The 114,235-nt window shown below is 51.3% G+C and carries 134 protein-coding genes, 3 pseudogenes and 1 other annotated feature; of the genes and pseudogenes, 114 read left to right on the top strand and 23 right to left on the bottom strand.

All coding sequences use genetic code 11. The features are described from left to right. The first annotated feature begins 18 nt into the window (after positions 1-18). From mcsA to salA, 67 genes are all read left to right on the top strand, one after another. On the top strand, positions 19-537 hold the full coding sequence (gene mcsA, locus J3482_RS07190) for a protein-arginine kinase activator protein McsA (RefSeq protein ID WP_146823940.1): 519 nt from the start codon (positions 19-21) through the stop codon (positions 535-537). Between the two features lie 12 nt (positions 538-549). Beyond that, positions 550-1,629, top strand: coding sequence for a protein-arginine kinase McsB (gene mcsB / locus J3482_RS07185; protein ID WP_146823941.1), 1,080 nt, complete (start codon positions 550-552; stop codon positions 1,627-1,629). Next, positions 1,629-4,061 carry an ATP-dependent Clp protease ATP-binding subunit gene (locus J3482_RS07180; RefSeq protein WP_021296587.1) on the top strand — a complete coding sequence of 811 codons (2,433 nt, stop codon included), beginning with the start codon at positions 1,629-1,631 and terminating at the stop codon, positions 4,059-4,061. Before mcsB ends, J3482_RS07180 begins: the two co-directional genes overlap by 1 nt. Positions 4,062-4,200: 139 nt before the next feature. Further along, complete coding sequence (gene radA, locus J3482_RS07175; RefSeq protein ID WP_146823942.1) at positions 4,201-5,550, top strand: DNA repair protein RadA; 1,350 nt, start codon at positions 4,201-4,203, stop codon at positions 5,548-5,550. A 46-nt stretch (positions 5,551-5,596) separates the two neighbouring features. Continuing rightward, entirely contained in the window at positions 5,597-6,658 is a 1,062-nt protein-coding gene (gene disA, locus J3482_RS07170) for a DNA integrity scanning diadenylate cyclase DisA (protein ID WP_438938563.1), read from the top strand. 38 nt (positions 6,659-6,696) lie between these two features. Then, positions 6,697-7,455: a CDP-diacylglycerol--serine O-phosphatidyltransferase gene (pssA, locus tag J3482_RS07165; protein WP_146823944.1), complete on the top strand. Its 759-nt coding sequence runs from the start codon at positions 6,697-6,699 to the stop codon at positions 7,453-7,455. Between the two features lie 220 nt (positions 7,456-7,675). Continuing rightward, complete coding sequence (locus J3482_RS07160) at positions 7,676-8,776, top strand: PIN/TRAM domain-containing protein (protein WP_021296591.1); 1,101 nt, start codon at positions 7,676-7,678, stop codon at positions 8,774-8,776. A 108-nt stretch (positions 8,777-8,884) separates the two neighbouring features. After that, a complete protein-coding gene (locus J3482_RS07155; protein ID WP_146823945.1) occupies positions 8,885-9,598 on the top strand; it encodes an IspD/TarI family cytidylyltransferase in 714 nt (237 codons plus the stop codon). Then, positions 9,595-10,089, top strand: coding sequence for a 2-C-methyl-D-erythritol 2,4-cyclodiphosphate synthase (gene ispF / locus J3482_RS07150; protein ID WP_206922222.1), 495 nt, complete (start codon positions 9,595-9,597; stop codon positions 10,087-10,089). Before J3482_RS07155 ends, ispF begins: the two co-directional genes overlap by 4 nt. After that, positions 10,086-11,537 carry a glutamate--tRNA ligase gene (gene gltX / locus J3482_RS07145; RefSeq protein ID WP_146823947.1) on the top strand — a complete coding sequence of 484 codons (1,452 nt, stop codon included), beginning with the start codon at positions 10,086-10,088 and terminating at the stop codon, positions 11,535-11,537. The genes ispF and gltX overlap by 4 nt, the downstream gene beginning before the upstream one ends. 339 nt (positions 11,538-11,876) lie before the next feature. Then, the gene (gene cysS, locus J3482_RS07140) at positions 11,877-13,301 is read left to right on the top strand and encodes a cysteine--tRNA ligase (RefSeq protein WP_146823948.1); all 1,425 of its coding nucleotides are present in this window, start codon (positions 11,877-11,879) and stop codon (positions 13,299-13,301) included. After that, positions 13,298-13,708, top strand: coding sequence for a Mini-ribonuclease 3 (locus tag J3482_RS07135; RefSeq protein ID WP_146823949.1), 411 nt, complete (start codon positions 13,298-13,300; stop codon positions 13,706-13,708). The genes cysS and J3482_RS07135 overlap by 4 nt, the downstream gene beginning before the upstream one ends. Further along, entirely contained in the window at positions 13,705-14,706 is a 1,002-nt protein-coding gene (rlmB, locus tag J3482_RS07130) for a 23S rRNA (guanosine(2251)-2'-O)-methyltransferase RlmB (RefSeq protein ID WP_236017974.1), read from the top strand. Before J3482_RS07135 ends, rlmB begins: the two co-directional genes overlap by 4 nt. Further along, the gene (locus J3482_RS07125) at positions 14,681-15,223 is read left to right on the top strand and encodes an NYN domain-containing protein (protein ID WP_206915922.1); all 543 of its coding nucleotides are present in this window, start codon (positions 14,681-14,683) and stop codon (positions 15,221-15,223) included. Before rlmB ends, J3482_RS07125 begins: the two co-directional genes overlap by 26 nt. Before the next feature lie 83 nt (positions 15,224-15,306). Next, a complete protein-coding gene (sigH, locus tag J3482_RS07120) occupies positions 15,307-15,963 on the top strand; it encodes an RNA polymerase sporulation sigma factor SigH (protein ID WP_021296599.1) in 657 nt (218 codons plus the stop codon). Positions 15,964-16,113: 150 nt separating this feature from the next. Continuing rightward, positions 16,114-16,263, top strand: a complete 150-nt coding sequence (gene rpmG / locus J3482_RS07115; protein ID WP_146823951.1) for a 50S ribosomal protein L33 — start codon at positions 16,114-16,116, stop codon at positions 16,261-16,263. 31 nt (positions 16,264-16,294) lie between these two features. Beyond that, on the top strand, positions 16,295-16,525 hold the full coding sequence (gene secE, locus J3482_RS07110) for a preprotein translocase subunit SecE (protein WP_021296601.1): 231 nt from the start codon (positions 16,295-16,297) through the stop codon (positions 16,523-16,525). 42 nt (positions 16,526-16,567) lie between these two features. Further along, positions 16,568-17,113, top strand: coding sequence for a transcription termination/antitermination protein NusG (nusG, locus tag J3482_RS07105; protein ID WP_146823987.1), 546 nt, complete (start codon positions 16,568-16,570; stop codon positions 17,111-17,113). 151 nt (positions 17,114-17,264) lie between these two features. Continuing rightward, complete coding sequence (rplK, locus tag J3482_RS07100; RefSeq protein WP_146823952.1) at positions 17,265-17,693, top strand: 50S ribosomal protein L11; 429 nt, start codon at positions 17,265-17,267, stop codon at positions 17,691-17,693. 55 nt (positions 17,694-17,748) lie between these two features. Continuing rightward, positions 17,749-18,453 (top strand): 50S ribosomal protein L1, encoded by a 705-nt coding sequence (rplA, locus tag J3482_RS07095; RefSeq protein WP_146823953.1) that lies wholly within the window; start codon positions 17,749-17,751, stop codon positions 18,451-18,453. A 30-nt stretch (positions 18,454-18,483) separates the two neighbouring features. Next, positions 18,484-18,653: a sequence feature (ribosomal protein L10 leader region), on the top strand. Then, positions 18,646-19,188 carry a 50S ribosomal protein L10 gene (rplJ, locus tag J3482_RS07090; protein WP_206915921.1) on the top strand — a complete coding sequence of 181 codons (543 nt, stop codon included), beginning with the start codon at positions 18,646-18,648 and terminating at the stop codon, positions 19,186-19,188. Its footprint overlaps the feature before it by 8 nt. 51 nt (positions 19,189-19,239) lie before the next feature. Next, positions 19,240-19,608, top strand: coding sequence for a 50S ribosomal protein L7/L12 (rplL, locus tag J3482_RS07085; RefSeq protein WP_146823955.1), 369 nt, complete (start codon positions 19,240-19,242; stop codon positions 19,606-19,608). Between the two features lie 75 nt (positions 19,609-19,683). Next, positions 19,684-20,310, top strand: coding sequence for a class I SAM-dependent methyltransferase (locus J3482_RS07080; RefSeq protein ID WP_328702197.1), 627 nt, complete (start codon positions 19,684-19,686; stop codon positions 20,308-20,310). 248 nt (positions 20,311-20,558) lie between these two features. Then, positions 20,559-24,077 (top strand): DNA-directed RNA polymerase subunit beta, encoded by a 3,519-nt coding sequence (gene rpoB, locus J3482_RS07075; RefSeq protein ID WP_438938562.1) that lies wholly within the window; start codon positions 20,559-20,561, stop codon positions 24,075-24,077. 36 nt (positions 24,078-24,113) lie between these two features. Beyond that, positions 24,114-27,761 carry a DNA-directed RNA polymerase subunit beta' gene (gene rpoC / locus J3482_RS07070; RefSeq protein WP_146823957.1) on the top strand — a complete coding sequence of 1,216 codons (3,648 nt, stop codon included), beginning with the start codon at positions 24,114-24,116 and terminating at the stop codon, positions 27,759-27,761. Positions 27,762-27,879: 118 nt separating this feature from the next. Further along, a complete protein-coding gene (locus J3482_RS07065; protein WP_021296610.1) occupies positions 27,880-28,137 on the top strand; it encodes a ribosomal L7Ae/L30e/S12e/Gadd45 family protein in 258 nt (85 codons plus the stop codon). A gap of 124 nt (positions 28,138-28,261) precedes the next feature. Then, positions 28,262-28,678: a 30S ribosomal protein S12 gene (gene rpsL, locus J3482_RS07060; RefSeq protein WP_021296611.1), complete on the top strand. Its 417-nt coding sequence runs from the start codon at positions 28,262-28,264 to the stop codon at positions 28,676-28,678. A gap of 50 nt (positions 28,679-28,728) precedes the next feature. After that, positions 28,729-29,199 (top strand): 30S ribosomal protein S7, encoded by a 471-nt coding sequence (gene rpsG / locus J3482_RS07055; RefSeq protein ID WP_021296612.1) that lies wholly within the window; start codon positions 28,729-28,731, stop codon positions 29,197-29,199. A 32-nt stretch (positions 29,200-29,231) separates the two neighbouring features. Next, positions 29,232-31,307 carry an elongation factor G gene (gene fusA, locus J3482_RS07050; RefSeq protein WP_146823958.1) on the top strand — a complete coding sequence of 692 codons (2,076 nt, stop codon included), beginning with the start codon at positions 29,232-29,234 and terminating at the stop codon, positions 31,305-31,307. 13 nt (positions 31,308-31,320) lie between these two features. Further along, on the top strand, positions 31,321-32,508 hold the full coding sequence (gene tuf / locus J3482_RS07045; protein WP_021296614.1) for an elongation factor Tu: 1,188 nt from the start codon (positions 31,321-31,323) through the stop codon (positions 32,506-32,508). A gap of 230 nt (positions 32,509-32,738) precedes the next feature. Then, on the top strand, positions 32,739-33,047 hold the full coding sequence (gene rpsJ, locus J3482_RS07040; RefSeq protein WP_021296615.1) for a 30S ribosomal protein S10: 309 nt from the start codon (positions 32,739-32,741) through the stop codon (positions 33,045-33,047). A 56-nt stretch (positions 33,048-33,103) separates the two neighbouring features. Then, complete coding sequence (gene rplC / locus J3482_RS07035) at positions 33,104-33,733, top strand: 50S ribosomal protein L3 (protein WP_021296616.1); 630 nt, start codon at positions 33,104-33,106, stop codon at positions 33,731-33,733. Positions 33,734-33,758: 25 nt separating this feature from the next. Continuing rightward, a complete protein-coding gene (gene rplD, locus J3482_RS07030; RefSeq protein ID WP_146823959.1) occupies positions 33,759-34,379 on the top strand; it encodes a 50S ribosomal protein L4 in 621 nt (206 codons plus the stop codon). Beyond that, positions 34,379-34,666 (top strand): 50S ribosomal protein L23, encoded by a 288-nt coding sequence (gene rplW, locus J3482_RS07025; protein WP_206922221.1) that lies wholly within the window; start codon positions 34,379-34,381, stop codon positions 34,664-34,666. The genes rplD and rplW overlap by 1 nt, the downstream gene beginning before the upstream one ends. 41 nt (positions 34,667-34,707) lie before the next feature. Continuing rightward, positions 34,708-35,538 (top strand): 50S ribosomal protein L2, encoded by an 831-nt coding sequence (rplB, locus tag J3482_RS07020; RefSeq protein WP_021296619.1) that lies wholly within the window; start codon positions 34,708-34,710, stop codon positions 35,536-35,538. A 36-nt stretch (positions 35,539-35,574) separates the two neighbouring features. Further along, the gene (gene rpsS / locus J3482_RS07015) at positions 35,575-35,856 is read left to right on the top strand and encodes a 30S ribosomal protein S19 (protein ID WP_021296620.1); all 282 of its coding nucleotides are present in this window, start codon (positions 35,575-35,577) and stop codon (positions 35,854-35,856) included. 32 nt (positions 35,857-35,888) lie between these two features. Continuing rightward, the gene (gene rplV / locus J3482_RS07010; RefSeq protein WP_021296621.1) at positions 35,889-36,239 is read left to right on the top strand and encodes a 50S ribosomal protein L22; all 351 of its coding nucleotides are present in this window, start codon (positions 35,889-35,891) and stop codon (positions 36,237-36,239) included. 6 nt (positions 36,240-36,245) lie between these two features. Beyond that, positions 36,246-36,929, top strand: a complete 684-nt coding sequence (gene rpsC, locus J3482_RS07005) for a 30S ribosomal protein S3 (RefSeq protein ID WP_146823961.1) — start codon at positions 36,246-36,248, stop codon at positions 36,927-36,929. A 3-nt stretch (positions 36,930-36,932) separates the two neighbouring features. After that, positions 36,933-37,370: a 50S ribosomal protein L16 gene (gene rplP / locus J3482_RS07000; protein WP_021296623.1), complete on the top strand. Its 438-nt coding sequence runs from the start codon at positions 36,933-36,935 to the stop codon at positions 37,368-37,370. Continuing rightward, a complete protein-coding gene (rpmC, locus tag J3482_RS06995) occupies positions 37,357-37,554 on the top strand; it encodes a 50S ribosomal protein L29 (RefSeq protein ID WP_021296624.1) in 198 nt (65 codons plus the stop codon). The genes rplP and rpmC overlap by 14 nt, the downstream gene beginning before the upstream one ends. Before the next feature lie 33 nt (positions 37,555-37,587). Beyond that, positions 37,588-37,851 carry a 30S ribosomal protein S17 gene (gene rpsQ / locus J3482_RS06990; RefSeq protein WP_040441301.1) on the top strand — a complete coding sequence of 88 codons (264 nt, stop codon included), beginning with the start codon at positions 37,588-37,590 and terminating at the stop codon, positions 37,849-37,851. Between the two features lie 29 nt (positions 37,852-37,880). Then, complete coding sequence (gene rplN, locus J3482_RS06985) at positions 37,881-38,249, top strand: 50S ribosomal protein L14 (RefSeq protein WP_021296626.1); 369 nt, start codon at positions 37,881-37,883, stop codon at positions 38,247-38,249. A gap of 46 nt (positions 38,250-38,295) precedes the next feature. After that, complete coding sequence (gene rplX / locus J3482_RS06980; RefSeq protein WP_081654096.1) at positions 38,296-38,607, top strand: 50S ribosomal protein L24; 312 nt, start codon at positions 38,296-38,298, stop codon at positions 38,605-38,607. A gap of 27 nt (positions 38,608-38,634) precedes the next feature. Beyond that, a complete protein-coding gene (gene rplE / locus J3482_RS06975; RefSeq protein ID WP_146823962.1) occupies positions 38,635-39,177 on the top strand; it encodes a 50S ribosomal protein L5 in 543 nt (180 codons plus the stop codon). Positions 39,178-39,203: 26 nt separating this feature from the next. Beyond that, the gene (locus tag J3482_RS06970) at positions 39,204-39,389 is read left to right on the top strand and encodes a type Z 30S ribosomal protein S14 (protein ID WP_021296629.1); all 186 of its coding nucleotides are present in this window, start codon (positions 39,204-39,206) and stop codon (positions 39,387-39,389) included. A 27-nt stretch (positions 39,390-39,416) separates the two neighbouring features. After that, positions 39,417-39,815 carry a 30S ribosomal protein S8 gene (gene rpsH / locus J3482_RS06965; RefSeq protein WP_021296630.1) on the top strand — a complete coding sequence of 133 codons (399 nt, stop codon included), beginning with the start codon at positions 39,417-39,419 and terminating at the stop codon, positions 39,813-39,815. 24 nt (positions 39,816-39,839) lie between these two features. Then, positions 39,840-40,379, top strand: a complete 540-nt coding sequence (gene rplF / locus J3482_RS06960) for a 50S ribosomal protein L6 (RefSeq protein WP_146823963.1) — start codon at positions 39,840-39,842, stop codon at positions 40,377-40,379. A gap of 30 nt (positions 40,380-40,409) precedes the next feature. Continuing rightward, positions 40,410-40,769, top strand: coding sequence for a 50S ribosomal protein L18 (rplR, locus tag J3482_RS06955; RefSeq protein ID WP_146823964.1), 360 nt, complete (start codon positions 40,410-40,412; stop codon positions 40,767-40,769). Positions 40,770-40,790: 21 nt separating this feature from the next. Beyond that, complete coding sequence (rpsE, locus tag J3482_RS06950; protein WP_146823965.1) at positions 40,791-41,288, top strand: 30S ribosomal protein S5; 498 nt, start codon at positions 40,791-40,793, stop codon at positions 41,286-41,288. A 13-nt stretch (positions 41,289-41,301) separates the two neighbouring features. Continuing rightward, on the top strand, positions 41,302-41,490 hold the full coding sequence (rpmD, locus tag J3482_RS06945; RefSeq protein ID WP_146823966.1) for a 50S ribosomal protein L30: 189 nt from the start codon (positions 41,302-41,304) through the stop codon (positions 41,488-41,490). A gap of 25 nt (positions 41,491-41,515) precedes the next feature. Then, the gene (rplO, locus tag J3482_RS06940) at positions 41,516-41,959 is read left to right on the top strand and encodes a 50S ribosomal protein L15 (RefSeq protein WP_146823967.1); all 444 of its coding nucleotides are present in this window, start codon (positions 41,516-41,518) and stop codon (positions 41,957-41,959) included. A gap of 1 nt (position 41,960) precedes the next feature. After that, a complete protein-coding gene (gene secY / locus J3482_RS06935) occupies positions 41,961-43,253 on the top strand; it encodes a preprotein translocase subunit SecY (RefSeq protein ID WP_146823968.1) in 1,293 nt (430 codons plus the stop codon). Positions 43,254-43,279: 26 nt separating this feature from the next. Further along, complete coding sequence (locus tag J3482_RS06930; protein WP_206922220.1) at positions 43,280-43,930, top strand: adenylate kinase; 651 nt, start codon at positions 43,280-43,282, stop codon at positions 43,928-43,930. 7 nt (positions 43,931-43,937) lie between these two features. Next, positions 43,938-44,267, top strand: a complete 330-nt coding sequence (locus tag J3482_RS06925) for a KOW domain-containing RNA-binding protein (RefSeq protein WP_223204220.1) — start codon at positions 43,938-43,940, stop codon at positions 44,265-44,267. Beyond that, positions 44,260-44,478, top strand: coding sequence for a translation initiation factor IF-1 (infA, locus tag J3482_RS06920; protein WP_021296639.1), 219 nt, complete (start codon positions 44,260-44,262; stop codon positions 44,476-44,478). Before J3482_RS06925 ends, infA begins: the two co-directional genes overlap by 8 nt. A gap of 60 nt (positions 44,479-44,538) precedes the next feature. Continuing rightward, positions 44,539-44,652, top strand: coding sequence for a 50S ribosomal protein L36 (rpmJ, locus tag J3482_RS06915; protein ID WP_021296640.1), 114 nt, complete (start codon positions 44,539-44,541; stop codon positions 44,650-44,652). A 161-nt stretch (positions 44,653-44,813) separates the two neighbouring features. Next, entirely contained in the window at positions 44,814-45,182 is a 369-nt protein-coding gene (gene rpsM, locus J3482_RS06910) for a 30S ribosomal protein S13 (RefSeq protein ID WP_021296641.1), read from the top strand. Between the two features lie 16 nt (positions 45,183-45,198). Beyond that, entirely contained in the window at positions 45,199-45,609 is a 411-nt protein-coding gene (gene rpsK, locus J3482_RS06905) for a 30S ribosomal protein S11 (RefSeq protein ID WP_021296642.1), read from the top strand. Positions 45,610-45,701: 92 nt separating this feature from the next. Beyond that, the gene (gene rpsD, locus J3482_RS06900) at positions 45,702-46,328 is read left to right on the top strand and encodes a 30S ribosomal protein S4 (protein WP_021296643.1); all 627 of its coding nucleotides are present in this window, start codon (positions 45,702-45,704) and stop codon (positions 46,326-46,328) included. A gap of 63 nt (positions 46,329-46,391) precedes the next feature. Next, positions 46,392-47,330 (top strand): DNA-directed RNA polymerase subunit alpha, encoded by a 939-nt coding sequence (locus tag J3482_RS06895; RefSeq protein WP_021296644.1) that lies wholly within the window; start codon positions 46,392-46,394, stop codon positions 47,328-47,330. A 36-nt stretch (positions 47,331-47,366) separates the two neighbouring features. Continuing rightward, on the top strand, positions 47,367-47,738 hold the full coding sequence (rplQ, locus tag J3482_RS06890; RefSeq protein WP_021296645.1) for a 50S ribosomal protein L17: 372 nt from the start codon (positions 47,367-47,369) through the stop codon (positions 47,736-47,738). Continuing rightward, on the top strand, positions 47,735-48,529 hold the full coding sequence (gene truA / locus J3482_RS06885) for a tRNA pseudouridine(38-40) synthase TruA (RefSeq protein ID WP_146823969.1): 795 nt from the start codon (positions 47,735-47,737) through the stop codon (positions 48,527-48,529). The genes rplQ and truA overlap by 4 nt, the downstream gene beginning before the upstream one ends. A 93-nt stretch (positions 48,530-48,622) precedes the next feature. Then, a complete protein-coding gene (gene rplM / locus J3482_RS06880; protein WP_206922219.1) occupies positions 48,623-49,066 on the top strand; it encodes a 50S ribosomal protein L13 in 444 nt (147 codons plus the stop codon). Positions 49,067-49,081: 15 nt separating this feature from the next. Beyond that, positions 49,082-49,474: a 30S ribosomal protein S9 gene (gene rpsI / locus J3482_RS06875; RefSeq protein ID WP_021296648.1), complete on the top strand. Its 393-nt coding sequence runs from the start codon at positions 49,082-49,084 to the stop codon at positions 49,472-49,474. Between the two features lie 141 nt (positions 49,475-49,615). Next, positions 49,616-50,425 carry an N-acetylmuramoyl-L-alanine amidase gene (locus J3482_RS06870; protein WP_223204221.1) on the top strand — a complete coding sequence of 270 codons (810 nt, stop codon included), beginning with the start codon at positions 49,616-49,618 and terminating at the stop codon, positions 50,423-50,425. A 7-nt stretch (positions 50,426-50,432) separates the two neighbouring features. Beyond that, positions 50,433-50,897: a hypothetical protein gene (locus tag J3482_RS06865; RefSeq protein ID WP_146823971.1), complete on the top strand. Its 465-nt coding sequence runs from the start codon at positions 50,433-50,435 to the stop codon at positions 50,895-50,897. Between the two features lie 116 nt (positions 50,898-51,013). Further along, positions 51,014-52,120, top strand: a complete 1,107-nt coding sequence (gene salA, locus J3482_RS06860) for an iron-sulfur carrier protein/transcriptional regulator SalA (RefSeq protein WP_146823972.1) — start codon at positions 51,014-51,016, stop codon at positions 52,118-52,120. A 72-nt stretch (positions 52,121-52,192) separates the two neighbouring features. On the opposite strand, the gene gerD is transcribed toward salA, so the two are convergent. Continuing rightward, entirely contained in the window at positions 52,193-52,849 is a 657-nt protein-coding gene (gerD, locus tag J3482_RS06855; RefSeq protein ID WP_146823973.1) for a spore germination lipoprotein GerD, read from the bottom strand. A gap of 193 nt (positions 52,850-53,042) precedes the next feature. Further along, positions 53,043-53,735 carry a polysaccharide deacetylase family sporulation protein PdaB gene (gene pdaB / locus J3482_RS06850; protein ID WP_438938561.1) on the bottom strand — a complete coding sequence of 231 codons (693 nt, stop codon included), beginning with the start codon at positions 53,733-53,735 and terminating at the stop codon, positions 53,043-53,045. Between the two features lie 123 nt (positions 53,736-53,858). Between pdaB and J3482_RS06845 the strand changes: the two genes are divergently transcribed. From J3482_RS06845 to J3482_RS06795, 11 genes are all read left to right on the top strand, one after another. Beyond that, a complete protein-coding gene (locus J3482_RS06845; protein WP_206922218.1) occupies positions 53,859-54,524 on the top strand; it encodes a stage II sporulation protein M in 666 nt (221 codons plus the stop codon). 12 nt (positions 54,525-54,536) lie between these two features. Next, positions 54,537-55,436, top strand: coding sequence for an arginase (gene rocF, locus J3482_RS06840; protein WP_146823976.1), 900 nt, complete (start codon positions 54,537-54,539; stop codon positions 55,434-55,436). 161 nt (positions 55,437-55,597) lie between these two features. Beyond that, positions 55,598-56,272, top strand: coding sequence for an SGNH/GDSL hydrolase family protein (locus J3482_RS06835; RefSeq protein WP_223204222.1), 675 nt, complete (start codon positions 55,598-55,600; stop codon positions 56,270-56,272). A gap of 85 nt (positions 56,273-56,357) precedes the next feature. Beyond that, positions 56,358-57,176: a diadenylate cyclase CdaA gene (gene cdaA, locus J3482_RS06830; protein WP_146823978.1), complete on the top strand. Its 819-nt coding sequence runs from the start codon at positions 56,358-56,360 to the stop codon at positions 57,174-57,176. Continuing rightward, the gene (locus J3482_RS06825) at positions 57,176-58,393 is read left to right on the top strand and encodes a CdaR family protein (protein WP_146823979.1); all 1,218 of its coding nucleotides are present in this window, start codon (positions 57,176-57,178) and stop codon (positions 58,391-58,393) included. Before cdaA ends, J3482_RS06825 begins: the two co-directional genes overlap by 1 nt. Positions 58,394-58,468: 75 nt before the next feature. Continuing rightward, positions 58,469-59,812, top strand: a complete 1,344-nt coding sequence (gene glmM, locus J3482_RS06820) for a phosphoglucosamine mutase (RefSeq protein WP_146823980.1) — start codon at positions 58,469-58,471, stop codon at positions 59,810-59,812. A 330-nt stretch (positions 59,813-60,142) separates the two neighbouring features. Beyond that, the gene (glmS, locus tag J3482_RS06815) at positions 60,143-61,972 is read left to right on the top strand and encodes a glutamine--fructose-6-phosphate transaminase (isomerizing) (RefSeq protein ID WP_146823981.1); all 1,830 of its coding nucleotides are present in this window, start codon (positions 60,143-60,145) and stop codon (positions 61,970-61,972) included. A 275-nt stretch (positions 61,973-62,247) separates the two neighbouring features. Beyond that, positions 62,248-62,994: a TnsA endonuclease N-terminal domain-containing protein gene (locus tag J3482_RS06810; RefSeq protein ID WP_206922217.1), complete on the top strand. Its 747-nt coding sequence runs from the start codon at positions 62,248-62,250 to the stop codon at positions 62,992-62,994. After that, positions 62,991-65,105 (top strand): TnsB C-terminal domain-containing protein, encoded by a 2,115-nt coding sequence (locus tag J3482_RS06805; RefSeq protein WP_206922216.1) that lies wholly within the window; start codon positions 62,991-62,993, stop codon positions 65,103-65,105. Before J3482_RS06810 ends, J3482_RS06805 begins: the two co-directional genes overlap by 4 nt. Then, a complete protein-coding gene (locus J3482_RS06800) occupies positions 65,102-66,031 on the top strand; it encodes a TniB family NTP-binding protein (protein ID WP_206915837.1) in 930 nt (309 codons plus the stop codon). The genes J3482_RS06805 and J3482_RS06800 overlap by 4 nt, the downstream gene beginning before the upstream one ends. Positions 66,032-66,290: 259 nt before the next feature. Next, positions 66,291-67,154, top strand: coding sequence for a TniB family NTP-binding protein (locus J3482_RS06795; RefSeq protein ID WP_206915835.1), 864 nt, complete (start codon positions 66,291-66,293; stop codon positions 67,152-67,154). A 200-nt stretch (positions 67,155-67,354) separates the two neighbouring features. On the opposite strand, the pseudogene J3482_RS20875 reads toward J3482_RS06795, so the two are convergent. The 4 genes and pseudogenes from J3482_RS20875 to J3482_RS06770 all read right to left on the bottom strand — a co-directional run bounded on the left by J3482_RS20875 (position 67,355) and on the right by J3482_RS06770 (position 71,179). Next, positions 67,355-67,810 (bottom strand): annotated as a pseudogene (locus J3482_RS20875) (DUF4396 domain-containing protein). Positions 67,811-68,195: 385 nt separating this feature from the next. Continuing rightward, on the bottom strand, positions 68,196-68,402 hold the full coding sequence (locus tag J3482_RS06780; protein WP_206915830.1) for a heavy-metal-associated domain-containing protein: 207 nt from the start codon (positions 68,400-68,402) through the stop codon (positions 68,196-68,198). Between the two features lie 64 nt (positions 68,403-68,466). After that, positions 68,467-70,857 carry a heavy metal translocating P-type ATPase gene (locus tag J3482_RS06775; RefSeq protein WP_206915827.1) on the bottom strand — a complete coding sequence of 797 codons (2,391 nt, stop codon included), beginning with the start codon at positions 70,855-70,857 and terminating at the stop codon, positions 68,467-68,469. Positions 70,858-70,882: 25 nt separating this feature from the next. Then, positions 70,883-71,179, bottom strand: a complete 297-nt coding sequence (locus tag J3482_RS06770; protein ID WP_206915826.1) for a metal-sensitive transcriptional regulator — start codon at positions 71,177-71,179, stop codon at positions 70,883-70,885. A gap of 197 nt (positions 71,180-71,376) precedes the next feature. Between J3482_RS06770 and J3482_RS06765 the strand changes: the two genes are divergently transcribed. The 4 genes from J3482_RS06765 to J3482_RS06750 are packed head-to-tail and all read left to right on the top strand — an operon-like array spanning position 71,377 to position 73,921. Beyond that, a complete protein-coding gene (locus J3482_RS06765; RefSeq protein ID WP_206915824.1) occupies positions 71,377-71,907 on the top strand; it encodes a TlpA family protein disulfide reductase in 531 nt (176 codons plus the stop codon). Positions 71,908-71,924: 17 nt separating this feature from the next. Further along, positions 71,925-72,641, top strand: a complete 717-nt coding sequence (locus tag J3482_RS06760) for a cytochrome c biogenesis CcdA family protein (RefSeq protein WP_206915821.1) — start codon at positions 71,925-71,927, stop codon at positions 72,639-72,641. An 18-nt stretch (positions 72,642-72,659) separates the two neighbouring features. Beyond that, on the top strand, positions 72,660-73,205 hold the full coding sequence (locus tag J3482_RS06755) for a TlpA family protein disulfide reductase (RefSeq protein WP_206915819.1): 546 nt from the start codon (positions 72,660-72,662) through the stop codon (positions 73,203-73,205). Beyond that, positions 73,205-73,921: a hypothetical protein gene (locus tag J3482_RS06750; protein WP_206915817.1), complete on the top strand. Its 717-nt coding sequence runs from the start codon at positions 73,205-73,207 to the stop codon at positions 73,919-73,921. Before J3482_RS06755 ends, J3482_RS06750 begins: the two co-directional genes overlap by 1 nt. On the opposite strand, the gene J3482_RS06745 is transcribed toward J3482_RS06750, so the two are convergent. Then, on the bottom strand, positions 73,868-74,278 hold the full coding sequence (locus tag J3482_RS06745; RefSeq protein WP_206915815.1) for a hypothetical protein: 411 nt from the start codon (positions 74,276-74,278) through the stop codon (positions 73,868-73,870). The two genes, J3482_RS06750 and J3482_RS06745, sit on opposite strands and share 54 nt — an antisense overlap. 156 nt (positions 74,279-74,434) lie before the next feature. Between J3482_RS06745 and J3482_RS06740 the strand changes: the two genes are divergently transcribed. From J3482_RS06740 to J3482_RS20865, 6 genes are all read left to right on the top strand, one after another. Beyond that, positions 74,435-75,127 carry a response regulator transcription factor gene (locus J3482_RS06740; RefSeq protein WP_206915813.1) on the top strand — a complete coding sequence of 231 codons (693 nt, stop codon included), beginning with the start codon at positions 74,435-74,437 and terminating at the stop codon, positions 75,125-75,127. Continuing rightward, the gene (locus J3482_RS06735) at positions 75,124-76,197 is read left to right on the top strand and encodes a sensor histidine kinase (RefSeq protein WP_206915812.1); all 1,074 of its coding nucleotides are present in this window, start codon (positions 75,124-75,126) and stop codon (positions 76,195-76,197) included. Before J3482_RS06740 ends, J3482_RS06735 begins: the two co-directional genes overlap by 4 nt. A gap of 86 nt (positions 76,198-76,283) precedes the next feature. Next, positions 76,284-76,469: a hypothetical protein gene (locus tag J3482_RS06730; RefSeq protein WP_206915810.1), complete on the top strand. Its 186-nt coding sequence runs from the start codon at positions 76,284-76,286 to the stop codon at positions 76,467-76,469. After that, positions 76,469-76,996 carry a DUF2269 domain-containing protein gene (locus tag J3482_RS06725; RefSeq protein WP_206915809.1) on the top strand — a complete coding sequence of 176 codons (528 nt, stop codon included), beginning with the start codon at positions 76,469-76,471 and terminating at the stop codon, positions 76,994-76,996. Before J3482_RS06730 ends, J3482_RS06725 begins: the two co-directional genes overlap by 1 nt. 34 nt (positions 76,997-77,030) lie before the next feature. Next, positions 77,031-77,318 (top strand): class I SAM-dependent methyltransferase, encoded by a 288-nt coding sequence (locus J3482_RS20870; RefSeq protein ID WP_236017971.1) that lies wholly within the window; start codon positions 77,031-77,033, stop codon positions 77,316-77,318. A 157-nt stretch (positions 77,319-77,475) separates the two neighbouring features. Continuing rightward, a complete protein-coding gene (locus J3482_RS20865; protein ID WP_236017970.1) occupies positions 77,476-77,613 on the top strand; it encodes a hypothetical protein in 138 nt (45 codons plus the stop codon). Here J3482_RS20865 and J3482_RS21790 read toward each other — a convergent pair. Continuing rightward, a complete protein-coding gene (locus J3482_RS21790; protein ID WP_369123462.1) occupies positions 77,602-77,940 on the bottom strand; it encodes a DUF4362 domain-containing protein in 339 nt (112 codons plus the stop codon). The genes J3482_RS20865 and J3482_RS21790 overlap by 12 nt on opposite strands. A 254-nt stretch (positions 77,941-78,194) precedes the next feature. Next, positions 78,195-79,841, bottom strand: a complete 1,647-nt coding sequence (locus tag J3482_RS06710; protein ID WP_206915807.1) for a multicopper oxidase family protein — start codon at positions 79,839-79,841, stop codon at positions 78,195-78,197. 198 nt (positions 79,842-80,039) lie between these two features. Here J3482_RS06710 and J3482_RS06705 point away from each other — a divergent pair, with 198 nt between their 5' ends. Both J3482_RS06705 and J3482_RS06700 read left to right on the top strand, forming a co-directional pair. Continuing rightward, complete coding sequence (locus J3482_RS06705) at positions 80,040-80,738, top strand: response regulator (protein ID WP_206915806.1); 699 nt, start codon at positions 80,040-80,042, stop codon at positions 80,736-80,738. Next, positions 80,735-81,832 carry a sensor histidine kinase gene (locus tag J3482_RS06700; RefSeq protein ID WP_206915805.1) on the top strand — a complete coding sequence of 366 codons (1,098 nt, stop codon included), beginning with the start codon at positions 80,735-80,737 and terminating at the stop codon, positions 81,830-81,832. Before J3482_RS06705 ends, J3482_RS06700 begins: the two co-directional genes overlap by 4 nt. An 18-nt stretch (positions 81,833-81,850) precedes the next feature. On the opposite strand, the gene J3482_RS06695 is transcribed toward J3482_RS06700, so the two are convergent. From J3482_RS06695 to J3482_RS06685, 3 genes are all read right to left on the bottom strand, one after another. Beyond that, positions 81,851-82,459 (bottom strand): class I SAM-dependent methyltransferase, encoded by a 609-nt coding sequence (locus tag J3482_RS06695; RefSeq protein WP_206915804.1) that lies wholly within the window; start codon positions 82,457-82,459, stop codon positions 81,851-81,853. Between the two features lie 57 nt (positions 82,460-82,516). Next, positions 82,517-82,783 (bottom strand): DUF2933 domain-containing protein, encoded by a 267-nt coding sequence (locus tag J3482_RS06690; protein WP_206915803.1) that lies wholly within the window; start codon positions 82,781-82,783, stop codon positions 82,517-82,519. Positions 82,784-82,963: 180 nt separating this feature from the next. Continuing rightward, the gene (locus J3482_RS06685; RefSeq protein ID WP_206915801.1) at positions 82,964-84,442 is read right to left on the bottom strand and encodes a multicopper oxidase family protein; all 1,479 of its coding nucleotides are present in this window, start codon (positions 84,440-84,442) and stop codon (positions 82,964-82,966) included. 69 nt (positions 84,443-84,511) lie between these two features. On the opposite strand from J3482_RS06685, the gene J3482_RS06680 reads away from it, so the two are divergent. The 8 genes from J3482_RS06680 to J3482_RS06645 all read left to right on the top strand — a co-directional run bounded on the left by J3482_RS06680 (position 84,512) and on the right by J3482_RS06645 (position 89,345). Next, complete coding sequence (locus tag J3482_RS06680) at positions 84,512-84,772, top strand: SHOCT domain-containing protein (RefSeq protein ID WP_328702667.1); 261 nt, start codon at positions 84,512-84,514, stop codon at positions 84,770-84,772. Positions 84,773-85,251: 479 nt separating this feature from the next. Beyond that, positions 85,252-85,575 carry a rhodanese-like domain-containing protein gene (locus J3482_RS06675; RefSeq protein ID WP_236017969.1) on the top strand — a complete coding sequence of 108 codons (324 nt, stop codon included), beginning with the start codon at positions 85,252-85,254 and terminating at the stop codon, positions 85,573-85,575. A 54-nt stretch (positions 85,576-85,629) separates the two neighbouring features. Beyond that, positions 85,630-86,025 carry a DsrE/DsrF/DrsH-like family protein gene (locus tag J3482_RS06670; protein WP_206915798.1) on the top strand — a complete coding sequence of 132 codons (396 nt, stop codon included), beginning with the start codon at positions 85,630-85,632 and terminating at the stop codon, positions 86,023-86,025. A gap of 57 nt (positions 86,026-86,082) precedes the next feature. Then, entirely contained in the window at positions 86,083-86,859 is a 777-nt protein-coding gene (locus tag J3482_RS06665; RefSeq protein WP_206915796.1) for a sulfite exporter TauE/SafE family protein, read from the top strand. 17 nt (positions 86,860-86,876) lie between these two features. Further along, positions 86,877-87,455 (top strand): sulfurtransferase TusA family protein, encoded by a 579-nt coding sequence (locus J3482_RS06660; protein WP_268884392.1) that lies wholly within the window; start codon positions 86,877-86,879, stop codon positions 87,453-87,455. Positions 87,456-87,470: 15 nt separating this feature from the next. Beyond that, positions 87,471-88,598, top strand: coding sequence for an MBL fold metallo-hydrolase (locus J3482_RS06655; RefSeq protein ID WP_206915794.1), 1,128 nt, complete (start codon positions 87,471-87,473; stop codon positions 88,596-88,598). Between the two features lie 18 nt (positions 88,599-88,616). Further along, entirely contained in the window at positions 88,617-88,844 is a 228-nt protein-coding gene (locus tag J3482_RS06650; RefSeq protein ID WP_206915792.1) for a sulfurtransferase TusA family protein, read from the top strand. 120 nt (positions 88,845-88,964) lie between these two features. Then, the gene (locus tag J3482_RS06645; protein WP_206915788.1) at positions 88,965-89,345 is read left to right on the top strand and encodes a rhodanese-like domain-containing protein; all 381 of its coding nucleotides are present in this window, start codon (positions 88,965-88,967) and stop codon (positions 89,343-89,345) included. 228 nt (positions 89,346-89,573) lie between these two features. Here the strand turns inward: J3482_RS06645 and J3482_RS06640 are convergent, their stop codons facing one another. After that, entirely contained in the window at positions 89,574-90,692 is a 1,119-nt protein-coding gene (locus tag J3482_RS06640; protein ID WP_206915786.1) for an RNA-guided endonuclease TnpB family protein, read from the bottom strand. A 138-nt stretch (positions 90,693-90,830) separates the two neighbouring features. Between J3482_RS06640 and J3482_RS06635 the strand changes: the two genes are divergently transcribed. Genes J3482_RS06635 through trxB form a run of 5 tightly spaced genes read left to right on the top strand, consistent with a single transcriptional unit; the run spans position 90,831 to position 93,401 of the window. Continuing rightward, positions 90,831-91,091, top strand: a complete 261-nt coding sequence (locus J3482_RS06635; protein ID WP_206915785.1) for a metal-sensitive transcriptional regulator — start codon at positions 90,831-90,833, stop codon at positions 91,089-91,091. 12 nt (positions 91,092-91,103) lie between these two features. After that, a complete protein-coding gene (gene trxA, locus J3482_RS06630) occupies positions 91,104-91,421 on the top strand; it encodes a thioredoxin (protein ID WP_206915784.1) in 318 nt (105 codons plus the stop codon). Between the two features lie 20 nt (positions 91,422-91,441). Then, positions 91,442-91,828, top strand: coding sequence for a DUF302 domain-containing protein (locus J3482_RS06625; RefSeq protein ID WP_206915783.1), 387 nt, complete (start codon positions 91,442-91,444; stop codon positions 91,826-91,828). A gap of 18 nt (positions 91,829-91,846) precedes the next feature. Then, positions 91,847-92,407: a class I SAM-dependent methyltransferase gene (locus tag J3482_RS06620; protein WP_206915782.1), complete on the top strand. Its 561-nt coding sequence runs from the start codon at positions 91,847-91,849 to the stop codon at positions 92,405-92,407. Positions 92,408-92,441: 34 nt separating this feature from the next. Continuing rightward, on the top strand, positions 92,442-93,401 hold the full coding sequence (trxB, locus tag J3482_RS06615; protein WP_206915781.1) for a thioredoxin-disulfide reductase: 960 nt from the start codon (positions 92,442-92,444) through the stop codon (positions 93,399-93,401). 409 nt (positions 93,402-93,810) lie between these two features. Here trxB and J3482_RS06610 read toward each other — a convergent pair whose 3' ends face one another. The 3 genes from J3482_RS06610 to J3482_RS06600 are packed head-to-tail and all read right to left on the bottom strand — an operon-like array spanning position 93,811 to position 95,778. Continuing rightward, positions 93,811-94,458, bottom strand: coding sequence for a cation diffusion facilitator family transporter (locus J3482_RS06610; protein ID WP_206915780.1), 648 nt, complete (start codon positions 94,456-94,458; stop codon positions 93,811-93,813). Between the two features lie 20 nt (positions 94,459-94,478). Further along, the gene (locus tag J3482_RS06605) at positions 94,479-95,438 is read right to left on the bottom strand and encodes a cation diffusion facilitator family transporter (protein WP_236017968.1); all 960 of its coding nucleotides are present in this window, start codon (positions 95,436-95,438) and stop codon (positions 94,479-94,481) included. Between the two features lie 4 nt (positions 95,439-95,442). Then, complete coding sequence (locus J3482_RS06600; RefSeq protein ID WP_206915778.1) at positions 95,443-95,778, bottom strand: ArsR/SmtB family transcription factor; 336 nt, start codon at positions 95,776-95,778, stop codon at positions 95,443-95,445. A gap of 311 nt (positions 95,779-96,089) precedes the next feature. Here J3482_RS06600 and merA point away from each other — a divergent pair. Together merA and J3482_RS06590 are read left to right on the top strand one after the other, a co-directional pair. Continuing rightward, positions 96,090-97,734, top strand: a pseudogene (gene merA, locus J3482_RS06595) (mercury(II) reductase). Between the two features lie 66 nt (positions 97,735-97,800). Further along, a complete protein-coding gene (locus J3482_RS06590; protein ID WP_206915776.1) occupies positions 97,801-98,550 on the top strand; it encodes an ankyrin repeat domain-containing protein in 750 nt (249 codons plus the stop codon). Here the strand turns inward: J3482_RS06590 and J3482_RS06585 are convergent. The 5 genes from J3482_RS06585 to J3482_RS06565 are packed head-to-tail and all read right to left on the bottom strand — an operon-like array spanning position 98,547 to position 101,144. Next, positions 98,547-98,825, bottom strand: coding sequence for an adhesin (locus J3482_RS06585; protein WP_206915774.1), 279 nt, complete (start codon positions 98,823-98,825; stop codon positions 98,547-98,549). The genes J3482_RS06590 and J3482_RS06585 overlap by 4 nt on opposite strands. A gap of 19 nt (positions 98,826-98,844) precedes the next feature. Beyond that, complete coding sequence (locus tag J3482_RS06580) at positions 98,845-99,318, bottom strand: ArsI/CadI family heavy metal resistance metalloenzyme (RefSeq protein WP_206915772.1); 474 nt, start codon at positions 99,316-99,318, stop codon at positions 98,845-98,847. Further along, positions 99,315-99,743, bottom strand: coding sequence for an arsenate reductase (thioredoxin) (arsC, locus tag J3482_RS06575; RefSeq protein ID WP_206915770.1), 429 nt, complete (start codon positions 99,741-99,743; stop codon positions 99,315-99,317). Before arsC ends, J3482_RS06580 begins: the two co-directional genes overlap by 4 nt. Positions 99,744-99,759: 16 nt before the next feature. Next, a complete protein-coding gene (gene arsB, locus J3482_RS06570; RefSeq protein ID WP_328702191.1) occupies positions 99,760-100,803 on the bottom strand; it encodes an ACR3 family arsenite efflux transporter in 1,044 nt (347 codons plus the stop codon). Positions 100,804-100,811: 8 nt separating this feature from the next. Then, positions 100,812-101,144 (bottom strand): ArsR/SmtB family transcription factor, encoded by a 333-nt coding sequence (locus J3482_RS06565; protein WP_206915768.1) that lies wholly within the window; start codon positions 101,142-101,144, stop codon positions 100,812-100,814. Between the two features lie 132 nt (positions 101,145-101,276). Between J3482_RS06565 and J3482_RS06560 the strand changes: the two genes are divergently transcribed. Continuing rightward, positions 101,277-101,771, top strand: a complete 495-nt coding sequence (locus J3482_RS06560) for an arsinothricin resistance N-acetyltransferase ArsN1 family A (protein WP_206915766.1) — start codon at positions 101,277-101,279, stop codon at positions 101,769-101,771. A gap of 5 nt (positions 101,772-101,776) precedes the next feature. Here J3482_RS06560 and J3482_RS06555 read toward each other — a convergent pair whose 3' ends face one another. Together J3482_RS06555 and J3482_RS06550 are read right to left on the bottom strand one after the other, a co-directional pair. After that, the gene (locus tag J3482_RS06555) at positions 101,777-102,112 is read right to left on the bottom strand and encodes an ArsR/SmtB family transcription factor (protein ID WP_236017976.1); all 336 of its coding nucleotides are present in this window, start codon (positions 102,110-102,112) and stop codon (positions 101,777-101,779) included. A gap of 259 nt (positions 102,113-102,371) precedes the next feature. Next, positions 102,372-103,250, bottom strand: coding sequence for a permease (locus J3482_RS06550; protein WP_206915761.1), 879 nt, complete (start codon positions 103,248-103,250; stop codon positions 102,372-102,374). Between the two features lie 1,055 nt (positions 103,251-104,305). Between J3482_RS06550 and J3482_RS06545 the strand changes: the two genes are divergently transcribed. The 8 genes and pseudogenes from J3482_RS06545 to J3482_RS06515 all read left to right on the top strand — a co-directional run bounded on the left by J3482_RS06545 (position 104,306) and on the right by J3482_RS06515 (position 114,083). Continuing rightward, positions 104,306-104,443 carry a hypothetical protein gene (locus J3482_RS06545; RefSeq protein WP_206915759.1) on the top strand — a complete coding sequence of 46 codons (138 nt, stop codon included), beginning with the start codon at positions 104,306-104,308 and terminating at the stop codon, positions 104,441-104,443. Positions 104,444-104,879: 436 nt separating this feature from the next. Then, positions 104,880-105,905: an AAA family ATPase gene (locus J3482_RS06540; protein WP_206915756.1), complete on the top strand. Its 1,026-nt coding sequence runs from the start codon at positions 104,880-104,882 to the stop codon at positions 105,903-105,905. Continuing rightward, positions 105,902-108,358 carry a S8 family peptidase gene (locus J3482_RS06535; protein WP_206922214.1) on the top strand — a complete coding sequence of 819 codons (2,457 nt, stop codon included), beginning with the start codon at positions 105,902-105,904 and terminating at the stop codon, positions 108,356-108,358. The genes J3482_RS06540 and J3482_RS06535 overlap by 4 nt, the downstream gene beginning before the upstream one ends. Before the next feature lie 104 nt (positions 108,359-108,462). Continuing rightward, a complete protein-coding gene (locus J3482_RS06530; RefSeq protein WP_206915752.1) occupies positions 108,463-110,274 on the top strand; it encodes a TniQ family protein in 1,812 nt (603 codons plus the stop codon). Positions 110,275-110,348: 74 nt separating this feature from the next. Then, a pseudogene (locus tag J3482_RS21785) lies at positions 110,349-110,771 on the top strand (TniQ family protein); the annotation flags it as partial. Positions 110,772-110,969: 198 nt separating this feature from the next. Continuing rightward, on the top strand, positions 110,970-112,409 hold the full coding sequence (locus J3482_RS06525; protein ID WP_236017967.1) for a hypothetical protein: 1,440 nt from the start codon (positions 110,970-110,972) through the stop codon (positions 112,407-112,409). A 143-nt stretch (positions 112,410-112,552) separates the two neighbouring features. Next, positions 112,553-113,659: an AlbA family DNA-binding domain-containing protein gene (locus tag J3482_RS06520; protein ID WP_206922213.1), complete on the top strand. Its 1,107-nt coding sequence runs from the start codon at positions 112,553-112,555 to the stop codon at positions 113,657-113,659. 25 nt (positions 113,660-113,684) lie between these two features. Next, on the top strand, positions 113,685-114,083 hold the full coding sequence (locus tag J3482_RS06515) for an AbiTii domain-containing protein (RefSeq protein ID WP_206922212.1): 399 nt from the start codon (positions 113,685-113,687) through the stop codon (positions 114,081-114,083). The last annotated feature ends 152 nt before the right edge of the window (positions 114,084-114,235 follow it).

Raw genomic sequence — 114,235 nt, 5'->3', positions numbered from 1 at the left:
TGGGAGGTGTCGTGCCGAATGCTTTGTGAACGATGTCACGAGCGGGCTGCGACCGTACATGTGACCAAAATCGTAAATGGGGAAAAGACAGGGTACCACTTATGCGAGCAGTGTGCCAAGGAGCAGGGCGAGATTATGAACCCGTTCATCGCTGGCAATGCGTTTGATTTTAACAAGCTCCTGAGTGGGCTTTTGAATATGGAGTCCTCCCCAGGGTATACGCCGACGCAAGTCAATCAATTGCGTTGTTCGACGTGCGGGATGACATATAATCAATTCACCCAACTTGGGCGCTTTGGCTGCCCTGACTGCTATGACAATTTCGCGAGTCGGTTGGAGCCTTTGTTGCGGCGGATCCAAACAGGAAACAGCCATTCCGGAAAGGTGCCGACGAAGTCTGGAGAGAAGATTCAGCAGCAGCGTCGGCTGGAAGCCCTTCGCCGTGAACTGCAAAAGGCGGTGGCCGAAGAGAATTTTGAGCGGGCCGCAGAGCTCCGGGATGAGATACGGACGCTTGAGCAGAATGCGGGAGAATAGGAGGGAGCACAGATGTCGCTCAGTGATTTTCTGCAGCGGGCAATGAGCAGATGGATGCGCGATGGGGGGCCGGATGACGACATCGTGATTAGCAGCCGGATTCGCGTCGCACGGAACATCCAGGGGTATCCGTTTCCGATTCTGCAGACGGACAGTCATGCGACGGAAGTTATCCAGTTGGTTGAACAGGCGATGAGCACGATGTCTGTCAACCAGCTCGGAAACTACGAAATGGTGCGCTGTCGTGATTTGTCTCCCCTGGATAGACAAGTGCTTGTGGAAAAGCATTTAATCAGTCCCGACTTGGCGCAACAGGATAAACATGGTGCGGTCGTTCTGCGGGATGACGAATTGGTCAGCATTATGGTCAACGAGGAAGACCACATTCGCATTCAATGTATCCTGCCAGGTATGCGCTTGAAGGAGTCCTGGCAATTGGCGACTTCGATTGACGACGCGCTGGAAAGTAAATTGACCTACGCGTTTCATGAGAAGTATGGGTATTTGACAGCTTGTCCGACCAATGTCGGTACAGGCATTCGAGCCTCCGTAATGATGCATCTGCCAGGCTTGGCATTGTCCGGGAGTATTCAGCGTCTCCTGTCGGCCGTGTCGCAGGTCGGGCTTGCGGTACGGGGGATTTATGGAGAGGGATCAGAGTCGTACGGAAATCTATTCCAAGTATCAAACCAAATCACTCTCGGCGAGACTGAAGAAGAAATCATAGACAACCTGCAGAGTGTAGTCGCTCAGTTGATTGGACACGAACGCAACGCGCGCGAACAACTGTTGCAACGCAACCGGGTTCAATTAGAGGATAGAGTCAGTCGGTCGTTTGGGATTCTGGCTTACGCGCGGCGGATGGACTCTCGGGAAACGTTAGAGCGCCTATCCGACGTTCGCCTCGGCATTGACCTTGGCATTATCCAGGGCGTGTCTGCAGGGATATTGAAAGAATTGATGATCTCGACTCAGCCGGCCTTCTTACAGAAGTATTTCAACCGCGAATTGTCTGCTTCTGAGCGGGACATTCGGCGGGCCGCGTTGATTCGCGAGCGACTTCGACAAGATGATACGGAGGTGCATGGTTAATGTACGCACGATTTACGGAACGAGCTCAAAAGGTCCTTGCGCTAGCCCAAGAAGAGGCGACGCGCCTTCACCATCCTGGCGTCGGTACGGAACACATTTTGCTCGGCCTCGTCCGTGAGGGTGAGGGTATTGCGGCACGCGCACTGCAGATGCTTGGCGTCCAAGCGGATAAAGTACAACAAGAAGTGGAGCGCATTATTGGCCAGGGGCAAGGGCAGTCCACCGCGATGACCTATACGCCGCGGGCGAAAAAAGTCATCGAATTGTCCATCGATGAAGCGCGTAAGCTCAACCATACTTATGTGGGCACGGAGCACATCCTGCTCGGCCTCATCCGCGAGGGAGAAGGCGTTGCGGCGCGTGTGCTCGCGAACATGAACGTGAGTTTGAACAAGGCCCGCCAGCAGGTCCTGCAACTGCTTGGCGGCGACGCTGCGGAAATGGTGGGCGATAAGGACAGTGCGGCAGGGACGCCGACGCTGGACGGATTGGCGCGCGATTTGACGCAGATGGCGCGGGATGGCAAGCTCGATCCGGTGATTGGACGTGCGACCGAAATCGAACGGGTGATTCAGGTTCTATCCCGGCGCACAAAGAACAACCCCGTACTCATTGGTGAACCTGGCGTCGGCAAGACGGCGATTGCCGAGGGCTTAGCTCAGCGCATTGTCGCGGGAGACATCCCAGAGACGCTGCGCAGCAAGCGGGTGATGGTGCTCGACATGGGGACGGTCGTCGCTGGGACGAAATACCGCGGCGAGTTTGAGGATAGACTTAAGAAAATCATGGATGAAATTCGTCAGGCAGGGAATATCATCCTGTTTATTGATGAATTGCACACGCTGATTGGAGCAGGCGGCGCAGAAGGTGCGATTGATGCATCCAACATCCTGAAGCCCGCACTTGCGCGCGGGGAACTCCAGTGTATTGGCGCTACGACGCTCGATGAATATCGCAAGCATATTGAAAAGGATGCGGCGCTTGAACGTCGGTTCCAGCCAATCACGGTTGACCAACCCTCTCCGGAAGAGGCCTTGGAGATTCTCAAGGGATTGCGGGATAGGTACGAGGCACACCATCGTGTGAAGATCACGGACGAGGCGCTGGAAGCTGCCGTTCGCCTGTCGGAGCGATATATCTCGGACAGATTTTTGCCAGATAAGGCGATTGACTTGATTGACGAAGCGGGGTCCCGCGTGCGGTTGCGTACGCATACGGCACCGCCGAATCTGAAAGACCTTGAGCAGAAGCTCGAAAAAGTTCGCAGCGAGAAGGATGCGGCGGTCCAGGGACAAGAGTTTGAACTGGCGGCGAACCTTCGCGACCAAGAGCAAAAGATTAAGCAAGAACTCGAACAACTGAAGGAACAGTGGCAGCAGACGCAACAGCATGACGACGTTCGCGTTACAGCAGAGGACATCGCGCATGTCGTGGCTGCCTGGACGGGCGTGCCAGTGAAGCAGCTGGCGCAGGAGGAGTCCGAACGACTGCTCAATATGGAGAATGTCCTGCACAATCGCGTGATTGGCCAGAACGAGGCCGTGGAGGCCGTATCTCGCGCGATTCGACGGGCGCGCGCTGGGCTGAAGGACCCCAAGCGCCCCATTGGGTCTTTTATCTTCCTTGGCCCGACAGGTGTCGGGAAGACAGAATTGGCCCGCGCGTTGGCAGAGTCTATCTTCGGTGACGAGGATGCGATGATTCGCATTGATATGTCCGAGTTCATGGAGCGGCATTCGACGTCGCGGCTCGTCGGTTCTCCTCCGGGATATGTAGGCTACGACGAAGGCGGACAGTTGACGGAAAAGGTGCGTCGGAAGCCTTATTCTGTGGTTCTTTTGGATGAGGTTGAAAAGGCACATCCTGAGGTGTTCAACATCTTACTGCAGGTGCTCGACGATGGGCGATTGACAGATGGCAAAGGGCGTACGGTCGATTTTCGCAACACCGTCATCATCATGACGTCGAACGTCGGCGCGGAGGAGCTGCGCAAGGGCGGTAGTGTCGGATTTAAGCCTGATAACGCAAGCCAATACAACGACATGAAAGAGAAAGTCATGCAAGATTTGAAGCGGACGTTCCGGCCGGAGTTTATCAACCGGATTGACGAAATTATCGTCTTCCACCCGCTCGACGAGGGACAAATTGGCCAAATTGTCGAGCTGATGGTCAAAGATTTACAAAAACGCCTCAGTGAACAAGATATTCAGTTTACGCTGACGGATGAGGCGAAGGCCTTCCTTGCAAAAGAAGGATTCGACCCGCAGTATGGCGCTCGTCCGCTGAAACGCGCAATTCAGCGCCACATTGAGGATAAACTGTCGGAGGCGCTACTTTCTGGTAGTGTGACGCGCGGGGATACCGTGCTGCTTGGGTTGGAAGGCAATGAGCTGAAGGTCGTGCAAAAGGCACAGACTGCGACACAGGCGTGAGTCTGGATCGGTGAAAGTTCTTCTAGGGTTATATTCACCCGCCGCATAATTTGCGGCGGGTTTTTTGCGATTGTTGATAGATGTGTCGACAAGCTGAGGTATCATCAAGAGAGAGTTTGTGAAGAAGGGTGGAGGCTTGTTGGCAAAGACGAAGACCCAATATGTCTGTGGGGCCTGTGGACATGTTGAAATCAAATGGATGGGCCGCTGTCCGGGGTGTGGCGAATGGAATACATTAATCGAGGAGACCGTTGCGCCTGTGCGCACGGGGCCTGTAACGGGCGTTCGCATGCAACCCATGCCAATTGAATCGATTCCACCGCAGACCGAGCAGCGCGTTCGAACCGGATTGGCTGAGTGCGATTTCGTTCTCGGCGGAGGGATTGTGCCGGGGTCGTTAATGCTCATTGGCGGGGATCCTGGAATTGGCAAGTCCACATTGTTGCTGCAACTGTCGCAATCGATTGCGACTCAAAATAAACGGGTATTGTATGTGTCTGGAGAAGAATCGGCCAATCAAATTCGGTTGCGCGCCGAACGACTAGGTACAGTTCATCAAAACCTATATGTATTAGCTGAAACGGATTTGGATTTAGTTGTGGAGTCGGCCTCGGCGTTAAAGCCGGATTTTTTGATTATCGATTCGATTCAAACGGTATTTCGTCCGTCGCTGACGTCTGCTCCTGGAAGTGTCGCACAGGTACGGGAATGTACGGGGGTGCTTTTGCGCCTGGCCAAACAGCAAAATATCGCGACGTTTATCGTCGGGCACGTGACCAAGGATGGCGCGATAGCGGGTCCGCGAATGCTTGAGCACATGGTGGATGCGGTACTATACTTTGAGGGCGAACGTCATCATATGTATAGAGTGTTGCGGGCGGTGAAGAACCGCTTTGGGTCCACCAACGAGCTGGCCGTATTTGAGATGCACGACGACGGACTGCGCGAGGTGTCGAATCCATCGCTACTCTTTTTATCGGAGCGTGACAGAGCGGTCCCTGGGTCCGCCGTGGTCGCCGCTATGGAGGGGAGACGGCCACTGCTATTAGAAGTGCAGGCGCTCGTGGCGCCCACCGGCTTTGGCACACCGCGGAGGATGTCCACGGGGGCAGACCACTCGCGCGTCAGTATGTTGTTGGCGGTGCTCGAACGTCGCCTTGGGCTACAAGTACAGGCTTCGGATGCTTACGTCAACGTCGCGGGCGGCGTACGGGTGGATGAACCTGCCGTAGATCTTGGCATTGCCCTCGCGCTCGTGTCGAGTCACCGCGATAGGCCGCTTGCCGTAGGTGACCTCTATATTGGCGAAGTGGGCTTGACTGGTGAGGTGCGTACGGTGACACGCTTGGCGGAGCGGCTTCGCGAAGCCCATAAACTTGGGTTTACCCGTTGTCTCATACCGGCGGGCCAGTCGCTTTCGGAGACGTTTTCGGGACTTGAAATCGTTCCAATCAAATCGCTGCAGGATGCCATACAACGCGCCTTTTGAGGTTGTCTGGCCACAGGGGTGACAAATATTGAGGGAAGAAGCAAAGATGGACGTGACGGTCAACAAGATATTGCGGATGGTCGCGCCGGGAACCGTGTTGCGTGAGGGCATTGAAAATATTCTGCGTGCCAAGACAGGTGGACTCATCGTCGTCGGCGCTACGGAGAAAGTGCAATCCATCATGGATGGCGGGTTTACGATTCACTGTGAGTTGACGCCTTCTCACTTATATGAATTGGCGAAGATGGATGGGGCTATCATTATTAGTGATGATTTAAAGCGCATCCTCTATGCCAATACCAACCTAAACCCGGATCACACCATTGCGACGTCGGAGACGGGCACGCGTCATCGCACTGCCGAGCGGGTGGCGCGGGAAAGTGGCCAGTTGGTGATTTGTATCTCCCAACGCCGCAATGTCATCACGTTGTATCAAGGGCAGTTTAAGTACGTGTTGCGCGATATCTCGGTAATCTTGACAAAAGCCAATCAGGCGATGCAAACTCTGGAGAAGTACAAAACGGTTCTTGACCAGGAACTGACCGATTTGAGCGCCCTGGAGTTTGAGGAGGCAGTCTCCCTTGACGAGGTCACCACTGTGCTACAGCGTTTCGAGACGGTGTTGCGGATTAAAGCGGAAATTCGTCGATACATTACCGAACTCGGCAGTGAAGGTCGCTTGGTCACCATGCAGCTGGAGGAATTAGTCGCGAACGTCGACGAGCAGGCGTATCTACTGGTCAAAGATTACCTGCACAGTGAAATGGATGCCACACCGCATCATGTGCTGTCGATACTTCACAACATGAGTGCTGACGAGTTGTTGGACGGCACATTGGTCGCCAAAGCGCTTGGCTACCAGCCGAGTGTCAATCTGCTGGAGGAAGTTGTCCCTTCCCGCGGCTACCGGTTGCTGAATCGAATTAGCCGGTTGCCGCAGCCTGTGATTGAAAATCTCGTCGAACATTTTGGAATTCTGACGAATATCCTTGCAGCTAGTGTGGATGACCTCGACGAAGTCGAAGGCGTGGGCACCGTTCGGGCGCGTGTCATTCGCGATGGGCTCAATCGTATCCAAGAACAGGTCCTCATTGATCGTCATTTATAGGCTTTTATGCTTTCTAAGATACTTGGGAGGTCTTGTCATTGTTCATCAAGTCTATCCCCAGCTTGTTGACTCTGGGGAATTTGGTCATTGGCATGGTGGCCATCTTGATGTCGATTCACGGGCACTTTAACGAAGCTGCTCTGTTGGTCGTCATCGGCATGCTGCTGGACGGCCTGGACGGGCGTGTAGCTAGGTTGTTGCACGCAGAGAGCGAATTTGGGAAACAACTGGATTCGCTGTCCGACTTAGTCACCTTTGGCGTGGCGCCAGCGGCTATCATGTATCAGGTCATGTTGTCGCATCTCGGCCTACTTGGCGCTGTACTGGCTATCTGGTTTCCCATCTGTGGGACACTGCGCCTCGCTCGCTTTAATGTCGAAACGAAGTCGTCGTCGTATTTTGTGGGCCTACCCATCACTGCCGCAGGTGGCATTTTGGCGACAATGGCTTTGACCCGACCCGTTCTTCACCCGGCCATTGTCATTTTACCGCTGGGGATGTTCATATTGTCTGTATTGATGGTCAGTCGCGTCCGCTATCCAAACTTTAAGCGCGTCGCATTCCCAAAATCTGCAGTGGTGCTTGTGCCGCTGTTTGTGGTCATCGTCTTTTGCGCGATTAAATTTCATTTCATCCGTGCAAATTGGATTATCTTTGGCGTTCTTGCCATTTACGCGGTGTACGGGATGTTGCGCGGCGTTCGCCGCCACCGTATCCGCCGCGCGCGGGGCGAGTCTTCGAACGATGTAGAGATGGATGGAGAGGTCGAACCTTCGAGTCCATTCCGCGAAATGTGACGGTTCAATTCAAACAACATCCTGACAAAAGTTCATCGGTTTTGTGACGGGCCCGCGACTGGGCCCGCTTTACTTTGACCGAACATGGGCTCTTTGTTACACTACAATCACTACCCCAATATTTAGAAGGGACCACTTGTGGTGCTCAAGGAAAATCGGTTACGCATGATTAAGACAATGGCGCATATGCCCATACTATTGACAGGAGGTGACTGAATTTATGTTAAAAAAGGTTGTTCATCTGTTTTTTGCGGTCATCGGGGTAGTCCTCGGTTATACGTTTGGCCCGGACTTATTCACACGTGTTTTTCATCTCAATTCTAATTTGTTTATCACGCACAAGTGGTTTGGGGCCGCAATTGGTGGTGCGCTGTTCATTTTGGCGACCATCTCCCTCGTGAACTATGTTTCAACGCTTTTGCGCTGGGTGGAAGAGCGGTTGAAGAGTGCCCCCCTAGCGGATATTCTGGGTGGTACCATTGGGATGGTTATCGGGTTGGTCGTGGCCTACCTGTTGTCTCCAGAGGTTCGCTCGATTCCAGTGGTAGGGGTGCCGGTTCAATTCTTTGTCAGCATCTTTTTTGCATATCTCGGTCTGAGGATTGGTTTTACGAAGCGAGAGGAACTGCTGAATTTGTTTGCAGGAAAGATATCGCTGAAGGACCGGGGCGATAAGGAGAAAGATAAAGATAAAAAAGCAGCTTTACGCCCAGGTGAGGCGAAGTTGTTAGATACCTCCGTCATTATCGACGGACGGATTGCAGATCTCGTTGAGACGGGATTTTTGGACGGCGTGCTGATTATCGCTTCGTTTGTCCTCGAGGAACTGCAGCATATCGCGGATTCTTCGGATGTGCTCAAGCGCAACCGCGGACGTCGCGGGCTCGATGTACTGAACCGGATTCAAAAGGAACTGAAGGCGCCAGTTCAAATTGTCGAAATCGACTTTGATGACATTCAAGAAGTGGATTCCAAGTTGGTTCGCCTCGCCAAGCAAATGCATGGCAAAGTCATGACGAATGACTTCAATCTCAATAAAGTGTGCGAACTGCAGGGCGTTCCTGTGTTGAATATCAACGATTTGGCGAATGCGCTGAAACCTGTGGTCTTGCCAGGTGAAGAGTTGCACGTACAAGTCATCAAGGATGGCAAAGAGTATAATCAGGGTGTCGCCTATCTGGATGACGGTACGATGATTGTCATCGAAGGCGGGCGTGAGTATATTGGCGGGATGTTGTCCGTGCTCGTCACAAGTGTGTTGCAGACATCTGCTGGGCGGATGATTTTTGCGAAGCCTAAACTTCTTGAACGCGCTTTGTAATTGCTCGTCCCATGGGGGTACATTTGCATGTCGACAGGACCGGTACATGCCGGTCCTGTTTTGTGAATGTGATGGCCTGTAGGGTGACGGAGAGGACGGGAAGCTACTATGTTGTTTGCCATCGTCGTGGCGGCAGGCCAAGGTCGGCGGATGGGATTTAAAAAGCAGTTCTTGCAGCTCGCTGGGCGGCCGATGTGGGCGAGATCGGTTGAGGCGATGTTGGCCGGTGGCGCCCAACGCGTCGCAGTCGTCGCAAGTGCGGAGGATATACCCCAAATGCGCCGCACATTGGCGGAAGTTGCGTGGAATCAGCGCTGCGCGGTCGTTCAGGGTGGGCCGACCCGGCATGCCTCCGTCGCTGCAGGTATGCGGTATATCTATGACTCTGTGTTAGAAATCGGGTTAGACTTACGAGAGGTCTTGGTCGCAGTGCATGACGCCGCGCGCCCTTTTGTCAGTCGTGACGACGTCATTCGTACATATGATGCGGCGCGCCCTTGTGGTGCGGCCATTCTTGGCAGGAGTTGCAGGGATACAGTCAAGTGGCGTACAGATCAGTATGTTGATCACACGGTTCCTCGCGAGCAATTATTTCTAGCAGAAACACCACAAGTTGTGCGAGGGGATCTCATCTATTCGGCGTATCTCGAAGATTCGTCGGTGGAGTCTCCAACGGACGACAGCGCGTTGCTCGAGTCGCTTGGTTATCGGGTGGCCTGCGTGGAGTCGACGGCGTATAACGGAAAGGTGACGACGCCGGCAGATTTGGATTACGCCGCTTGGCTAGCGAGCAAACTGTGGGGGGAGGAAGGAGATTCATGATGAGAATCGGGAACGGTTTTGATGTGCACGAAATCGTCTCGGGTCGACCACTTGTCTTGGGTGGTGAACGCATTCCTGCGGAGTTCGGATTGTTGGGGCATTCTGATGCGGACGTCGTTTTGCACGCGGTGATGGATGCGATGCTGGGCGCTTTGGCCTTGGGCGACATTGGGCATCACTTTCCGAACACAGACGTCCGTTACAAGGATGCAAACAGTATGGAGTTGTTGCGACACGTCGTCCGCCTCGTGACAGAACAGGGATATCGTCTTTGTAACCTAGATGTGATGGTACTCGCTGAAGCGCCGAAACTGGCACCACACGTCATGCGTATGCGGGAGAATATCGCTGGTGCTTGTGAGTGCGATGTGCAACAAGTGTCTATTAAGGCGACCACGATGGAAACGCTTGGCTTCGTCGGTCGCAAAGAAGGGATTGCGGCGCAGGCTGTGGTTCTGCTCGCACCATTGGAAGGAGTATCGGACAAATGACCGTTCGGGTTCGTTTTGCACCCAGTCCTACTGGGCATTTACATATTGGCAGTGTGCGCACTGCACTTTTTAACTTTTTGTATGCGCGGCATCACGGTGGTGCATTTGTTTTACGCATTGAGGATACGGACACCAACCGAAACATCGAAGGCGCAGAGCTAGCCTTTCTGGATGGATTTCACTGGCTGGGTATTCAGTGGGATGAAGGAATTGACGTCGGTGGTCCGTATGCACCGTATCGTTGTATGGAGCGTCTAGAATTGTATCGTGAGCATGTGCAGAAGCTCCTTGATAATGGACGGGCCTATCCGTGTTTTTGTACGGATGAGGAGTTAGCGGCCCAGCGGGAGGCGGCGGAGCGCGAAGGGCGGGTTCCACAGTATAGCGGCCGCTGTCGTGCGTTGTCCGAAGAAGAACGGCAGGCGAAAATGGACGCAGGTATCCCGTACAGCATTCGCTTTCGCGTGCCGGAGAATCAAGAAATCGTCGTCGACGACTTGATTCGCGGGCAGGTGACGTTTAATAGCAGTGATATTGGGGACTATGTGATTGTGAAGTCGAACGGCATACCGACTTATAATTTCCAGGTCGCCGTGGATGATGCGGCGATGAAAATCACTCATGTCATTCGTGCAGAAGAGCATTTGTCTAATACGCCGCGGCAAATTTTGGTGTTCCAAGCGTTTGGTTATGAGATCCCGACATTTGCCCATTTGCCGATTGTACTAGATCACAACCGCAAAAAATTGAGCAAGCGCGATCCGAGTGTCCTGCCGATTCAAACGTACGAGGAGCTCGGCTATGTGCCACACGCGATTATTAACTTCCTCGCACTGCTCGGGTGGTCGCCAGAGGGTGAACAAGAGTTGTTTGATATCGACGCGCTGTGTTCGCAGTTTGATCTTGGGCGCGTCAGCAAAGCTGGGGCTGTGTTCGACGTAGACAAGCTGAACTGGATGGCCAATCAGTACTTTAAGGCGCTTGCGCCTGCTGAGGCCACAGCGATGGTCAGACGGCAATTAGAGCGCGTGGGGCAGACGTTGCCGGATGGTGTCTCGGGAGATTGGCTGGAACAAGTGGTGTCACTGTATCAAGAACAAATGGTCTGTGCGGCTGATTTCATCGAACTCTCGAAGGGGTTCTTTGACAAGCGTGTTGCGTATGATGAAGAAGCCCTCGAACTGCTAGAGCAGCCGGGAAGCAAAGAAGTTGTCGCTGCGTATTTGGCGCTTGCCAAAGCGGCTGACGAGTGGACCGCAGAGGCGAGCCGCGCGCGCTTTAAGCAGATTCAAAAGGAGCAAGGCGTCAAGGGGCGGGCGTTGTTTATGCCAGTTCGGGCGGCGTTGACAGGCCAGGTTCATGGTCCTGACCTGCAGAAGACGATTGCGCTCCTGCCTCGCTCTTGGGTTCTTGAGAGACTTGCCAGCGCGTTAGAGCGCAGGTCATAATGAAATCAGTCGCCGTGACGGGGGACACCCGTGCGGTTCGATATGTCAACGCGCGGCAGGAGGCCGATGTGCATAGGCTGCAACAGAGAGCACCCACCTGGGCAACCAGGCTGCGAGTGGGTGCGCAGCGTCGCATCGGGGTGCGCTTGCCAAGTGCATCGGAAGGAACGGCCGTGAGGCTCAGTAAAATCCGACGGTGAGCACCGTTATATGCTTCGAGTGGACGTCAGGGTAGTTTGATGTCAACCAGAGTGGAACCGCGGGAACACCGTCTCTGAGTAGAGACGGTGTTTTTTGTCAGTGCTACTTATGACCCGCACTGGGAAGGGATGAGGAAACATGGCAATTGTGTTATATAACAGCATGTCAGGGAAGAAAGAGCAACTTCAGACTATCGAACCGGGCAAGGTTCGTTTCTACGCGTGCGGACCTACAGTCTACAATTTCTTTCACTTAGGTAACGCGCGGATGTTTGTGGCGTTTGACACGATTCGCCGGTATCTGGAGTACCGCGGCTACGAAGTGCGCTATGTACAAAACTTTACGGATGTCGATGACCGCATCATCCAGCGAGCCAATGAGATGGGTATTCCACCGCGAGAATTGGCACAAAACAACATACAGGACTACTTTGATGACGCGCGGGCGCTGTTCATTCGGGATGCATCCGTACATCCGCGAGTGACCGAATGCATTCCGCAAATCATCTCCTATATCGAGGATTTGATTGTGGGGGGCCATGCCTATGAGCGCCATGGCAACGTCTACTTTGACACGTCGTCCTTCCCTGAGTACGGCAAGTTGTCGCACCAGTCGCCGGAGGACATGCGAGCGGGTCACCGCATTGACGTGCAAGAGGAGAAGGATGACCCAACCGACTTTGCGCTGTGGAAGGCTGCGAAACCGGGTGAGGAGTTTTGGGAGAGTCCATGGGGCCCAGGGCGACCGGGTTGGCATATCGAGTGCTCGGTGATGAACGCCTTGTATTTAGGTGAGGAAATTGATATTCACGCGGGTGGCCGCGACCTGATCTTTCCGCATCACGAAAATGAGATTGCGCAAAGTGAAGCCCACTCGGGCCACGTCTTTGCCCATTATTGGCTGCATAACGGAACACTCAATATCAACGGCGAGAAGATGTCCAAGTCGACTGGTAACTTTATCACCGCGCGGGATTTGTTGAATCGCCGGGATCCGCGGACGATTCGTTTCTTCTTGCTGTCGGCTCATTATCGGCATCCTTTGAACTATACGGAGGAGGCTTTAGATCAGGCGGAACAAGGGTTATTGCGAATCGACCGGGCCATTCAGAGCATTGACCATCACTTGGATGCGTTGCAAAGGCTTGATGGGGTGATTGATGTGTCTGGTAAAGATCCTTCGACGGACGTCGCAAGGGACGTGGCGGAGATTCGCGAGGCGTTCATCACGGCGATGGATGACGATTTCAATACCGCCGATGGCATTTCCGCGATTTTTGAAGGGGTTCGACGGATGAACACGCGTTTGGCGCAAGGCAACTTGTTGGTGTCGGATTTGCAGGCCTACCGCACCGTGTTCATCGAGCTGCTGAGCACGCTTGGTATCCCGGAAAGGCAGGGGGTCAGTTTGGAACAGGAAATCGCTGAACTGATTGAGGAGCGAAATGAAGCGAGAGCGCGCCGTGACTTCAACCGTGCGGACGAAATTCGCGATGCGCTGAAGCGCCGCGGCATTATCCTGGAGGATACGCCGCAGGGGACGCGGTGGAGCTTTGAGGTATGAAGCAAGCTTTTACGGTTGCTGAACTATCCCCACTAGGTTTGGCCTTCATTGGCGATGCCATTTGGGAAGTGTATGCGCGACAGCACTGTTTAAACCAGGGCATCCGCAAGCCTCACGAATTGCATAAGCGGTGTACGCGCTACGTGAGCGCCACGGCTCAGGCGAAGGCGCTGGCAGGAATTGCGGGCGACTTGAGCGAAGGCGAGGCTGATGTCGTTCGGCGGGGCCGCAACGCGAAATCGGCACATGCCCGGAAAAACGTCGACGTCATTGTCTATCGCCACAGTACAGGGTTTGAGGCGCTGATTGGCCATCTGCATGGCACCGGTCAACAGGCGCGTTTAGAGGATATTATTCAACGAGCACTCGCCTATTTGGATGAGTTAGCAAAGGAGCCTCATGGATGAACGAGCGACGCAGGTCAGGAAATCGAAACGAAAATAGGCAGATGGGTTTGCGGGCGAACCGCGGTGAAGGTGAACGCCGGGGGAACCGTGCTGATGCGCGCAGGCGGAGCCCGGAAGGGGGAGCAGGTGCACCTCGTCACGCAGACGCCTGGCGCCGTGGAGACGCCTCACGTCCATCCGCTCGCCGCGATGGGGACACGCGGCGGAAACCGCGGTCAGCCGATGCTCGTGATGTATCCTCTGAGGAACCTATCGTGGCAGTGGATGAACAAATTCAGACGCAACTCATCAAAGGGCGGCATCCTGTTGCGACGGCACTCGCCGAGGGGCGTCCGATTAACAAAGTCGTGATTGCTGAGGGCGTCGTGGAAGGCGGCTATGAGCATATTGTCGCGCGTGCCAAGGAACAGGGAATTGTCGTCCAGTTTGTACCCCGGAGTCGGCTTGACGCAATTGCGGGGCAAGCACATCAGGGCGTTATCGCGTATGTCGCACCGTACGAGTATGCCGAGTTGGAGGATATTATCGCGCGCGATACGGGCGCGACCGGACTTGTCGTGGTGTTAGACGGCGTGACGGACCCGCACAACTTGGGCGCCATTATTCGAACGGCGGAAGCGGCTGGTGCCCAAGGTGTGGTCATTGGCAAACATCGCGCCGCACCGCTCACGGAGACGGTCGCCAAGGCGGCTGCGGGGGCGCTTGAGTACTTACCTGTAGCCCGCGTGGCCAATATCGTGCAGGCGTTGGAAAAGCTCAAGGACGCAGGCTATTGGGTGGTTGGAACGACGGTCGACGCTGACCATCGCATGGTTGATGTCGATTATCGCCACAAGACGGTCGTCGTGATTGGGTCCGAGGGTGCCGGGTTACATCGTTTGGTCAGTGACCGCTGCGATTTCCTCGTGAACATTCCTATTCTCGGACGAGTTCAAAGTTTGAACGCGTCGGTCGCGGCGGGGGTCATGCTTTATGAAGTCGTCCGGCAGCGAACGTAAGCGCAAGGGTCAACGCTGCTTGATTGTCGACGGGTATAATGTGGTGGCCCGGAAATCTGGAACCAGTTTGACGAAGATCCCGGATTTGGAGTCAGCCCGCAGAGACTTGGAAGATTTGCTATCACAATACCGGGCGATGTATGACGAAGATGTTATCGTCGTATACGATGCGCATCACCGCCCTGGCCTTGGCGTCTCTGAACGGCGGGCGGGTATTGACATTGTTTTTACGGATGCGGGTGAGACTGCGGACGCCCGCATTGAACGTCTGGTCTACGACATTCGGGATAACTATCGAAATATCACAGTCGCTACGTCGGATGCCGCCGAACAGCAGGTCTCGTTTGGCGGCGGCGCATTGCGCATTTCCGCGGGGGAATTATTGCGCCGACTGGAATCGATGCAACGGTTGGTTCGCCAACAGACAGGGCAAACGCACGACAAGAAAAAGTCCCGTCTCGGCGACAGCATTCGTGACGATATTGCAAAAGCGCTAGAAAAATGGCGGAGGAAGTAATTTTTATCCGAAAACAACGATTGATAATCATAGATTACATAATGTATAATGGCGACAACCATCTGGGCTCGGGGTGATATGGTTTGTCGACACAGCCAACACAGTTGGACGCCGATTATTCGGATTACGAAAATCGAACAGACGAAGAACTTGTCGAGGCGGTGCGCGCCGGGAATACCGATGCACTCGAGTACCTCATACACAAGTATCGAAATTTCGTTCGAGCAAAGGCGAGATCATACTTCTTAATTGGTGCCGACCGAGAGGACATTGTCCAGGAGGGCATGATTGGGCTGTATAAGTCTATTCGTGACTTCCGAGGGGACAAGCTCTCTTCTTTTAAAGCATTTGCCGAGTTGTGTATCACGAGGCAAATTATTACCGCGATTAAAACGGCCACCCGCCAAAAGCACATCCCGTTAAACTCCTATGTCTCGTTGGACAAGCCGATTTACGACGAAGATTCGGATAGGACGCTGCTCGACGTAATTTGCACTGTGCGTGTCTCTGATCCCGAGGAACTGGTTATACATCAGGAAGAATTTGACGATATTGAAGATAAGATGTCGGAATTGCTGAGTGACCTCGAACGAAAGGTGCTCATGTTGTACCTTGATGGCCGGTCTTATCAGGAGATTGCCGTCGATTTGGCGCGACATGTCAAATCGATTGACAATGCGTTGCAACGCGTCAAACGCAAACTAGAGAAATACTTGACGTTCCGCAACGTGATATGCTAATGTAACACAGGTATGTGAGTCCCCGTATGGGGGTTCTTCTGTTTTTGCGTCATGTTTTAGTTTTCTCGTTTGAATAAGCGTCGTTCAGAACATCCTCGCCGTTTAAAGCGGATGATGTTCGGACAACCGCTTGTAGGGGAGGTGCCCTGAGTGCGCGATATCATTACGCTGGCATGCACAGAGTGTAAACAACGGAATTACACCAGCAACAAGAACAAGAAAAATGATCCAGACCGGATCGAACTCAAGAAATATTGCCCGACGTGCAACTCGCATACGACGCACCGTGAAACCCGCTAAGTCGAAGTCAGCATCAAAGGAGTCATCCGGTATGGCAAAGGCAAACGAAAGATTGGTTGAAGCTAAGACACGCCACCGCTCGGGGTTTTTTGCCTTCTTTGCGGAATCGTGGAGGGAACTCCGCCGCGTTCGCTGGCCGAAGCGTCGTGACATTGTGCTCTATACCGCCGCTTCGTTGGTCTTGTGCGTCATTCTCGGATTGTTCGTTTGGGGCTTTGACATTGGTGTGTCTCGGCTGTTGACCTTCATCGGTGTAGTTTAAGGACTGAGCTTTGGAGGTGTCCGGGCGAATTTGCCCCGAGTTATGGAAAACCTCGAAAAACATTGGTATGTCATTCATACGTATTCGGGCTACGAAAACAAGGTTAAGAGCAACTTGGAAAGTCGCGTTCAGTCCATGGGGATGGAAGATCGCATTTTTAATGTGATGGTTCCGACAGAGGATGAACTCGAGCTGAAAAACGGGAAGAAACGCGTGGTACAACGCAAGGTGTTCCCGGGATACGTGCTCGTTGAGATGGTCATGACGGATGACTCTTGGTATGTTGTGCGCAACACGCCGGGGGTGACGGGGTTCGTCGGATCGACAGGGGCTGGTTCGAAACCTGTTCCTCTGCTGCCTCACGAAGTACAGGCCATCCTGAAGTCGATGGATGAGAACGAACCGAAGAGCAACGTCAAGTATGATGTTGGCGAGGTTGTGCGGCTTGTCGAAGGTCCGTTTGCGGATATGGTTGGCACGGTGGAAGAGGTTAACCCGGAACACCAGAAGCTAAAAGTGCTTGTCTCGATGTTTGGCCGTGAGACACCGCTTGAAGTGGAGTACCAACAGGTAGAACGCCTGTCCTAAACTGGCAGTATGTCGAGTGGCAATTTTGCCCTCGCTTCTGTGACTCGCATTGTCGAGTCTGATAAATGCGTGAAGGATTCGTTCTTCATGACGCGTCCCGTGGGAGGGCACATACCCGATTACCACATTATGAGCGAAGGAGGTGGGCGTGTTGCCAAAGAAGATTATCAAGGTTGTGAAGTTGCAAATCGCAGCCGGGAAAGCAACACCTGCGCCGCCGGTAGGTCCTGCGCTGGGTCAAGCGCAGGTTGGTAACATTATGGGGTTCTGTAAAGAGTTCAACGCGCGCACTGCGGATCAGGTAGGTCTTATTATCCCGGTCGTGCTTTACGTTTACGAAGACCGTTCGTACACGTTTGACCTCAAAACTCCGCCGGCTGCTGTTTTGCTCAAGAAGGCTGCAGGCATTGAATCTGGATCCGCTGAGCCGAACCGCAACAAAGTGGCGACGGTAAAACGTGAACAGGTTCGCGAGATTGCCGAACAGAAGATGGCAGACCTGAATGCGGCAAGCGTAGAAGCAGCAATGCGTATGGTCGAAGGGACCGCACGCAGCATGGGAATCCTGATTCAGGACTAATCCCGCGGAGAATCGTGGGAGGTTTACGAACCGCAGACCACATGGAGGTGAAACAATGGCTCGTAACTCTAAGCGCGCTCAAGAAGCTGCAAAGCTGGTTGACCGCGAAAAATTGTATGACGTACAAGAGGCACTCGGTCTCGTGAAACAAGCTGCAAAGGCAAAGTTTGACGAAACGGTCGAGGTTGCTGTTCGTTTGGGTGTTGATCCGAAGAAACAAGATCAACAAGTCCGCGGCGCGGTTGTTTTGCCGCACGGTACAGGTAAAACCTCACGTGTCCTTGTTTTTGCCAAGGGTGACAAGGCGAAGGAAGCACAAGAGGCGGGCGCTGACTACGTGGGCGACGATGATCTTATTCAAAAGATTTCCCAGGGTTGGTTCGACTTTGATGTTGTCGTTGCTACCCCGGATATGATGGGTGCTGTCGGCCGTTTGGGTCGCGTGCTTGGTCCAAAAGGCTTGATGCCAAATCCGAAGACGGGTACCGTCACATTTGACGTGGCTCGCGCGGTGCAGGAAATCAAGGCTGGTAAGATTGAGTACCGCCTCGACAAAGCCGGTATCATTCACTGCCCGATTGGCAAAGTGTCGTTTGAAGTTGACCAGTTGGTTGGCAACTTCCGCACCTTGTTGGACGCCTTGCAAAAGGCGAAGCCGTCTGGCGCGAAGGGTCAATACGTGCGCACTATCACCGTGACTTCGACGATGGGCCCTGGTGTTCGTGTCAACGCACAACGCGTTGCAGTCGCTGCAGAATAAATTCTGCTCTAGCTCGTGTTGGGGTGTTTGTTACAATCGAAAAGCTGACCGTAGACAGTAGGTCCTATATAGGTATATCGCGTTCTGGCGTCTCGTCGAACCGGTTGTCCGATATGGGTTAAAGTGCCTACCGAGGTCGTGTGCATTCTGGGTTCAGTGTGCGTGCGCCTCGTATGTCGAGGCGCTTTTTGTATGTTTGATTTTCGCAAGGAGGTGGATGGATTGGCAGTACGTCCAGAAAAGGAACAACTCGTAAATGAGATTGCAGAGCGCATTGAACGCAGTAAGAGCGTCGTGCTGGCGGACTACCGCGGGCTCAATGTCGCTGAGGACACAGAACTTCGTGCGAAACTTCGTGAGGCAGGCGTCGAGTACCAGGTGTTGAAGAACACAATGACTAGCCGTGCGGCTGCGAAGTTGAACTATGCAGATCTAGATCAGTACCTTGCAGGTCCCACGGCTGTCGCGTTTGGTTACGATGACGCAGTAACGGCTGCGAAGGTGTTGTACGACTTCTCTCGCGAACACAAAGCGCTCGAACTGAAGGGCGGTATCGTCGAGGGTCGTATCGTATCTGCTGAGGAAGTTGCAAGCATCGCGAAGCTACCTTCTCGCGAAGGTTTGTTGTCGATGTTGCTGAGTGTCTTGCAGGCGCCTATGCGCAACTTGGCTTACTCGTTGCAACAGGTTGCTGACCAAAAAGGCGAGGGTGCAGAAGCGCCGGCCGCGGAATAAAACAATTTATTCACCAGAGCGCAGTCTCTGGAATTCAGGGAGGTTATTCGCTTGACGACTCAAGAAATCTTGGATGCCGTTAAAAATATGACGGTGCTCGAACTGAACGATTTGGTTAAGGCGATTGAAGAAGAATTTGGCGTAACGGCTGCTGCTCCTGTAGCAATTGCTGGGGGGGCTGCTGGTGCTGAAGGTGGCGCTGCTGAGCAGACCGAATTCGACGTTATCTTGGCGAATGCGGGTGCTTCGAAGATTGGTGTTATCAAGGTTGTTCGTGAAATCACCGGTCTCGGCCTGAAGGAAGCGAAAGAACTCGTTGACAACGCTCCGAAGCCGATTAAGGAAAAGGTTTCGAAGGAAGATGCTGAAGGCATCAAGGCTAAGCTTGAGGAAGCTGGCGCTTCTGTAGAAATTAAGTAAGCTTTTCAGCCGAGAAGGGTGCTCCGTAGGGGTACCCTTCTTGCGCGTTGTGCGGGTTGAGGTGGAGGGGAAACCGTGTCTGAACACTACTATTCGAGAGAACCGCAGGCGCAGAGTCAGGAGCGTATCATAGCGATTGGTGTGCGCGGCGTAAACATGCACTTGGTCACGGATAACGGCGTGTTTTCGAAAAGTGCGCTGGATGATGCGACTAGGCGTCTTCTCGAACACGTCGACTTGGCTGGTACGTGTCATGCACTTGATCTCGGCGCGGGTTATGGCGTCGTGACGGCGGTACTCGGTACGGTTTATCCGAACACGAGGTGGACGCTCATCGATATCAATGGACGAGCTCTCGACCTCGCGAAGCGGAACACTTCGAGTTTCTCTCATCGCTGTACGTACCTGCACAGTGATGGGATTCCGGCGGATATCGTCTCGAAGTTTGACGACGTCTTGCTGAACCCACCAATTCGCGCTGGTAAACAGGTGGTGTATCGCTTGTTTGCAGACGCGTATCGGGCGCTTGTTCCAGGTGGGCGACTTTGGATTGTCATTCAGAAGAAACACGGTGCCCCCTCCGCGCTCGAAGAGTTGAAGCGGATTTATGACAGCGTGGACGTTGTCTACAAGAAGTCTGGCTATTTCATTTTTCGCGCGGTGAAGGGGTATCGCGCGGACGCGCAATCTCGTGAAGCCTGAAGACGATGAATAGAAGTTGACTCCACAATTTGCTTGTGATATCCTTATCCAATGCAAACTGTGATGATTGGACGGATGCTCACCTCTTTTGAATAAATATGATTGTTTTTGGACATAGGTGAATATTAGTCGACTCTATTTGCTAAATGTGGTTGGATTTGGCCTCATTTTCTTTTTGTCTTTAGAGCCTCCTTGAAATTGCATCGTCCAACAAATCCGCTTGAGGGGTGACGGTTTTGCAAGGACACATGGTCAAGTACGGATGGGCTGAACGCCGCACATTTTCACGCATCCGTGAAGTCCTCGAATTACCCAATCTGATTGAAATCCAGCAAAAATCTTACGAGTGGTTCCTTCGTGAGGGATTGCGGGAAATGTTTGCGGACATTTCGCCAATCCAAGACTTTACCGGGAACTTGGTCCTTGAGTTCATCGACTATAGCCTCGGTGAACCGAAATACGACGTTGAAGAGTCGAAAGAGCGCGATGTGACTTATGCAGCTCCATTGCGTGTCAAGGTTCGGCTGCTGAACAAAGAAACTGGCGAGGTGAAGGAGCAAGAGGTTTTCCTCGGCGACTTCCCGCTGATGACGGATACAGGCACGTTTGTCATCAATGGCGCGGAACGCGTCATCGTCAGTCAGCTAGTGCGTTCGCCTAGTGTCTATTATAGCAGTAAGATTGACAAAAATGGCAAACGTACGTTTGCTGCGACGGTGATTCCGAACCGTGGTGCGTGGTTGGAGTTTGAAACAGACTCGAAGGATGTCGTTTACGTGCGGATTGACCGCACGCGCAAATTGCCAATCACTGTGTTGCTTCGAGCGCTAGGCTTGTCATCGGATGCGGAGATTATTCAACTTCTCGGTGAAGATGATTATCTCCAAAATACGCTGGACAAGGACACGACCGATTCGACCGAGCGTGCACTTGTCGAGATCTATGAGCGGTTGCGTCCGGGTGAGCCGCCGACAGTGGAGAATGCCCGAGCGTTGCTCGCATCGCGTTTCTTTGATCCGAAGCGTTACGACCTCGCGAATGTAGGTCGTTATAAAATCAATAAAAAATTGCACATCAAGAATCGACTGCTGAATCAGCGGCTTGCAGAAACGCTGGTCGATGCGGACACTGGTGAGATTATCGCTGAGGCGGGGACCATCATTGACCGCCGTGTGCTAGACCGCCTGATTCCGCGTCTAGAGGGTAATGTGGGTCGATTTACGATTCGCGCGACGCGTGACCTCTTGGAAGATGAGGTTGTGCCGTTGCAGATGGTGAAGATTTTCAGTCCTTCTGAGGATGGCCGCATCCTGAATGTTATCAGTAACGGCGAAATATCCACGGATATTAAATACATTACGCCGTCTGATATTTTGGCTGCCGTATCGTATTTCTTCAATTTGTTACGTGGTGTCGGCACCACAGACGATATTGACCATTTGGGCAATCGTCGCCTTCGTTCCGTTGGTGAACTGTTGCAGAATCAGTTCCGAATTGGCTTGTCGCGGATGGAACGCGTGGTTCGTGAGCGCATGTCCATTCAGGACGCGAGTGCTATCACGCCGCAGGCGTTGATTAATATCCGTCCTGTGATTGCTGCGATTAAGGAATTCTTTGGGTCTAGTCAGCTGTCGCAATTTATGGACCAGACGAACCCGTTGGCGGAATTGACGCATAAACGCCGTCTGTCGGCGCTTGGCCCTGGTGGTCTGACGCGTGAACGCGCTGGCTTTGAAGTTCGCGACGTGCACTACTCGCACTACGGCCGGATGTGTCCGATTGAAACGCCTGAAGGTCCGAACATCGGTTTGATTAACTCGTTGTCGACGTATGCGCGGATTAACGAGTACGGATTCATTGAAACACCGTATCGTCGGGTGGATCCTGAGACCGGCATTGTGACGGATAAAATTGATTACCTGACCGCCGATGAGGAAGAAAATTACGTCGTCGCGCAGGCAAATGAGCCGCTGACAGAAGACGGCCGATTGGCGTCAGAGGAAATCATTGTCCGCCGTCGTGAGGATGTTATTGCGGTGCCGCGGGATCGGATTGACTATATGGACGTCTCTCCAAAACAGGTCGTGTCTGTCGCGACTGCGTTGATTCCGTTCTTGGAAAACGACGACGCGAACCGCGCGTTGATGGGGGCGAACATGCAGCGTCAAGCTGTACCGTTGCTCGTCACCGATTCGCCGTATGTCGGTACGGGCATTGAACACCAGGCGGCGAAGGATTCCGGCGTCTGTGTGGTGTCTCGCCACAATGGTATCGTCGAACGCGTGACGGCTAAAGAGGTTTGGGTGCGTCAAGAGACCGAAGTGGACGGGCAACTTGTTCGCGGTGACGTTGCGAAGTACCGCCTGACGAAGTTTACGCGCTCGAACCAAAATACGTGTGTGAACCAACGACCGATTGTCCGCGAGGGGCAGCGCGTTAAAGTGGGCGACATTTTGGCGGACGGACCGGCTACGCAGAACGGCGAGTTGGCGCTTGGTCGCAACGTCCTGGTCGCATTTATGACGTGGGAAGGTTACAACTACGAGGACGCGATTCTTCTCTCGGAGAAGATGGTGAAAGAAGACGTGTATACGTCGATTCACATCGAGGAGTACGAACTCGAAGCGCGCGACACGAAGTTGGGTCCTGAAGAAATCACGCGAGATATTCCGAATGTTGGTGAGGACGCGCTCAAGAATCTGGACGAACGCGGCATCATTCGAATTGGCGCCGAAATTCGCACAGGGGACATTCTGGTCGGCAAGGTTACGCCAAAAGGCGTTACTGAACTGACGGCGGAGGAGCGCTTATTGCACGCCATCTTTGGTGAAAAGGCGCGTGAGGTTCGTGATACCTCGCTACGCGTTCCACATGGTGGCGCTGGAATTGTCGTCGACGTGAAGGTCTTCACGCGGGAAAATGGCGACGAATTGCCTGCTGGTGTGAATCAGTTGGTTCGCGTTTACATCGCTCAGAAGCGGAAGATTTCTGAAGGCGACAAGATGGCTGGCCGCCACGGGAACAAGGGTGTCGTGGCCCGTATCTTGCCGGAAGAAGACATGCCATTCTTAGAGGATGGGACACCAGTCCAAATCGTCCTGAACCCATTGGGCGTGCCTTCCCGTATGAACATTGGGCAGGTTTTGGAAACGCACTTGGGAATGGCGGCGAAAGTTCTTGGCGTGAAGATGGCGACGCCTGTCTTTGACGGTGCGCACCCTGAGGACGTCTTTAACACGTTGGCGGAGGCGGGGCTACCTGCAGACGGCAAACAGGTGCTATATGATGGGCGCAGTGGTGAACCGTTCGAGAATCGAGTCACGGTTGGCTATGTCTACATGTTGAAACTGCACCACTTGGTCGATGACAAGATTCACGCTCGGTCGACTGGACCGTACTCCCTGGTTACGCAACAGCCGTTGGGTGGTAAGGCACAGTTTGGTGGCCAGCGTTTTGGTGAGATGGAGGTTTGGGCGCTCGAGGCGTATGGTGCGGCCTATACTCTGCAAGAGATCCTCACCGTCAAATCTGACGATGTGGTGGGCCGTGTCAAGACGTACGAAGCTATCGTCAAGGGCGAAAACGTGCCTGAGCCGGGCGTGCCCGAGTCGTTTAAGGTCCTCATCAAAGAGCTGCAAAGTCTCGGTATGGATGTGAAGATTCTCTCTGGAGACGAGCAAGAGATTGAGATGAAGGAAATCGACGACGAGGACGATGGTTCAGAGAAGCTCAACTTGAATCTCGAATACAACGAAGTCGGCGACTGATAACCCACACCACGCTAGGATTGGAGGGTGCACGATTTGCTAGACGTGAACAATTTCGAGTTCATGAAAATCGGGCTGGCATCACCTGAGAAGATTCGTTCTTGGTCACACGGTGAAGTGAAGAAGCCGGAGACCATCAATTACCGTACCCTGCGGCCTGAAAAAGAAGGGCTGTTTTGCGAGAAAATTTTTGGACCGACCCGCGATTGGGAATGTCATTGCGGGAAGTACAAGCGCATCCGCTATAAAGGCGTTGTGTGTGATCGCTGTGGCGTCGAAGTTACACGCGCAAAGGTTCGCCGCGAACGGATGGGACACATCGAGCTGGCTGCACCGGTTTCGCATATTTGGTACTTCAAGGGGATCCCAAGCCGCATGGGCTTGGTCCTCGATATGTCGCCAAGGGCCCTCGAAGAGGTCATCTACTTTGCTTCGTATGTCGTGACGGACCCGGGGGATACCCCACTGGAAAAGAAACAGTTGCTTAGCGAGAAGGAGTATCGTTCCTATCGCGAGAAGTACGGTTACGCGTTCCAAGCGGGTATGGGTGCAGAGGCTATTCGCACGTTGTTGAACGAGATTGATCTCGACCGCGAGGTCGACTTCCTGCGTGAAGAGCTTCGCTCCGCGCAAGGGCAGCGCCGGAATCGAGCCATTAAACGACTGGAAGTCGTTGAGGCGTTCCGCGCCTCCGGCAACAAGCCGAGTTGGATGATTCTTGAGGCGCTTCCGGTCATTCCGCCTGATTTGCGTCCGATGGTGCAATTGGATGGTGGACGTTTCGCGACATCTGACTTGAACGATTTGTACCGTCGTGTTATCAACCGGAACAATCGTTTGAAGCGATTGTTGGATTTAGGGGCACCGGACATTATTGTTCAGAACGAGAAGCGCATGCTCCAAGAAGCAGTCGATGCGCTGATTGACAATGGCCGCCGCGGCCGCCCGGTTACGGGACCTGGCAACCGTCCGCTCAAGAGCCTGTCGCACATGCTCAAGGGTAAACAAGGCCGATTCCGTCAAAATCTGTTGGGTAAACGCGTGGACTACTCTGGTCGTTCCGTTATCGTCGTCGGCCCGGAACTGCGGATGTATCAGTGCGGACTTCCTAAGGAAATGGCGTTGGAGCTGTTCAAGCCATTTGTTATGAAGGAACTCGTCTCCCGTGGTCTGGCGCACAACATCAAGAGTGCGAAGCGTAAAGTCGAACGCGTGTCGCCCGAAGTGTGGGATGTCGTCGAGGACGTCATCAAGCAGCACCCAGTGTTGCTCAACCGTGCACCGACATTACACCGCCTGGGTATTCAGGCATTCGAGCCGACGTTAGTCGAGGGGCGCGCAATTAAATTGCACCCGCTCGTTTGTACGGCTTACAATGCCGACTTCGATGGCGACCAGATGGCTGTGCACGTTCCATTGTCGGCTGAGGCGCAAGCGGAAGCGCGTTTGTTGATGCTCGCTGCGCACAACATCTTGAACCCGAAGGACGGTAAACCAGTCGTCACGCCGACGCAGGACATGGTTCTCGGACCGTACTATCTCACCATTGAGCGCGAAGGTGCGCCTGGAGAGGGACGCATTTTCTCTTCGATGGCCGAGGTGGAATATGCCCGTTACAATGGGCACGTGTCCTTACAGTCGCGGATTATTGTGCCTGCGAAGGTGCTCGGCAAGACGAGTCTTACAGAGGCGCAGCAGAACGCACTGCTGATCACGACGCCTGGAAAATTGATTTTCAACAGCATTTTTCCGGCTGATTTCCCGTACCTAAATTCTGCATCCAAACAGAATTTGTTGACTGGGGCGCCGGATGAGACGTTTATCTTTGCTAAGGGTGTAAACCCTGCAGAGGCACTGCAGAATCGGCCGATTCCAAAACCGGTGGTTAAAAAGGACCTTGGAAACATTTTGGGTGAGTGTTTCCGCCGTTATGGTACGACGATGACTGCGGAAATTTTGGATAAGATTAAGCGGCTCGGCTTCAACTATTCGACGCGCGCTGGTATTACGATTGCCGTGAGTGACATTGTCGTGCCGGAAGAGAAGCATCGGATTATTGAAGATGCAGAGGCCAAAGAGCACAAGCTGAAGCAACAGTATCGCCGCGGTCTCATCACTGAGGAAGAGCAGTACATCACGTTTAGCCAAATTTGGTCGGAGGCGAAAGAGTCCATCTCGACAACTCTGATGGAGAGCATGGATGAGTTCAACCCGATTTACATGATGGCGACTTCCGGTGCTCGCGGTAGTAACTCGCAGATTACACAGTTGGCGGGGATGCGCGGGTTGATGGCGAATCCGTCGGGTGAAATTATTCAGTTGGCGATTAAGTCGAACTTCCGCGAAGGCCTGTCTGTGTTGGAGTACTTCATCTCGACGCACGGTGCGCGGAAAGGTTTGGCCGATACCGCGCTGCGGACGGCTGACTCGGGTTATCTGACACGTCGCTTGGTCGACGTTGCGCAGGATACCATCGTTCGCGAATTTGACTGTGGTACCGATAAGGGCTTGCGCGTGGCGGAGATCCGCGACGGGCGTGAAGTCATTGAGGAAATTGGCGACCGTCTCGAAGGCCGAGTTGCGTTCCAAGACATTTACCATCCGGAGACGGGTGAGTTGATTGTCGCAAAGAACCAACTGATTGACGAAGAGGCGACCGACAAGATTGTCAAGGCGGGTATTAAAGAAGTTTATATTCGCTCGGTGCTCACCTGCCGTACTCGCCATGGGGTATGTATCCAGTGTTATGGGCGCAACCTCGCAACGGGTAAGATGGTAGAAATTGGCGAGGCGGTCGGTATCATCGCGGCTCAGTCTATCGGTGAACCCGGTACGCAGTTGACCATGCGCACGTTCCACACGGGCGGTGTCGCAGGCGATGACATCACCCAAGGTTTGCCGCGTATTCAAGAGTTGTTTGAGGCGCGGAACCCGAAAGGTCAGGCGGTCATTTCCGAGTTTGAAGGCGTGATTACCGACATTCGGGAAGGCAAGGATAAACGCGAAATCGAACTGCAAGGCGAGAGCGAGACGAAGATCTATCAGATTCCATACGGTTCTCGTATCCGTGTGACTGTCGGTCAAAGCCTGGAAGCGGGCGAAGAGTTGACGGAAGGCTCCGTAGACCCGAAAGAGATGTTGCGCGTCAAGGGTCTGCAGGGCGTTCAAAATTATCTGCTGCGTGAAGTACAGCGGGTATACCGCCTGCAGGGCGTGGACATCAATGACAAGCACGTTGAAGTGATGGTGCGCCAAATGTTGCGCAAGGTTCGGATTCTCGATGCAGGTGACACAGATCTTCTGCCAGGTACGTATGTTGATCTCTTCGACTATGAAGCTGCGAATAAAGTGGCGCTTCTGTCGGGTCGGGAACCGGCCGTGGCGCGCCCGGCTCTGTTGGGTATTACGAAGGCATCGCTGGAGACGGACTCCTTCTTGTCCGCTGCATCCTTCCAAGAGACCACTCGTGTCTTGACAGAAGCGGCTATCAAGGGCAAGGTTGATAGACTGCTGGGTCTCAAGGAGAATGTGATTATTGGTAAGCTCATTCCAGCCGGCACGGGCATGTCTCGTTATCGTCAGATTGGTATGGGCGAGGAACAGGCGGCCGTGGATGAGAGCTCTGCGAATGCGGGGCAGGACGACGTGACGTTGGAGGCTGAGTCTGCACAGACGGTTGAATAAACTACCATGGAATTTGGGCTGTCATCTGCATACTTTGAGTTGACAGCCCAGAAACCTCGGTGATAGAATTCCGTAGTGTGCGTCAGCGCGGTGTTTTCCATTGGGGGAGGCTCGTGCGGTGTCACTAGACGACATACGCCAAGCGAGGAAGAAGACCATAGGCACAAACCAGACGTTGAAGGTCCTCAAACAGTCCGCCGAGCAAATTGTGCGACTGTACGTAGCGCGTGATGCGGAGGCTCGTGTGGTCGACCCGGTTGTTCAATTGGCGGAACGACAACGCGTTCCGATTGAGTGGGTCGATTCGATGCGCACACTCGGCAAAGCGTGTGGCATTGAGGTTGGTGCGGCTACGGCAAGCATCATCTCTGAATGATGCTAGCTTAGTTTGGTATGTTGTCTTTGGGATTTTGTTTGCTCATTGATGAATCACCAGGCTCTGTGGGCTTGGTGGTGACCTGTCGAACAGGTCTGGATTGACGACGAGAGGAGGTGCAGTTATGCCAACGATTAACCAATTAGTTCGCAAGGGTCGCAAGGATGTATTGAAAAAATCTACGGCACCGGCGCTGCAAAAGGGGTACAACAGTCACATCAAATCTTTGACGGATCTGCCGTCCCCACAAAAGCGTGGTGTGTGTACTCGTGTGGGTACCATGACCCCGAAAAAGCCAAACTCGGCTCTTCGGAAATACGCCCGTGTCCGTTTGACGAATACAATCGAAGTGACCGCGTACATTCCTGGAATTGGCCACAACTTGCAAGAGCACTCCGTGGTGCTTGTTCGCGGTGGTCGTGTCAAGGACCTTCCGGGTGTTCGTTATCACATCGTTCGCGGCGCGCTTGATACCGCTGGTGTGAAGGACCGTATGCAAGGTCGTTCCAAGTATGGCGCAAAGCGTCCGAAAGCAAAGTAACCATCTTGTATGGTTGATAATCATATCGCAAATGGGAAGGAGGGTGTTCCGTGCCGCGTAAAGGACCTGTTCCAAAACGTGATGTTCTGCCGGATCCAATCTACGGGAACAAACTTGTCAGCCGTCTGATCAACAAGGTGATGTTGGATGGGAAGAAGGGCGTTTCTCAACGCATTGTTTATGGTGCGTTTGATTTGATTCGCGAGCGCTCTGGCAAGGACCCGATGGAAGTGTTTGAAACAGCTATGCGCAACATTATGCCGGTGTTGGAAGTGAAGGCTCGCCGCGTTGGCGGATCGAACTACCAAGTGCCTGTCGAAGTGCGCAATGACCGCCGGGTGACGTTGGGGCTGCGCTGGTTGGTCAACTATGCTCGTCTTCGTGGTGAGAAGACGATGGAGGAGAAGTTGGCGAACGAGTTGCTCGACGCAGCGAATAACACGGGTGGCGCTGTTCGCAAACGCGAAGATACGCACCGTATGGCTGAGGCAAACAAGGCGTTTGCTCACTACCGCTGGTAGGATGAATTTTTAATCTGGAAGGAGGCGGCGAGATGGCACGCGAATTCCCGCTCGAGCGTACGCGCAACATCGGTATCATTGCTCACATTGATGCCGGTAAGACGACGACCACCGAGCGCATTCTGTTCTACACCGGCCGTGTGCACAAGATTGGGGAAGTCCATGAAGGCGCGGCAACCATGGACTGGATGGTCCAAGAACAGGAGCGTGGTATCACCATCACGTCCGCTGCGACGACTGCCCAGTGGAAAAATCATCGCATCAACATTATCGATACGCCGGGTCACGTCGACTTCACCGTTGAAGTCGAACGTTCCCTGCGCGTGCTCGATGGTGCATGCGCGGTGTTTGATGCTAAGGGTGGCGTAGAGCCGCAATCGGAAACGGTGTGGCGTCAAGCGGACAAGTATCACGTACCTCGCATTGCCTACGTCAACAAGATGGACATCATCGGCGCAGACTTCCTGTCTTGTGTCGAACAGATGAAAACCCGACTTGGTGCAAAGGCCGTTGCGATTCAATTGCCGATTGGTGCCGAAGACGAGTTCCGTGGCATTATCGACTTGGTCGAAATGAAGGCCATCATTTATACGGATGACCTTGGAAGACAGTCTGAGGACACCGAAATTCCGGCTGACATGAGAGAGTTGGCGGAAGCGAAGCGCACGGAATTGATCGAAGCTGTGGCAGAGGTCGACGAAGAGTTGATGATGAAGTATCTGGAGGGTGAAGAAATCACCATTCCGGAAATCAAGGCAGCACTTCGTAAGGGTACGGTCAACGTTCAACTGTTCCCGGTTCTGTGTGGGTCCTCGTACCGCAATAAAGGTGTACAGTTGATGCTCGACGCTGTCGTCGATTATCTTCCGGCACCGACGGACGTGCCGGCCATTAAGGGCGTCACGCCGGAAGGTGAAGAAATTGAACGTCACTCGTCTGACGAGGAGCCGTTCTCTGCTTTGGCCTTCAAAATTATGACGGACCCGTTTGTTGGTAAGTTGGCGTTCTTCCGTGTGTACTCGGGTGTCTTGGAGAGCGGTTCGTACGTGCTCAACTCGACAAAGGGCAAGCGCGAACGCATTGGGCGTATTCTGCAGATGCATGCCAATCACCGCGAGGAGATCTCGCAGGTCTATTCCGGTGACATTGCTGCTGCAGTTGGTCTGAAGGACACGACGACAGGCGACACGCTTTGCGATGAGAAGAGCGTTGTGTTGCTTGAGTCGATGGAGTTCCCAGATCCCGTTATCTCCGTCTCGATTGAACCGAAGACGAAGGCTGACCAGGATAAGATGGGCATCGCCCTTTCGAAGCTGGCGGAAGAGGATCCGACCTTCAAGACCTATACAGACCAGGAGACTGGCCAGACGATTATTCAAGGTATGGGTGAGTTGCACCTTGAGGTCATCGTCGACCGCATGCAACGCGAGTTTAAAGTCGACTGTAACGTAGGTATGCCGCAGGTCGCCTACCGTGAGACGATTACGCAACGCGTTGACCAGGAAGGCAAGTTTGTTCGCCAATCCGGTGGTCGCGGTCAGTATGGTCACGTCAAAGTCATTTTCGAGCCGCTGGAACGCGGACAAGGATTTGTCTTTGAAAACAAGGTTGTCGGTGGTGCGATTCCGAAGGAATACATCCCGGCAGTCGAAGAGGGCATTCACGAGGCAATGCGAAATGGCGTTCTTGCCGGCTATCCATTGGTCGATGTGAAGGCTACTCTGTATGATGGTTCCTATCACGACGTCGACTCGTCAGAAATGGCGTTTAAGATTGCTGGTTCGATGGCACTTAAAGCAGGCGCGCAAAAGGCTTCTCCAGTTCTTTTGGAGCCAGTCATGAAGGTCGAAGTGACCGTTCCTGAGGAGTACATGGGTGACATCCTCGGTGATATCAACTCGCGCCGCGGTCGCGTAGAAGGCATGGATTCACGCAACAACGCAAGTATCGTTCGCGGTTATGTTCCGCTGTCCGAGATGTTTGGTTATACCACATCTCTGCGTTCTCGTACGCAAGGTCGCGGTACATTCGCGATGGAACTCGCAGCGTATGAAGAAGTGCCAAAGAGTGTAGCTGAAGCAATTATTAAGAAGAGCAAAGGCGAATAAGGAGTGAAGTTTTGTGGCAAAGGCAAAATTTGACCGCAGCAAACCGCACGTTAACATCGGTACCATCGGGCACGTCGACCATGGTAAAACCACGTTGACAGCTGCTATCACGAGCGTACAAGCTTCCAAGGGTCGGGCTCAGGCTCAAAAGTACGATGAAATCGACAAGGCGCCTGAAGAACGCGAACGCGGTATTACGATTAACACCGCTCACGTTGAATACGAGACGGAAAAGCGTCACTATGCACACGTGGACTGCCCGGGACACGCCGACTATGTCAAGAACATGATTACGGGTGCAGCGCAAATGGACGGCGGTATTCTCGTCGTATCTGCAGCTGATGGCCCGATGCCACAAACGCGCGAGCACATCCTTCTGTCCCGTCAGGTCGGCGTGCCATACTTGGTTGTCTTCTTGAACAAGTGTGACATGGTTGACGACGAAGAGTTGCTGGAACTCGTCGAAATGGAAGTTCGCGAACTTCTGAACGAGTACGAATTCCCTGGCGACGACATTCCGGTTATCCGTGGTTCCGCGTTGAAGGCGCTCGAGGGTGACCCGGCTTATGTCGCGAAGATTGAAGAGTTGATGGATGCTGTTGACAACTACATCCCAACACCAGAACGCGATACGAGCAAGCCATTCTTGATGCCTGTCGAGGACGTGTTCACGATTACCGGTCGTGGTACGGTTGCTACGGGTCGTGTGGAACGCGGTCAGTTGAAGGTTGGCGACGAAGTTGAAATCGTCGGCTTGCATGAAGAGAGCCGCAAGACGGTTGCAACGGGTATCGAGATGTTCCGTAAGCTTCTCGATTTCGCGGAAGCTGGTGACAACATCGGTGCATTGCTGCGCGGTGTTGAGCGCAAGGACATCGAGCGCGGCCAGGTTGTATGTAAGCCAGGCAGCATCAACCCGCACACGCAGTTCGCTGCAGAGGTTTACGTTTTGACGAAGGAAGAAGGCGGGCGCCACACGCCGTTCTTTAATGGCTACCGCCCACAGTTTTACTTCCGTACGACGGACGTAACTGGTGTGGTTACCTTGCCAGAAGGTACCGAAATGGTAATGCCTGGCGACAACGTCGCTATGACGGTTGAACTCATCGCGCCTATCGCGGTTGAGGAAGGTACTCGTTTCTCCATCCGTGAAGGTGGCCGTACGGTCGGTGCGGGCGTTGTTTCTTCGATTATCAAGTAATTTCGTTTCCATTACCTGATATCAGGAAATCCGAGACGGGCAAACCTGTCTCGGATTTTTTTGCAGCTCTTCTTGTCAAATGGACATTGGTCTAGTATAATACCGCATGTTGGTCTTTTCTTGCGATGAGGCGGAAGGTTGCTTATGTGTCCAGAGCCATATGGGATACCGATGGGGGAATTTCCGCGGAGTATGTCCAACTGAAATGGGCGATAAAGGAGGGAAAACATATGGCTAAGCAAAAGATTCGCATTCGACTTAAGGCGTATGATCATCAAATTCTTGATCAGTCGGCAGAACGTATCGTGGATACGGCGAAACGGTCCGGTGCGAAAGTATCAGGTCCGATTCCGCTTCCGACAGAACGCGAAGTGTTCACCATTCTTCGCGCGCCGCACAAATATAAGGATTCTCGCGAGCAGTTTGAGATGCGTACGCATAAGCGTTTGATTGACATTAACAATCCGACGCCGCAAACGGTCGATTCGCTGATGCGTTTGGACTTGCCGTCGGGTGTTGACATCGAAATTAAGTTATAAGCTCTGGAATGAAACACGTGGTGCCGTTGCACACACGGTCCTAGGGAGGTGCACACATGAAAGGGATTCTCGGTCGTAAACTCGGTATGACTCAGGTCTTCACGGAGGAAGGTCAGGTAGTACCGGTGACTGTGATTGAGGCTGGTCCGTGCGTCGTGCTCCAAAAACGTGAACAAGCGGTTGATGGGTACGAAGCGATTCAGGTTGGTTTCGCGGACCAAAAGGCGAACCGCGCGACAAAGGCGGAAAAAGGTCATGCTGCAAAGGCTGGCACAGCTCCGAAACGGTTTGTGCGCGAATTTCGCGGTGTCGATTTGTCGGCGTATGAAGTGGGTCAGCAGTTGAAAGCGGACGTGTTCGCTGCGGGTGAAGTTGTGGATGTCATTGGTGTGTCGAAGGGCAAGGGTTACGCAGGTCCTATCAAGCGGCATAACCAACACCGCGGCCCAATGGCGCACGGATCGAAATATCACCGTGGGGTTGGCTCGCTCGGCGCGATTGCGCCGAACCGTACGTTCAAAGGCCAAACGATGGCGGGACGTATGGGTGGAGAGCGCGTTACAGTTCAAAATCTCGAGGTTGTTCGCGTGGATGCGGATAAAAACATCTTGCTGATTAAGGGTTCTGTGCCGGGTCCGAAGAACTCGTACGTCACAGTCCGTTCAGCGATTAAAGCTAACGACTAATGTTGTTTGAAAGGAGGCAGAAGTGATGCCGACGGTTGCAGTTTATAACACAGCGGGTGAGCAGGTTTCCGAGATCGAATTGAATGAACGCGTGTTTGGCGCGCCTATCCGCTCTGATTTGATGCACCAGGTCGTGTTGCAATACCTTGCGGCACGTCGTTCGGGTACGCACAAAGTGAAAAATCGTTCTGAGGTTGCTGGTGGTGGACGCAAACCTTGGCGCCAGAAGGGCACGGGTCGTGCTCGTCAAGGTAGCACGCGTTCTCCACAATGGAAGGGCGGTGGTGTTGTCTTTGGACCGACGCCACGTTCCTACGCATTCTCCGTTCCTAAGAAAGTTCGTCGTCTGGCACTGTATAGCGCATTGTCCTCGAAGGTGGCCGAAGGGAAAATCATCGTTCTCGATGGTTTGAACATCGAACAGCCGAAGACGAAGGAAATGGTTGCTGTCCTCGACAAGTTGAACCTGAAAAAGGCCTTGATTGTCGACGGTGAGAAGAAACGTGCTCCGTACCTGTCCACTCGCAATATTGAGGGTGTCAAGTACATGGAGGCGAACGGTATCAATGTTTACGAGCTTCTCCGCTATGAGCATCTTGTGTTGACGAAGGATGCAGTGGCGAAGGTTGAGGAGGTGTTCGCTTAATGGATGCGCGCGACCTCATTAAACGCCCTGTGATTACAGAGCGTTCCAGCGAATTGATGGAAGAGAATAAGTACGTCTTCGAGGTTGACCCTCGTGCCAATAAGGTTGAAATCCGCAAGGCTGTCGAAAAGTTGTTCGACGTCAAAGTGGAACAAGTGCACACGATGAACCAGGTTGGGAAGCAAAAGCGCGTTGGGCGCTATGTCGGACGCACCTCTGACCGGAAAAAAGCAATTGTGAAACTTACTGCGGACTCGAAGCCAATTGATTTCTTCGGCGAAGCGTAAGTGACGCAGAACGGATTTAGTGAACAAGGGAGGTTGTCAGTGTGGCTGTGAAGAAGTATCGCCCGACATCGCCGGGCCGCCGCTTCATGTCTGTCTCGGCGTTTGATGAGATTACGACAGACACGCCTGAAAAGTCCCTGCTTGCGCCGCTGAAGAACCGTGCGGGCCGCAACCACCAGGGTAAAATCACAGTTCGCCACCACGGTGGTGGACACAAGCGTCAATATCGGATTATTGATTTTAAACGCAACAAGGATGGTATCCCGGCTAAGGTCGCGACCATCGAGTATGATCCAAACCGTTCCGCACGTATTGCACTGTTGCACTATGTGGATGGTGAAAAGCGCTACATTTTGGCGCCACACGGTTTGAAAGTCGGCGATGTGCTCTATTCTGGTACAGATGTCGATATTCGCGTAGGTAATGCGTTGCCACTAGCGAATATTCCAGTGGGTTCTGTCGTCCATAACATCGAGTTGAAACCTGGTAAGGGCGGTCAGCTCGCACGTGCAGCAGGGGCTTCGGCACAGTTGATGGCTCGTGAAGGTGTTTATGCGACGCTTCGCCTGTCCTCTGGTGAGGTTCGCCGCGTTCGCGTAGAATGCCGCGCAACCATCGGTCAGGTCGGTAACCTCGACCACGAGAACATCAATATCGGTAAAGCGGGTCGTAGCCGCTGGATGCGTCGTCGCCCGACGGTTCGCGGTTCGGTTATGAACCCGGTTGATCACCCACATGGTGGTGGCGAAGGCCGTGCGCCAATCGGACGCAAGTCGCCGATGTCACCTTGGGGTAAGCCGACCTTGGGTAAGAAGACGCGGAAGAAGAATCACCCAACAGACAAGTATATTGTTCGTCGTCGCACGAAGTAATCGCATAGATACGGTTAGGAAGGGAGGCGCACGACATTGGCTCGTAGCTTAAAGAAGGGTCCGTTTTGTGATGAACACCTGATGAAGAAGGTTGAAGCGCAGAATGCGGCTGGAGAGAAGAAGGTTATTAAAACCTGGTCTCGCCGTTCTACCATCTTCCCGCAGTTTGTCGGGCACACATTCGCAGTGCACGACGGCCGCAAACATGTTCCGGTCTACGTGAGCGAGGACATGGTTGGACACAAGCTCGGAGAATTTGTGCCGACGCGTACGTTTAAGGGTCACGCAGGTGACGAGAAGTCATCTCGTTCCCGCTAATTCGGACTTTAACAGGTAAGGAGGTTTGATGCATGGAAGCCACGCAAACCCGCGCAGTTGCGAAGTACATTCGCATTGCGCCTCGTAAAATGCGCCTTGTGGTCGATCTCATCCGTGGCAAGGACACACGGGAAGCTTTGGCGATTCTGAAGTTTACGCCGCGTGCCGGATCTCCGGTTGTCGAGAAGGTCTTGAAGTCGGCCATCGCGAATGCGGAAAACAACCACAATATGAATGCGGATCGTCTGTACGTGAAGGAGATTTTTGTGGACGAGGGTCCTACCCTGAAGCGGTTCCACCCCCGTGCACAAGGTCGTGCGTTTAGTATTTTCAAACGTACCAGCCACGTCACAGTCGTCGTCGCGGAAAAAAAGGAGGGATAATGCGGAATGGGTCAAAAGGTTAACCCTGTTGGTCTACGAATCGGTATCATTCGCGATTGGGAAGCGAAATGGTTTGCAAATAAAAAGGATTATCAAGACCTTCTGCACGAAGATCTGAAAATCCGCAACTACGTCGCTCGTCGTCTGAAGGACGCCGCTGTGGCATCTGTTGACATCGAACGCGCTGCAAACCGTATTAACGTTACGGTGCACACAGCGAAGCCGGGTATGGTTATCGGGAAGGGCGGTTCGGAAGTCGATGCGCTTCGCAACAGCCTCAACAATTTGACTGGCAAGCGAGTTCACATTTCCATCTCGGAAATTAAAGCCCCGGATCTCTCGGCGAAATTGGTTGGCGAAAATATCGCACAACAGCTGGAACGCCGCGTCTCTTTCCGCCGTGCGCTGAAACAAGCGATTCAACGTTCGATGCGCGCTGGTGCAAAGGGTATTCGCGTACAGGTCTCTGGTCGCTTGGGTGGTGCGGAAATCGCGCGGACCGAAGGTTATTCGGAAGGTACGGTTCCATTGCACACGCTGCGCGCTGATATCGACTACGCACTTTCTGAAGCACACACCACCTATGGTCGTATTGGTGTGAAGGTATGGATTTACCGCGGTGAAGTCCTCCCGCAGCGCACGAAGGCTGCTTCGGAGCAACCGCAGGACGCTGTCGAAGGAGGTAAGTAACCCATGTTGATGCCGAAACGCGTTAAGCACAGAAAAGAGTTCCGCGGACGGATGAAAGGTCAATCCAAAGGCGGCAACGAAATCGCGTTCGGTCAGTACGGTTTGCAAGCGCTGGAACCAGCGTGGATTACCAACCGTCAGATCGAGGCGGCTCGTATCGCAATGACTCGTTATATGCGTCGTGGTGGTAAGGTTTGGATTAAAATCTTCCCGAGCAAGCCAGTCACCCAGAAGCCCGCTGAAACGCGTATGGGTAGTGGTAAAGGTTCGCCGGAGAAGTGGGTCGCAGTCGTTAAGCCTGGCCGGGTGATGTTTGAAATCGCCGGGGTCAGTGAGGAAATCGCTCGTGAGGCAATGCGTTTGGCAGCGAATAAACTGCCGATTAAGACGAAGTTCATTGTTCGCGATGAAGTGGGTGGTGACGCAAATGAAGGCAACTGAACTCCGCGGTTTGAGCAGTGAAGAGTTGGAGAGTCGGATTGACCAGCTGAAGGATGAGTTGTTTAATCTCCGCTTCCAACTCGCGACTGGGCAATTGGAGAATCCAATGCGCATCCGTCAAGTACGGAAAGACATCGCGCGTGCCAAGACCGTCTTGCGTCAGCGCGAACTCGGTATTGTTTGAAGCATTTGATGCACGCAAGAAAGGAGGCCGTTCATCGTGGAACGCAACGAACGTAAGGAACGCATTGGGAAAGTCGTCAGCGATAAGATGAACAAGACTATCGTTGTCGCTGTTGAAGAGAACGTGAAACACCGTTTGTACAGCAAGACGATTCGTCGTACGAAAAAGTTCAAGGCGCATGATGAGAACAATGAAGCCAAGATTGGCGATACCGTGCGCATCATGGAGACCCGCCCGCTGAGCAAAGACAAGCGCTGGCGTTTGGTCGAAATCATCGAGAAGGCAGTTATCATCTGACGATTGCTTAAGCGAAGGGAGGATGCCAAATGATTCAACCACAAACGCGTCTGGTCGTCGCTGACAACTCGGGAGCAAAAGAAATTATGTGTTTCCGTGTGCTTGGCGGATCGAACCGGAAGACGGCGAACATTGGCGACATCATTGTCGCGTCTGTAAAGAGTGCAACACCCGGCGGCGTTGTCAAGAAGGGTGACGTTGTCAAGGCGGTTATCGTTCGCAGCAAGCGTGGCTACCGCCGCAATGACGGTTCACATATTCGGTTTGACGAAAACGCAGCGGTGATTATCCGTGAAGATAAGAGCCCACGTGGTACGCGTATCTTTGGGCCCGTTGCCCGTGAGTTACGCGACCGGGACTTCATGAAGATCATCTCGCTGGCGCCAGAGGTTCTTTAATTTCTATAGCACTGTGCTGATGCGGGAGGTGTCAAGTTTGGCTAAGTTGCGTGTGAAAGCTGGCGATAAAGTCGTCGTCATCGCTGGTAAGGATAAGCAAAAGACGGGACGTATCTTGAAGGTGTTCCCGAGTGAAGGACGCGTCATCGTTGAAGGTGTCAACGTTGTGAAACGGCACACGAAACCGAATGCTGCAAATCCGGATGGCGGTATCGTCGAGAAGGAAGCGCCAATTCACGTTTCGAACGTCGCGATTGCAGATCCGAAGACGGGTGCTCCAACTCGCGTTGGTTTCAAGATTCTCGAAGACGGTAAGAAAGTACGGTATGCCAAAAAGTCTGGCGAAACTTTGGACTGAGTAGCCAGGTGAAGGGAGGTTGCACGATTGGCTCGTTTGTATGATACGTATCGCAGTGATGTGGTGCCGGCACTGATGAATCAATTCGGTTACAAGAATGTGATGCAGGTGCCGAAAGTCGAGAAAGTCGTTATTAACATGGGCCTCGGTGAGGCTACGCAGAACCCGAAAGTGATTGACAGTGCAATTAGCGATTTACAGTTGATTGCCGGTCAAAAGCCGGTCGTCACTCGGGCGAAGAAATCCATCGCTGGGTTTCGTCTGCGCGAGAACATGCCGATTGGTGTGAAAGTGACCCTGCGCGGGGAGCGCATGTATCACTTTTTGGATAAGTTGATGAATGTTGCGTTGCCACGCGTCCGCGATTTCCGTGGTGTGTCTGAGCGCGCATTTGATGGCCGCGGGAACTACACCCTCGGACTTCGTGAGCAATTGATTTTCCCAGAAATCGACTATGACCAGATTGATAAGGTTCGTGGCATGGAAGTCGTTGTCGTTACGACGGCAAAGACGGACGAAGAGGCACGGGCGTTGCTCGCGGAAATGGGCATGCCGTTCCGTCGGTCATAACCCTAATCTGATAGGAGGTAGAAACTGTGGCCAAGAAATCGATGGTCGTGAAGGCACAGCGCCGTCCGAAGTTCAGCACGCGCGCCTATACGCGCTGCCGTGTCTGCGGGCGTCCGCATTCGGTGCTTCGTAAGTTTGGTATTTGCCGCATCTGCTTCCGCGAGCTGGCGTACAAAGGTCAGCTGCCGGGTGTTAAAAAAGCTAGTTGGTAAGTTTATCGGGAAGGAGGGCAATGAATTATGATTATTTCCGATCCGATTGCGGATATGTTGACGCGCATTCGCAACGCAAATCAAGTGCGTCATGAGAAGGTAGAAATTCCGGGATCGAACATCAAGCGTGCCATTGCGGAGATTCTCAAGAATGAGGGTTATGTGCGCGATACGGAGTTCGTTGATGACAATCAACAGGGTGTGATTCGTCTGTTCCTGAAGTACGGAAAAGGTCAGGAACGCGTCATCACCGGTTTGAAGCGTATTAGTAAACCAGGTCTGCGCGTGTACGTCAATCATGACAACATTCCGCGTGTCCTTGGTGGCCTGGGCGTTGCGATTCTTTCGACGTCCAAGGGTATTTTGACAGATCGCGAAGCACGCCAACAAGGTATTGGCGGCGAAGTGCTCTGCTACATCTGGTAAACCCGTAGGATTGGAGGTGTATGTATGTCCCGCACAGGACGTAAACCGATTCCGGTTCCCGCCGGTGTCGAAGTAAAACTGGACGGATCGAACATTCGTGTGAAAGGGCCGAAAGGCGAACTGGCACGCGCGTTGCATCCGGACATGAAGGTTATTGTTGAGGATTCAGAAATCCGCGTGGAGCGTCCAAGCGACGATAAGAAGCACAAGGCGTTGCACGGAACGACTCGCAGCGTTGTCGCGAACATGGTGGAAGGCGTGACCAATGGGTTCACGAAGAGCCTGGATTTGGTCGGCGTCGGTTATCGCGCCGCGAAGTCGGGGGCGAAGGTGACCTTGTCACTGGGCTTCTCGCACCCGGTTGAACTGCCGGTGGTGGATGGCATCGATGTAGAGGTTCCAGCGCAGACGAAACTGGTCGTTCGCGGTATTGATAAAGAGTTGGTCGGTTCTTATGCAGCCAAGGTTCGCGAGCTTCGTCCGCCCGAACCGTATAAGGGCAAGGGGATTCGCTACGAAGGCGAGAACGTGCGCCGCAAGGTTGGTAAGACTGGTAAGAAGTAATCTCACGAGACGTGGAAGGAGTGAACACGCTTGATCACAAAGGCAAATCGCAACGTAGCGCGTAAACGCCGGCATGTACGTGTACGTTCACGTGTATCCGGAACCGCCGTGCGCCCTCGTCTGAATGTGTTTCGCTCAAACAAGCACATCTATGCGCAATTGATTGACGACGTCAGCGGTGTCACGTTGACGAGTGCGTCGACAGCGGAAAAAGGTTTTGAAGGTAACGGTGGCAACGTAGAGGCCGCTCGTAAAATCGGTACAATGGTCGCACAGCGCGCGATTGAAAAGGGATATAAGTCTGTCGTGTTTGACCGCGGCGGTTACTTGTACCATGGTCGTATTCAGGCTTTAGCCGACGCTGCTCGCGAAGCAGGTCTCGAATTCTAATAAAGAGAGGAAGGTGTTCACGTGCGCATTGATCCAAATCAACTCGAATTGTCCGAACGCGTCGTATCTGTCAATCGTGTTGCGAAGGTTGTCAAGGGCGGCCGTCGCTTCTCCTTCTCCGCACTCGTGGTCGTAGGTGACCAAAACGGCTACGTGGGCGCGGGCATGGGGAAAGCTCAGGAAGTTCCGGACGCGATTCGCAAAGCGATTGACGATGCAAAGAAGAATTTGATTCACGTACCCATGAAGAGGACCACGATTCCGCACGAGAGCCTCGGTCGTTTCGGGGCAGGACGGGTGCTTATCAAGCCGGCGCCACAAGGTAGCGGTGTAATCGCTGGTGGCCCGGCACGTGCTGTGCTCGAACTCGCTGGCATCAAGGATATTGTCACCAAGTCCTTGGGTTCTGCGAACCCGATTAACATGGTTCACGCAACCCTCGATGCTCTGGCGCAACTTAAGCGTGCGGATGAGGTTGCTCGTCTGCGCGGTAAGAGCGTCGAAGAAATTTTTGGTTAAGGAGGCCGCCTAGATGGCTAAAAAATTGGCGATCACGCTGAAAAAGAGCCCTGTCGGCCGCCCGGAAAATCAACGAAGGACTGCGGTGGCGCTCGGCTTGACACGATTGCAACAGACGGTTGTTCGCACAGATACACCGGTGATTCGCGGAATGATTAAGCGCATTTCGCATCTCGTTGAAGTTGTAGAACAAGAGGCGTAAGGATTAGAAGAGGAGGTGTCTTAGGATGCAGTTACACGAACTGAAGGCGCATCCGGGCTCCCGCCACTCCAGAAAGCGAGTTGGCCGTGGTTCAAGTTCCGGAATGGGTAAGACGTCCACTCGTGGTCACAAGGGCCAATGGGCTCGCTCTGGCGGCGGGGTACGGATTGGTTTCGAAGGTGGTCAGACGCCGTTGTTCCGCCGTCTGCCGAAGCGCGGCTTCAACAACAAGCGTTTTGCCAAGGTGTACGCGATAGTGAATGTGCAGGACTTGGCGAAATTCCCGGCAGGGACGGTCGTTACGCCAGAATTGTTGTTGGAACAGCGTGTGATTCGCGAGCCTCTCGATGGTGTGAAGGTTCTCGGGACGGGCGATTTACAGGTTCAATTGACGGTCAAGGCACACGCGTTTTCCTCTGCTGCTACGGAAAAAATTCAAGCAGCAGGCGGCACCGTTGAGGTGATTTAACGTGTGGCAGGCCACTTTGAACCTGTGGCGACTGAAACATCTTCGCAATCGGATTTTGTTTACGTTGATGGTGATTGCCGTGTATCGGATTGGCTCGTACATTCCGGTACCCGGCATGAACGTCGGTGCGTTGAACGCCGGGCAGGACACCAACCAGTTGTTCAATCTCTTGAATATGTTCTCTGGGGGTGCGTTCTACCGGTTTTCCATATTTGCGATGAGCGTGACGCCGTATATCACGGCGTCGATTATCGTCCAGCTCTTGCAGTCCGGTGTCGTTCCTCGTTTTGAGGAGTGGCAAAAGGAAGGCGAGTCGGGGCGACAGAGATTAACGCAAATCACGAGATACCTGACGGTGGGCCTTGGGCTGTTGCAAGCCGTCGGATTCACGTTTATGTTTCATCGGAGCGGCTTGTTGTTACCTGGTGCAGATAATTGGTGGTCCTATATCGTCATCGTCTTGGCGTTGACGACAGGTGATACGCTGCTGATGTGGTTTGGTGAGATGATTACGGAGAAGGGTGTCGGGAACGGCATTTCCATTATCATCTTTGTCGGTATTCTGGCCCGCTTTTCGAGCATTGGTCAAGATGTCTATACAAAGTGGTTTATGGGGCAATCCGGTCATCTGTTCTTGAGCATTCTGAAGGTGCTCCTCCTCCTTGCGGGGATTGTTATCATCTTCGTGCTCATTGTCTGCATTCAACAGGCGGAACGAAAAATCCCCATCCAGTATGCGAAGCGCGTCGTTGGCCGCACCGTGTATAGCGGTCAGCAGTCGTATATCCCAATTAAGGTGATTGCGGCTGGTGTGATTCCAGTTATCTTCGCCGTGTCGCTTCTGATTTTGCCATACACGATTGCATCCTACTTTCAAACACATGCGTGGGCAGGAATTATCCTGCGTTACCTGAGCCCGAATACGACCTGGTACATGGTGCTGGAAGTACTGCTCATCATCGCGTTTTCGTTCTTCTATACGCATGTGCAAATCAATCCGCAGCAACTTGCGGAACAATTGCAGAAGCATGCCGGTTTTATCCCAGGTGTGCGTCCCGGATACGATACGGAACTGTACATTGTCAAGGTCATCAACCGCGTCACGACTTTTGGTTCTGTATTCCTGGGACTTATCGCTGTGTTGCCGTACGTCTTGCTGCAGAGTATTGGATTGACCTCGTCGGTCTCGATTACGGGTACGTCGTTCATCATCATCGTCGGTGTAGCCTTGCAGACGATGCAGCAGATGGAAGGTCAACTCCTGCAAAGGCAGTACAAAGGGTTCATTCGATAAGAAGTTTGAATTAAGGGGGATCTCAGGTGCAAGTGATACTCGTTGGCCTTCCCGGTGCAGGGAAGGGCACCCAAGCCGAACGCATTACGGCGTCATTCGGCATCCCGCACATTTCGACCGGAGATATGTTCCGGCGCGCGGTGGCCTCTGGTACGGAACTGGGGAATACGCTGAAGTCTTATCTCGATAGTGGACGGCTTGTGCCGGATGAAATCACGATTGAGGTGGTGCGTAATCGGTTCAAGGAAGAGGATGCACAGCGCGGCTTCTTGTTGGACGGATTCCCGAGGACGTTGCAACAGGCGAATGCACTTGACGTGATGCTAGATGAATTGCAGCGCCCCATTGATGCGGTGTTATATATTCACGTCAATGAGGATGTGCTTTTGTCCCGCCTCACCGGCCGTCGCATCTGCAAAAACTGTGGTGCGACGTATCATACGGTGTTCCAGCCGCCGAAGCAGGAAGGGATTTGTGATCGCTGCGGTGGAGAGCTTTATCAGCGTGCCGACGACACGGTGGAGGCGGTGAAGATACGCCTTGAGCAGTATCAGCACACTGCACCTCTGATTGACTACTACCGGAATCGCGGCTTGTTACATCAAATCGAAGGTGAACAACCTATCGACAAGGTGTTTGAGGACGTGTCGAAGGTGCTACGGGCTATTGAGGGGTGAGCCTGCGTTGACGAATTCTCGTGAGTTGCCTGCCATAGGGTCCATGGTCGAAGTCATTCAGGGCAGAGACGCAGGTCTCGTGGCAGTGGTCGTCGGACATGTGGAAGACAAGTTTCTTCTGATAGCAGATGGGTCCGTGCGTCGGGCAGATAAGCCGAAGAAGAAGAATGTGTCGCATGTTCGCAAGCTCGCGTACGTTGCCGAAGACGTGGCTGAGAAGCTTCGCTTGGATGGGCGCGTGAACAATGCACAGTTGCGATATGCGGTCCGCAAGTTTTTAGAAGAGCGCTTGGTAGCAGTAGAAGAGAGCGCAGAAGGAGGCGCGTTTCGTGGCTAAGGACGATGTGATTGAAGTCGAAGGCAAGGTCATTGAGCCGTTGCCGAATGCAATGTTCCGTGTTGAACTTGAAAATGGACACAAGATTTTGGCGCACGTCTCCGGAAAAATCCGGATGCACTACATCAAAATCTTGCCTGGAGACCGGGTCACGGTGGAACTTTCCCCGTATGATTTAAGTCGTGGAAGGATTACCTACCGTTACAAGTGATAAGAGACTGGTATTCCACTTCAATATGCGGTATGATACCGCAAGTGAGGAGGGTTCTAGATGAAAGTGAGGCCTTCTGTCAAGCCGATTTGCGAGAAGTGCAAAGTGATTCGTCGCAAGGGCAACGTGATGGTCATCTGTGAAAACCCGAAACACAAGCAACGCCAAGGTTGAGTAAAAGAGTTTTCGCATCGCGTTACTACCACGTTCACAGCGCGGCTGATTCCCGAAGGGCGTCGCTCCGGCGCGTGTGTCGCGTTGCGTGATGCCCTTTTACATGGGACTGTGAACGTGTTTCTATAGATTTGATGACATTCTGGAGGTGGACAGACAGCATGGCTCGTATTGCCGGCGTCGACTTGCCACGCGATAAGCGTGTCGAGATCGGCTTGACGTATATCTATGGCATTGGTCGCACGATGTCGAACAAGATTTTGGCTGAGACCGGAATTGACCCTAACCGTCGTGTGAACGAACTGACGGAAGAAGAAGTTGTGCGTCTTCGCGACGAGATCGAGAAGAACCACAAAGTTGAAGGCGACTTGCGTCGTGAAATTGCTATGAACATTAAGCGGCTTACGGAAATCGGTAGCTTCCGTGGCGTTCGCCACCGTCGTGGCTTGCCAGTCCGTGGTCAACGTACGAAGACAAATGCGCGTACGCGCAAAGGTCCTCGTCGTACTGTCGCAGGTAAGAAGAAGTAATTAGGGGGTGTAACGTTTGCCAAAGGTGAAAGCAGGACGTCGTGGGGCGACTGCTCGTCCGCGCCGTCGTGATCGTAAAAACGTCGAAGCAGGTGTGGCACACATCCGTTCCACATTTAACAATACTATCGTAAGTATCACGGACCCGACTGGTGCCGTAATTTCTTGGTCCAGCGCGGGTAACGTTGGGTTTAAAGGTTCCCGTAAGAGCACGCCGTACGCAGCTCAGATGGCTGCGGAGACGGCTGCGCGCACAGCGATGGAGCACGGTATGAAGTCTGTCGAAGTCGCTGTCAAAGGGCCTGGAGCAGGTCGTGAGGCCGCTATTCGCGCGCTTCAAGCGGCTGGTCTCGAAGTGAGTGGGATTCGCGATGTTACGCCAATTCCGCACAACGGTTGCCGCCCGCCGAAACGCCGCCGCGTATAATCGATTTGCGCTAACGAAGTAATTTGAACGAGTTTTACTCGTTTTATGTATGTAACGTGGGTATACAAGAAATTGGAGGTGTCAACACTAGAATGGCAAGATATACAGGGCCAGTGTGCCGTCTATGCCGTCGCGAGGGCATTAAGCTCTATCTGAAGGGCGACCGCTGCTTCAGTGAAAAATGTGCTATCGACAAACGGCCATACGCACCTGGTCAGCATGGACAAGGTCGCAAACGCAATTCGGAGTACGGTCAGCAGCTGCGCGAAAAGCAAAAGGCTCGCCGTTACTACGGAGTTTTGGAAAGTCAGTTTGAACGTTACTATGAGGAAGCTAGTCGCCGTCGTGGTGTTACTGGTGAAAATCTATTGGAATTGCTCGAGAGCCGTCTCGACAACGTCGTCTATCGACTGGGTATGGCTGCATCCCGCAAGGAAGCTCGTCAGTTGGTGCGCCACGGTCACTTCAGCGTGAACGGTCGCCGCGTCGACATTCCGTCCTACCTCGTTCGCGAGGGAGATGTCATTGCAGTTCGTGAGAAGAGCCGTGAGGCAGGTCGCGTCAAGGAACTCATCGAACTGTTGAGCAGCCGCACGATTCCGGCGTGGCTGGAACTGGACGCTGAAAACCTCAGCGGTAAGGTTCTGCGCAAGCCTGCGCGCGAAGAAATCGACACGCCAGTCGAAGAGCAAATGATTATCGAGCACTACTCGCGGTAATCCGGTTGCGGCATAGGCACGGATGGACCGGCAGGTTCCGAGCGTCGACAAGGAGGATTATGAATGATTGAAATAGAGAAGCCGCGGATTGAGATTGTAGAACAGACAGAGAACTACGGCAAGTTCGTCTGTGAACCTCTGGAGCGTGGTTATGGTACGACGTTCGGAAACTCTTTGCGCCGAATTTTGCTGTCTTCTATTCCTGGAGCAGCCGTTCGGTCGATAAAGATTGAGGGCGTACTTCACGAATTCGCCACGATTCCGGGCGTTGTTGAAGATGTCACTGAGGTGATTCTCAATCTCAAACGGCTCTCGCTCAAAATTCACTCCGACGAAGAGAAAGTTCTTATCATCGACGCGGATCATCCGGGAGCAATCACGGCCGCTGACATTCGAGCCGATTCGGATGTAGACATCATGAATCCGGATTTGCACATCGCAACGCTCACGGAAGGCGCGAGGGTTTACATGGAACTTCGCGCGGGCCGTGGCCGCGGTTATGTACCTGCGCATCGGAACAAACCGGAGGAACAGGAAATTGGGTTAATTCCAATCGACTCATTGTACGCGCCTATCTCGCGTGTGAATTTCTCTGTGGAAAACACACGTGTAGGTCAAGTGACGGACTATGACAAACTGACACTCGAAGTTTGGACGGATGGCAGTATCGCTCCGGACGAGGCTGTCAGTGTCGGGGCCAAGATTCTCACGGATCACTTGATGCTCTTCGTAGGACTGACCGATCGCGGTAAAGATACCGATATGATGGTCGAAAAGGAAAGTACGCAGAATGATCGCGTGATGGATATGCCAATTGAGGAACTCGACTTGTCGGTGCGTTCCTACAATTGTCTGAAGCGCGCGGGTATCAATACAGTCGCTGAACTTTGCTCACGCTCTGAAGAGGAAATGATGAAAGTTCGCAATCTGGGACGCAAGTCGCTGGAGGAAGTCGTCGAGAAGCTTGAAGGTCTCGGTTTGGGCCTGCGAGATGACGACTGACGACGGTGGCTGAATCCTGCGAAGGAGGGGAATATCGTGGCTTATCGTAAACTGAACCGTACGTCTTCGAACCGTAAAGCGTTATTCCGTAGTTTGGTTACGGATCTCGTATTGTATGAGCGCATTCAAACGACCGAAGCGAAGGCAAAGGAACTGCGTTCAATTGCTGACAAGATGATTACGTTGGCAAAGCGCGGTGACTTGCACGCACGCCGTCAGGTGGCATCGTACGTCCGTCGTGAGCACCTCGACAACGGTGATGAACAGAACCAGGATGCGATTCAAAAGCTGTTCAGCGTTCTCGCTGATCGCTATAAAGAACGCAATGGCGGTTATACACGCATTGTCAAAATCGGACCTCGTCGTGGTGATGCGGCTCCGATGGTACAGATTGAACTCGTTCAATGAGTACCAAGTCTGTTGAAAGCCGTGGAGGGCGCATTCGCCTTGTCGTCTCGTACGACGGGGCGGACTTCCACGGCTTTGCTCGTCAGAAGGGTCTACGGACTGTACAAGGGGTCTTGGAGGACACGTTGTCCAATTTGCTGGGTACGAGCATTGAGGTTCATGGTTCTGGCCGAACGGACAAGGGTGTTCATGCGCGCGCTCAAGTGGTTCATTTTGATTTGCCGTATGGACCACCGGCGGATAGGATTGTACACGTGTTATCCAGACGCCTTCCAAACGATATTATTCCCATCTCCGCATCTCAGGTCGACTCGACATTTCATGCCCGCTTCTCGGTTGTTCGCAAGACGTATCGGTACCATATTTTTCGAGGGAATCTCCCGGATGTGTTCAAGTACCGGTTTTCTTGGCACGTGCCCGAGGCGCTGGACATTGCGGCAATGCGACGCGCTGCAGCGCACTTGGTAGGCGAGCACGATTTTACGAGTTTCTGTGCGGCTGCTGCCCCTCAAGAGAATAAGGTGCGGATTATCTACCAGCTTTGCATCGAAGCGTCTGGTGAGGACTTGTATCTCTATTGTGCGGGCAGCGGGTTTCTGCAATATATGGTGCGGATTATTACAGGGACGTTGGTAGATGTGGGGTTGGGTTCCATCTCGGCGGAACGGTTGCCGGATATTCTGGCCGCCAGGTCCAGAGAGGCAGCGGGTCGGACAGCCCCTGCGCACGGCTTGTGTCTGTGGAACGTGGAATATCCAATCGTTTACGGTGGTCGAGTACTTGATCTATAAGTGCACATGGATTAAAATTATGCAGGTATATTTGACCCGCTGACTCCCCGTTACTGTCAATGGTCAAATCATCGATTCGGAGGGAACCCTAACATGCGTACGACGTATATGGCTAAGCCAGGCAGCGTTGAACGCAAGTGGTATGTGATTGATGCTGCAGGCTGGCGTGTAGGTCGACTTGCAACTCATATCGCTTCCATCTTGCGTGGTAAACATAAACCAGAGTTCACACCACATGTGGACACCGGAGATTTCGTGATTGTAATTAACGCCGATAAAGTTGAATTTACCGGTAAGAAACTGCACGACAAGAAGTATCGTCGCCACTCTGGATATCCGGGCGGATTGAAAGAGACGACTGCGGCAGAAATGCTGGCAAAGCATCCTGAGCGCGTACTATATTACGCTGTTCGTGGTATGTTGCCGCACAACTCTTTGGGACGTGCGCAACTGAAGAAGTTTAAGGTCTACGCAGGACCTGAGCACCCACATGCAGCACAACAACCTGTGCCGTTTACACCTGGCATTCAGGAATAAGGGAGGGACAGAATCTTGGCTCGTTTACAGTATATGGCCACTGGGCGACGCAAAACGTCTGTCGCCCGTGTACGTTTGGTTCCTGGCGATGGAAACATTCATATCAACAAGCGCACGATGGACGATTACTTCGGTCTTGAGACTCTGAAGTTGATTGTGAAGCAGCCGTTGCTCTTGACGGAGACATTGGGGCAGTATGATGTACACGCCAATGTCTACGGTGGCGGCATGTCAGGTCAAGCAGGTGCAATTCGTCACGGTATTGCCCGCGCATTGCTGAAGGTTGACCCTGAGCTCCGCGGCTCCTTGAAGAAGGCCGGTCTGCTCACGCGCGATGCACGCATGAAGGAACGGAAGAAGTACGGCTTGAAGGCTGCACGTCGTGCACCACAGTTCTCCAAGCGTTAATTTGCGGTGATATAGTTTGGAAGGCAGCGCAGTATTGCGCTGCCTTTTTGCGTGCGTAAAGCGATTGGTGCGCATTGTTCATGATTTTTCACCGACTGCGCACACTGTGATCATTCACTCTCAGCGAAGGAGCGAAAGCGGATGAGGGGTCACAAGTGGCAGTCTGGTTTCGCGGCGTGGATGAGCCTGGCATGCGTAGTGGTCAGTTTGATTGGGTGGGTGAGCCCGCAAACGGCATCTGCCGCATCAGCGACAGGTACGTCGCGTACGAATGAAGAGATAGAGGGTGTTACACCGCTCCGCCCAGGTTTAATCGGTAAGGTGATTGTGGTTGACGCGGGGCATGGTGGAAAAGATTCGGGCGCCAGAGGTGTCGCCGGCGTTCATGAGAAGGAGATTACACTTGCGGTCGCGCATCGATTGACGTGGTACTTGCAAGAAGCGGGTGCGACAGTCGTCACGACGAGAATGACGGATACGGATTTAGCTTCCGATGAAGATGAACGAAATCGACGCCGACATCTCGGCGATTTGCGTGGGCGTTTTGAGGTGACCAAGCGCCAGAAGATTGACGCGTTTGTCTCCATTCACTGTAATGCCGCTCCTTCGCCCGCCTGGCACGGGGCACAGGTTTTGTATTTAAAGGACAATGAACACGCCAAACAGTTGGCGACGGTGATGCAACAGACGTTTCAGGAAACTTTACTTCCCACAAAACGCAGCATTCAGTCGAATCGGACTTTGTATTTATTAAAGCGGATTGACGGTCCAACGGTATTAGCGGAGATTGGGTTTATTACGAATCCAAATGAGGCACACTGGTTGCAGCAGCCCAGCTACCAAGATAAGGTAGCCCTTGCTATGTATATTGCGTTGCGTCGTTATTACGACGGTGGACAGACAACAGGGAGGACTTCGTCGAGTAACGACATCGTGTCTCCTAGGGGATGAGTTCGCGTTGCAACAGCGGAAACGTTGGTGGAATATCGTCTGTGGTGTGGTTCTTGCCTGTGGGCTGGCGACCTTTGGGACCGTGTGGTCCGCTTCTTCTGCAGAAGCGGACAGTCAGCCTGTGGCAATTGGCCATGAAGCGACAGAACTGACACAGTATCTCGTACTTACGGACACGGGTCAGATGTGGTTCGGCAAACCTATTTATCAAGTGGAGAATCGTTCGGGGAGCACGCTTTCGCACGTGGTTCTGAAATCCCTCAGCGGTGAATCACTGCCGGTGCTCGATGTGGGGCAATCGACGCCCCGCGCTTGGCCAACACGATCTTCGCAAATTCGCTCAGCCCCATTTACACTTCAGGCGGGCCAATCCATGTGGTTTGTAGGTCCTAAGAATCCTCCGGTACAGTTTGAATTATTGTGGCTGGCGTCTGGTAAGCATCCGCGCTTTGATATCATCGAGACACGGTAGTTTGTGAGGGCCTTCCACTTCCTTCCCGTATCTTTTGCGTCGTTTGGTTTCCAGTCCTCATTGATGTACACTGGATGACAGCATGAGGGCAACAACTTCGTTTGGAGGCGAACGATGTGGTCACGAAGGAACAAGTATTAGACGTATTGCGGGACGTTGAAGATCCCGAGGTCCATAAAAGCATTGTGGAATTGGACATGGTGAAGAACATCGAGATCGAAGAGGGAAGAGTGAACGTCGAGGTATTATTGACGATTCGCGGATGCCCGTTGCGCACCATTATTGAAAAGGAAGTCGAAGAGCGTATTCTCTCCCTCCCGGGCGTTAAACAAGTCAACGTGCAGATTGGCCATATGACCGATGAGCAACGCGCTGCGTTTACAGCTAAGGTACGCGGTGAGAACACGGGGTCAACTGCAGCACCACAACAACAAGCGGTTCCGGCACTCTTGCGCGGAGACAAACCGGTTCAGTTCCTCGCGATTGCATCTGGAAAAGGCGGCGTTGGGAAGTCGACAGTCACTGCGAATTTGGCCGTCGCATTGGCTCGACAAGGTGTCCGGGTAGCGGTGATTGATGCCGATATCTATGGATTTAGCATTCCTGCCATCTTTGGTGTGCAGGATAAGAAACCAACGGTGATTGATGAACTCATCATGCCGATAGAGGTGGAAGGCGTCAAACTGATTTCCATGCAATTTTTTGTGCCAAAAGACACACCGGTGGTGTGGCGTGGACCAATGCTTGGCAAAATGCTGCGGAACTTCTTTGGTCAAGTACATTGGGGTGACGTTGATGTGGTGTTACTCGATTTGCCACCAGGGACTGGGGATATGGCACTCGACGTTCACTCGTTATTGCCAAATAGTAAGCAGTTGATTGTCACGACACCGCAGGCGGCTGCTTCCGCGGTCGCGGTGCGCGCTGGGCTGATGGGTGTGCGGACCAACCACGAGGTCATTGGGGTCGTCGAGAATATGGCTTACTTCCAGTTCGACGATTCCGACGAGCGCGCTTATATTTTCGGTCGTGGGGGTGGCGAGCAAGTCGCTTCCCAGTTAAATACGGAACTGTTAATTGAGATTCCGATTGCGAACTTGGATAAGCAAAAGGATCCGTTATTTGACGAGTCGTCTTTACAGGGCCAAGCATATCGGCAGTTGGCTGAACGCGTTGGTATGCGGCTTGGTGTGAAGACCCAGCCACTTCAACGAAACGCGTGATTGCGGTATATGACAAATAAATCAGAAAAGAGCACCTTCCTTATCGAAGGTGCTCTTTTTAATTGCGCTAGTCTATGAGGAAGAACCACCGCCGCTTGATCCGCCTTGGCTTCCCCCGCTACTTCCACCACCACTACCGCCGCCAGAGCCAGCTTGTCCCTGTTGCATCGACTGTTGAACGGCCTTCTGAACCGCGCTTTGAAACTGCATTTGGAACGCTGGAGAGCTCATGGATTGGAGGATAAGTCCCTGTAAAGTGTTGCGAAAATCTGGTCCTTTCATGAGCGCTTCCAGATTGCTCGTAAAATCGTTCGACTTCAAGAGGACGAGCATATCTTTTTGAAAGTCGGGCTCTTTCATCAATTGTTGAACAGTGGTTTTGAGTTCAGGTTGTGCTGCTTTGGCCAATGCAGCGGCAAACTTTGGATCTTTTGCGCCTTCCGTGAGGAACTTTTGCGTCTGCGGCGATTCAATGGCCTTCGTCAACGCTTGTTGCACGTCCTGCGGCGAAGCGATGAGTTCACTTTTGACCTGCGGATTCTTCAGTGTATCCAATAATGCCTGCTGTCCATCCTTCGAGTTTAGGATATCGATGACCATTTGTTTGGTCTGGCCGTAATCTGCGTTTCCGGCACCACTCGTATCGGCACTGGCATTGGAAATACCACAGCCCGTGACGATGATGGCGGTGAGGGACAGCACGGAGATGATGGCACGTCGTCTATTCACGCTAAATCCCCCCGATGTCCAACTTGTCAATGATAATATGTGACGACTTTGCGCCCGCTATCCAGGCGGGTGAATGGTTTGTCTGGCGAGATTCGGTAGGGTATGATAACAACGACAAAAGCCGCGGTTGTCCGCGGCCATATGCATTTGTAAATGTAAGCCTGTACATCGCAAACGACTGAACGCCAATCGGTCAGCGTACGATGGAAGAGGAGACTTTCGCATTGGCCAGCAGTTCGGAGACCGTCACAAACTGATAGCCGTCCTTGCGCAGTTGGTCAATGATTTGTGGAAGTGCTTCAACAATTTGTTTAGACGAGTCGCTGGCGTGCATCAAAATTATGTCCCCAGGCACGGCCCGCTTGGTCACACGGTTGACAATGTTTTTTGTGCCAGGGTTCATCCAGTCAAGAGAGTCTGTGTTCCACTGAATGACTGTGTATCCCATGCTGTTGAGGCAGCGAATGACACGTGGATTGAAGTCGCCGTTTGGGGTACGGATAAGTTTTGTCTTTACACCGGTTACCTGCTGAATGGATTTTTCGGAAATGGAAACCTGTTCGCGAATCCAGCTATCCGGGTAACGCGAAAAATCTTTGTGCAGGTTGCCGTGATTCCCAATTTCGTACCCCATATTTTTGATTTGTTTGGCGATTTCAGGATGGTGTAACGTCCACGGCCCGCTTAAAAAGAATGTGGCTTTCGTCACTTTCTCTTTTTTCAATACGTCGAGCACCGGTTCGGGAACCTTGTTTCCCCAAGAAATGTCGAATGTGAGAGCAACCACTTTTTTATCGGTGTCGACTTTGTAAATTGCCTTGGGTTGTGCGTTGGTTGCTGCGTGGGTGGTGGGCAGATCTGACACAAACAGGCTGCCTACAGTCATCACTGCGGTGAATAGTGAACACAGTACAGCGCGTCGAAGTCGTAACATGTTTTCAAGACCTCCTTTGTTCTCTCGGGAAAGTGTTTGCGTGGAAACAGCAAGGTATACAAGGGAGAGGATAGATTGCAAAAACCTACACTCGCCTACCGGTCGGAGATGCGCATCTACGTCGCTTTGGTTATCGTTCTCCTCGTCCTAGGATTCCTAGTCGGCTGGCTCAATCCCGCCGATATCAAGAATCAAATCGCCCCGATGATGAAAGAACTCGTCCGAAGTGTTGACTCCGGAGGCAGTTTGTCATGGGTTCAGGAGTTTTGGCGAATTTTCTTGCATAATGCGGCCACGGAACTTTCCATTTTTGGTTTGGTGTTCGGCATCTTCCCGGCATATTCGATGTGGATAAACGGACTGTTAAGCGGTTACGCGGTGTCACTCGTCGTCTCAGAGCAGGGTGTGCCCGCGTGGAAGACCATTGTCTTTGGGTTATTGCCACATGGCGTAATCGAATTGGCGGCCATTGTGTGGGCTGCAGCTTTAGGCATTGCCAACGGCATGGCGGTTATCCGCGCGATTGCGCGCGCGTTTCGGCGGCGCCTCGAAACTGCGGGCAATCGCGTGGATTCTGCTGTGAATGTCCAAAGTCCAAGGCGTCCACTTTTGTTCGCACTGCTGCGCACGGCGTGTAGTCTGCCGTTCATCTGGGGAATGTTAGTTATTGCGGCACTCATCGAATCTGCCATCACCCCCCATCTCCTTCATTGGGGGATACCAAACTTAAAACATCATTGAGGAGCGTTTGCGATGAAAGAGTTGCGGATTATTGGTGTGCCCTCCGATTTGGGACAGGGGCGCCGCGGCGTCGACATGGGGCCCAGTGCGATTCGTTACGCTGGGCTGAGTGCAGCGTTGGAGGGGCTTGGCTACACGGTTCAAGACCTCGGGAATATCAATGTGCCCACGCCAGAGATGAAGGAGCAAAATCAAAATACAAAACTTCGCTACCTCCACGAGGTGACGGAGGTGTCGAAGAACTTGTGCAACATTGTCAGCACAGTCGTCACGGAAGGTCACATTCCAATTATTCTCGGTGGCGATCACAGCATTGCCATTGGCAGCTTGGCAGGCATGGCGCAGTCCAGCGCAAATTATGGCGTCATTTGGTTTGATGCGCACGGGGATATGAACACGTCGGAGACGACGCCGTCCGGGAATATTCATGGAATGCCTCTGGCGGTCAGCCTGGGCTATGGCCATGAGGATTTGTTGGCAATTGGGGGACTAAAGCAAAAGGTCAAGCCGGAAAACGTGGTGTTGGTTGGCATTCGCTCTATCGACGCAGATGAGGCGAAACTGATTCACGAGACGGGGATTCGCTGCTACACGATGGCGGAGATTGACCGGCGGGGCATGGCGAAAGTTATGACGGAGGCGATTGGAATTGCCACAGACGGAACGGATGGGATTCATCTGAGTCTAGACCTTGACGCGTTGGATCCCATGTTTGCCCCTGGTGTCGGCACGCCGGTGTACGGCGGCGTGACATATCGGGAGGGACATTTGGCGATGGAAATGCTGGCTTCGTCGGATGCCTTGGTCTCGGTCGACGTCGTCGAAGTAAATCCGATTTTGGACGAGCGTAATCGAACGGCGATGATGGCTGTCGAACTGGTCGAATCGCTGTTTGGCAAAACTGTGTTGTAAAAACCAATCGGTAGGCTAGTGTCGCACATGCGTCCCAGGCAGCGCTTTCACGCGTGGGACGTAGCGGTTTTCTAGACCGGTGTAGTGACGTGTGCAAGCCCTCGCCCATAGTTTATGAGGTGATACCTTATCGCGACTAGGGGAGGTTTAACTTTGTGCTGATGCTTGCACTCGGAGACTCCATTACATATGGATATGGAGCGACTTCACCGGATTTAAGCTATCCTGAGCGACTTCGTAGACACTTAGCGCGCAACGCACGCGTCAGTCTGCACGTTCAGGCGAAACCTGGCTGGACGTCACGACAATTGAACAAGTCACTGCCTGAGGTGCCTCAGTGTATCTACGACGAGGCGGAAATCGTCACGCTGATGATTGGCGGCAACGATTTACTCCGCGGTGCACCCGTATTATTGACCGGTAAACCTGAGCGGATTGCACAGGTGTGTGAGCGGTCGCAAAGCGAAATTGAAGAAATTGTCGAACGCGCAAACCGCCCGTACAACACATTCGTGATTGCCACCCTCTATAATCCCTTCCCGAATTTCGAATTGGCAGAGCGTATCACACAGACATACAACGACATGATTCGCAAGGTCGCCGCGCACCACCGGCTACACGTCTTTGATGCTTCACGGGCGTTTCGCGGGCACGAGGCGGATTATGTCGAACACTACAAAAGTGGCCAGTTTCGGGATATTCGCTTATACAAAAACCCCATTCATCCGACAGACGCAGGGCACCATGCGCTGTATCAGGGCTTCTTTCGGACACTGCAGCGGGCAAAGGCAAGCCGACAAAAGCGAAAAGGTATCCGGCAACGCAACCGGGCTTGACCATCTGGACTTGACTCAGGCCTTCATTGTGCGAAACAATGGGGGACGATGGTTTTAGTTCGGATTTCCGGTTGGGTGGATGGACATGGACACATGGCTGGCCGTAGTTCGAAATTTCAGCTTTAAAGACGTCATCGACATCTTATTCGTTGCGTTTGTGCTGTACTTTTTGTTGCTTCTTATTCGGGGTACACGCGCGGTGCAGTTGTTAAAAGGTGCGATGATTGTCGTGATTGTTACGCTCATTAGCCAACTTCTGCACCTTTCTGCATCGAATTGGCTGCTTGGCAAGATCATTCAAATTGGCTTCTTTGCGATTCCTGTCGTCTTTCAGCCTGAGTTGAGACGCGCCCTGGAACAATTGGGACGGGGCGGGTTTTGGTCTTTGTCGCTGAATCAACAGGGACAAGAAGAAGATCAACAGACCGTCAATGAGATTGTCAAGGCCACGCAGGTGCTCTCCAAAACGAAAATCGGCGCGTTGATCGTCATTGAGCGCAGGACCGGACTATCGGAGTACATCGAGACGGGCACTTCTATTGAAGGCCATGTCAGTAGTGAGTTGTTTATTAACCTGTTCATCCCGAACACGCCATTGCACGATGGCGCGGTCATCGTCAGAAACAATCAAATTGTTGCAGCTGGGTGTTTTCTGCCGCTGACAGAGAACCGGAGTTTAGATAAACAGTTGGGGACCCGCCATCGGGCCGCTTTGGGGATTACTGAGCAGTCGGATGGGGTCGCCGTGGTCGTATCGGAGGAGACAGGCAAAGTGTCGGTCGGTGTGGACGGCGTGTTGCACCGCAGCCTCGATGAGCAAGGGTTGAAGACGCTCTTGACGAACTTGCTCGTCGCCAAGCGCTCCAATTCCCTTCCGTTTTGGAACCGAAAGGCGGAGTCGTGATGCTGGATAGATTTCTTCGGAACAATTTGTTCCTTCGCATCTTCGCACTCGTCTTGGCATGCATTATTTGGTTCGTGGTTCATGTCTTACAGGATAATTCTTCGGCTGCGCAGCAGAGTGCTGCTGGAGTCACACAGGCGTACAACTTACCTATCCATGTGCAGGTGGGCGACGATATGGTCGTGTCCTCGATGAGCCAATCGACGGCGACCATCGACGTGACGACCAGCGCCCTCAATTTACCCACTTTGCCGACCGATATGCTCAAGGCAGAGTTGGTCGTCGATGCACAGGGGCTTGCACCTGGCAAACAGGTTCTTCATATTGCCGCAGTGGACTTACCGAATGACATCAAGAAATACCGGGTAAAGCCGCTGACCGTCACGGTCGTCCTTGAGAAAAAAGTTAGTGAGGCCAAGCCAATTGATGTTGAAATCAGTGGTACCCCAGCCGATGGTTACGGGATGGGGCAACTGTCGCTAAACACTCAGTCCGTTACGGTCAGCGGCGCGCGTACGCGCGTTGCAGCTGTCTCTCGGGTCGTCGGCCATGTCGATGTGAGTGGGATGAAGGCGACCGATACGAAAATTGTCAATCTTACGCCCGTGGACAGCCAGGGGCATACCGTGCAAGATGTCGATATTTCTCCATCCAGTATCAGTGTCAACGTGCCGATTCAAGCGGCTAATCAAAAGGTTGCGTTGACACCAGAAGTGACGGGGACACCCGCGCCGGGATATGCGGTGGCCGGCGTGAAGCTGCAGGATACAGAGGTTAGTGAATCGGGCATTCCTGCCGCATCGTTGCCGAAAACAGGGTTGACTGTGCCTATCGACGTTTCAGGTTTGAGCAAGACCTCGACGGTTGATGTGCTTGTGCCGCTCATGCAAGGGATGACGCAGGTGACGCCGAGTAAGGTGACTGCCATCGTGCAAGTTGAACCAGCAGCCACCGTGACGTTCCAACAGGTGCCGGTGACGCTAGGCAGATCGGGCAGTGCCGTGACGCTTCCGAACCAGCCGACGATTGACGTGACTGTGACGGGGCCGAAGAGTATTGTACAAGGAATGACGGCGAAGGACGTGAAAGTCACCGTGGATACGTCAAACGTGAAACCAGGCGCTAAGACGGCGCCCGTGTCGGTACAAGTGCCACGGTGGGTAACGGTGACAGATCTCTCGCAGCGGACCGTCGCTGTCGACACTTCCCAAGGGTGAGTTGGTCAATCATTTCTATTGTTCTTCACCGGGATTCGTGGCAAAATGATCAAGTCTTTAGAAAGGGGCCTAACCGTGGGTAGATTGTTTGGAACAGACGGCGTTCGGGGCGTGGCGAATGCGGACTTGACGCCTGAGTTGGCATTTCGCCTGGGGCGTGTAGGCGCGTATGTCCTGACGTCGCGGCATCCAGGGGCTCGCATCGCAATAGGTAAGGATACCCGTATCTCTGGCGATATGCTCGAGGCGGCCCTCATCAGCGGCATCTTGTCGATGGGTGTCGATGTTTTGCGCTTGGGAGTCATCAGCACGCCGGGTGTAGCATATTTGACGAAGCACCTTGGTGCGGATGCGGGGGTCATGATTTCGGCCTCTCATAATCCGGTTGAGGATAATGGTATTAAGTTTTTTGGTGGCGACGGTTTTAAGTTACTCGATGAAACCGAGGACCGAATTGAACATATTTTGCGGAACGAAGAAGAATTGCCACGACCGACCGGCGGGGAGATTGGTCGGATTTATGAGGAACCCGCGCAGGAGGAATATATTCAATTTCTGATATCCACAGTCGATGAGCGCTTTGACGGGCAACATGTGGTGCTCGACTGTGCAAATGGTGCGGCTTCCGCGATTGCGCCCGAAGTATTTCGGCGCCTTGGGGCGAAGGTCACCGTCATTCACGCGGAACCGGATGGTGTCAATATTAACGTTGGCTGCGGTTCGACGCATCCACAGGTGATACAACAAGCCGTGATGGCTCATCACGCTGATCTCGGTCTGTCCTTTGATGGCGACGCAGACCGCCTGATTGCGGTGGACAGTACCGGTGAAATCATTGACGGCGACTTTATTATGGCAATTTGCGGCTTGTCGCTTCAGCGTCAGGGCAAGCTGGCCGACAATAAAATCGTAGCCACCGTGATGAGCAATCTGGGTTTTATGAAGGCCATGGAGGCCGCGGGGATTGAAGTCGTTCGGACGGCGGTCGGCGACCGATATGTGATGGAGCGCATGCGCGCAGATCAGGCAGTGCTTGGCGGGGAACAATCGGGGCACATTATTTTCCTGAACCACACTACGACGGGTGATGGTATCTTGACCGCGTTACAACTTGTGCAGGTTCTCGTCAAAAGCGGCAAGCCGCTTTCAGAGTTGCGCACGGTGATGACGCGGTACCCGCAAATTCTTGAAAATGTGCGCGTGACCGACAAACACGCTTGGGTTCAGAATGCGGCGATTCAGGCAGCGCTCGCAGCTGGTGAACGGGAATTGGGTGACAGTGGCCGCGTGCTTGTACGCGAATCGGGTACAGAGTCACTTGTGCGCGTCATGGTTGAGGGCCCGGATGAACACGTATTGCGCAAGATTGTGCAGGATATCGTCAAGGTCGTCGAAGAACAACTCGGCGTGAATCGTTAAGACGGACGTTTTCGTCGCTGTTTTGTAGTCGGGCGTATTCATGTTGGCGCCCGACTTCGCTTTGAAGGGGGGATGCCTCGACGAATAAGCACAAAGTGGGCAGTATGCAATAGAATGTTGTACGCGAACCCTGTGAATCTGATGAACACGAGGGTAGCGAAAGCGCCTGGACTGTCTTCTCTGGAGGGCAGTTGACGCGGGGGAGGTTGGCGAACCATTCGGCGGGTGCCTCCCGGCGTTCTCGATCACGCCGCAAGCAAAACTCGAAACCCATCGGGCGACCGGTGGAACAAGAGTGCGCAGATCGACAAGGAGGAGACGTTTCTACCTATGTGTGGCATTGTTGGTTATATTGGCGCTCGGAACGTGAAGGACGTTGTTGTCGGTGGACTCGCGAAGCTGGAGTACCGTGGATACGATTCTGCGGGAATCGCTGTGATTGATGAAGGCAACATCCAGGTCGTTAAATCGGTTGGCCGATTGGCGAACTTGGAGGACAAACTGGCTTCGATGGAGATTTCGGGTCAGGCGGCGATTGGCCATACGCGTTGGGCGACACACGGCAAACCTTCGGATGAAAATGCGCACCCACACCAGGATTGCAGCGGCCGTTTTGCCATTGTGCACAATGGCATCGTGGAGAACTATTTGTCGCTGCGCGAAGAACTGATTGCCGCAGGGCACCAGTTCAATTCTGAAACGGATACCGAAGTTGTGGCACACCTCATTGAGGAGTTGTATAACGGAGATCTGTTTCAAACGATGATTGAGGTTGGCAAGCGAATCCGTGGCGCATACGCGCTCGTCGTGTTGGCCAAAGATCACCCAGATGAAATCATTGCGATGCGCAAGGCGAGCCCGATGATTATCGGCCTCGGCGAAAACGAAAATTTTGTAGCGTCGGATATTCCGGCGATTCTTGAGTATACCCGCGATATTTATGTTATGGAGGACGGCGAGATGGCCGTACTCACGACTGCTGGTGTCGAGTGTTTCACGATGGATGGCGAGCCTGTTCACAAAGAGGTCTACAAGGTGACTTGGGACGCTGTGTCGGCAGAGCGTGGCGGGTATCCGCATTTCATGCTCAAAGAGATTCACGAGCAGCCAAGGGCCGTGCGCGACACGCTGCGCGGCCGCATTGCAGAGGATTTCAGCCGCGTCCAACTCGACGAGCTGAAGCTCGACGATGCGTTTATGAAGGCGGTAGATAGGATTCACATCATCGCCTGTGGCACGTCCTGGCACGCTGGGTTGGTGGGCAAGGCCGTGATCGAATCGTACGCGCGCATTCCGGTTGATGTTGAAATCGCATCGGAGTACCGCTACCGCCGACCGCTGTTTACGCCCAATACGTTGGTGATTGTCATCAGCCAATCGGGCGAGACAGCCGATACACTCGCGGCTTTGCGAGAGGTCAAGCGACAAGGACGCCGCGTGCTGGCGATTACGAACGTCGTCGGCAGTTCTGCAGAGCGTGAGGCAGATGACGTTATCATTACCTGGGCAGGCCCTGAGATTGCGGTCGCTTCGACGAAGGCTTATACGACGCAGTTGATTGCATTGTACCTGCTCGGCATCAAGATGGCGCACGTGCGTGGCGAAATCGGTGACGACAAGGTGCGCGAGCTCCTCAAGGGACTGGAAGATCTGCCCCAGGCGACAGAGCAGGTTCTGGATACGGCACCGCAACTCGAGCGTTTCGCACAACGCTACGTGGATACTATGGATACGTTCTTCATCGGTCGCAGCCTAGACTATTCGGTGGCCATGGAAGGTGCGTTGAAGCTCAAGGAAATCTCCTATATCCATGCGGAGGCATATGCGGCGGGCGAGCTCAAGCACGGTACGTTGGCGCTTATCACTGAAGGCGTACCGGTCATCGCACTTGCAACCCAACCAGATCTGTATGAAAAGACGGTAAGTAACATTGTCGAAGTGAAGGCTCGCGGCGCTTTTGTGCTCGGGATGACGTGGATTGGCAACGAAGACCTCGAAAAGACCGTCGATGAGGTCATCTACCTGCCGAAGACACTCCCAGAATTGGCGCCTATCTTGGCCGTGATTCCACTGCAATTGCTCGCGTACTACGCCGCTGTGGCGCGTGGTAACGATGTCGACAAGCCGCGTAACCTGGCGAAGAGCGTGACGGTGGAGTAAGTAGTGGGCTGGATAGTGTCTGCTTGTGAGTTATACTTTCAAATGGCACAAAAGATATTTAACTTTGACACTCATGTGTAACTACACCTGACACTGCATTTTGATTCCCGCCATGGTACAATCATTGCCATGGCGGGATTTTTCTATACTTGGGCGTTCCTTTCCGGTGCAGGTATAGTTTTCCTGTTTGTAGCACATTATACCCGGAAGTTCAAGCGGATCACGTCACAACAAATGGCACAATTCGTGTTATAACATCTACGAGGAGGCCCGCCATGTACTGGATCGGAAAGTCATGGGAAAAAGAAGATGTTGAATTCGCTCCGAAAAGGAAGGTGGACAACAAGGATAGTAAAGAACGTCATCATGTGATTGGTGCGTTCCACAGCCATAAGATGAATGTCGTTGCGGAGTACGAGTCCCTTACTGAGTGGGCATTTTACTCACTTCTCGAGCTGGATAAAGACACAGTTCGATACTACGTTCAACCGGTACGAATTCATGTACCATACTCTGATGACTTTGGGAACCTCAAGAGTTGGGTACACGTGCCTGATGTCCTCGTCTTTCGTGAAGGCTCTATTCCCCACCTTTATCAAACCAAGGAATCCCTGGATGACTCACGGGAAAAGCTTAAAATCATCGACAAGGCTTGTGAACGGTATGCAGCATCACGTGGCTGGAACTACTCGGTCATTTACCCGAAATCACTGCCAAAAGTTGTTTCCAGGAACATAGACTTTCTAGCTGGATTCACAAAGACCCGCAAATGGTTTGACAGCTATTCCCCCCAAGTCATATCCAAACTTCGCTTCATCGGTCAAACCGCCATAACCGAGCTCTCCCAGAGCTTCGTACCGCAATATGACCCTCTCCTTGTTCTGCCGGTTATTTACCACCTCATTGCCAAGGGATATTTGTGGGTCAACATCAATGAACCCATCAGCGAATACTCGATGGTTCGAATCTCGTCTAATTCGGATCGGCTCCTTTTACAAATTGAGCAGGAGGAAGAGGTATGACTTTTAACGAGTTGAAACTGAATGCGGAGCTCATCTACTTTGGCCGGAAGTACGTCGTGCTCGCCATTTCCCCACCAAACGTCGTGATCAAACGGATCGAAGGAGATGGCGAGTCCATTGAAATTAACTTTGTCGAGCTGGTCACCAATCCCTCGTTCAAAGCGGGTAAAACCATGCTGAAAGAAATCGAGAAGGACAACATCAAGTTCATGTCGTTGTTGGATAGTCTAGGCGAGGCACAGCGGAAGAAGGTGTCGGAACGCCTCGAAATGATCAGGCCGCTGCTTGTTCTGGAACGAGTTAAGCGCCATGATATCCGGGCGATGTATGAATTTATGATGTACCACAGCGATTATCTTTCCGATGGACAAACGCTTAACGAATTGACCCAAGAGGAGTTAATTCGCAAAATTTCAAAGAGATATTCAACCATTGATGAAGATGGCGAAAAGACAAAGGGAGCTTCTGTAAGAAACATCAAACGATTGTTGACGGCGTATAGACAGGCGGAAAGTGAGGCTGAGAAACGTGGAGAAGAGGGACTGATCAGCCGAGCCGGCGCTGGCTATGTGTCTCGGAGCGACAACAAGCAACTGGTCATCTGTCACCCCAAGAAGCCCGATGAGGTTCTTCAGGTGCTCGATGTCCGGATAGATGAGAAGTACATACCCATTATCAAAGAAGTGATCGAAAAGGAATTCCTCAACCTGAAACGGATGACGAAGCAGGCATTCTACGAATCTGTTGCACTTCGATGTACTCGACAAGATATCGAGGAGCCGAAGCGCATCACCATGTTGAAGCTCCTGGATCGCATTGACTCGCAAATCAAAGTCAGAATGCGTGATGGCAGTAATGCTGCAAAGAAATTCGATGACCTGATAAGAGGGTTTTCCAACGAAGAAGCGCAATATCCACTTCACATTGTTGAAATTGACCACACCGAGCTTGATATTGATGTGATTGACGGGAATTCGGGTCTGGTCATCGGTCGCCCTTGGATTACGTTGGGAATTGATGTGTATAGTCGGATGGTATGGTGCATGTATGTCTCTTTCGAACCACCATCAGCGAACGTCGTACGTAAGGCCATCCAACACGGCGTTTTCTTCAAGAGAGTTAAAGAGAAGTACGGCCTGTTCAACGAATGGGAGGTATTTGGGATACCCACGGTCATTTTGCTGGATAACGGCAAGGAATTCCGCAGCCTAGCGGTAAGGCGAATGATCAATGAAACCCTCAAATCCAATGTTCGATATCGGCCGAGAAAAACCCCGGAGTACGGCGCCGCCATTGAGAGGCTTTTCGGCACCTTGAATTCGAAATTGATACATCGGCTTGATGGAACCCGCAAGAGCAGTGTATCGGACCTTGGCGAATACAAACCGGACGAGGAAGCGGTTTTTACACTCGAAGACATTCGTGAGCTTCTGACAATGTATATTGTTGATCACTATCACATGGAGCCTCATCGAGGACTTCCATTGAATGCGGACCGACCAATTACGAGGTTTGTGGATGGACTCAAAAAGGTTGGATATCCCGACTTTGTAAGCCCGGAGGACGAAGAGGCTTATGCGATTGAGCTTTTGCCCGTGGTGATGAAACCATATACACGTGACGGAGTACGGCTCGACAACCGACTGTATAAATTGGACAAGCTTTCTCACCTGATTGGTCCGAGAACCACCAAATACAAAGTCAAGTACGATATCGATGACATTTCACAGATTTACATTCTACCACCGAACTCCGCCGAGTATCTCGAGGTGCCGGCGGTGTGGCCCCCTGCTGAAGAGTTAAAGGGTATGAATGCGTACACCTGGAACCTAATCCGTGAAATTTCAAAAGAGGAAGCTGCGGAAAAGGCAAATAAGATTCCAGGTACGAAAATGGTCAGACATGCGAAAGTGAAACTACAACAGCGGGTTCAAGAGAAGATCAAAGCCGGCAGAAAAGCCGTACAAATGGCGAAACGTGCCAATATGGAGATTACGGTTGGACAGCCACAACCGGTCAATTCACCGAAACATGCACCGTCCTTGGAGCAGCTTGCGGACGCCGTAAAATTGGCGGCAAAAAGGCGCAAGGAAGGAGCGAATGAAGCATGACTAACACAGACACCAAAAATGCACTTCTACAGCGAGTGATGAGTCTAAATATTGAGCATCTCAGGTATCGAGAAATCTGGACAGAGTTGGATTCGCTGCGGCCGGAAAAGGATATGGACCGTGAGTTGTTTACCCCAAGACATTTGTTTCTCTACGGAGAGTCGGGTGTTGGAAAATCAACTTTGTTACGTAGGTATGCTGCTGCGAATCCGGGATACGTCGACGTGGATGAAGAAGGGACAGAGTATGACATTCGGCCGGTTGTCTATACTGACTTGCCCCAACCCTTTACGATGAGCGAGTTCTATCAGCAAATTGTAAGAGCCTTGGGCGCACCACAATTGGCCGGTGTAAGGGTCGGCGACGTAAAGCGTCAGGCATTGTCTCTCATTGAGCAGCAACGTGTTGAAATGTTGATCCTTGACGAGATGGATTACATCTTAACCTCCCGAAGTGTCAAACCCATCGAAGCGATGGAGGCAATCAAGAGTTTGACCAACATCGGAAACATTTCCGTAGTCTGTTCTGGCACGACGGCGACCAAACAGTTGAGTGAAATCAACTTTCAATATTTCCGCAGGTTTCCGGCCGTCAAGCTGCCTAGATTTGATAAGTGCGATGAAGAGTTCTGTGATTTGTTGACCAAAATCGAGAAACACATCAATCCCCCAGAGCCGTTGGGTCTAGGGGATTCCAGTTTGCATTTCCCGGAATTGCTTTTTCAAATGAGTCAAGGGGTATTGGGGTCACTCACTCCTGTTTTACAGCGAGCATACCGTATCATGCTGAGTGAACATGAATTGGAGGACCTGGCCGATCACGGGCTCTTTGTAAGTGCTCTTCTCGCCGCCAAAAAGTATGTATCGGGCGAATCTGAGGAGAAGTTCCTGGAGCTACTGAATAAAGCGGAGACGTACGAGGCGTGATAAACCCACCGTAAAATGTCACCGAGAACTCGACTGCATCTATCAAAGGACGGGGAACAGGGATGTGGGACGCAACCAGACTGGGATTGCGACTTTATTCGTTCACCCTATACGCCTGTCGGTTGTCGGAATGTGTCGTATGATGGTTGATATTCGCTACATCGGATTGCTGGCTTCCGTTTCCTTGCAGAGGACAAGCAATCACCAGTGATTTCGGATTTAGGCTAGAATAATACATCTCGAAGGAGCAGACGAAGAAATGACCTTTGATCCGGCAGAATTTCTGGACAAAATTGGACGTTTTCAGGGTGAATATCCCCAACAAAAACTGATGTATGACCGTATGGATGCGCTTCGATGGAGCAGTCGCATTAATGAAACTTCGCCACAGAATATGCTACTTATCGGCGAGTCAGGCGTTGGAAAGACGCATCTAGTGCGAAAATATGTTCTTGACAGTAATGCCGAACACGCCGGGACACAGGAGGGGCAGCTCCCCGTAGTGTATGTCCAGTTGCCGCTTCCCTTCTCTATGCGAAACCTGTACCACAGTATTCAAGAATCACTTGGCAACGCAGTTCCGGAGGTGGCCCGTTCAACTGTTGACTTACAGCGCCGAACCCTTGCACTTCTTGAGACCAGGAATGTTGAAATGGTTATTTTCGACGAGGCCCACCACATCGGCATGTCTCGCAATGTGTCCATAACTCAAGCATTGGAGTCGATGATCCATTTGGGCAACATGGCGAATGCAGCACTTGTTCTCGTCGGTCCAGAGGAAATTCGGACAATGCAACAACATGATATGAGGTTTTTCCGAAGGTTTTCCCTGTCCGAGCTTCGCCGCTTCGAGTTCGTTGATGGAGACTATATCGCATTTCTTCGGTCAATTGAGGCGCAAATAACCCCGTTCCCAGTCAGTTTAAGCGACACGCAAATATCAACTCTGTTGTACAAATTGAGCCAGGGACTGATTGGCATTTTAATGCCTCTGATTCAATTTGCCTTGCGTAAGGTGGTTTTGGAGAACTCTTTTGAACGGATCGACGTACCTCAATTTGTGGATGCCCTCTTTGAGGCACAGAAAATGCTGTTTGGAGATGATGAACAACTCACGTGGTGAGGTAACACTGAGGACGTAAGATTTGACGACAGCGGTCTACACTGCGTACCCTGTATTTGGCTCATGCCGATTACAGGGTTTTGTGTCGAATTCATGTGATTTGACGAGAATCAATGCAGATGGGGAGACTCCTGCCGCAATACGTTACGGGCATGCATACCTTTCAGCCGAACGGCTTTCCTTCGGATGCGACGCAACCTCTACATTGCGTGTTTTACTCCACGCCGAACGAGGAACCAGTTAGCTGGATAACTGGTTGCAAAACCAATCATCATTGCAATCTGCATCATGAACCAGTAGGTCGGCTGAGCGGGTGACATTGGTATTACGGTCCGTGCAATTGCCATCCAAGCAAACATCCCGATTTCATAGGCAATCAGTGAAGCAGTGTCCGCTTTTAGTGCAGCACTAATCCCTTCTGCCGGTGACAAGCCTTACATGGGGACTATTGAAAAGTATTGAAATGCGATGCCGATCACATATGCCAAGACGAAATCCACAACGTACGAGGTAAACATCCCCGACCCTGCTATGACGAACGGTGATGTGGCAAGAAGTATTTCGCCAATGATGTCTCCGAGGGCGCAGCCCGCACCACAATGAGTCGAAGAAATGAACACACTCTGCCAAAACGGTCGGTGAGGTCCGTGGTGCATATGGTTCATTTGCATCCCGTGACGTTCCATACTATGGTGGCTCAGCATGTGATCTGGATGAGCTGAATGTGTGACGGGAACTCGTCCCCACCTCCAATATGCCCATATAGACCAATGGGACCCATATAGAGAGTGGTCAGCGGCCAAACAACCTTCATTATTTCCATGGGCTGATGTTGTTTCGGTACATCAAAGAGCACAACGAGGAATGATATCCCCGAGACAATAAGCCAAACGTAAGAGAAAGTTGGTAACCAATTCAAGGTCAAAGGATACACACCTCCAACCATAGTGTTCTCGAACTTCCAGAATGTAATGTTCTCTCATGCTCTTGAACAGCAAAAGCGGTGGGGGGAGTATCCCTTCCACCGCTTTCTGCCGTGCGTTACTCTGCGTCGTACCCTGCGTCCTCAACAGCCTCTTTCAGAGCTGCAACGCTCGTCTTCGAATCATCAAACGTTACAGTTGCATTTTGACCCTGCAAATCCACGTTGGCCTCTTGCACCCCGTCCACAGCTTTCAAAGCTTTCGTCACAGAATTGACGCAGCCACCGCAAGTCATGCCTTTAACCGTGATTGTTGCTGTTGCCATTTCTCATGCATCTCCTTTTATGATTAAGTATTTGAATCACAGAACATAGCTACGTGACACCATCTTACCTGGCAGCATGCACCTCCCTTCCTAGCTTCAAACGACGGAGGAGCAAGCTGTTTGAAACCACGCTGACGGAACTCAGGGCCATCGCCGCACCAGCGATAATCGGGCTCAAAATACCGAGCGCCGCCAGTGGAATGCCGAGCACATTGTAGAAGAATGCCCAGAACAGGTTTTGGCGAATCTTCCGCATCGTCGCCTTCGAAAGCCGAATCGCATCCACGACACCGTGCGTTCCGCCATGCATCAGTGCAATATCTGCGGCTTCGAGTGCCACATCGGCGCCTGTACCCATGGCTATTCCGATGTCTGCTGCCGCTAAAGCTGGAGCATCATTGATCCCGTCTCCAACCATCGCAACAATTCGCCCATCTTTGCGCAAATCATTGACCTTAGCCGATTTATCAGCAGGAAGGACACCGGCAATCACATGTTGAATGCCCACCTCAGCAGCTACAGCTTTTGCTGTGCGTTCGTTGTCGCCGGTTATCATCCATACTTCGATATCCATGTCGCTGAGCTGTTTCACTGTATCCTGCGCATCAGGTTTAATGGTGTCGGCAATCGCAATTACGCCAAGCAGTTTGTCGTCACTTGCTACCATGACTGCGGTCTTCCCGGAGTTCTCTAATTGCACTAATGTGTCTTCCGGGAAATCGGTGATACCCACCTCCGTGAGCCATCTACGGTTGCCGATACGAATCGTACGTCCTTCAACCACACCTTCAATCCCCTTACCGGGAATCGCCTGAACGCTCATGGCAGGCGGAATCACAATGCCTTGGTCCTTACTATATTTGACGACCGCTGCGCCAAGCGGGTGTTCACTTTGCGACTCAAGCGCAGATGCTGCTGCGATGAGTTCTTGATTCGTTACACCTTCCACGGACCAAATGTCGGTCACCTGCGGTTTCCCTGAGGTGATGGTTCCTGTCTTGTCGAAGATGACTGCGTTCACTTTGTGAGCGAGTTCGAGGTGCTCGCCGCCTTTAATCAAAATGCCTGATTCAGCGCCCAAGCCTGTGCCGACCATAATGGCTGTCGGCGTAGCAAGTCCGAGAGAGCAGGGACATGCAATCACGAGCACCGCAACGGCTGCAATGAGACCATGTGACCAGCCACCGAAAATGCCCCAAAGAATGAGTGTTACCACCGCAATGGCAAGCACAATCGGAACGAAGATGCCGGAGATTTTGTCAGCCAAGCGTTGCACCGGTGCTTTGGAACCTTGGGCCTGATCGACAAGCCGAATCACTTGGGCGAGCGCCGTATCGGAACCTACCTTCGTGACCTCCATGATGAATGCGCTCGTCTGGTTGACCGAGGCGCCGAACACTGGGTCCCCAGGAGCCTTGGCCACCGGGAGGGATTCACCCGTGAGGAATGACTCATCAATGGCGGTGTTGCCGTCCTGGATGATGCCGTCACTTGGAACTTTTTCACCGGGTCGAACTCGTGCGATATCGCCAACACGCAGTTCCTCGACTGGAACATCGACTTCTTCGCCGTCACGCAGGACGTGTGCCACTTTAGCGCCGAGTTTGGCCAGCGCCTCGATGGCGGAACTGGATTTCGCTTTGGCTCTTGCCTCAAGAAGCTTACCCATAAAGATCAGCGTGACAACTGTAGCGGAGCTGTCAAAGTACACATCTGGCCGACCTTGCACCGTCAGAATGGCACTGTACACGTACGCAACGGATGTACCAAGGGCAACCAGGACATCCATGTTCGCAGCGCATCCACGGAGTGAATGGTAAGCTCCTTTATAGAATCGCCACCCGATGTAAAACTGGACGGGTGTCGCCAAGAGCCAACTCACCCAATTCGGCATAAAGGCCATACCACCAAATAGCATGACAAACATCTGAATGACTAGGGGAGTGGTCATCACGACGGACGCCCAGAACTTGATGATTTCCCGCCTGTATTCCTGCTGTTTGCGGCGTTTTTCCTCGTCAATGGCAGTTTCGGATGCCAGTTTGGCGCCATAGCCGGCTTTCTCAATCGTCCGAATCAAATCCGATTCCTGCACCACACCAGGCACGAAGGAGATGTGTGCCTTTTCCGACGCAAGATTAACATTGACTGATTTTACTGCATCGAGCCGGCTAACCACTTTTTCGATTCGGGCGGCACAAGCGGCGCAGGTCATTCCTTCGATGTTGAAATCTACATCTCGAGTCGGAACGCTGTAACCAGTTTTCTCGATCTTCTCCACAACGTCTTTCCACGTCGTATCACCGTCTAGGACAACACGTGCTCGCTCAGATGCCAGGTTTACATTGACTTCTTTCACACCGGACAACTTAGAGACGTTCTTTTCTATTCGAGCCGCACAGGCTGCACATGTCATGCCCTCAACGGGCAATGTGACTTCTGTGACCTCTGGCATTGCTTACATCCCCTTTGGTGCGAGATCATGATTTCGTGAACTGCCGAATGACTTCCATGAGCTCATCAATTTTTTCGTCACCATTTACATGATTCGATATGGCGTCTGCCACGCAGCCTCTGGTATGGGATTCCAGGATCGACAGTCCGACCTGATTGACTGCGCTTTTAATGGCCGCAATTTGGACGAGAATATCAACACAGTACCGATCTTCCTCAATCATTTTTTGAATCCCACGAACTTGCCCTTCTATGCGTTTCAATCGCCGAAGCAGGTCGTCTTTTTTGGGGGTGTAGCTGTGGCCTTGATGGTCAGGGCACATTGGCGATGCCTCACTTTCGATTGTTTTTCTATATAAACCATACCCCTGTATGGTATAATTGTCAACGTACATGCCGACCTAAAATTTGACGTGCAGAAGGCATGTCGCTCACTTCATATTTTCTTCATATTGGACATGTATCATGAAAGTCGGTGTAATCTGACATTGACCAATTCTGTAACAGTAGGGTGTTGCGTGTGCGAAAAGAGGTACGACGAAACGCCGTCATTTTCACGGTGTTTGCTTTAATTCTGCTTGGATTTGTATACGTGATTGTGACATACATCCGATACAACACTCCAGTGAAACTCGGGGGCCTTGCACCGAACATTCAGGAAAACACCGTGTCTGGCCAATCCTTTTCTCTTGAATCGTTACGTGGAAAGCCAGTGCTGTTGAACTTCTTTACCCCGTGGTGTCAGCCATGTATCGAGGAGACCCCGGACCTGATTGCATTTGCGAAGGAATACGGCAACGACATTCACGTCGTGATGATCGACCGGGGTGATGGACCGGTAATGGTCCAGCAGTATGTCTCGCAATATCATGTGCCTGACAGCATTACAGTTCTGTTAAGTCCTTATGACAAGTGGTCTTCCCGTTATGGCGTGACCGGACAACCGGAAACCTTCTTTATCACAGCAAACGGGAAGGTTGTCAGCCATTTGATTGGCCCGCTAACGGAATCACAGATGTTATCAGATGCAAAAGCAGCGGGACTTCACTAAGGATTGGGGGAGGCGCTTTGAGTTTAGGTACACATCCGACACTGTGGCTGGCATTCATAGCAGGGGTCCTTTCGTTTTTGTCTCCATGCTGCTTGCCTCTGTACCCAAGCTACATCTCATACATCTCAGGCGTGACTTTTAACAAATCCGGTGAACAGTCAGTCAATCACCGTCTCCGAGCAGTCACGCACACGCTGTTTTTCATCTTGGGTTTTTCAATAATCTTCTTTGCGTTGGGTCTATCTGCAACACTCATTGGCCAGCTCTTTGTGGATTACCGAGACGTGATTCGGATCGTAGGCGGCATCATCGTGATCGTGATGGGACTTACCCTTAGCGGTCTCTTAACACCAAAGTGGCTTCTGATGGAGAAGAAGTGGGAATTCAAGGGTGAGGGAACCAGCTACCTGGGATCAGTCCTGGTTGGAATCAGTTTTGCCGCAGGCTGGTCTCCATGTATCGGCCCGATTCTCGCTGCTGTACTAGTCATGAGCGCAACGCAGAGCGCTTTGGGTATCGCACTGATTCTGGCGTACATTGTGGGATTTGCGATTCCCTTCTTCATCTTGGGGCTGACGCTCGGGTCAGTGCGAAAGCTGGCCAAGTACGGCGCCGTACTTTCGAAAATTGGCGGATACATCATGATTCTGCTCGGTGCGCTACTCCTGACGAACAGCATGACAAGAATCACAGTGTGGCTCATCAAATTGTATGGTGGATTCACCGGTTTCTAATCATGGAGGAGGGAGACCGTGAAAAAGTCGGTCAAATGGACCTTTATCACCGTTGCAGTAGTAGCCATGGCTACGGCGGTCGGTGGACTAGGACTCAAGCATCAAAGCCAGGGCACTGAGGCAAATGTCGCAGCCGCTCCCCAACAAGGGTATCGTATGCCCCCTTTCACACTGACCGAATATCTAGACAACAAGATTGTCAATACAAGTGAACTTGTTGACAAACCGATTTTCATAAACATCTGGGCTTCCTGGTGTCCGCCTTGCAATGAAGAAACCCCGGACATTGTGAGGGCCTACAAACAATACGGGAGCAAGGTCGTGTTCCTCAGCGTCAATGCAACATCCCAGGATAACATGACGGATGTGGAACAGTTCATTCAACACTACGGAATAACCTGGCCAGTGGCTCTTGACAAAACTGGTTCGGTCCTAAAGGAATACCGTGTCGTGGGATTCCCAACCTCGTTATTTGTCAATCGGCAGGGTATCATCACCAATGTAAATCTCGGTCTGATCACCGCTCAAAACCTGAATGACCAGCTTCAAAGGATTTCGCAGTGATGCTGTACTCTCTACCGGAACGCCTCCCTGCTGTCTGGATTGCGCTCGTCATTGCTGGCTTTGTCGCTTGGATGTACTTGAAGTTCACAGGAAAGAACGACCCGATTGCAATAGCCGTAAAGGATCGGGTATCCGGCGTTGTACTGGCCTATATCTTCTTCAGCAAATTTGTCGGCGGGTTGGTCTTGCATCCAAGCCTTAATTGGAGTGAAGACATTCTTTCGATGCTCGGTGGATCGGCAACCGATGGCTGGCCGATTGGAGTTTTGGCCGCCATTCTGTACCTGATGTATGGTCTGCGAAAATCCAAGGTATTAGGAAGGCGAGCTTTCGTTTCTACCGCAGAGGGCGTCGTCAGTGGTAGCATTCTGTTGTTTGCCTACCTCGCTGTCGTGAATCTGGATCCGTTTCGTCTGGAATACATCCTTCGAGCCTTTGGGGCCTGTTTATTGCTTATGTTGATTCGGAGATATCGTCGTCAGCCGAACATTTATCCGCAGCGGTTGTGGGCCGCATTTGGGATATTGCTTTTCCTGACCTCTGTACTTGTTCCACACACCACGGTGTTCATAGTCTTTCGTCCATCACAGTGGTTTTATATCGCCATCATCGTAGTGTCCCTCATCGCAGAGGGGGTTTCTGACTTCAAGGGAACGAGCGAATCACAGAATGCGGACCTTTCGCAAGACGACCACATAGAGCATGATTTCGATTAAAACGAGGACGCATTGGATGGCCCAAATCACACCGTGATCTACCATACCGATGAGCATGACGCTCATTGATACGCTCATGAGGTTCGCAATACAGGATTCCACCACATCAAGCACGTTAAATGGTTTCATCATAAGCACCATGGGAAGACAGACTGTGACGACCGGTATGATAACGGCCAGACTCTTGCTGCCCGTGGTCAGCTCGATGAGCATGGCGAATATAAAAGCCAGAGACATGCTGTTGAGCATGCAGACCCGCATTCGGATGGGGTTGTTCACATGGTGCATCTTGGCCACCGTTTGGTAGCACACAAAAAAGCCAATGATTGAGCCGAGAAGACTCGTGATCAGCAACATTCTCAACACTCCTGCCGGCGGAATTAAATACCCCATAGAGGTATATGCGCACCGACCGGAAGGCTTGCCATAGATTTGAGGCTGGGTACGAAATTTGTTCACGCTCCGTTCATGAAAAGATGCCAATATGGAGGTAAACGAATCGGGGGCCGTTGGATGAATAAACAGGTCAAAGTTCTCGTCGTTGAAGACGATCCAAATATATGTGAGTTGGTTACTCTATACGGCGAAAAGAACGGGTACATAGTCAATGTTGCACAAAACGGAATGACAGGACTCGAAATGTTTTATGACACCACTCCCGATCTTGTCGTTCTGGACATTATGCTGCCGGAAATGGATGGGTGGGAAGTCTGCAAGGAAATCCGGCGGTTTCAAAAAACGCCGATTATCATTCTGACCGGAAAAGGCGAAAGCTACGACAAACTCAAAGGCTTCGAGCTAGGTACAGACGATTACATAGTGAAACCGTTTGACCCGAACGAACTGATGGCGAGGATAAAGGCGGTATTGCGGCGAGTCAATCCGATACTGGTTGAAAATGAGCTCATTGAACTTCCTCTGTTGAAGATCGATATGAATCAATACAAGGTGATCTGTGATACCCAGGAAATTGTAGTAGCGCCCAGGGAAATGGAGCTTCTGTATTTCCTTGCCTCGCATCCAAACCAAGTCTATACACGCCAGCAGTTGCTTGATCAAATATGGGGCTTGGATTTCGATGGAGATCCGAGAACGGTCGATGTCCACGTCAAAAGGATTCGAGAAAAACTGGGGGACTCCGACCGTTGCTGGAGGGTACAAACCATACGGGGAGTCGGGTACAAATTCGAGGTGGACAACGAGTGATTCAAAAGAAGAGTATTTTCTGGAGAGTGTTTCTCACCTTTATCGCTATCGTCCTTGTATCGCATCTTGTCCTCAATATTGCTTATGACCTGTTGTTTCAACATAGTCTGGAGAACATGCATCGAAATTCGGTTCACTTCCAATCCCACGCCTATTTGTTGGGGTTAGCTTCCATCATTTCAATTGCTGTTTCAGCCATGTTTGCCTACTATCTCTCGAAGAGAATTACCGCTCCGCTTCGAGAGTTAAATCGGGTTGCTCTCCAGATTGCCAAGGGGCAATTTGATCAAAGGGTCACAATCAACACACATGATGAGCTGGAAGAATTGGGGCACACTTTCAATGACATGGCCCAAGCGTTGGCTAGCCTGGACCAGATGCGAAAGGATTTTGTCGCCAACGTCTCTCACGATTTGCGCTCCCCGCTGACTTCCATTCATGGATTCGCTACCGCATTCCTGGATGGCACAGTCCCAGACGAACGAAAGCGCCATTATTTCACCATCATGAAAGAACAAACCGAGCGAATGATGAAGCTGGTCAATGATCTGCTTGACGTGGCCCGTATAGAGACGGGGCAGTTCGAAATCCGACCGATTACCTTTAATCTCTCGGAATTGGTGCGCCAAGTGGTGGCCCGGTTAGAGCCTGGATTTGCGAGCAAACGGGTGAATGTGGATTTGATTTCTGAAGAAAACCAAGACACCTATGTATTTGCCGATCCGGACCGCATCGATCAAGTGATCGTAAATTTGATTCAGAATGCCGTGCAAGTCTCCCGACAGAATAGTTCGGTCGAAGTGATTGTGAAAAAGGAAGAGCAAGCGGTGGTTTCTATTCGGGATTACGGGCCGGGAATCAGCCAAGAGGAAATGCAGTCTATATGGGAACGATTCTATAAAGCAGACAAGGCTCGAACAAAGGAGTCGGGTACTGGAATAGGCCTGTCTATTGTGAAGCACATCTTAGACCTTCATCAAAGCCCCATACACGTGGAAAGCAAGGTGGGGAAAGGGTCTACGTTCACGTTTACGCTCCCGGTTGCCTTAAAGATGGAGAACCGAAAATAGGGAGGTCATGCGTTCACCGTCCGTTCATATTAGCTTGCTATGCTGGGATTGCACTCAGAAATTATGAACAAGAGGTGGACATTTCGATGAGAAAGATTTCCGAACAAGACTCGCAAAAGCCCGATCACGACTCGCCACCCAGCATGCCACGCTGGGTGAAGGTGTTTGGGGTCATAGGCCTGCTTCTGATCCTACTGTTTGTCATCCTGCACCTCACAGGACACAGCCCTTTCATGCACCACATGTCGAACATGAACGGGATGAAGATGTAATGACCATGACACTTAGTCTCCGTAAGTTTGCGCTCACTGTACACGTCATTGTCTCGGTCGGCTGGTTTGGCTCAGTGGCTGCCTTCCTGGCGCTTGCCATCGCCGGCCTTACCATCCAGGACGCTCAAATGGTGCGGGCCGTCTATTTCGGGATGTTGCCCATCACTCGGTACGTCATCGTGCCGTTTGGCCTCGCTTCACTGATAACCGGTGTCATCTCGTCATTAGGAACAGAATGGGGCTTGTTTCGCTACTATTGGATCGTCATCAAGCTTGTGATAACGGTTCTCTCTACCATCGGTTTGCTGGTGCATCTGAAGCCAATCAACTACCTTGCAGGTATGGCAGCGATGTCATCGTTGTCCGGTGCTGATTTTCCGACGCAGATCCAGCTCGTGTTCGTCTCCGGCGTAGCACTACTGGCGTTGCTCGTGGCCACGGCACTTTCAGTGTACAAGCCACGAGGCCTTACTCGGTATGGGTGGCGTAAGCAACAAGAGCGGCGTAAAGTGTCGCAGCAATCGTAGCTTAGTCATATCAAGACAAAGAGGAGGGCTCTCAATGTCCGAACATGCACATCGTTTTCCCCCTGAAAAGATGCACCTTTTGGACACACCGGAGCGAAAAAAACTTATGCCTGCTGAGGAATTGCTGCGAATGTTGCCGGTGCAAGCAAATGCTACGGTCGTGGATTTGGGCGCAGGGACTGGCTATTTCTCGATTCCGGCGGCCCACATAACAAAAGGAACGGTTCAAGCACTGGATGTAGAACCCAAGATGCTAGAGGTGCTCAAGACAAGAGTGGAGAAGCAAGGGCTGACAAACGTCGTCCCGACCGTTGGAGATTGAGAGCATTGCACTACGGGAAGGCGTTGCAGACATTGTGATCGCCTCAATGGTTCTTCACGCTGTTCGTCCTTTGACGCAAGGGCTTCAAGAGGTACACCGAATCATGAAAGTCGGCGGAAAATTCCTGTGCCTGGACTGGGAACCAAAGGAGAGCCCAATGGGACCGCCAATGGAGGTGCGCATCGCTTCGAGGGAAATGGAAAAGGCATTGAGCGAAGTGGGATTTACGGTTAGGAAACGGTTGTTTCCGGCAGAATTCCTTTATGTGTTTGTCGCCGAAAAATTAGTGGTTTGAAGACGGAACGAATAAGAGTTCACTGGGCACATTCTTGTCCTGACACCCAGTCACGACGTACGTCGTTCCATGGGCAACGTGGCGGGCGGAGACTCCTACACATGTAGTTGTCTGCCGCCCTTTGTTCTGCCCTCCAAATTTGTCCTGCGAATCATCAAAAGTGTATCGAATCACGCTTCCGTCAGTCGACAAGTCAGCGAATATCGGATCACCCTCTGATGTATATCTTGTAATCTGAAGCGTGCCGGACTTGTGATGGTCAAGATCGTTTAGAAATCGTGTGAAGGTGGATAGATTCGAGATTTTCTCGCCAGGGCCAACAACCACGTCCCCCCGTCGAATTGCCTCCGATGGCGGATACGTTGTTGAGCTTCCTGACGGCGTGTAGGTTGTTGAACTGCCGCACCCTGCTGCCAGGACTGAAGCAACGAGTGCTGTTCCAATCAACAGTAAATGCCTCTGCACTCTAACGACCCCACCTTACCTACCGTCATCTCTCTCATAATTTGGACGCTGCGCACAGCGGAATTGTTACACCAAAAATGAAAGATCGTGAAGGCAAGAGTGGATTAGTACTTCTATCATTCCGACATGTCCTTCGGGTTATACGGATTCGAAACGCCTGCATATTGAAGCACTACATCCATGCCAGCCGATGCGTGATGTAAATCATGGCAATGGAACATCCAAAGTCCCGGATTATCCGCCTTAAAAGCGATGTCGTAGGTTTCCCCAGGAAGGACTTCCAGTGTGTCAAGGTACACTGTACTGCCTGTCAAAGGCTTGCCGTCACGGGTAAGAACTTGGAAGTCGTGTCCATGTAGGTGCATCGGATGGATGTAGCCGGTCTTGTTCTCAATATGAACTTTTACCGTGTCACCCGTGTTCACGACGAACGGTGGGACATTCGGAAACGCCTTGCCGTTGATGGTGTATTCCATACCATTCTTGCCCATCGCCACGCCAAGTGTCATGTTGAACGACTTGTCGAAGTGTTGATTCGGAGAGAATGTGGGTCGACCTGTTGCATTGCCGCTCCCGTAATTCGTGAAGTCAAACCATGGTTCGTTTTGTACATTTGGCATGTCGGACATGGAACCCATGTTGGAGGACATAGAGTCCCCAATCGTAGCCCGCAATTGCATTCGTTCTGTCGAATTCGGATCGCCACTTACCAACTGCACGATGCCGCTCTTTGGCATCGTAAACTCGATGTCGTACCGTTCTCCGGCGCCGATGGGGAGTAGCTCGTTATCAATTGGTGTCGGATTGGAAACATCTTGTCCGTCCATTGCCTCTACCTTGAAAGGCGCCCCAACCAATGTCATGAGATGCGTCATGTTACCTGCGTTGACTAAGCGCAAACGAACCGTTTGTCCTGGTTTTGCTTCCAGCATAGTTTGGCCGCTTGCCGTCTGATTGACAGTGTACGCATCATACATGTTCGACATTTCGTTCACGGCGGTGCGATCCGTGTCTGTCACTTGGAACCCGCTTGTACGAAGGCTAGGGGAGCTCATGTTCATGCTGCCCATGTCGTCCGTGCCGTTCATGTTCATACCATTCATGTTGCTCATATTTCCCATGCCGCTCATTCCATCGCTACTCGATGTGGAGGATGTGGACCATTCATGCAAAAGCAGGGTATAGTCCTTGTCGGGAGCTGGCGTGGTTTGGGTCTTGGGTAGAACAACGATTCCGCCGTACAGTCCTTCCCCAATTTCGGTTACGCTGTTCACGTGCGAATGATACCAGTATGTTCCTGGATTGTTCGCAACAAATTTGTACACGTAGGTTGCGCCTGGTGCAATGGGGTTCTGGGTTAGACCAGGTACACCGTCCTCAGCACCTGGTACATCGATTCCGTGCCAGTGAACAGTGATGGGTACACTGAGGTTATTGTGTACTGTGACTTCAACGAGATCGCCTTGCTTCACTGTCAGGAGTGGCCCTGGGGCAGTTCCATTAAAGGTCATGGCTTTCACAGTTTTTCCCGAGGCAAGTGTGACAGTTTTGGATTCGGCAGTTAGCGTAAAAGAGTCGACTGGTGTTGTTGCCAACGGGTGGCTTACGTAGTCGGACACCGGAATCAGGTTTCCGTTCTGTGCCGGCACCTTGGCGATTGCAGATACAGATTGGTGCTGAGACTTCCAACCATAGTAACCACCACCTATGCCAGCTATAAGCACGGCGATACCAGTGTATATGGCCCAGTTCTTGTTCTTCATGGAAATCACCCCTTTAATTTGTTAAGCATCTTTATCAGGTGAATACGAGGTCATTGACCGCAGACGGCTCGGCTATATTCTGGCGACACTGCTCGAACACTCGTAGTGTAACAGCCGATTTTGAAGACAGTATGAAGACACGAATCCTTCACATCCGAGATAATAGACAGAGTGATAACGTGAAGCGAGGTAGTAAACATGGCGAAGCAAACCATTCTGATTGCCGATGATGAACCGAAAATTGTAGAGATGCTTTCACTTTACTTGGAAAAAGCGGGATACGACGTTGTTTCAGTTTTCACAGGCAGCGATGCACTGCGAATGGTGGAGGAGATCCGACCGTCTCTCGTTGTTTTAGACTTGATGTTGCCAGACGTACCAGGGGAGGAAGTCTGTTCCATTTTGCGATCCAAGTCGTCTGTACCCATCTTAATGCTGACGGCGAAGCACAAGGATGAAGACCGACTTAGGGGCCTCTCTATTGGCGCCGATGATTACGTGACAAAGCCGTTTAATCCCAATGAAGTGGTTGCCCGAGTGGGGGCTATTTTACGTCGAACACTTGATGATCACCCGTTGGCCGACCGCATCATATACCGGGACGGGGATTTGATACTGGATGCAGTAAAACAGGTGGCGTATAAAAACGGGGTAAACGCCGATCTAACGACCACGGAGTATAAGTTGTTGGCTACCTTTGGGCGTTATCCCAAGCGTCTCTTTAGCCGGGAGGAATTGATTGAGCGAATATTTGGTATGGACTTTCGTGGCGATATCCGAACCATTGATGCGCACATCAAAAACCTGAGGGCGAAGATCGAGGATGACCCAAGACATCCTATTTACATCCAGACCATCTACGGAATGGGCTACCGGTTCGGAGGGTATGACGAATGAGTATCCGCAAAAAGATGTTGCTGACGTTTTTCACAAGTGTCTGCGGACTGCTCATTTTACTTGCCTTAATCCTTCAATATGAGGTCCATCGTCACTTTCTCATGGTGGTCTGTCCGCCGGTTAATACGGTATCGCATTCCTTGACGCAGCAAATTCAAACTCATTTTGAGCAGGCGCTCACCCAAAGCTTGCTGTGGACACTTGTAATTTTCGTAGCAGTGACTGCGGTGCTGGCAACCCTCATTTCTCGTGCGATGACTCACCGAATTTTGACTATGCAGAATCAGGCAGAGCGAATTGCCCGAGGGGATTGGTCAGCCACTGTCCCGGTTGAAGGGCGTGATGAGTTGGCATCCTTAGGGAACACATTGAACTATCTGTCGAGCCAGTTGGACAAACAGGAAAGGTTTCGCAAAAATCTGATGCAAGACATCGCACACGAGCTTCGGACACCGCTCACAACCTTACGTTCTCAAATCCAAGCGTTCTACGATGGGATTTGGGAACCGAGCCAGGAGCACTTCCAGAGCTGCCTGGAGGAAATCGAACGGTTCCAAACACTTGTTTCTTCAGTGGAGACGCTGTATGAGGTGGATGTGTCGTCTGAACCGATTTCACACCGGATCGATCTTTGCCAGGTTGTACAACCTGTTTCGCAACTGTTCGAAGCGAGGTGCCAACGAGCGGGGCTGAAATTGTCTTACATCGAAGCAGCGTCACCCGTGTGGGTGAAGACCGATCCGAACCATGTTTCGCAGATCACATGGAACTTACTCGATAATGCGGTCAAATTTACCCCGAACGGGGGAGGCATCACTGTAGTTGTGGGTTATGACAACGAAAGGGCATTTTTACGGGTGGAGGATACGGGCATTGGCATCCCGGAAGCCGAGCTTGACAACATCTTCGAGCGGTTTTATCGGGTGGAAAAGTCTCGGGATCGCAGGACGGGTGGAGGTGGTCTAGGGCTCGCCATAGTGAAACGCTTAGTTGAACTGTCACATGGAACTATCAATGTCAAAAGTACGGTCAACCAAGGTTCTACGTTTACGGTTTGGTGGCCCCACGAACCGGAACGATCGAATTCACATTGATGTTTGGTTATTCTAACCTCATTTGTCTGGTATGGCTTCGATCCGACGAAGCACATCGATGAACGCCAGAAACCGCATGTCTCGAATGTAGAACCCCGCCTTCGAAAGGTTATCCATCGTCCTGCGGTTGACGTTTGCCCCCGATATCCGGACTGTGAGGGGGTTGAGCAGATGAAGAAGCACCGCAATCGGAAGGTGATCGCTCAGCATGTGCTCAATCATCAGGAGGCGTCCACCGGGTTTAAGCACTCGACGGATTTCACGGAGTCCAGCAATTGGATCCGGGACGGAACAGAATACACAGGTCGACACAACAGTATCAAACGTATTGTCAGCGAAGTCTAGGTTCTGCACGTCCATTTGTAAGAGCCGCACAGGAGAGGCACATTCTTTGGCACGTTTCTCTGCGAACGACAGCATCCGGGGGCTGAAGTCGATGCCCGTAACGTTGACATTTGCTGGGTAAAATTTGAGATTGGCTCCAGTTCCGACCCCCACCTCGAGAACTTCGCCTTGTGCGTCTCCAATCAAGCTCTCTCGGTGTTTTTTATCGACCATTCGGTCCATCTTATCAAACAATGGAGCGATCCGGTCATATCGGTGACGAATTTTGTCTGTAATACTCATAGCAAATTCACCTCTGCTGTGCACGGCGGGATCTTCATGTGACGGCCCAGAGATGAATTAGAGATGGATCTCTCGATACCGGTCGGAAGGCTTATGGGAGGTTGACTCGTTTTGCATATCCCTGGCGATCCGGTCGTACTGTGCTTGCATGTCTTGAAGTTTCTCTCTTAAATCCGCCAGTTCTTCCTCCTTGGAGTGGAACTTACGTTTGGCATCACCGTGCATGGAATGTCCATCGTGTCCACCGTGCATTCCTTTCATCATGAGTACCATCATCAACGGGCAAGCGAGGAAAGCGACAATCGTTCCAATGGTTTGCAGCATGGGATATCCCTCCTCATCACTAGTGTTCGATATCGTTGTATCACGGAATTGTGAAGACAATACGAAGAACGGATGGTCATAAAGGTGAAAATATCGGGCGTTGACGGTGTTCTATTTGGGCGAGCAACGAAAGATGTACTGTTGACGGAGATTATATCACGAGGTCAGATTGAATACAGATCACATCCACTTATCAATGTGGGGAAGCGGATAGTCTACATATTCGACAACGGTAGCTAGTCCACTCCGCATATGCTGTAAATTGTGACAGTGAAAAAACCAGTTCCCTGGATTATTCGCCAAAAAATCGATGGTACAGCGTTCCATTGGCCGCAGGTTGACCACATCCTTCACCAATGGCCGTGAAAGTGGTTTTCCGTTGAAGCTCGTGATTTCGAACGGGTGCCCGTGCAGATGCATCGGATGTTCCATCATGCTCATATTCTGCATTTCGATGCGAACTCGATCCCCAGTTTTTACACGAAGAGGGGTTGTCTTCGGGTAGGAGGCCCCGTTTATGGTCCAGTTTGACCCCATCATCATGCCGCTGCTTAGGGTCAGTTGAAAGTGCTGATCTGCTTTCGGTAAAGAACCGGTCCCTCTCGAGAAATTGGAATACGACCACGAAGGTGCCGACGATGGGACTCCACTCACTGAACCATCCGTTGAAAAGGGAATTTGTATGGATTCTTGGCCGTTAATTTTCGACCGTAGAAACCACTTTCCTGATTGCGTCGGTGTAACTACGATGTCATACCGTTCAGCGGGAGCTATGTATAAGTCGCTTGCCGGAACGGCGTTGTCGAGCGGATTCCCGTCTGTATGAGTAACCATAAAGCTACCGGTATCCATGGTGAGCCAATAGGATTCGGAAGCGCTGGCATTGATGAGTCGTAGACGCAATTTTTCTCCGGCCCGAACGGTGATTGGTTGTACAGAGCTCGGAACACTTCCGTTGATCAAGTGAACCAATCCCTGGCTGGAGGACACCATATTTCCGCCCCCCATCATCATCTGGCCCATTCCGCCACTCGTTTGCATGCCATAGTCGAATCCAGGGTTGGTTTGGTATCCCCATGTCGAAAGGATGAGCGTCATTTCACGATCCGCTGGGTAAGGTTCCTTACCGCTCGCAGGTTCGATGACGAAGGCACCAAACAAGCCGTTCGGGATTTGATCCATCTCAAACACATGAGAGTGATACCACCGAGTTCCGGACGGTCCAGCGATGAATTCGTATGTAAACGACTTTCCGGGAGGGATAGGGTTCTCGGAGATTCCAGGCACGCCGTCCATCGGAGACGGGACATCAACGCCGTGCCAGTGCAGCGTAGTAGGTTGGTCCAGGTGATTGTTTAGGGTAATTCGAACCTTGTCGCCTTCACGAACACGGATTGTAGGACCAGGAAATTGACCGTTGATGAGATATCCGCTGAACCGACGGCCGTCCCCGAGGGAAACATTTCCCCTTGCAACATCAAACATAAAGGTCTTGGTGGAGCCGTTCCACGGGACGGTGGGTTTTTGAGGCAATACCAAAGGAGCCACTACGCCAGGCAAAAAAGTCCGAACAAGAGGGTAGCTCCCGATGCCAACCAAGGCGAGGCCACCCAGAGCCATGAGAAATTCACGTCGAGTGATCAATTTATCGTTTTCCATGTCAGCACCTTCTTCTGGATTATTATGCCACAAACTGCGATAAACTATAGGTAGGCTGAAGAGATTGGAGTGCAGAACATAATGATGAGCGGTATGGGAATGATGGGGTCGGGATTCATGGGCATTTATTGGATTTTATCGATGTTGGTCGTCATTGCCGGAGTCCTTCTCATCGCCTGGGCGGTCGTTCGTGTTGTAAGAAGGGCAAATGGCAGGCGAGATGATGGATTGTCGATGGATCCAGCAATCCGTGTGTTAAAAGAACGATACGCTCGTGGAGAAATCGATCGGGAGGAATACTTGCAACGTTTGCGGGACTTGCAGGATTGACTCGTAGCCTGCAAATGGATGTATGGGAGAGCCATGCCTCAGAGGAGAAGCGCCCTCATTTGCGTCTTTAAGCACCTTGTTTCCGGCCAATCCTCCATGCTAGCGGTACTCAATAGGTACACCGATAAGGGCGTGCCGTTCCAAGCGATAGTGTCCGTTTGGGCAAACTTTCACCGTACAGCAATAGGCACCGAACTTTTCGCACACTAACTCTTCATGGCATGTTGGGCATGTTTCCTGGAACCAGGAAATGATTTTGTTCCACATCACGGTTCATCTCCGCAAAAACAAGTTTGTTTACTTGGATATAGTATACCACGTCATCGGTTGATGGTCACTTGACAAGGTACATGGTCCCGACGATAATATACCCCGTGGGGTACATGAAAAGAGCTGAACAGGGGAATCGCTCTTCAAGCGGTTCCCTTCAAAAATCCACAAAATATACCCCTTGTAGTATATGGAGGAGGTTTTCTACAATGCTTATGTTGCACAAAAAAGTGGTGAACATTCATCCCTTGGATGTCCAAGGACGCCTTGAACGAGGCGATTCATTCACGATTGTGGATGTGCGGGAAAACGCCGAAGTCAAGGAAGGCACGATTCCAGGAGCAAAGCACATCCCGTTATCCAGATTTACGGAAAGATACCACGAAATCGATCCGCAAAAAGAAACCATCTTGGTTTGCCGGAGCGGGAACCGCAGCCATAAGGCGTGTGAGTTTCTGATGGAAATGGGGTATTCAAACGTCAAAAATATGCTCGGCGGCATGAGTGCCTGGAATGGAGAAGTGACAAGATAATTCCGTGTCAACGCAGTAACAATTTTCGCTAACAAACCAAGGGGGAAGACAAATATGACAAAGCGTGTAGCAATCATCGCATCGAACGGCGGATTGGAGACCGCTTATAAAGTGTTGAACATCGCAACAGCCGCAGCAGCAACCGATGCTGAGGTCGCTATCTTCTTTACTTTCGACGCACTCAGCATCATCCATAAGGATGCAGCAAACCTGTTGACCATGGGTGCGGGTAAGGAACATTACGTGGAAGGTTTTAAGAAGGCCAATGTGCCTTCTATCAGCGAACTTCTCGACATCGCCAAAGAAAGTGGTGTCAAGCTGATTGCTTGCCAGATGACCATGGATGTTGTGGGACTCACAAAAGAACACTTCATTGATGGCATCGAGGTGGGAGGCGCCGCTACGTTCCTGGACTTTGCTTATGACGCAGATGTTACAGTCACGTTCTAAGGCGGGGTTGAAACAGGAGCTCCGGCTGTCATTGATGACTGAAGGAGCGATGCATACATGACGTTCGAGTACATTGCCATTCTATTTTTAATCGGCTTTGTCGGTTCTTTCCTGTCTGGAATGCTTGGCATTGGGGGAGCCATCATTAACTATCCGTTGCTCTTGTATGTACCGGTCATGGTGGGGCTTCAAGGGTTTACTCCCCACCAAGTATCGGGTGTTGTTGCACTACAGGTCTTTTTCGCTACATTGGCTGGTGTACTTGCAGTTCGCAAGCAGAAACTGATTCATATTGGCCTTGTTGCCTACATGGGCACGGCAATCATCATTGGAAGCTTTCTTGGAGCGTACGGCGGAAAGTTCCTGTCCGGGAATATCATCAATGTGGTTTACGGGATACTTGCCGTAATTGCTGCTGTGATGATGTTCATTCCCCGTAGGGGAAGAGACGGAGTGACACTTGAAGAGGTACGCTTCAATAAGATCATTGCTACCGTATCAGCCTTTGTGGTGGGTATCGCTTCGGGAATTGTGGGTGCTGGTGGAGCGTTCATGCTCGTCCCAATCATGTTGACAGTGCTGAACATCCCCACCAGAATCACCATCGCAACATCACTAGCGATCACGTTTATATCCTCAATTGGGGCAACCGCAGGCAAGATCATGGCAGGGCACATCCCGTTTTGGCCGTCAGTCATTGTTGTGCTGGCGAGCCTTATTGCAGCACCGATTGGAACGGCAGTCAGCAAACGAGTAAACACCAAGGCCTTGCGGATCATCCTGTTGGTTATGATCATTGGCACCACCATTAAAATTTGGAGCGGGATTTTATAACGATTGGAGGCATCACATTGGTTGCACAGTCTGTAGACAAGACGCTTGACTGCAAAGGGCTCTCCTGCCCGATGCCGATTGTTCGAACAAAAAAGGCCATTGAAGAGATTCAACCAGGCCAGGTTCTGGAAGTCCTTGCAACGGACCCAGGGTCTGTGGCTGATGTGAAAAGCTGGGCCAACCGCACAGGACACCAGTTAATTGGAACGACCCAGGAAGGCGACGTGTTCAAGCATTACATTCGTAAAGCCGATCCGAATGAACAGAAACCAGAAGCCAAGCATCCACACGTAGTATCCAATGAGGAATTGCTACAAAAACTGGAGAAAGAGCCGGTCATACTGGATGTTCGGGAGCCGATGGAATACGCATTCGGACATATTCCCGGAGCGAAATCCGTTCCCTTGGGGCAGCTTGAAGAAACTCTGAGAGAGCTCCAGCACTTAACCAATCAAGAAGTGTATGTGGTATGCCGCTCTGGGCACCGCAGCGACGCAGCCTGTCAAATCCTGACCCGAAAAGGATTCTCAAACGTAAAAAACGTCGTACCCGGTATGTCTGGGTGGTCTGGACCTTTAGAGAAAATTACGAAATGAGGTGCAATGAAAGAGATGGCTGATTCAATCACTATAGAGCAACTTCACCAAAAAATGAATCAGGACGACTCGGTGTTTATCCTGGATGTGCGAAATCCTGAGGATTACAGCGAGTGGAAAATCGAAGGTCATAACGTACAGTCGATGAACATTCCGTACTTCGACTTCCTTGATGAAGATGAAACGGTGTATAAGGACTTGCCGAAAGACACAGAGATTGTAGTGGTCTGTGCCAAGGGCGGATCGTCCGAAATGGTGGCCGACATACTTGAGGAGAAGGGATACAAAGTACGGTCTCTCAAAGAGGGTATGGCCGGATGGAGCCAGTTGTACGTTCCAGTAACAATTGCTGTCGATGAGAAGGTGAAATTGGTTCAATTCAATCGACTCGCCAAAGGTTGTCTTTCGTACATGGTGGTTTCGGAAGGTTCTGCTTTAGTGGTCGATCCGGGACGTAAGATCGACGAATACATCGATTTTGCCAAACAGGAAAATGTGAAGATTGCCCACGTCATGGACACTCACTTGCATGCAGATCACATTTCTGGTGGTATCGACCTCGCAAAGCAAACAGGAGCCACATATTACATTTCATCAGGAGAAATGCAGGGTTCCGACCAGCCCTTTGAACCCTTGGAGAAACACAGTCACATTCAGTTTGGGGCCGTGGATGTTGAGATTCTGGCGATGCCTACGCCGGGACATACTCCTGGGAGTACATCGTTCCTTGTTAATCGTAAGTTCCTACTGTCTGGAGACACGATTTTTGTCGGCGGACTTGGCAGACCGGACTTAGGTGGCAAAGCCAAAGAATGGGCGCAATCCCTATACGATACCGTGTTCAAGAAAGTCGCAGATTTGCCGGATGACGTATTGGTATTGCCGACCCACTACGCTGATATCAAGGAAATCAATGAAAACGGGTATGTTGGTGCAACCCTTGGTGACATTCGACGCAGCAACGAGATTATGCGGACAACAGATATGGAGAAATTTACGGAACAAGTCGTCAGTGCGGTTGGAGAAACGCCGCCGAACTATGAACGGATCGTTGGCATTAACCGGGGTACGGAGCATGTGACGGATCAAGAGGCCATGGAACTTGAAATTGGGCCAAACCGGTGTGCCGTTCATCACCAATAATCTAAGGAGGGAATTTTCGTGCAAGCAGATGTCATTATCGATGCAAAGGGACTGAGCTGTCCGATGCCGATTGTAAAAGCTAAGAAAGCCATGGAAGGCTTGCAACCAGGTCAGATTATGCAATTGGAATCGACGGACAAAGGTTCCGTGAATGATTTTCAAAGTTGGGTAAAACGGACGAACAACGAACTGCTTAAAGTGGAAGAAGACAATGACGTATTCCGGTTCTTTGTAAAGAAGAGTTGACTGACATGAGTTGAAGTCTGACTGTACACGAGGCATGCGGAGTCACTGTAAAATACCGTTTGTCCTCGTGGCTTGCTTTATAGAATCTCTATCTTTGCGGAAGAAGAGGAGTGAGATGAAATGAATACCCTGTGGATCATGGTGGCGGTGGCTGTCATTGTCTATATGGTCTACCGGATGATTCCAGCAAAAGGGGTCAAATCGATCGAAACCGATGAATTGAAAGAACTCCTCAAAGACAAGAAAAACAGCCATCAGTTCATTGATGTCCGGGAGGCGGCTGAGTATCGAGCCGGGCACGTCCCCGGCTTTAAGAACATATCTCTGAGTCAGATTCACAAGCGGATGAATGACATCACGCAGGACAAACCGGTTGTGTTGATGTGTCGCAGCGGAAATCGGAGTATGCAAGCGGCCCGCATTCTGAAGAAAAACGGGTACAACGACATCATAAATGTGGCAGGTGGAATGATGCGTTGGAAAGGTTCTGTAGAGCGATAGACACGTGGGCCATACGGTGAGTGCATACTTGCATACGGGGCGTGGTATATCATCTTGACACTCCGCACGCATAAAGGCGTGGGATTCTCCAGTGATTGAAAGGTGTACATTTCTGTCACCAAGCTCCCAGCGCCTCAAGTGCGCTGGCTACCTGGAGTTCTTGACTCATGCCATGTGCATACAGCGTGAGTACGGGGGTGTGTCATCACCCCATCCAAACGGATTATCCTAAGCGACTCGCTTGGAGGTCGTCCGATTGGTAGCGCTCCTTTTACCAGAGCGCTTGGTGGCTATTCCTGAGATGTCTTTTGCAATATTCATGGCTGCATTCGCATCGGCATGTCGCTTGTCGCCGCAAACTTTGCAGCAGAAGTCGATGCCTTGACGACTTCCAATAGCTTTGTGCCCATGACGGCAAGTTTGACTCGTGTATCGTGCATTCACATACTCTACTCGGATTCCGACAAGGTGAGCTTTGTACTCAATCATTTGCTGGAGCTGATAAAACGCCCATTTGTGCAAATACGTTCGCTGTTTCTTATGGCGGTGGTCAGCAGTCTTGCGAATGCTCGTCAAATTCTCCATGCGGATTATACCAACACCGTTGGCGATAGCATGATTGACGATCTGACGGCTGATCTTGTGATTGAAATCTCGTATCCAGCGCTGTTCCTTGTGGCCCAGCTTACGGATGGCATCCAGCTTCTTGGCTTTGCCGAGCCGTCGGCGAAGACTCGCATAACGGCGCCGAATAAAGGCAGCCTGGTTGCCTTTGAAGAAAAACGTCTTCGTACCGACCGCAGCGACTGCCAGGAAGCGTAGCCCAACATCGATGCCCATCACACGTTTGCTAAGGGCAGGAATTTCAATCTCCTTTGTGACCGACAACAGGAGATACCACCGTCCATGCTGGTAGACGAGTTTTGCGGAACCCTGTTTCAAAATACCTGCGAGCAGTTGTTCCAGCCACTTCAGTTGGTAATCCTTTACGACGAGGGGTACACCGATACGTTTGTCGAGCGTCGGAAAGGAGGCCGTGTACAAGTTGCCGACCTTCTCAATGCGCAGACTTTGGTTATTGAATTCGCACCAAAGTTTGCGAAACTGGCGTGCTTGTTGATGCCGATGTTTTGAAGCAACGTATCGAATAGTCTGATTCACAATCACGGCTGGCAACCGATGCTCGGAGAACAGGAAATACACCTTGGATGTTGCGTTTTCGAATTCGGGGTGTTGAAGCAACCAGTTTGCAAACGCCGTATTGCGACTTGTCATTTCAAGATACACTTGCTGCTTCGCTTTTGTCGGCTTCAAGAGTTCCAGTTTCAAGGTTATAGTCTGTTGCAAATGAGGTCACCTCCTTTCGGCGACCTCCAGCTTCTTAAATCTTTCTTGGATAGATCAAGTTACGTTAAACAGGAAAAACCGCCTTTCATGCCTAAAGGCATAGACTTTACGGCATGATCCTGTAAGGGGGCGACGAGCATGCAATACAATGACCAAATGAAGCACCGGCTGCGCCGTATCGAGGGACAAGTCCGGGGAGTGCTTCAAATGATGGAGCAGGAAAAAGAATGTAGGGATGTAGTAACGCAACTGTCTGCGATTCGCTCTGCCGTAGACCGAGTGATCATGTACGTCATTGGTGAGAATATGGAGCAGTGTATCCGTCACGAGATTGAAAATGGCCGATCTGCTGATGGAGTGTTAAAAGAAGCGATTGACCTTTTGATGAAAAGCCGATAGGAGGATGCAAAAATGGCTACGACAAATGTTACAGACGCAAATTTTGATCAAGTGCTGCAAGGGGATAAACCCGTTTTGGTGGATTTTTGGGCTGCTTGGTGTGGGCCTTGTAAGATGATGGCTCCGGTGCTTGAAGAGCTGTCGAATGAGACAAAGGGCAAACTTACCGTGGCGAAATTGAATGTTGACGAAAACCCGACGACTGCATCGAAATATGGCATCATGAGCATCCCGACCATGATTGTGTTCAAGAATGGCAAGCCCGTTAAGCAATTGGTCGGTTATATGCCCAAGGGACAGCTCTTGAGCCAATTGACGGATGTCATGTGAACAGAGGAGGAGGAACGAAAATGGAGTTTCACTATTCGGTTGTTACGGAAAAAAGCGTGGATGAAGCCGTGAAGTCTCTTGAGGAGTCTTTGAAAGCAAATAAATTCGGTGTGCTATGGCAATTGGATCTTCCGGCTAAGTTGCATGAAAAGGGCGTCGAATTGGACATGCAGTACCGAGTGCTGGAGGTCTGCAACCCTCATGAAGCAAAGCGTGTGTTGACCCAAAATCCCCTGGTGGGATACTTCCTTCCCTGCAAGGTGGTTGTGTATGAATCTGAGGGGCAAACGCACATCGGCTTACCCAAACCCACAGCGTTGATGAATGTTTTGGGTGACCAAGCACTGCTCGATATCGCCCAAGGGGTAGAAGCGACGCTCAAAAAAGCCATAGACGAGGCAAAATAAGACTGCGGAGGGCGCCAGATGGGACACAGATTTGATCCGAAGCATGTCGAGAAGCTGGACAATCCAGAGCGCCGCAAGATGTTGCCACCGGACGACATCTTACGGCTGTTGGATGTCCATGAGGACCACACCGTCGCAGACATCGGGTGTGGTCCGGGTTACTTTGCGATACCGCTCGCTCGCCTCACAAGGGCAACCGTCTATGGTCTGGATGTTTCACCCGAAATGTTGGGCCTCTTGAGGGACAAAGCTAAGCACGAGGGAATCACAAATCTGTCCCTTGTGGAAAGTCATGCTGAACGGATCAAGCTACCCGATGACAGTGTAGATCGTATCATTTGTTCGCTAGTGCTTCACGAAGTAGATGATATAAGACAAGCACTTTCTGAATTTAAGCGCATCCTGCGTGACGGCGGGAAGATACTGCTCATCGAGTGGGAACAGAAGCCGATGGACATGGGGCCGCCGTTAGGGGAGCGGTTGGACTCCGAGGTTTTGTTACGTGAAGTCGAAACGCAAGGATTCCACGGTGAGATTTCTCGGCCGAATCCGAACCAATATATCATTCTGGCGTACTGAGGAAAAATATAGGAAGAGGTTGGGAGGCGGAGTAGTGACGGCACAGAAAGTAATCATTATAGGGACTGGACCAGCCGGTTACACGGCTGCCATTTATACAAGCAGAGCCAATCTGAATCCAGTTGTCATTGAAGGGAATCAGCCCGGAGGCCAGCTAACCACGACAACGGAAGTCGAAAACTTTCCCGGCTTTCCGGATGGAATCATGGGGCCCGAGCTGATGGACAACATGCGAAAACAAGCTGAACGTTTCGGCGCAACGTTTGTGAGTGGTTCGGTGACCTCTGTGGATTTGAATCAGCGCCCCTTTCGAGTGGTAATGGACGATTCGAAAGAGTATCTCACCGAGTCGATCATTATATCAACAGGCGCTTCTGCAAAGATGCTGGGCACCCCTGGAGAAAAAGAAATGGTGGGTCGTGGAGTATCCACTTGTGCCACCTGTGACGGTTTTTTCTTTCGGGGTAAATCCATCCTCGTTATAGGCGGTGGCGATTCGGCCATGGAGGAAGCGACCTTTTTGACGAAATTTGCTTCCGAGGTCACGATTGTACATCGCCGCAATGAGCTTCGTGCATCCAAGGTCATGCAAGAACGGGCACGACAAAACCCAAAAATCAAATGGATCTTAAACGTGACACCTGTTCGAGTGGTTTCGGATGCGTCAAAGGTAAATGGCCTTGTCGTGAAGGATAATCAATCGGGTGAAGAGAGAACCGTCTCCACAGATGGAATTTTTGTCGCCATTGGACATACACCGAATACCGGCTTTCTTGGGAATCAAGTTGAGATTGATGATCGGGGATACATCGTTACCAAGGATCAATCCACCGCTACAAGCGTCGAAGGTGTGTTCGCTTGTGGAGATGTGGTGGACTCTCACTATCGACAGGCCATTACGGCTGCCGGGAGCGGCTGTAAAGCGGCCATGGATGTCGAGAAGTTTCTTGAGGGCAGCATGTTTCATGATTGGTTGCTTCAGACGACAACTTGAAATTTCTACAAGAAGTGTATTCGCAACATTGAAGGATCCAGAAATCATGCCGAGATGTATCGAAAGTCCGGTGTAACTCAGTATTCGATGGATCCAGGCAACAGAAGACCAGGATGTGGGAAACGAACTGTTCGTTCGGCAAGTTCTCCGTCCTGGCGGTTATAACATCTACATCGTACGGGACAAGGGGGATGCCGATTACGGGCCAGGTTTCCGCTGAGAGCGGAGACCTGTACGAAGTAGGTGTATGAATTTGAAGAATGCATCCTCCCTCGCAAGGCGACTCTACCAAGTCACTTTAGAAAAAGTGTAGGGAGGAGGCCACTACACACGGAAGAGGATAAGGACATAGAAAACGAAACGGTTTAGTGATTGAGGAAAGCAATCTTTTTAAGGAGATATCACTAGGTTAATCGTGGCAGCAGCCACAGCCGCATGCATCTTCTTTTCCTCGTGCTTCTTGTACGGCTTCCCAGCCTTCCTTAACCACGAAGTACACCAGCGCCAACGCTGCGATTGAATCGATCCACCACCAACCGAGAAAAGCGGTCAAAATTACGCCTGCAAGAACCGTCCAAGCCATATAGGCACAGACGATACTGCATGATCCATCTGCCCGCAGAGCCTTGCTGCCGATTTCAGAACCGATCCGTTTCTTTGCTCGTGACAAATAGGACATGATGACTCCTGAAGCAATCGCCAGTCCAATCCCCAGGTAGGTCGATTCTGCACCTTGGTGTGTCCAGAGCTTATCAACGGAAGCGACGACGATGTAGACCGCCAATAAGAGCAAAGCAATTCCGACGACCCAGGACGAGATTTCCTCTGCCCGTTTCACTCGTTCGAGGCTCGCCCCGTTCGCCTCGATGGTAAGTCTCCATAATAAGACCGCCCCTGCAACCAGTTCGATGATGCTATCTGCACCAAACGCAACCAACGACAGAGAATGAGCAATTACACCTGAACCGATAGCTACAGCCGCTTCGATGACCATCCATACAATGGACACCAATTCGATATTAACGCCTTTTCTGACTGCGACAGCTTGTGACGACATAGCGAATCCTCCTTATGTTTTCAGTGCTTGTGGTCATGGATTCCATCGTTGTTACAGAGCAATGATGGGTCATGCAGATGAGTTGGGTCTTCGGTTTGAATAGTCACATGACCAATCCCTAAATGCACTAGCTCGTGTTCTACGTCACGCAAGAGATGTTGTGTTTCTTCGACGGTCAATTTCCCATCGACCACAACATGGCAAGAGAGTGCGTTTCGTCCGCTCGTAATCGTCCAAACGTGCAGGTCATGCACATGTTGAATCCCACTCACCGACGTGATGGCATCAACAACTTTTGAAATCTCGATTCCCACAGGAGTGCCTTCCATCAAAACACTGACTGTTTGTTTCACAATTTTCCAAGCACCTAAGGCGATGAGTAAAGCGATGAGCACGCTTAGAATCGGGTCAATGACATACCAATGGGTAAATGTGATGATAACCCCGCCCACAATAACTCCAGCCGAAGCGGCAGCGTCCCCAAGCATATGCAATACAGCACTTTTGACGTTGATGTTTTCTTCATGACGCATCCCTAAACCAAGGTACAGATTCATAGCAAGTCCGACGCCTGCACTGACAAACATCCAGGTTGGTGTGACATGTTCGGGATGCTGAAAGCGACTGAACGCCTCCCATAGAATCCAAAGGGTTATCAAAATCAGAGTAATCCCGTTTATGAAAGCCGCTAAAATACCCGCACGATAATACCCAAAGGTCATGCCTTCACTTGCGGGCTTCTCCGATTGCTTCATGGCGTACCATGAAAGTCCAATCGCACCTATGTCAGTCAACACATGTCCTGCGTCAGACAACAATGCCAAACTGTGCGAAAGCCAACCGCCCAACAATTCAACAATCAGAATGATTAGAGTCAGGAAAAACGCCAGTCGCATCCTTCCTGCTGGTGCATGGGAGTGAAACACAGCACCATGATTGTGGTTGTGGTTGTGGTTGTGGTTGTGACTGTGTTCGTTCATTGTTCTACTCCTTAACAGTGCGATAATTAACGCAATCAGCTATACGCTGTGCATTCTCCGTCAGTATATCGTCTGCAACACTCAGAAGCCGTTCAATATTATCGTCAGCTATTCGATAGTAAACATGCCGCCACTCTTGACGACTTACCACCAAACCACAGTCTTTCAGGCACGCCAGGTGTCCGGACACGTTGCTTTGTGTGAGCCCAGTTTCGTCGACCAATGTACTGACGGTTTTTTCCCCTTCACGCAACGCCAACAACAACGCCAACCGAGAAGCATCAGCTAGACCACGGAAAAACTTAGCCCGCAGCGCCAATGCATCATCTGACATAACCATATACGGCACCTCGAATCTCTGTATAGCAATATGACAATATGATACCATATGACGGGGAGATTCAAACAGTATGGTTTGACCTTGGTGATTACGCCGACCGCTTCGTAAGTTCAAGTGTCGAATCTACCTGCCTGCTTGAAATAGTGTGAGTATGGAGTGGCTACGTGACTTGGAGATAGGCAGGTGAGTATGTTGTCCTAGTCGGATATCGGACGAACGAGTACAAACGGATTGGAACTGGCTAAGAGCATTGTTGCTGACAACACCGAGCACATTAGTTCTTAAACAGAATGTAAGAGGAGGAATACCCTATGCGTGTGCAACTCAGAATTCACGGAATGACCTGCACCGACTGCGAAAAACACATCCGCAAAGCGCTGAATAGCGTGGGGGCTGAAAATATTTCCGCAAGCTTTCGTCGTGGCGAGGCCACATTTGAGGTGGATGAACAGTCGGGCATTGAATCAGCAAAGCGAGCCGTTGCTGAGATCGGTTATGAGCCTGGAGACCCAGAGATTTTGATTCGATCGGAAGGGAATTACGAACCTCTCACGGCGGGCAACTATGAGTACGACCTGCTCATCATTGGGTCTGGCGGCTCAGCATTCTCGGCAGCAATCCAAGCTGTTTCCTACGGTGCGAAGGTAGGCATGATCGAACGAGGCACCATCGGTGGAACTTGCGTCAATATTGGTTGCGTGCCTTCGAAAACACTTCTCCGTGCCGGGGACCTCAACCACCTGGCAGGAAATAATCCGTTTTTCGGGCTGAACACATCCTCTGGTCCGGTGGATTTGAAGTTGCTGGTCGCCCAGAAGAACGAGCTTGTGGGAGATATGCGCCAACAAATATGTTGACCTCATCGATGCCTACGGTTTTGAACTCATCCGTGGACAGGCCCGATTTGTGAAGGAAGACATCGTTGAAGTGAATGAGCGTCAGATCACCGCACGCAACTTTCTCATTTCAACAGGGGCATCGCCGTCGGTTCCAAATATTCCGGGCATCAAAGATGTGGAGTATTTGACCAGCACCACGGCTCTTGAGCTTGAGGAAGTGCCCAAACGCCTGGCTGTCATCGGTTCCGGATACATAGCAATGGAGTTGGGACAACTCTTTAATAACCTTGGCGCTGAAGTGACACTCATGCAGCGCAGTGAGCGGGTGCTCAAACACTATGATCCCGAGATTTCAGAAGCCGTCACGCAGGCTTTAACCGAACATGGGATTGAATTCATTACAGGTGCCACGTTCAATCGAGTCGAACAGGACGGTGCCATCAAGCGAGTCCATATTACGGTGAATGGACAGGAACAGGTTATTGAGGCTGAACAGCTTCTCGTTGCCACGGGACGCAGCCCAAACACTGAAGCACTGAACCTGGAGGCCGCAAATGTTAAAGTCGGAGACCGAGGCGAAGTGGTGGTTGACGAATATCTGAGGACGACGAATCCTCGGATCTATGCCGCAGGCGACGTGACGATGGGACCGCAATTCGTATATGTGGCGGCTTATGAGGGGGCGATTGTGGCAAAGAATGCACTAGCAGGCAGTGAAGAAAAGGTCGATTTGACGGTAGTTCCTGGTGTGACATTCACGAACCCAGCCATTGCGACGGTCGGAGTTACGGAGGAGCAGGCGCAGTCCAGTGGGTATGAGGTCCTGACTTCCGTGGTTCCGCTTGATGCCGTACCACGAGCATTGGTCAATCGGGAAACCACGGGTGTGTTCAAGTTGGTGGCAGATGCGAAAAGCAGAAAGATTATCGGTGCGCATGTGGTTTCTGAGAATGCAGGGGATGTAATCTACTCTGCTGTATTGGCGGTGAAATTCGGATTGACTATCGAGGATCTGCGGTCGACGCTTGCGCCGTACCTAACCATGGCGGAAGGGCTAAAATTGGCGGCACTGACATTCGACAAGGGCGTTTCAAAGCTTTCGTGTTGTGCGGGTTGAATTCTTGCGTGAAATCCATGGTACTTTGAAAGATGCATCGCAAATGATGACTAAGGAGCGGAAGTCATGGAGTCTATCAAATATAACGATCCAGTAGCCTTGTCGTTCGTACGGGCCGTCCAAACGGGTGACGTGGATTCGTTGCGTCGTCTCCTAGAAGAATTTCCTGAATTGGCCTCAAAAAGAGCCGTAGACAACAAAGGGGGTTCTCGTACTACTTTGCACGTGGTTACAGATTGGCCCGGATACTTCCCGAACGGCCCCGTAATTGTAAAGATGCTGATTGACGCCGGAGCAGATCCAAATGCCCCAGCTACTGGGGGAACCTTTTCGGAGACCCCATTGCATTGGGTGGCCAGCAGTGACGATGTGGATGTTGCCGCTGCGTTGATCGATGGGGGAGCCGACATTGAAGTGCGGGGAGGCTCAATCGGCGGTGGCACTCCCTTGGACAATGCAGTAGGTTATGGATGTTGGAACGTCGCTCGACTACTAGTACAGCGGGGCGCCCGTGTTGAGAGGCTTTGGCACGCATCTGCTCTTGGGATGTTGTCTCGTGTAGAGGAACTTATCGCTTCCAATCCGTCACCCACGGCTGATGAAATTACCGCCGCTTTCTGGCAAGCGTGCCACGGAGGTCAACGCCGGGTGGCTGAATACCTTCTCAACAAAGGCGCCGACATCAACGGGGTCCCCGATTACTCGGACCAGACGCCGCTCGACATAGCACTAACGGGTAGGTTGTTGTTTATCCCAAGTACCACAAAAAAAGCGTCTCAGAAATCAAAGCTCGAGACGCTTTACATGAAAATTTAGCAATTGCTTTGCCCTAACAGAACGAGTCCCGAACCCGCTTCTGTACTTTGAAAATCGAGGGTAACGCCTTGCGTATGGGGAACCACACGGTTTTCGATGGCAACTTTAATGTCATTGATGATTTCAACGATATCGTCCTCGTGAGGTTCATCGAGAGACAAACCAAGTTTCGGCCCACAACAGCCTGCACCGGCAAATATCACACGAATGTTTTCTGACTGATGTTCCTTCAGCAATTTATCAACAAACGCTTTTCCTGCATTTGTAATTTCCACCAAACAACCCTCCTACAGATTATTTTTTCGAAGGAATCTCAATTTCGATAAAGCTCGGTTGTGCAGGCGGCGCACAGCAAAGAGAAAGGTTATGGCGTGCATCGTCTGCTGACTCAAACTCGCTGTCCTCCTTTGTGTAGAAGATTTCCCATGCGTTTCCGTCTGGGTCATACACCCACACTTTGTCTTGGACGGCGTAACAACAGGTGGTGTTCATTTCATCGATCAACACCAGATTGTTTCGACGCAAGCGTTCGCCCATGGCCAACACTTCTTCCGTGTTGTTCACCTGGAAACCTAAATGATTGAGTACCCCGTCTTTCTCGAATGGACGAACATTTAAGGAGAAGTGAAGGGCTGGCTCATCGAGTTCAAATTTGGCGTAGTTCTCTTTGACCTTTGTCGGTTCCGCTCCGAAGAAGGCACGGTAAAACTTCAGGGAGGCTTCCAAATCGGTACAATTCACCGCAACGTGCATACGTTTGATGGTCATTGGTTTACTTCCTCCTCCAAAAACTTCGCAATACGGTTCTTGATAGCGTCTCGTACTTCGTGAAACTTCGCTGTTACTTCTTCTTCCGAACCCCTCGCCTTGGCCGGGTCTTCAAAGCCCCAATGCAAGCGATTGACCTGCGGTGGCGTCACAGGACATTTGTCGTTGGCGTCCCCGCACAGCGTAATGACGTAATCGGCTCTGTTCAGAATATCAGGGTCAATCAAATCGGACGTGTGGTGGGAGATATCAACGCCAGCCTCTTTCATCGCTGCCACTGCTCGAGGATTGAGCCCATGGGTCTCGATACCCGCACTGTAAACTTCAATTCTGTCTCCTCCGAGGTGTCTTGCCCAGCCTTCCGCCATTTGGCTTCGGCACGAGTTCCCTGTGCAAAGGAAGTAGATGAGTGGTTTTTTCGACATGATCATTTCCCTCCGTTTACGCTGTTTTTGTTTGGAAATATTTCTGTTGGAACTTCAGCGCCACGTTGACGAGTGCGATCATCACAGGCACTTCTACGAGTGGACCAATGACTGCGGCAAAAGCGGCACCTGAGTTTATGCCAAACACTCCTACGGCAACGGCAATCGCAAGTTCAAAGTTGTTGCTCGCTGCTGTAAAGGACAGGGTGCAAGTCACCGAATAATCCGCACCTGCACGTTTTCCCATAAAGAACGACACAAGGAACATGATGACGAAGTAAATTAACAGCGGAATGGCGATCCGAACGACATCCATCGGCAAACGTACAATCAAATTCCCTTTCAAGGAGAACATGACAATGGTCGTGAAAAGCAGCGCAATCAGCGTAATTGGACTGATTTTCGGGACAAAGTTCTTCTCGTACCAGGTACGTCCCTTGGTTTTGACAAAGACATACCGTGTAATCATGCCCGCAAGGAACGGAATGCCGAGATAGATGAAGACACTCTTCGCCACTTCTGCGATGGTGATGTGGATGACCATGCTGTGAAAACCAAGCCACTGCGGGACGATGGTAACGAAAATGTAAGCGTACACCGAGTAAAACAGTACCTGGAAGATGGAGTTGAACGCCACGAGTCCCGCCGCATACTCGGCGTTCCCTTTAGAAAGGTCATTCCAAACAATGACCATGGCAATGCAACGAGCGAGTCCAATCATGATGAGTCCGACCATGTATTCCGGGTAGCCACGCAGAAAGACAATTGCTAAAACAAACATGAGTACAGGTCCAATCACCCAGTTCTGGAGGAGCGACAAGCCAAGAATTTTTCCGTTTCGGAACACCTGACCGATTTCCTCATAACGTACCTTTGCGAGTGGCGGGTACATCATAAGGATTAAGCCAATCGCAATTGGAACGGACGTGGCGCCGACTTGAAGCTGATTCAAGCCACTCACAAAATCCGGGAACAAATATCCCACACCAATACCCACCGCCATCGCTGCGAAGATCCAGACGGTGAGATATCGGTCAAGAAACGACAGTCTTTTGCCCACTTAAATTTTCAACTCCTTGATTGGCATTTCACGAGTAGTCCTTTTTTCTCCAATTGCTTCAATTCATTTGTTAGGTCGGGTAACTGCGTAAGGGCGAAACCAATCTCCTTTAGCTTCTCTTTGTTCAGGGAATAGAAGACCCACATCCCCTTGCGTGTTTCTTTGACTAAACCTACGCTTTTTAGTCGACTTACGTGTTTCGAGACCGCAGGCTGCGAAATACCGAACAGCGGAACCAGTTCGCAAACACAGCAATCACGGATATTCAGCAGAGCCACTATCTTCAGCCTTGTGGTGTCTCCCAAAGCTTTGAGAACGTCAGCAAGTTGTTCAAATTCCATCGATTCACCCCCTAGCCTCAACAATATAACCATATTGTTATTTCTAGATAGAGTCAAGCGCCTTCTCTTGACCACGATGCCTAGCTACGGCAACATGAAAATGACAAGTAATTCCGTGGGGAGGCGCATGTGATGACTACTATCTCTGTGCGAAGAGCAGTAATGTTCGACGTGGAGAGTATATTACAGATCTACAATCAGGGTATCGAGGACCGAATCGCCACTTTGGAGGAAGACATCAAAGACTCCGACTACATGCACAGTTGGTATTCGGGACGAGGGGACAGGTATCTAGTGCTAGTTGCTGAAGTGGGCAATCAGGTAGTGGGCTGGGCGTCATTGAATCCCTATTCCCATCGCTGTGCGAATGCCGGGGTTGCTGATTTGTCTGTGTATGTACGGCGAGATTTGCGTGGAAAAGGTGTAGGTTCTGCCCTGCTAAATCATATTGAAACTTCCGCAAAAGAGAATGGGTTCCATAAGATTGTGCTTTTCACGTTCCCCTTCAACGCAAACGGCCAGGGTTTGTACAGCAAGAGGGGCTTTCTAGAGGTTGGAGTTTTTCACAATCAAGGGAAGCTGGACGGCAATTTTGTTGATGTCATGGCCATGGAGAAGCTGTTGTGACCGCCTTAAAGAGATGAGTCTTGGGACTGGGGCGTGCGATAACAGGACGAGAACCAGTCACCAATGGCTTCGTACAGTTCTTTTACAGTTTCAGTAGAGATGAGGTACACGCTCCATAGGCCACGTTTCTCCATTTTCACGAGGCCCGCATCGACCAGAATTCCCAGGTGGTGCGAAATCGTTGACTGAGACATGTCGAATTTGTCGGTTAGGTCTGTTACACAGCATCCTTGTTCGTAAGAGCGAATTTCGCCGCAGCAGGAATGAATGTTTCCTTCAAGAAGCGCCATGACCACTTGAAATCGAAATTCGTGCCCAAGTGCTTTGAATACCTTCACCATATCCACAGTAAATCACCCTTCTTCACTATACCTGATGAACATGGAGAGGGCCATAAGGGCCCTCTCCCCGTCGAAAATCTCAGCAGCAGGTGGTCGGATCGTTGCAGCATTTGTCAGAGGCCTTGGCCTCTACATGCTCAGTTCCAGTGGCTGTATCGTCAACTGGAACCAAAGAGCCACTTCCGCAACAGCTTCCGCCTTTCGCAAACCGGCGCAACAGGGTCATGCTTATCACCTCCTTTCAATAGGCATTCTCGCATCAGAGCACCTGGAAGACGATTCCGAAAATCAAGCTTACAAGAAGCGTGGCAACCAGATAGAAGACGAACAGTGGTCGCCGCACTAACGTATGTAGTGTGGTAAGTAAACCGATGCTCGTGGCATGGCCGGCAATGAGGAATGACATGCCTGCACCTTTTGACATACCTAGTCCAAGCAACACCTTGATGATGGGTGCATCGCTGATACCGTAGGTAGCAATTCCCACTAAACTACCAAGGGGGATGCTGTACCAGTGGTGGCCACCGAGAACCTTGGTCACCACTGAGGCTGGAACCAACGTATTGAGTAATGCGCCGAGAACAATCGCAAGCAGCAGGAACTTCCCACTGAACCAAAGGTCCTTTAGGAACTTCACAGACGCCACGATCCATGAAGGTTCCGCCGTCGTTGTGACCACTGTCTCCGCTGAAGCGCTGTCTGCCACACGCACTTTGACCTGGTTTAACCACACTCCTCGACGGTTCTGATAAAGGATTGTCAGTCCTACGAAGGCTCCCATGGCAAGCGCAGCAACCGTCTTCACGATTGCCCAGTTTAGGCCGAGCATGCCGGCCGTGACCGCAAAGTCCGCTGGGTCCATCAACGGAGATGCTGCGGTAAACGCCATGATGACTGCGAGCGGCGCACCCACTCGTAAGAATGAGACCAGAAACGGAATAACACCACATGCGCAAAGTGGAAGGCCCGCTCCGGCTACGGTAGCAATTCCCACAGAACGGATGTTTCCGCCGTTTGCAGTGGTCTGCATCTTGTCGAACGGTATAAAACGAGTTACGACTTGAGCCAAAACTGTGCCGACAATAGCCCAATACCAGAGATCCTTGAATAGAACCCAAGCGGTGTTACCGAATCTCATCAGGAAATCCAACATTCTAGCCACCGTCCGTTTATATCGATGTTTTTCGATGTAAATGACTATATCGATGTTTATCGATATAGTCAAGTGGGGAGATTGAAATTCGGGTGGCGACAATGATCGGTGCGCTTCACTTTTGAAGGGTAAGTAAGGCATGGAAGGAATAACGGGAGAATATACGGAATCCGCATCTACAAGTTGTTTGATTTTGTAAAAATGGGTGGTGACCCAAGACCTGAACTGGACCACCGAATTTTGTCTTGATGACAAACGAAACTCGATGAAATTTTACCTTCGGGGATCAAGATCCGGTCCTCCCCACTGGCCTCAATCTCATTGAATTTTCGTTGACTCCTGTTGAACCGGCAGTCACGGAGAAGTTAGTATACAGGTTCCGATCCAGCACGAAGGGAGCTATACGCCAACAATATGAGCGTTGTGATCAGCTATGTATCCGAGTGGATTGCTGTCATTGCCACCGACACCCGTATCACATTGGGTGCGAATTCAGAATATGGTTGGACAGACGGAAACGAGAAACTCACAAATGTGCCTGGAATGGGGTGGTGCGCTGGTGCGGGCTTACACGATATGATTCGTGCATTTGAAATTAGTCTTGGGGCCAAGGACATTCATAGTCCAGATGACATTCAAAGTGTGTTTAGAAGTGTACATAGAGACGTTTGTACCGATTGCCCATGTTTCGGAGCTCTATCGATAGGACAGCGATTGCTTTTTCATGGCTCGGGATGCTTGAAAACAAAGTCTTTTGTCGGTGTGGTCTTATGTGCCAGCAAGAATTTGGAGATTCAGTACGTCGTATACAGGACAATCAGTTCCATATCTTATATCCAATCGAATACGTGAATAGTCCAGAAATGGCCCATGACTTCGAAGCTAACCATCCTATGATGTATGAATTCGACGGGCAACTTTATCCCCTGCTTTCAAAAACTGTGGAGTTGTTTCGAGAAATCGCCTTGTCACCGACCAGATCGGTCAGCAGAGTGTGTGATATCGGTGTTCTTTGCATTCTGTACGATGGGGTGTACAAGTTGCGAATAACGAAGGACATGGACGAGTTGACGCTACTCTTGAACCGTGAAGACGCAATTCTGGAATTCCAGGTGGAACGGATTATTGAATTTCCTCCACTGGATGTTACGGACATGGAGTCGGGCACCCCAAGGTAATCTTATACATAAAACACCCTAGCGGAAGCTTGAGTAATCAGGACGCTGAGCGAGTTTTATTGAGCACTCACCAGATACCTCAACCCTCACAATGGGGATCCCAAGAATGCACGATAGTCTACAGGTCGATAGGCAGTAAGCGTCCATGTCCTTTTTCGTCATTTGTATGCCTTCTTGGCGATTTCCGGGCATGAACACGGAAGAACTGACGTACAGAACTTGGTAAAGTGTGACCTACAGTGCAAGTTTCAATATACTATCGGTATTGACCCTCAATGCGCAAAGAGCATTTCATGGTTGAGTGCTGTCATGTTGAGGAAAGCTATGGAAGGTAAAGAGCGCTTCTGGTCGAATTGTTTATACAGTTCGCTACTGATCGGCATATAGTATTCGATATTCTCTGTGAGAACGATTCCTCGATGAGGAGGTGACAACGATGAAAACAACCATGCTGCTTGCTCTCGTTCGGGCACAAGTCGATGGGGACTCGGAATCTTTTAAGAAAGTAGCGCTGCAAATTGCTGCCCAAGAGGCTTCAGCGGGTCATTCGAAGGTTGCCACTGAGATCCGCTCTCTTATCGATAAGGTGCATGCACAACAGGGACAACATGTTGGAACACCAAAGCCTGTTATTCCCATCACTCGTCCAAATGGTGAACTTGGGACACTCCTGCAAGCGAGCTATCCGGAAGTCAAATTTCGGGATATGGTGTTTGAGCAACAAACTCACTTATTACTCAAGAGGATCCTCAAGGAACAGCAAAATCGTCAGCTCTTTTCGTCCTATGGCCTTCAACCGAGGCGCAAATTCTTGCTGGTAGGCCCTCCGGGGTGTGGCAAGACAAGCACAGCAAAAATGCTTGCTGGCGAACTGGGGAGACCCCTGTTTGTGGTACGTTTGGAGGGCTTGTTGTCACGATATTTGGGGGAGACTTCTGCCCATTTGAGTGCAATTTTCGATGCTATGAAGAAGACAATTGGCGTATACCTTTTCGACGAGTTTGATTCGATTGGGACGTTCAGGGGTGACACCAGAGACATTGGTGAGGTTCGACGAGTTCTTAGCACGTTTCTTCAACTGATCGAAAACGACGACTCTGACAGTATCATCGTTGCTGCCACCAATTATGAGCAGATGCTCGACAATGCCCTATTCCGCCGTTTCGACGATGTGGTTGAATTTCCTCGACCTGCTGTCGGCCTTTTGGCGGAGTTTCTGAAACGGCGCCTTCACTTCGTTGTAAATTCTGATACGGATATATCTTGGGAACGAGTGGCCAAAGAAGCCGAAGGTCTAAGCTTCGCTGATATGGAACGTGCCTCGGCGGATGCCCTCAAGGCCATGTTGATGAACGGGCAAACCTTGGTCACAGAGGACTTGCTCACTCAAGCCATCCATGAACGTCTGTCTGTTCACAGACGGGTGTTTTCTCCTAAGAAAGAGTCGGGTGATAAAGGATGAGCCAACGTGATTTTGATCTTACGCACATACGGATGCCGATACCGAGACCGACCCGGTATAAGGGGCAGGGGGCGCCGCAAAATCTCAATATTCCGGAACGGAAGCGGAAGGAACATGCTGAGAATCTCAGGAGTCAACTGCAAAAGTTAGAACAGTCTATAGAAGGTTTGCGGCAAGAAAGGCAAAAGGCAGGGTTGGAGGACGTTGACGGGGTACTCATCACAGTCAAAGGAGCGGCAGACTTTGACTTGACGGGAGAACGGCTGCGTGATCAAAAGCAAAACGTTGAGGTCATGATTGTCGGTGAGACGGAGAGGAATGAACCATTTGCTGTTCTTCGTCTTGGAAAAGGGACGGTCAAATCTCTTGCCGATAAGGTGGATAAATACGAAACAGAAATTGACAAAAGATCCGGAAAACCCAGGTACAATACCCTGATAAGCAGCATCGATTCTATCCGGGAATCGTTAGTTAAAGAACTATGGACAGGCCCTCTTGAGCTCTTACCGGCCCAAGAGGATACCCTCAACTGGTGGGAAGTCTGGTTGTACGGGGGGATAGAGGACCCTCAGCTCGCCCAGCGGATGCGGCTGCAATTTGCTGCGTTTGCAAAACGGGAGGGAATCGAAGTCGATATTGAGCAGCGAATCGAGTTTGCCGACCGCCAGGTATTCATACTTCATGCGTCATACGCTAATTTGTCGAATGCAGTCTCATACTTGGATTCCGTTGCTGAGTTACGCCCGCCGTCACAAGCCATTCGAGACGTTCACGTTTTGGAGCATAGTACACGCAAAGATTTTGACAATGCAGCGAAAAGGGTCATTCCTCCAAGAGGCACAGCCCCTACGATTACGCTTCTTGATACAGGGTTGAATCATACACACCCTCTGCTAGAGCCTGCGGTTTTAACGAATGGTCTTCATACCATTGATCCCAGCAGTGTTTCAACCGGTGACTATTTGGGTCATGGTACTCGGATGGCTGGTGTCGCTCTGTACGATGATATGTCGGCACATTTTCTGTCGGCGGAAAACTATCAGCTCCCAGCACACCTGGAATCTGTGAGGATACCATTAGATTCCACGGACGATGAACGGCGTCTCTGGGGAAAGACTCTTAGCGATGCGGTGTACCTTGCTGAATCTATGGATTCCGACAAGCGGAGGATTTATTACACCGCAATTAGCGGTACGCCCCTTACACGAGGATTGCCATCATCGTGGTCGGCAACCATGGACCAGTTGTGTTTTAACCAGGGTGAAAAGCCTCGACTCATTGCGGTGGCCGCTGGAAATGTTACAACTTTTGATATTTCCGGATATCCAAGCCGAAACCTTTCGTCGCAATTACATGACCCGGCACAGGCTCGTAACGTCATAACGGTTGGTGCCATCACAGACCTCACTGAGGTATCAAATCCGGTTCCGGGATATGAAATTGCGCCCATTGCTGGAGCTGGTCAGCTATCACCACACAGTACCGTACATATTCCAAAGAACGATGCAATAAAGCCTGATATCGTTTGTGAGGGAGGGAATGTTGGCTGGACCGGTGAATTTGCCGAACCGACCCTCGAAGGGTTATCGATAGTAACGACAAGTGAGCGATTTTTGTTAGGAGATGCCTTGACAACAGTAGGAGGGACAAGTCCTGCAACGGCGACAGCTTGTAGAATGATGGCCCAAATATGGGAGGCAAATCCTGACCTTCGGCCCGAAACTATTCGGGGACTGCTTATCCATTCCGCTAGCTGGACGAATGCTTTACGACAACAATTCCCCAACAAACGTGACCTACTTCGTTCTTGTGGGTACGGTGTGCCAGACGTACAATTCGCCTGCAAAAGTGCTACGTCAGCAGTAACCTTGATTGCAGAGGGAATGCTACGTGCAAGGCATATGGAGAGAGTTCCAACACGGCGAAAAGGACAATGGAAATGGATTGAGCATGACCGAGAAATCCTTGTATTCGATCTGCCATGGCCTGACGAACTGTTGCGTTCCCTTGGTGAGACCAAGGTAGAGTTGAGAGTGACACTCTCGTATTTCTGCGACCCGAGTCCGAAACATACTTTGAAAGCATACCAAGGTGCTGGCCTCAAATGGGACCTACAGGGACCACACGAGTCCGAGAGCATGTTTATAAAACGGGTGAATTTAGCGGAGCGAGAGGCAGGAGAGAATAATTTCGCAGGTGCAAATGATTGGGAAATTGGAATTCAGGCACGAAGTCGGGGCACAGTGCAGTCTGATCGATGGGCTGGAATTGCGGCGGACCTGGCTGTAAGACGGAAATTAGCGGTGTACCCTGTGATGGGCTGGTGGGACGGAAATAAAACGAGATACCCAGTTCAAGATATCCCATTTTCTCTGATTGTATCTGTAATTTCAGAGGATGTGACGTTGGACATCTACAATCAGATCGACGTGCCTGTTCCAGTTCTGGTGTAAACAATTGTGATTGGGTCGCCTGATATTCGGGTGACCCGATTTTTATTGGTATACTCTGTCTCTCAGACGGCGATGACTGATCGCAGATGTAGGAGGAGTCTGCGATGAAGATTGAATCATTTTCCGTCCGGACAAAACCATTTCCTGGAGAGTCATTTTGGAGTTTTCTTCTTCGTCTATCAAGCCGTAATGGGATCCCAATTTTGAGTCTTCTAAATTCACTTCGGACTTGGGAAAACAGATACGTCCAACGGGCGGATTGGGGACTGCTGGACTTTTACCCGGAGAGCATCGTGGATCTACCGAGGCTCTCACAATTGTCACGACGTTCCGTCGATGAATTGCATTCAACATCTCTTTATAATCTGCTCAAGATATTTGGGGTAAGTGAGGAAGTGCAGAGATCCCGTTTCCTGTCGGGAATGCTGAGCGACGATTACCGCTTTTGTCCACAGTGTTTATCGGAAAAGATCCCATATTATCGTTTGTTGTGGAGGCTCGAGGCCATCGCTGGTTGTCTGGCTCATCGTTCTCGTTTACTGAATGAGTGTCCCAATTGTCACAATCCAATTCGACTTCGAGATGTTGAGCACTTCAACGTGTGCCCATATTGTGGGCGAACACATTCGGACTCTCAAACAGGAAGGGGAGAGGCTCTCGACTGGGACCAGCAAGAATGGCTTTATGACGCATTTAAGACGTTACTGGCATCGAGGGATGTGCGATTGGAGGCACCTGATGTTGCGAGTCGATTACTGTATGTTCTAGGCGGATGCAGCGAAACATTTTCTCGTGAAAACGTTGAAGCTGCGCTAGCCGATTCTTCTACACTCCCCACACTTCTGCAACATGCGAGAGACTCATTGTCGCAAAAACGAACACTGCATTTATCTTTCCTTCTCCAAACGCTTTATGGCAAAGGCATCAGCATGGCCGAATTTCTAAATGTTTCGATCCCGCAATCCTTTATTGAATCTCTCAAACAGGATAAGGTCCGGAAAAGTGAGCAACTGGCGTGCTTGGCTCCATGGTGTAGTGGGTATCATCTTCCCGGAACGTTAGTGAAGACCGGAACGACTCTGAAGCGGCGAAAGTCCGGAGAGGTTTTGTTTTACTATGTGGCTTGTACAGAATGTTGTTGCGAGTATGCCGTCGACGACCACGGCAATTTGAAAGAACGGACGTATTTCATCGAAGGATATCGTGCGTTTATCCAAGATGGTATTCCGACGGCAGGCATCAAGGAAATGGCCAGGCAGATAGGCATGACTGAGGACAAGATTCGTCGGTGTTTGGCTTACTTTTCTATCCGACAAGTTATGCGATCACAGGATGGTGGCCACGCAAACGTCGATCCTTCGCTGCTCCAAAACGTACTGCGTTCGGTCAGAACAGGAGTTCCACTCAAGGCTATTCAGACATGGGAGTGTTGGGACAGCTACCAGCAGTTTCTTCTCTATCGCTTTCACCCGGATGTTATGCGGGCACTTATAGAATTGAAGCGTCCCCGTCCATCAAAGCGAATTGATGCCGCCGCAAACCGAGAAGAGGTACGTGAGGCTTTGGAATCTTTACTACAGAGGGATCAGGATGTGACGATTTCAGCGGTATGTGAGATTGTTGGCGTATGTCCAGAGACCATCAGAAACTGGGGATGCAACCACTATATCGCAGAAATGAAGGAAAGGCAGAAGAATATTCGGTCGGCTAGAATGCAGCACGAGCTCTACGAAAAAACAGACGAATATTTGGCGCAGAGACCTACCGAAAAAGTTGCTGCGAGTGAACTCTACAAGCACCTGGGGGTTCTGCGGACGGTGCTTTGGCGGAGTGCGCCGGAGATTACGGCGTACGTTATGGAGCGCCTAAGAAGGCACAATCAAGGGGTGTCGGAGCAAGAACTTGGTCCGGTGTAGGAAAGTTTAGGAAGGAATTTTAGGGTTTTTAATCGAATACGTATGTTCTTCACGATTCGACAAGAGGTGCAGTTATGAGACCTTTTTCCATTCGACCTCGACGTGTACAAGGCGAATCCCTGACCAGTTACTTCATGCGAATTTGTTCAGCCAATGTAGTTCATCCGTCTAATGTTCTGCGTTTTTTGTCCAGAGATGGTTTATCTTTGTCATTTGGAAAGGATTCCTTTCGCATTGATGTGTTTCCGGAACAGTATGTTGATGTGGAGCGCCTGGCCGTTCTGTGCGGTCTGACGACAGACGAGGTGCATCAAATGTGTCTTACCCCATTGCGTGTGAAGTTCTACGATGAGGCAGATGATGTATCTAAGGCCATCAACATGATGTCACGTGCCATAGAAAAGCAGAAGCGGTATTTCTGTCGGAATTGCCTAAAGGAACGACCGGCATATATGTTGATGTGGCAAATAAAGGCTATCGCAGTGTGCCCCATTCATCGTGTGAAATTAGACTGTACATGTACCTCTTGTGGGCGGGAACAACCTTACACTGGAGAGTTGCTGCCAGAGCGGAAATGTTCGTTTTGCGGAGCTCCGCTATCGGGATTAGGAGAGCCTGTCAACGACGATAAGGTCTTGGATGAACAACTCCAGTGTTGGCATGACTGGACATACATTCTATGTGAGGACGAACCTTTGGTTCGAAAAATTGGCGACTACTCCTACGAAAAGTCGTTTCACATTTTACTGCTGGCTCTGCATCAACAAATGCCGGAAGTGGTATTCAAGGGGTGGAAATGGTCTGGATTCGTAAACTTCCTTCTCGAGAAACCTGATTCCCATCGATGCTCTATTCATCAGCTTTTACAAGCGACTCGTGAATATGGTATACCGATTCAGTTTGTGTCGGAGATTGAACTTATTCCACAATCCCTTCAGGCCATTTTAGATGACCCCACCGGCTTAGAGACAGCCAAACGAACACCAAAGAGACCACCAACATCGAGCCCAGCAAACTATGGGCCTCCCAATTTCGGCCCCTGCCTTGCACCGTGGTGCGAGAGCTATCGAAAAAATGATGCTATGGTTTTGACACCTAAGAAGGCTGGGTGGCACTTGTGTGCGGCTTGTACCAGTTGTTCCATGCAATACGGTCGTAAACGTGCTACGAGTGAATGGTGTGCAAGAACGAAAGACATCCTTTTTATGTGGGAAAAGATATTTCCGTTGTTGCAAGAAGGAAGAACGAATGCTGAAATCGGCAGACTGTTGGGTACGGATAAGCGGACCATTTTGAGAGCCCAGGCATACTTTGCCTATCACAAAATTGGAAGTCTCAAAAGTCACAAAATGTTTGATGAGATCGTCACACCGACCGATATTGTGGCATGTTTCGAAAAACTCGTGAACGAGGATACAGATGAGTTAAAAATGCAGCGAAGAGCTTCAAAAACGTTTGGCTGGAGTCAAAGATGCTTCTACTATTTCTTAGCCCACGCCGAGGTGCAGGCTATGCTGCGGAATCACCAAAGAAGTCCAAGCAAAGAACCAGGTATGAGACATGAGGTAAAGACAATAACAGGTACACAAGATGTGTTCGCAAAAATGGTGGAGCAAGAGCTCTACAGGATGATGAAAGATGGCGATCCCATCACTCAAAAAACTGTGGCGGCACGATTAGGTTGTGGCGTTCAAACACTTCGGCGTCATGGATTGGCCAAATCGATATCGGAAGCAGGAAAGTACCAAGCCGAGCTGGCTGCCGCATCGGAAACCATGTCAGTTCGCCATCAGATAAACCGCTTACTCGCAGTCGGTGAGATGCAACGTAGTGTCGTCACCCTAAAATTGATTGAGCAGAGTATGCAAATGTCCATGAATACTCTTCGGCACAGCAGCCCAACACTTTTCCAATGGATTCAGACTGAGCTTCGAAAACATCGTGAACGAGTACGAGTTCTCGTCGTCGACGACTACAAAGAACTGATCAAAACAATTGTTGAGGACGTACGAATGGAACATGGAAGAGTGCTTGTGACAAAGGTAGTGGAACGACTTGATGTGAATTATATTACGCTGCTTCGCACTTTCCCGGAAGTCATAGAATTTATCAAAGAGTTTGGAAGGCAAGCTTGATGCACCCGGTTCATTCATTCGTTTAGAGGTGCTAAGGTTAGTTAAGTGGGGGGATTGGAATGAGATTGGGTGGAAAGCATGTCTCCGAGATTATTGCCGAAGACATACAAAAGTTGGTTTCGAATGAGGTCATGGAGTCACGAGTGCTCGACTATAAGATGGAGATCGGGGACGACAGTAAAGAGTTCATGGCAGATATCACGTCCTTCGCTAACACAGACGGGGGTGTGATTTTATACGGGATTGAGGAGCGAAAAGAGGACGGCAAGAATACGGGAATTCCGGCACAGATCGTCGGCATTGAGAAAGGAAAAGCCGACTTCATTCAGCAAAAGATTGAAAATATGCTGCGTGACAATGTGGATCCGAGATTACCGAACGTGATTGCTCACCCTATTGATGTTTCGGGGAGAACCGTACTCGCCATTGGTGTGCCAAGAAGCCTTTTTGCACCACACATGGTCAGGAAAGACAGTAAATTCTACGCACGAAACAGTATCAGCAAGTTTCCAATGGATACACATCAAATTCGTCAAGCTATGTTGCAGTCGGTAGGTTGGGAAAAGGAAGCGGACAATTTTCGCCGTAGCCGGATTATGGACATGATGGCTGGGAAAATTGCATACCTACGACAGAAAGAGCGAGCCACCTTTCTTCACATTGTCCCTCTCGGTACGAATAGACCGCTCATCAACCTTCGGGAGTACACGACGGAACTTGCCCATAAATTTAAGCCATACCAATACTCTGGATGCAATCAAACATTCAACCTTGATGGTTATTTGATTTGGCCTGGTTCTCCGGGAGAATCGTACGTCCAGTTTTACCGAAATGGTGCTACTGAATTTTGCACAGCCACGCTTTTTTACGAAACGGAGTATAAACGTGGTCAAATCGCACTCGATGGCATGGGAGTTGAGTTTTTTGTAGTGCGGTCGGCTAAGGAATATCTAGGATATTGTGAGAGACTCGGAGTGGAGCCACCTTTCGCAATGTTTCTTTCCATCGTTGGGGCAAAAGGTCATATCACTGGGCAACATGTGGTTAATGCCTTTAACCAAAGAGCGCTTCCAGCAAGCGGACTCATAGAGGAGAACGAAATCATGTTCCCACCCGTAATTGTTGAAACACCTGATATGGATTTACCTGCATTGTTCCGTATGACGTTCGATATGTTATGGCAAGCAGCGGGACGGGACGGCAGCCCGCACTATAAGGAAGACGGTTCCTGGGGGCTATCTTTGAAATAAGCGTGACAAAATTGGTGGTGATACTATGAGCGAAACAGCAGTCGAACTGATTCAGGCCATACAAAAAAATGTGTCATCTGATCCTCTCAGCAAACTCTTACAGGTTCTGATTCTCCTTGCGAAGGAAGTTAATGATTCCGAATGCGAACGATGGGCAAAGCTTGAATCAAACGGGTATCATAAGGACAATCCAGCATTACTCGAGGGTGACAAGATTCCATCTTATAGGAACGTTGTCGGCTATTACGTGGATCGATTTGGGCGGACAGTCACTGTCAATCAGCCCGAACTGCATTTCATTTTGGAGTATGCTCTGCCCACGTCTGCGGCTGAGTTGGAGTCGCTTATTGCAGGGCGATCTTCGTATTTGTCTGTGCCCGACCACCGGCGTTTTGCTTTTATTAACCCGGATTTCGACGATTAGGTGATTGAGATCATTGACCGGGGCATGTTTTCAAGTATTTGGTGGATTTGTTGGCGAACACGGCGAAATCATGGTACGGAACTAGAGCAATGGACACAATTCCCCCCTCCCCAAGCCAGGCTATGAACTCCACTTTTTCAATTGGAAGAAAA

Origin of the sequence: Alicyclobacillus suci, from assembly GCF_017329615.1 — a bacterium.
Classification (GTDB): domain Bacteria; phylum Bacillota; class Bacilli; order Alicyclobacillales; family Alicyclobacillaceae; genus Alicyclobacillus; species Alicyclobacillus suci.
Note: the sequence above shows the minus strand (reverse complement) of the source record. Positions and strands in the feature narration are given on the sequence as shown.

Excerpts from the sequence above, each read along its gene's own strand:
- mcsA (WP_146823940.1), top strand. The coding sequence starts at position 19 with ATGCTTTGTGAACGATGTCACGAGCGGGCTGCGACCGTACATGTGACC.
- mcsB (WP_146823941.1), top strand. The coding sequence starts at position 550 with ATGTCGCTCAGTGATTTTCTGCAGCGGGCAATGAGCAGATGGATGCGC.
- J3482_RS07180 (WP_021296587.1), top strand. The coding sequence starts at position 1,629 with ATGTACGCACGATTTACGGAACGAGCTCAAAAGGTCCTTGCGCTAGCC.
- disA (WP_438938563.1), top strand. The coding sequence starts at position 5,597 with ATGGACGTGACGGTCAACAAGATATTGCGGATGGTCGCGCCGGGAACC.
- J3482_RS07160 (WP_021296591.1), top strand. The coding sequence starts at position 7,676 with ATGTTAAAAAAGGTTGTTCATCTGTTTTTTGCGGTCATCGGGGTAGTC.
- J3482_RS07155 (WP_146823945.1), top strand. The coding sequence starts at position 8,885 with ATGTTGTTTGCCATCGTCGTGGCGGCAGGCCAAGGTCGGCGGATGGGA.
- ispF (WP_206922222.1), top strand. The coding sequence starts at position 9,595 with ATGATGAGAATCGGGAACGGTTTTGATGTGCACGAAATCGTCTCGGGT.
- gltX (WP_146823947.1), top strand. The coding sequence starts at position 10,086 with ATGACCGTTCGGGTTCGTTTTGCACCCAGTCCTACTGGGCATTTACAT.
- cysS (WP_146823948.1), top strand. The coding sequence starts at position 11,877 with ATGGCAATTGTGTTATATAACAGCATGTCAGGGAAGAAAGAGCAACTT.
- J3482_RS07135 (WP_146823949.1), top strand. The coding sequence starts at position 13,298 with ATGAAGCAAGCTTTTACGGTTGCTGAACTATCCCCACTAGGTTTGGCC.
- rlmB (WP_236017974.1), top strand. The coding sequence starts at position 13,705 with ATGAACGAGCGACGCAGGTCAGGAAATCGAAACGAAAATAGGCAGATG.
- J3482_RS07125 (WP_206915922.1), top strand. The coding sequence starts at position 14,681 with ATGAAGTCGTCCGGCAGCGAACGTAAGCGCAAGGGTCAACGCTGCTTG.
- secE (WP_021296601.1), top strand. The coding sequence starts at position 16,295 with ATGGCAAAGGCAAACGAAAGATTGGTTGAAGCTAAGACACGCCACCGC.
- nusG (WP_146823987.1), top strand. The coding sequence starts at position 16,568 with ATGGAAAACCTCGAAAAACATTGGTATGTCATTCATACGTATTCGGGC.
- rplA (WP_146823953.1), top strand. The coding sequence starts at position 17,749 with ATGGCTCGTAACTCTAAGCGCGCTCAAGAAGCTGCAAAGCTGGTTGAC.
- rplJ (WP_206915921.1), top strand. The coding sequence starts at position 18,646 with ATGTTTGATTTTCGCAAGGAGGTGGATGGATTGGCAGTACGTCCAGAA.
- rpoB (WP_438938562.1), top strand. The coding sequence starts at position 20,559 with ATGGTCAAGTACGGATGGGCTGAACGCCGCACATTTTCACGCATCCGT.
- rpsL (WP_021296611.1), top strand. The coding sequence starts at position 28,262 with ATGCCAACGATTAACCAATTAGTTCGCAAGGGTCGCAAGGATGTATTG.
- fusA (WP_146823958.1), top strand. The coding sequence starts at position 29,232 with ATGGCACGCGAATTCCCGCTCGAGCGTACGCGCAACATCGGTATCATT.
- rpsJ (WP_021296615.1), top strand. The coding sequence starts at position 32,739 with ATGGCTAAGCAAAAGATTCGCATTCGACTTAAGGCGTATGATCATCAA.
- rplC (WP_021296616.1), top strand. The coding sequence starts at position 33,104 with ATGAAAGGGATTCTCGGTCGTAAACTCGGTATGACTCAGGTCTTCACG.
- rplD (WP_146823959.1), top strand. The coding sequence starts at position 33,759 with ATGCCGACGGTTGCAGTTTATAACACAGCGGGTGAGCAGGTTTCCGAG.
- rplW (WP_206922221.1), top strand. The coding sequence starts at position 34,379 with ATGGATGCGCGCGACCTCATTAAACGCCCTGTGATTACAGAGCGTTCC.
- rplV (WP_021296621.1), top strand. The coding sequence starts at position 35,889 with ATGGAAGCCACGCAAACCCGCGCAGTTGCGAAGTACATTCGCATTGCG.
- rpsC (WP_146823961.1), top strand. The coding sequence starts at position 36,246 with ATGGGTCAAAAGGTTAACCCTGTTGGTCTACGAATCGGTATCATTCGC.
- rplP (WP_021296623.1), top strand. The coding sequence starts at position 36,933 with ATGTTGATGCCGAAACGCGTTAAGCACAGAAAAGAGTTCCGCGGACGG.
- rpmC (WP_021296624.1), top strand. The coding sequence starts at position 37,357 with ATGAAGGCAACTGAACTCCGCGGTTTGAGCAGTGAAGAGTTGGAGAGT.
- rplN (WP_021296626.1), top strand. The coding sequence starts at position 37,881 with ATGATTCAACCACAAACGCGTCTGGTCGTCGCTGACAACTCGGGAGCA.
- rpsH (WP_021296630.1), top strand. The coding sequence starts at position 39,417 with ATGATTATTTCCGATCCGATTGCGGATATGTTGACGCGCATTCGCAAC.
- rplF (WP_146823963.1), top strand. The coding sequence starts at position 39,840 with ATGTCCCGCACAGGACGTAAACCGATTCCGGTTCCCGCCGGTGTCGAA.
- rpmD (WP_146823966.1), top strand. The coding sequence starts at position 41,302 with ATGGCTAAAAAATTGGCGATCACGCTGAAAAAGAGCCCTGTCGGCCGC.
- rplO (WP_146823967.1), top strand. The coding sequence starts at position 41,516 with ATGCAGTTACACGAACTGAAGGCGCATCCGGGCTCCCGCCACTCCAGA.
- rpmJ (WP_021296640.1), top strand. The coding sequence starts at position 44,539 with ATGAAAGTGAGGCCTTCTGTCAAGCCGATTTGCGAGAAGTGCAAAGTG.
- rpsM (WP_021296641.1), top strand. The coding sequence starts at position 44,814 with ATGGCTCGTATTGCCGGCGTCGACTTGCCACGCGATAAGCGTGTCGAG.
- rpsD (WP_021296643.1), top strand. The coding sequence starts at position 45,702 with ATGGCAAGATATACAGGGCCAGTGTGCCGTCTATGCCGTCGCGAGGGC.
- J3482_RS06895 (WP_021296644.1), top strand. The coding sequence starts at position 46,392 with ATGATTGAAATAGAGAAGCCGCGGATTGAGATTGTAGAACAGACAGAG.
- truA (WP_146823969.1), top strand. The coding sequence starts at position 47,735 with ATGAGTACCAAGTCTGTTGAAAGCCGTGGAGGGCGCATTCGCCTTGTC.
- rplM (WP_206922219.1), top strand. The coding sequence starts at position 48,623 with ATGCGTACGACGTATATGGCTAAGCCAGGCAGCGTTGAACGCAAGTGG.
- J3482_RS06870 (WP_223204221.1), top strand. The coding sequence starts at position 49,616 with ATGAGGGGTCACAAGTGGCAGTCTGGTTTCGCGGCGTGGATGAGCCTG.
- pdaB (WP_438938561.1), bottom strand. The coding sequence starts at position 53,735 with ATGACTGTAGGCAGCCTGTTTGTGTCAGATCTGCCCACCACCCACGCA.
- rocF (WP_146823976.1), top strand. The coding sequence starts at position 54,537 with ATGAAAGAGTTGCGGATTATTGGTGTGCCCTCCGATTTGGGACAGGGG.
- J3482_RS06835 (WP_223204222.1), top strand. The coding sequence starts at position 55,598 with ATGCTTGCACTCGGAGACTCCATTACATATGGATATGGAGCGACTTCA.
- cdaA (WP_146823978.1), top strand. The coding sequence starts at position 56,358 with ATGGACACATGGCTGGCCGTAGTTCGAAATTTCAGCTTTAAAGACGTC.
- J3482_RS06825 (WP_146823979.1), top strand. The coding sequence starts at position 57,176 with ATGCTGGATAGATTTCTTCGGAACAATTTGTTCCTTCGCATCTTCGCA.
- glmS (WP_146823981.1), top strand. The coding sequence starts at position 60,143 with ATGTGTGGCATTGTTGGTTATATTGGCGCTCGGAACGTGAAGGACGTT.
- J3482_RS06810 (WP_206922217.1), top strand. The coding sequence starts at position 62,248 with ATGTACTGGATCGGAAAGTCATGGGAAAAAGAAGATGTTGAATTCGCT.
- J3482_RS06805 (WP_206922216.1), top strand. The coding sequence starts at position 62,991 with ATGACTTTTAACGAGTTGAAACTGAATGCGGAGCTCATCTACTTTGGC.
- J3482_RS06800 (WP_206915837.1), top strand. The coding sequence starts at position 65,102 with ATGACTAACACAGACACCAAAAATGCACTTCTACAGCGAGTGATGAGT.
- J3482_RS06795 (WP_206915835.1), top strand. The coding sequence starts at position 66,291 with ATGACCTTTGATCCGGCAGAATTTCTGGACAAAATTGGACGTTTTCAG.
- J3482_RS06780 (WP_206915830.1), bottom strand. The coding sequence starts at position 68,402 with ATGGCAACAGCAACAATCACGGTTAAAGGCATGACTTGCGGTGGCTGC.
- J3482_RS06775 (WP_206915827.1), bottom strand. The coding sequence starts at position 70,857 with ATGCCAGAGGTCACAGAAGTCACATTGCCCGTTGAGGGCATGACATGT.
- J3482_RS06770 (WP_206915826.1), bottom strand. The coding sequence starts at position 71,179 with ATGTGCCCTGACCATCAAGGCCACAGCTACACCCCCAAAAAAGACGAC.
- J3482_RS06750 (WP_206915817.1), top strand. The coding sequence starts at position 73,205 with ATGCTGTACTCTCTACCGGAACGCCTCCCTGCTGTCTGGATTGCGCTC.
- J3482_RS06745 (WP_206915815.1), bottom strand. The coding sequence starts at position 74,278 with ATGTTGCTGATCACGAGTCTTCTCGGCTCAATCATTGGCTTTTTTGTG.
- J3482_RS06740 (WP_206915813.1), top strand. The coding sequence starts at position 74,435 with ATGAATAAACAGGTCAAAGTTCTCGTCGTTGAAGACGATCCAAATATA.
- J3482_RS06730 (WP_206915810.1), top strand. The coding sequence starts at position 76,284 with ATGAGAAAGATTTCCGAACAAGACTCGCAAAAGCCCGATCACGACTCG.
- J3482_RS06725 (WP_206915809.1), top strand. The coding sequence starts at position 76,469 with ATGACCATGACACTTAGTCTCCGTAAGTTTGCGCTCACTGTACACGTC.
- J3482_RS20870 (WP_236017971.1), top strand. The coding sequence starts at position 77,031 with ATGTCCGAACATGCACATCGTTTTCCCCCTGAAAAGATGCACCTTTTG.
- J3482_RS20865 (WP_236017970.1), top strand. The coding sequence starts at position 77,476 with ATGGGACCGCCAATGGAGGTGCGCATCGCTTCGAGGGAAATGGAAAAG.
- J3482_RS06710 (WP_206915807.1), bottom strand. The coding sequence starts at position 79,841 with ATGAAGAACAAGAACTGGGCCATATACACTGGTATCGCCGTGCTTATA.
- J3482_RS06705 (WP_206915806.1), top strand. The coding sequence starts at position 80,040 with ATGGCGAAGCAAACCATTCTGATTGCCGATGATGAACCGAAAATTGTA.
- J3482_RS06700 (WP_206915805.1), top strand. The coding sequence starts at position 80,735 with ATGAGTATCCGCAAAAAGATGTTGCTGACGTTTTTCACAAGTGTCTGC.
- J3482_RS06695 (WP_206915804.1), bottom strand. The coding sequence starts at position 82,459 with ATGAGTATTACAGACAAAATTCGTCACCGATATGACCGGATCGCTCCA.
- J3482_RS06690 (WP_206915803.1), bottom strand. The coding sequence starts at position 82,783 with ATGCTGCAAACCATTGGAACGATTGTCGCTTTCCTCGCTTGCCCGTTG.
- J3482_RS06685 (WP_206915801.1), bottom strand. The coding sequence starts at position 84,442 with ATGGAAAACGATAAATTGATCACTCGACGTGAATTTCTCATGGCTCTG.
- J3482_RS06675 (WP_236017969.1), top strand. The coding sequence starts at position 85,252 with ATGCTTATGTTGCACAAAAAAGTGGTGAACATTCATCCCTTGGATGTC.
- J3482_RS06670 (WP_206915798.1), top strand. The coding sequence starts at position 85,630 with ATGACAAAGCGTGTAGCAATCATCGCATCGAACGGCGGATTGGAGACC.
- J3482_RS06665 (WP_206915796.1), top strand. The coding sequence starts at position 86,083 with ATGACGTTCGAGTACATTGCCATTCTATTTTTAATCGGCTTTGTCGGT.
- J3482_RS06655 (WP_206915794.1), top strand. The coding sequence starts at position 87,471 with ATGGCTGATTCAATCACTATAGAGCAACTTCACCAAAAAATGAATCAG.
- J3482_RS06645 (WP_206915788.1), top strand. The coding sequence starts at position 88,965 with ATGAATACCCTGTGGATCATGGTGGCGGTGGCTGTCATTGTCTATATG.
- J3482_RS06635 (WP_206915785.1), top strand. The coding sequence starts at position 90,831 with ATGCAATACAATGACCAAATGAAGCACCGGCTGCGCCGTATCGAGGGA.
- trxA (WP_206915784.1), top strand. The coding sequence starts at position 91,104 with ATGGCTACGACAAATGTTACAGACGCAAATTTTGATCAAGTGCTGCAA.
- J3482_RS06625 (WP_206915783.1), top strand. The coding sequence starts at position 91,442 with ATGGAGTTTCACTATTCGGTTGTTACGGAAAAAAGCGTGGATGAAGCC.
- J3482_RS06620 (WP_206915782.1), top strand. The coding sequence starts at position 91,847 with ATGGGACACAGATTTGATCCGAAGCATGTCGAGAAGCTGGACAATCCA.
- J3482_RS06610 (WP_206915780.1), bottom strand. The coding sequence starts at position 94,458 with ATGTCGTCACAAGCTGTCGCAGTCAGAAAAGGCGTTAATATCGAATTG.
- J3482_RS06605 (WP_236017968.1), bottom strand. The coding sequence starts at position 95,438 with ATGAACGAACACAGTCACAACCACAACCACAACCACAACCACAATCAT.
- J3482_RS06600 (WP_206915778.1), bottom strand. The coding sequence starts at position 95,778 with ATGGTTATGTCAGATGATGCATTGGCGCTGCGGGCTAAGTTTTTCCGT.
- J3482_RS06590 (WP_206915776.1), top strand. The coding sequence starts at position 97,801 with ATGGAGTCTATCAAATATAACGATCCAGTAGCCTTGTCGTTCGTACGG.
- J3482_RS06580 (WP_206915772.1), bottom strand. The coding sequence starts at position 99,318 with ATGACCATCAAACGTATGCACGTTGCGGTGAATTGTACCGATTTGGAA.
- arsC (WP_206915770.1), bottom strand. The coding sequence starts at position 99,743 with ATGTCGAAAAAACCACTCATCTACTTCCTTTGCACAGGGAACTCGTGC.
- J3482_RS06565 (WP_206915768.1), bottom strand. The coding sequence starts at position 101,144 with ATGGAATTTGAACAACTTGCTGACGTTCTCAAAGCTTTGGGAGACACC.
- J3482_RS06560 (WP_206915766.1), top strand. The coding sequence starts at position 101,277 with ATGACTACTATCTCTGTGCGAAGAGCAGTAATGTTCGACGTGGAGAGT.
- J3482_RS06555 (WP_236017976.1), bottom strand. The coding sequence starts at position 102,112 with ATGGTGAAGGTATTCAAAGCACTTGGGCACGAATTTCGATTTCAAGTG.
- J3482_RS06550 (WP_206915761.1), bottom strand. The coding sequence starts at position 103,250 with ATGAGATTCGGTAACACCGCTTGGGTTCTATTCAAGGATCTCTGGTAT.
- J3482_RS06540 (WP_206915756.1), top strand. The coding sequence starts at position 104,880 with ATGAAAACAACCATGCTGCTTGCTCTCGTTCGGGCACAAGTCGATGGG.
- J3482_RS06535 (WP_206922214.1), top strand. The coding sequence starts at position 105,902 with ATGAGCCAACGTGATTTTGATCTTACGCACATACGGATGCCGATACCG.
- J3482_RS06530 (WP_206915752.1), top strand. The coding sequence starts at position 108,463 with ATGAAGATTGAATCATTTTCCGTCCGGACAAAACCATTTCCTGGAGAG.
- J3482_RS06515 (WP_206922212.1), top strand. The coding sequence starts at position 113,685 with ATGAGCGAAACAGCAGTCGAACTGATTCAGGCCATACAAAAAAATGTG.